We start from the raw sequence: 112,724 nt of genomic DNA, 5'->3' as shown, positions 1-112,724 counted from the left end.
ACGTCGACGAAGAACGTCACCGCGCGGGCGAGAACGCCCTTGCCGTACTCCACCAGGTAGATGGCGGCCAGCAGGCCGATCGGCACCGAGATCACCGTGGCCAGGCCTGTGATGATCAGCGTGCCCATGATGGCGTGGTAGATGCCACCGCCCGGGTCACCACCGAAGATGTTGCGCATCGACAGCGAGAGGAAGTCGAGGCTGACGCGGGCGGCCCCGCTGGACACGACCGTCCAGATGAGCGAGGCCAGCGGGGCCATCGCCAGGACGAAGGCCCCCCAGATCAGCACGGTCATGGTCCGGTCGGTGCGCCGGCGGCCCCGGTCGGGGGCGGACAGCAGGGCGCGCGTGCGCGCGGTGGCGTCCGTGGGGTCCGTGGGGTCCACGGTCGCGGTCGTGCTCATCAGTTGGCCCCCGAGAATTCCTTGCGGCGCGCCACGATCGCGCGGGCGCCCATGTTGACTGCCAGCGTGATGACGAACAGCACGAGGCCGGTGGCGATCAGCGTGTTCACCGCGAGGCCGCTCGCCTCGGGGAAGTCCAGCGCGATGTACGCGGCGATGGTCTGCTGCTGGGCGCTGTCGAGGATCCGGAACGAGTAGAGGAACCCGGGCGACAGGATCATCAGCACGGCCATCGTCTCGCCGAGCGCACGGCCCAGGCCCAGCATCGCGGCGGAGATGACGCCCGAGCGGCCGAACGGCAGCACCGCGATACGCACCACCTCCCAGCGAGTGGCGCCGAGCGCGAGCGCGGCCTCTTCGTGCAGCTTCGGCGTCTGGAGGAATACCTCGCGGGCCACGGCGGTAATGATCGGCAGGATCATCACCGCGAGCACCACCGTGACGGTCGCCAGCACGCGTGACGTCGGCGACACGGGGCCGGCGAAGAGCGGGAACCAGCCGAACACCTCGCCCAGCCACTCCCACAGCGGCAGGGCGGCCGGCCCCAGCACGAAGATGCCCCAGAGGCCGTAGATGACCGACGGGACCGCGGCCAGCAGGTCCACCAGGTAGCCGAGCACCTGGGACAGCCGCGGCGGCGCGTAGTGCGAGATGAACAGCGCGATCCCCATCGCGACGGGCGTGGCGATGGCGAGCGCGAGGGCGGCGGCGAGCAGCGTGCCGAACACGAGCGGGCCGACGTAGGCCAGCAGCGACGTGTCGTCCGGGTAGCGCGGCACCGCGGCCGCCAGCTCGTCGGAGCCTGCGGTCAGCGCCGGCCACGCCTGCTGCAGCAGGAACACCGCGACGGCGGCCAGCACGGCGAGGATCAGGACGCCGGCCCCGACGGCGATCCAGCGGAAGGCCCGGTTGAAGCCCCGGTCGGTGGTGCGACGACGGCGACGTCGACCCGGCGCCCGCTCCGCGGGCGGGCTGACGGTGGTGGTCACGCGTACTCCTCGTGCTGCAGCTGCTGGTTGAGCCTGTGGAACCGCTGGTTGAGCCCGTCGACACCGCTGGTTGAGCCTGTCGACACCGCTGGTTGAGCCTGTCGACACCGAGGCCCTGGTTTCGAAGGCTCAACCAGCGAGGACGGTCAGCCCGCCGCGATCGCCTCGATCGACGGCAGCACCGCGTCGCGGATGTCCGACGACAGCGGCGCCGAGCCTGCGGCGTCGGCGGCGGCCTGCTGGCCCTCCTCGCTGACGAGGTAGCCCATGAAGCCCTTGACCAGCTCGGCCGTGGCCTCGTCGGCGTAGGTGCCGCACGCCAGGGAGTACGACACCAGGACGATCGGGTAGGTGCCGGGGATGTCGCGCTCGAGGTCGATCGAGTAGATGCCCTCGGCGGTGCCCTCGGTGCGCGGCGACTCGGCCACGACCTCCGCGGCGGCCTCGGCGCTGTACGGCACGAACTCGTCGCCCACGCCGACCGCAACCGTGCCGAGGTCGGAGACCTGCGACGCGTCGGCGTACGTGATGGTGCCCTCGCCCGACTGCGCGGCGGAGACGACGCCGGAGGTGCCCTGCGCGGACTCCTGGCCGTCGATCGGCCAGACGCCCTCGGGCTCGTGGTCCCACGAGTCGGGCGCCGCGGCCGCGAGGTAGTCCTGGAAGTTCTCCGTCGTGCCCGACTCGTCGGAGCGGTGCACCACGGTGATCTTCGTGTCCGGCAGCTCGACGTCCGCGTTGTCGGCGGCGATCGCGTCGTCGTCCCACGTCGTGATCTCGCCCGCGAAGATCTGGGCGATGACGTCCGGCGTGAGGTTGAGCGAGTCCACGCCGGGCAGGTTGAAGGCGACGGCGATCGGGCTCACGTAGCCCGGGAACTCGATGACGCCGCCCGCGCCGCACTGGGCCTCGGCGGCGGTCAGCTCGTCGTCCTCGAGCGCGGCGTCGGAGCCGGCGAACGCGTAGGTGCCGTCGCCGAAGCCGGTGCGGCCGCCGCCGGAACCGACGGGGTCGTAGTTGACGGTCGCGTCAGGGTTGGCCTGCTGGAACCCGGCACGCCATGCCTCCATGGCGGACTCCTGCGACGACGCCCCGCCGCCGCTGAGCTCGCCCGAGAGCGAGACCGCCCCGGAGTCGGTCGCACCGTCGGACGACTCCGCACCGGGCGCCTCCGGGTCCGAGCCGCACGCGGCGAGGGCCAGTGCCAGCGCGCCGACCGCGAGGGCACTTCCAGCACGGGAGTATCGGCTGAGCTTCACGTGTCGTTCCATCCTGTTCACGCGGAGGTGGCGCCGGCGGTGTGCCGGCGTTCGTCTGGAACGCTAGGCAGGCAAGGTGGCCCGGGGCCCAGGAGCAGATGAACGACGGGTGAACAGTGCAGGGCGGCTCGTCGCCCAGCGCCGAGGTAGTTTTTCGAACTACCTCGGCGCGTCAGGCGCCCCCGTCGGCGAACTTGTAGCCCAGCCCGCGCACGGTGAGAAGCAGCTGCGGCGAGCCCGGGTCGGGCTCGATCTTGGAGCGGATGCGCTTCACGTGAACGTCGAGCGTCTTCGTGTCGCCCACGTAGTCGGCGCCCCAGACCCGGTCGATGAGCTGCCCGCGGGTGAGGACGCGGCCCGCGTTGCGCAGCAGCAGCTCGAGCAGGTCGAACTCCTTCAGCGGCAGCGACACCTGGTCGCCGCCCACCCTCACCGTGTGCCGCTCCACGTCCATGCGGACGGGGCCGACCTCGAGCACGGGCTCGCCGTCGTCGTCATGGCCGCCCGCGCTCGCTTCCGGCGCGCCGGGCCCGCGCCGGCGCATGACCGCCCGCATGCGCGCCAGCAGCTCCCGGAACGAGTAGGGCTTGGTGACGTAGTCGTCTGCACCCAGCTCGAGGCCCACGACCTTGTCGATCTCGGAGTCCTTCGCGGTGAGCATGATGACGGGCACGTCGCCGCGCTGGCGCAGCTCGCGGCACACCTCCGTGCCGGACAGGCCGGGGAGCATGAGGTCGAGCAGCACCAGGTCCGCCCCGCCGTCGTCGTAGGCGGCGAGCGCGTCGACCCCGTTCGAGGCCTCCACGACCTCGAAGCCCTCACGGGTGAGCTGATATGTCAGGGGGTCCCGGTAGGACTCCTCGTCCTCGACCACCAGGATGCGCGTCACGCGCCTACCTCCTCGTCCGTCGTGCCATGGGTGCTGGGCTGGGGTTCGTGCTGGGTGTCGTCCTGGCCCCCGCGCTCGTGCGGGAGCTCGTCCGGCAGGTCGGCTGCGGGGATCCTCAGGGTGAACGTGGAGCCTTTGCCGGGCTCCGACCACATCTGCACGTCGCCGCCGTGGTCCGCCGCGACGTGCTTGACGATGCTCAGGCCGAGTCCGGTGCCGCCGGTGTCGCGCGAGCGCGCCGGGTCCACGCGGTAGAAGCGCTCGAAGACACGGTCCTGCTCGTCTGCCGCGATGCCGACGCCCTGGTCCACGACGTCGATCTCCACGAGGCCGTCCCGCTCGCGCACGCCCACCCCGACCCGGGTGTTCTCCGGCGAGTAGGCGACGGCGTTGTCGAGCAGGTTGCGCACGGCCGTCACCAGCAGGTTGTGGTCCCCGTAGACGAGGACGTTTACCGTGCCGCCCACCGTGATCGCGATGTTCTTGCCCTGGGCCGTCGTGCGAGCCCGGTCCACGGCCTCCTCGACGACGGCCCGGACCCGGATGGCGTCGACCTCCTGCAGCGCGCCCGCGACCTGCAGGCGCGACAGCTCGATGATCTCCTGCACCAGGGCCGACAGCCGGGTCGCCTCGGCCTGCATCCGCTCGGAGAACCGCCGCACGGCCACCGGGTCGTCCGCGGCGTCCTGCACCGTCTCGGCCAGCAGGGCGAGCGCGCCCACCGGCGTCTTCAGCTCGTGCGACACGTTGACCACGAAGTCGCGGCGGATGGCCTCCACGCGCCGCGCCTCCGTGCGGTCCTCCGCGAGCACCAGCAGCTTGTCCGGGCCCACCGGCGCCACCCGCACCTGCAGCAACACCGTGCCGGAGCCGATCGGGCCGCGTGGCAGCTCGAGTTCCTTCTCGCGGATCACCCCGTCGCGGCGCACCTCCCCCACCAGGTCGATGATCGCCGGGTGCGCAAGGGCGTCGTTGCGCACCACCCCCAGCGCGTAGGCCGGCGGGGACGCCCGCACCACGTCGTCCTCGCCGTCCAGGACGACGGCGGCGGAACGCAGCACCGCGAGCACCCGGACGAGGCCCTCGTCGAGCTCGGCGGAAGGCGCCTCGGGCGAGCGCCGCTGGGCGCGCTCGGAGAAGCGGAAGGCGAGAGTTGCGATCACGCCCACCACCACGCCGAAGATGCCCGCGACCACCGCGGTCACGCCCTGGATGATTCCGTCCACAGCTGCAGCCTAGGTCGCCGGGCACCTCGCAATCGTCGCGGAGCGGAACTGCTCAGCGAGCCGTCGTCCATTGTTCACCTTCGGCCCGTCCGGCGTTCACCTGACGGCCCACGGCGCGTCCACGGCGCGTGTCAGGCTGACCGCGGACCCCCCCACACCAGAAGAGGACTGCTATGCGAGAGATCTTCGAGGCCGAGCTGCGCCAGGTAGGCGACGACCTGATCGAGATGAGCCGGCTCGTCGAGTCGGCGATCCGGCGGGCGGGCGACGCCCTGCTCGAGGCCGACCACCAGCTGGCGCAGGAGGTCATCGCCTCCGACCACGCCATCGACCGGCTCGAGAGCGAGCTCGACGAGCGCTGCGTCTACCTGCTTGCGCAGCAGGCGCCCGTGGCCACCGACCTGCGCGTCGTCATCTCGGCGCTGCGCATCAGCGCGACCCTCGAGCGGATGGGCGACCTCGCCCGGCACGTCGCCGAGATCGCGCGCGGCCGCTACCCCGCCCAGGCCGTGCCCGCCCCGGCGCGCGAGACGTTCGTCAAGATGCACGGCGCCGCGGTGCACGTCGCCCAGCGCACGACGGCGCTGCTCGCCACGCGCGACGTCGCCCTCGCCGCCGAGGTGGAGCAGGACGACGACCTCCTGGACGCCCTGCACCAGGACACCTTCGCCGCGACGCTGGACCCCGAGTGGCCCGGCTCGGCGCAGGAGACGATTGACGTCACCCTGCTCGGCCGGTACTACGAGCGGTTCGGCGACCACGGCGTCTCCGTCGCGCGCCGCATCACCTTCCTCGTCACGGGCGACTTCGAGTCGGAGCACGCGCACACCGACGCCTGAAGGCCGGCGCCTGGACGACGCGGCGTGGGCGCCGGGATCTCTTGTCGCGAGGCCGGTCGGGCCTGGCGGGAGGTCGCGAGGAACGAGCGACCGGATGGCGCGCCTCGCGACAAGGGATCCCGGCCTACTCCGCCCCAGCCATCCGGCGGGTGAGTGCGACGCGAGCGCGGGGGTCCGTCAGGACGTCGACCGCGTCCACCCACTGCTCAGCGGCCGCGGGGAGGCCGCGCACGGCGTCGCCCGCGGCGCTCTGGAGCAGCTCCGGGACGCCACGGAGGCCGCGGAACGGGCGGTCGTAGAAGGGCTCGGTCACGCGCCCATCGAGCGCGGGGAGCCCGAGGGCGCGCTGCCGCTCGTGCAGGGCGTCGCAGGCGTCGCCGAGGGCGGCGTCGCGGTCCCGCCAGGACGCCGCCGCGAGCGCCCGCTCGAGGTGCGGGCCCGCGGTCGCCGCGGCCCCCGTGCCGGCGAACGCCGTCCCGAGCCACTTCGGGTAGGGCGGCCACCGACGCTCCAGCAGCAGCCCGAGCCGCAGGAGCGAGCCCGCCAGCCGGGCCGCGAGGACCCGCGACCCGACGTCGTCGCCCCGCGCGCCGGTGCGCCCGACGAACGGCAGCTCCCGCCCGACGCGCGCCCACTCGGCGGAGAGCACGTGCAACCACAGGCCGTCGGGGTACCAGCGGAGGAGATCCCGGATCGCGGTGAGCTCGCCGACGCCGTCGTGGAACACCGGGCCCGCCGTCACCTCCAGCACGGACTGCCCGGTCAGTGCGAGCCAGCCGGCGCCGTCGAGCTCGGTCGTCGGGTCAAGCCCGAGCCGCGAGCGGGCGAAGTCCCGCGGCGTCGCCACCTCGATCCGCTGCCGCACCACGGGGTCCCAGGTGGTCGCGAACCGGACCGGCAGGCCTGCGTGCTCGGCCGGGAGTGTGGCCTCGAGGTGCGCATCGACGGCGGCAACGTCCCCCGCGTCGACGAGCAGCGTGAGCCGCAGCCCCCAGTCGTGATCGCGCGACGTCTCGTCGTCGAGCCCCAGCACGTCCGAGCCGCTGCCCAGCCGCGCCGCCGCGTGCGGCAGCCCGGGCCGCCAGGCGTCGAGCAGGGGTCGGACGACGTCGTCGTAGTAGGCCCGCGCGAGGCCGATGCCGGTGGTCACGCGGCCATGGTGCCAGCAGCCGCCCGCGGCAGCCGTCGGGCACACACCCCGCGCGTCACGATCCGCGCGCCTCTCTCGTCGATCGTGGTGAGGAGAGGGGAACGACATGAGAGTCCTCGTCGCAGGAGCCACCGGAGCCATCGGCAGCCGACTGGTGCCCATGCTGATCGCGGCCGGGCACGACGTGGTCGGGACCGCGCGCAGCGAGTCCAGGCTCGCCGCCGTGCGTGCCGTCGGGGCAGAGGGTGCCGTCATGGACGGCCTCGACCCCGGCTCGGTCCGGGACGTCGTGACGGCCGCCGCGCCGGACGTCGTCGTCCACCAGCTCACCGCACTGTCGTCGATCACGGGCGACTTCCGCCGGTTCGACCAGGACTTCGCCGTCACGAACCGGCTGCGCACCGAGGGCACCGACGCGCTGCTCGCTGCGGCGCACGCGGCGGGGACGCGGCGGTTCGTCGCGCAGAGCTACACCGGGTGGCCGAACGAGCGGCGCGGTAGATGGGTGAAGACCGAGGACGACCCGCTCATCGACGACCCCGGCAAGGAGGCCCGCGAGTCGCTCCGCGCCATCAAGCATCTTGAACGGACCGTCACCGGTGCGACCGGCATCGACGGCATCGTCCTGCGCTACGGCGCCTTCTACGGGCCCGGTCAGGCCCTGTCCCGGACGGGCTCGGTGGCCGGTCTGGTCCGCCGTGGGCGGTTCCCCGTGGTGGGTGGCGGCACCGGCACGTGGTCCTTCATGCACATCGACGACGCCGCCACGGCGACCGCGGCCGCCGTCGACCGCGGAGCGCCCGGTGTCTACAACGTCGTCGACGACGAGCCCGCGCCCGTCGCCGAGTGGCTGCCGTACCTGGCCGAGCAGCTCGGCGGCCGGCGGCCGATGCGCCTGCCGGCCTGGCTCGCCCGGCCGATGCTCGGCCAGCTGGGGACGGCGATGATGACGACGGCGCGGGGGTCGTCCAACGCGAAGGCGAGGCGGGAGCTCGGCTGGGCGCCGCGGTTCCCCAGCTGGCGCGAGGGGTTCCGGACGGGCCTCGGCTGAGGGGTGCCGCGGAGACGACGACGGCGCCGCACCCTCGCGGGCGCGGCGCCGTCGTCTGGCGCACAGCGAGGGCCGGACTACTTGCCCTGGTTCGCGACCGCCGCGATGGCGTCCTTCGCGGCCTCGGGGTCGAGGTACGTGCCGCCCGGGTTGGTGGGCTTCAGCGTCTCCTCGTCGAGCTCGTATACCAGCGGGATGCCGGTGGGGATGTTGAGGCCCGCGATGGTCTGGTCGTCGACGCCGTCGAGGTGCTTGACGATGGCCCGCAGGGAGTTGCCGTGGGCGGCGACGAGGACGGTCTTGCCGGCCTGGAGGTCGGGCACGATCTCGCCGTCCCAGTAGGGCAGCGCCCGCTCGAGCACCTGCTTGAGTGCCTCCGAACGCGGGATGGGTTCGCCGGCGTAGCGCACGTCGGCGTCCTGGGAGAACTCGGAGCCGAGCGCGATGTCCGGCGGCGGCACGTCGTAGGAGCGGCGCCAGAGCATGAACTGCTCCTCGCCGTACTGCTCGCGCACCTGCTTCTTGTCCTTGCCCTGCAGGTCGCCGTAGTGGCGCTCGTTGAGGCGCCAGCTCCGCTTGACCGGGATCCAGTGCCGGTCGGCGGCGTCGAGCGCCAGGTTCGCCGTGTTGATGGCGCGGCGCAGCAGCGAGGTGTGCACGACGTCGGGGTCGACGCCGGCATCCTTCAGCAGGTCGCCGCCGCGCTTCGCCTCCGCGGTGCCCTTCTCCGACAGCGGCACGTCCACCCAGCCGGTGAAGAGGTTCTTCGCGTTCCACTCGCTCTCGCCGTGGCGGAGCAGCACGAGGGTGTAGGTCATGGGGACCATCCTGCCTCCTCCCCCGCGCCGGCTGCACCGCGGGCCGGATCCCGGACCCGTGACTTCCAGATCAGGCGTGCGGGTCAGGCGTCCGGGTCAGGCGTCCGCGCGCTCCAGCACGAAGACCGGGATCTGCCGGTCCGTCTTCGTCTGGTAGTCCGCGAAGTCGGGGTACGCCGCGACGCACCGGTCCCACCACAGCGCCTTCTCGTCGCCCGTGACCTCGCGCGCGACGTACTCGTGCTTCTCCGGGCCGTCCTGCAGCTCCACCCGCGGGTTCGCGACGATGTTGTGGTACCAGACCGGGTGCTTCGGGGCGCCGCCCAGGGAGGCGACGACCGCGTACGCGCCGTCGTGCTCGACCCGCATCAGCGCGGCCTTGCGGAGCTTGCCCGTCTTCGCGCCGACGGTGGTGAGGACGACGACCGGCATGCCGCGCATCGTCGTGCCCTCCGTCCCGCCGGAGGACTCGTAGAGCGCCACCTGGTCGGCGGTGCGGGCGGACGGGCTGGGTACGTACTCTCCGGTGATCGGCATGACCCTTGCAATCGCCCGACCGCTCGATCCATTCCCGGCGAGGTCCACCAGGACGCGGCCGGGGCGTTCGCCGGGGAACCGCCGCAGCCCGAGCGCCAGGATCTTCTCGACGCGCTGGTCGCGGGTGACCTGGATGTGGTCGTGGTTGGTCGGCATGGTCGGCATGGTCACGAGTGTGCCGCCGGAGGTTCGTCAGGTGACACACCAGGCGTTCAGATCCTCCGCGCGCGGTGCACCTTCGCGGCCTGGGCGTAGACGTCGAGCATGGCGGCCGCGGCGTGGTCCCAGCTGAAGCGCTCGCTCGCCCGCCGGGCCCCGGCGGCGAGGCGCGCGCGACGCTCGTCGTCGGCCAGCAGGTCCCCGAGCTCCCGCGCCCAGGTCCACGGGCTGTGGTCGGGCACGAGGATGCCGGAGGAGCCGTCCAGCACCACCGTCTGCAGCCCGCCCACGGCGGCGGCGATCACGGGGACGCCGGCCGCCTGCGCCTCGGCGGCGACGAGGCCGAACGACTCGCTGTGCGAGGGCACCGCGACGACGTCCGCGGCACGCAGGTAGTCGACCAGCTCCTCGCGCGGGACCGGCGGGCGCACGACGAGGTGGTCCGTCACGCCGACCTGGTGGGCCAGGGCCTCCAGCTCGCGGACCGCCGTCGGGCGCCCGCTCGAGCCGCCGAGCACGACGAGGACGGGTACGCGCGACCCGCCGCCGTCGCACCACGCCTCGGCGGTGACGGCGTCGTCCGCGCTGGCGTGGTCGGCCAGCACGCCAAGCGCGCGCACCAGCACGTCGGGCCCCTTGAGCGGCTGGACCCGCCCTGCGAACAGCACGATCCGGCGGTCGGTGGGCAGGCCGAGTCGCGCGCGCAGCGCGTGGCGGGCCTTCTCCAAGGCCTCGCCGGCGCCCTCACCGGCGTCCTCACCCGGGGCGGGCTCGAGCGGCCGGAACACGTCCAAATCCACCCCGGGCGCGACGACGTGCACGCGGTCCGGATCGGCCCGGTACTCGAGCTCGAGGTCGCGGGCCTCCTCGCGGGTCGAGGCGACGAGCCCGTCGGCGGCCTCGACCACCTGCTCCTCCCCCACGACCCGGCCGATCGGCTCCGGCGCGTCCCCGGGCGCCAGGGCCGCGTTCTTCACGCGCGCCATCGTGTGCATGGTGTGCACCAGCGGCACGTCCCAGCGCTCGGCGGCGAGCCAGCCCACCTGCCCCGACAGCCAGTAGTGGGAGTGCACGACGTCGTACCAGTGCGGCGGGCGGTGCGCCTCGGCGCGCAGCACCCCGGCCGTGAAGGCGCAGAGCTGGCCCGGCAGGTCGTTCTTGTCCAGCCCTTCGAACGGGCCGGCGGCCACGTGCACCACCCGGATGCCTGGCTCCACGTCGACGGACCTCGGCTGGGCCGACGACGTCGCCCGCGTGAAGATCTCGACCTCCGCGCCGCGCCGGGCCAGCGCGCGGGAGAGCTCGAGCACGTAGACGTTCATGCCGCCCGCGTCGCCGGTGCCGGGCTGGTCCAGGGGGGACGTGTGCACCGACAGCATCGCGACCCGCGGGCCCGGCCGGGTCTGCCCGGCCTCGGCACTCATCAGGACTCCAGCACGCAGGCGGGTGGGGTGGGCAAGGGGTATCGGGCGACAACCTCGCCGACCCCGGTCGCGGGGTCGAGCCGCGCGGTCGCGAGCTCGCTCGTGCCCTGGAGCGCCACGACGACCGTCTCGGCGCCCGTCCCGTCGGACGCCGCGAGGACGGCGTGGTGGCGCGGCCAGGCGCCCTCGCCGAGCGGGATGTCTGCGAGGTGCTCGAGCGTCGGCGCGCCGGCCGCGCCCGCCGCGGGCAGGCGCACCCGGTGCACCGCCAGGACGTCGGCGCCGCGCACCCCGACGTGCAGGCGGGTGCCGTCGGCGCTCAGCGTCACGTGGGCGGCGAAGTCCCGACCGGCCTCCGCGTCCCCGGCCACCGGCACGGCCGCCGCCGGGGACCACCCGTCGCCGTCGCGCACGAGCACGTGCGCCCGGGCGTCGAGCTCGCCGACCACGACGAGCGACCCGTCGGGCAGGGTCACGAGGTGCCTAGGGCCCGTGCCTGGCGGCAGGACGGCGGCGACGTCGCCGGCACCGTCAGCGCCCGTCCCGTCCGCGGGGTAGCGCCGCAGCACGTCGGCGCCGAGGTCGCACACCAGCACGTCGGGCCCGGCGTCGGCCACGAAGTGCGCGTGCGGACCGGCCTGTCGTTCGACGACGGGGCCGCTGCCCACGCCGGGCCGCACGGTGACGCCGTCCGCGGCGAGGTCGCCCGTCGCCGGGTCGATCGGCACCGACGCGGCGCCGCCGTCGCCGTAGTTCGCCACCCAGACGACGTCGGGTCGGGCGAGCACGTGGCAGGGCTCCGCGCCGCCGGAGGACGTCGAGCCGGACACCGCGAGCGTCGTCGCGCCCGTGTCGCCGGCGCCCTCGACCCGGAAGGCCGTGAGCGTGCCCTCGGCAGTCTCGCCCACCGCGTAGAGGGTGCGGCCGGACGGATGCGCCGCAAGGAACGACGGGGACGCCGTCGCCACGACCGCAGCGGCCGAGACGACGGTCCCATCCCGGTCCAGGGCGACGCGCCAGATGCTCTCCCCGCTGCCCGGGGCCGTGCCCGCCTGCGGGTAGGTGCCGACCCAGAGCTGCGCCCGAGCGCTCGGTTCCGTCATGACATCAGCCTATGACCGAGCCGGACAGGGGTTGAGCCTGTCGAAACCATTGGCAGGGTTTCGACAGGCTCAACCAACGACATCAGTGCGCGGCCTCGTACGCCTCCAGGACGGAGCCGGGGATGCGGCCGCGGTCGCTCACCTTGTGCCCGTTCTCGCGGGCCCACTCGCGGATCTTGGCGAGCTGCGCGCGGTCGGTGCCGCCGCGACGTGCGGCGCTGCGGGCGCCCCCGCCGAGACGCGACGACGTCTTGCGACCGTGGCCGATCCAGGTGGCGAACGCGTCACGCAGCTCGGACGCGTGCGCGGAGGTGAGGTCGATCTCGTACGAGACGCCGTCGAGCGCGAACGTCACGGTCTCGTCCGCGGCGCTCCCGTCGATATCGTCGATCAGGACGATCTGCTGCTTCTGAACCACGTGACAACCTTTCAGGTCACAGAACTACGGTCATCGCCGACAATGCCGCTAACAGGCCGGATTGTCAATATGAATCGTCATGCGCGACGAATCCGTCACGAATTCAGCGTGATTCCGCCTCGGCAGCCGCCTGCTCGGCGTCCATCTTCTCGAGCGCGAGTCGCTCGTTCCGGTCGGCATGCATGATCTTGCGCATCGCGAGCCAGAACAACAGGCCCACACCGACGGAAGGGACCAGCCCGGCCAAGATCGCGAGAAAGGTGTCCATGTCGCTGCTCCGTTCAGACCGGCTTGACGAGCGGGAAGAGGATGGTCTCGCGGATACCGAGCCCGGTGAGCGCCATGAGGAGCCGGTCGAGGCCCATTCCCATCCCACCCGACGGCGGCATGGCGTGCTCCATCGCGACGAGGAAGTCCTCGTCGAGGGCCATCGCCTCGTCGTCGCCGGCCGCGGCGAGCTCCGCCTGCGCCTCGAACCGCTGCCGCTGCACCACCGGGTCGACGAGCTCGGAGTACCCCGTGGCAAGCTCGAAGCCCCGCACGTACAGGTCCCACTTCTCCACCTGACCGGGCACGGAACGGTGCGCGCGGACCAGTGGCGACGTCTCCACCGGGAAGTCCCGAACGAACGTCGGCGCGTGGAGGGCGTCGCCCACGTGGTGCTCCCACAGCTCCTCGACCAGCTTGCCGTGGTTGGCCTTCTTCGGGTCCACCGAGATCTCGGCCTTCTCCGCGAGGTCCGTCAGGTGCTGCACGGTGGTCTCGGGCGTGATCTCCTCGCCCAGCGCCTTTGAGAGCGAGCCGTACATCGTGATCTGCGCCCACTCGCCGCCGAGGTCGTACTCCTCGCCGCCGGGGAGGATGACCACGGTGGTGCCGAGAACGTCGCGCGCCGCGGTCTGCACGAGATCCTGGGTGAGAGCGCCGATCGTGTTGTAGTCGCCGTACGCCTCATAGGCCTCGAGCATCGCGAACTCCGGCGAGTGCGTGGAGTCGGCGCCCTCGTTGCGGAAATTCCGATTGAGCTCGAAGACCTTCTCGACGCCGCCCACGACGGCCCGCTTGAGGAAGAGCTCCGGCGCGATCCGCAGGAAGAGGTCGATGTCATAGGCATTCATGTGCGTCCGGTAAGGCCGCGCGGACGCCCCCGACGCGATGGTCTGCAGCATCGGCGTCTCGATCTCGAGAAATCCGCGGCGGTGGAAGTTGTCGCGCAGGGAGCGCGTCACGCCGGCGCGGGTGCGCACCATCTCGCGGGCGGCGGGGCGCGCGATGAGGTCGACGTACCGCTGACGGACCCGGGCCTCCTCCGACAGCGCCTTGTGCAGCACCGGCAGCGGCCGCAGGGCCTTGGCCGCCATCTGCCACGAGTCGGCGAACACGCTCAGCTCGCCTCGCCGCGACGCGCCCACGCGGCCGTGCACGAACAGGTGGTCGCCCAGGTCGACGTCGGACTTGAACGCGGCCAGCGACTCCTCGCCCACCTCCTTGAGGCTGAGCATCGCCTGCAGGCGGCGCCCCTCGCCGTCCTGCAGCGTGACGAAGCACAACTTGCCCGTGTTGCGCAGGAAGACGACACGGCCGGCCACGCCGACGACGTCGTCCGTCTCCTGGCCCGCCTCGAGGTGATCGTAGGCCTCGCGGATCGCGGCGATCGAGTGCGTCACCGGCAGGCCCACGGGGTACGCCTCGCCGCCCCGCTCGAGCAGCCGGTCGCGCTTCTCCCGGCGCACGCGCATCTGCTCCGGGAGGTCGTCAGGGTCGCTGGAGGGCGCGGCGGAAGCGGGGTTCTGCGGGGAGGTCACCCAGAGATTCTACGAGCGTTCTCCACAGGCGACGTGCCTCGCCCCCTCCGCGGGTAGCGTTGCGACGCGTGAGCGTCACCGACCCGCAGCCTGACCTGCCCTCCAGCGACTTCCCGGCCCCTCCCACGCACGACCTGCCGTCCGCCGTCGAGCCCGGCCTGGACGCCGCATGGGTCGCCCGCACGGTCGAGGTGGCGCTCGACGAGGACCTCGGCGCGGCGCCGGGCCGCGACGTGACCACCCAGGCCACCGTGGCGCCGTCGGCCACGGGCTCGGCGGAGCTCGTCGCCCGGGCCAAGGGCTCCGTCGCGGGGCTCGTCGTGGTCGACGAGGCGCTGCGGCAGGTCGCCAGCCGGCTGGGCCTGCCCGCGCCGGTCGTGACGTTCCACACCCAGGACGGCGACGCCGTCTCCCCCGGGCAGGTGCTCGCCTCCCTCGTCGGGTCGGTCCAGGTGCTGCTGGTCGCGGAGCGGACGCTGCTCAACCTCGTCTCCCGGGCGTCCGGCGTCGCGACGGCCGCCGCCGCGTGGTCGCGCGAGCTCGCCGGCACCGGCGCCCAGGTGCTCGACACCCGCAAGACGACGCCGGGCCTGCGCGCCCTGGAGAAGTACGCCGTGCGCGCCGGTGGCGGCACCAACAAGCGCATGGGCCTGTTCGACGTCGCGATGGTCAAGGACAACCATGTGGTCGCCGCCGGCTCCGTGCGCGGCGCGATCGACGCCGTCCGCCGTGCGTTCCCCGACGTGCTGGTGCAGGTCGAGGCCGACACGACGGCGCAGGCCATGGAGGCCCTCGACGCCGGCGCGGACTTCCTGCTGCTCGACAACATGCCCACGCCGGTGCTCGCGGAGACGGTCGCCGCGGTCCGCGGGCGGCAGGGGCGCGACGGCGTGCCGCGGCACGTCGAGCTCGAGGCCACCGGCAACCTGACCCTGGAGCGTGCCCGCGAGGTCGCCGGCACCGGCGTCGACTACCTGTCCGTGGGGGCGCTCACGCACTCCGCCCCGATCCTCGACCTCGCGCTGGACCTCCGCCCCGCGAGGTAGTGCGAAATTCCGGACTACCTCGCGGGGATCGGGACTACCTCGCGGAGGGTGCCGCCGTCGTCGAGGGCGAGCTCGACGCGGCGCTGCCAGGCTGGGTCGGGCGCGGGGAAGTCCGCGCGGAAGTGCCCGCCGCGGGACTCCTCGCGCGTTCGGGCGGCGTGCACCAGCGCGCTGGCGACGTGGTGCACGTTGGTGGTCTCCCACTCGGCGGCCTGGGGGTCGGCGACGACGTCCGGGTCGCGATGGGCGTCCGACCGCACGGTGTCGAGGACGTCCGCGGCGCGCCCCAGGGACTCGGCCGTCCGCACCGGGCCGGCGCCGTCCGACGTCGCGCGCTGGACGCGGGAGCGAGCCGCGGCCGCCACGAGCGCCGCCTCGCCGGGGCGTGCCTCCGGCTCGGGGGCGCGGCGCAGCTCGCCGTCCTCGACCCGCCGCGCGACGTCGCGGGCGGCGCGGTGGGCGAAGACCAGGCCCTCCAGCAGCGAGTTGGAGGCCAGCCGGTTGGCGCCGTGCACGCCCGTGCACGCGACCTCCCCGACGGCGTAGAGCCCGGGCACCGACGTCCGCCCGCGGGCATCCGCCACGATGCCCCCCGAGTGGTAGTGCTGCGCGGGCGCCACGGGCACCGGCTCCTCGGTCCAGTCCATGCCGTGCTCGGCCAGCCGGGCAGTGATGCTGGGGAACCGGCGGCGTAGGAAGCCCGCGCCCAGGTGCCGCGCGTCGAGCAGCACGTGGTCGGCCGACGTGGCCGCCATGCGCCGCACGATGGCGTGCGCGACGACGTCCCGCGGGGCCAGCTCGGCGAGCTCGTGCTCGCGCGGCATGAAGCGGTACCCGTCGACATCGAGCAGCAGCGCGCCCTCGCCGCGCACGGCCTCGCTGATCAGCGGCTGCTGTCCCTTGGCGCCCAGCCCCAGCCACAGCACCGTGGGGTGGAACTGCACGAACTCCAGGTCGCCGACGACGGCGCCCGCGCGCAGGGCGGCGGCGATGCCGTCGCCCGTCGCGCCGGGCGGGTTGGTCGACGAGCGGAACACCTGCCCGATGCCGCCCGTGGCCAGCACGACCGCCGGTGCCAGCGCCGCGCCCACGCCGTCCCGCGTGCCCGCGCCGCGCACGTGCAGCGTGACCCCGGCGACGGGCCTTGACTCACGGTTCCTGAGCCTGTCGAAGGGCGACCGGCGATCAGGCGGGCCGGTGAGCACGTCGAGCACCAGCGCGTTCTCGAGCAACTCGATGCCAGGGTCGTCGCGCACGGCCTCGATCTGCGCGATCAGCGCGCGGGAGATCTCCGCCCCCGTGGCGTCGCCGCCCGCGTGCACGATCCGGTCGGCGCGGTGCCCGCCCTCGCGGGTGAGCGCGAGGCCGCCGTCCGGGCCGACGTCGAACGCCGTGCCGCGGGCCACCAGCTCGCGCACCCGGTCGGGGCCCTCGGTGACCAGCACGCGCACGGCCTCGGGGTCGCTCAGGCCGCCGCCGGCGGCGAGCGTGTCGGTGAGGTGTGCGTCCGGGGTGTCGTCGGGGTGCAGGGCCGCGGCGACGCCGCCCTGCGCCCACACCGTGGAGCCCGACGAGAGCGCCCCCTTGGTGACGAGCAGCACCCGCGGCACCCGCGTGCGCAGCTCGAGCGCGGCCGTGAGGCCGGCGACGCCGCTGCCGACGACGATCGCGTCGGCGGTGGTGGTCCAGCCGGGGGCGGGGGCGGCGAGCGCGCGGGCGAGCCGCGGCCCGTTCACCGAACCGTCACCAGGGCAGTCACCAAGAACGTCGCGATCACCGGACGGCCGCGAACGGCAGCCCGCTGGACTCCAGCCCGTAGCCACCCGGCACCTGGCCCGGGTCGTCGTCGAGCTGGACGATCCGGTTCTCCGGGTCGACGAAGACGACGGCGGGCTCGTAGGTGCGCGCGTCGGCGTCCGCGAGCATGCCGTAGGCGATGACGATGACGGTGTCCCCCGGGTGCACCAGGTGCGCGGCGGCCCCGTTGATGCTGACCTGGCGGCCGCCCCGCTCGCCCGGGATCACGTAGGTGGTGAGGCGGGCCCCGTTGGTCACGTCCACCACGTCGACCTGCTGGCCGGGGTAGAGGTCGGCCGCGTCGAGCAGGTCGGCATCGATGGTGATCGACCCGACATAGTTCAGGTCCGCCTGCGTCACGGTGGCGCGGTGGATCTTGCCGATCATCATCGGCCGCTGCAGGGAGGCAGGACGCCGGCCCGGGTGGCGCCCGGTCGTGTGCTCGGTCGTGTGCTCGGTCACGTGCTCAGTCGCGTGCTCTGTCACGGGGATTCTCCTGGCCGAGGTCCATGGCCTGGTTGTCGATCAGTCGGGTGGTGCCCACACGCGCCGCCACGAGGAGGAGCGCCGGGCCCCGGAAGTGCGCGGGGACCGGGGACACGGTAGTCGGGTCGACGAGTGCGAGGTAATCCACGTCAACCCCGACGACCCCCTTCAGGATTCCCGAGGCGGCGTCCAGCACCGCGACGGCGCCCTCCGCCACCGCGTCCGCGCCCGCCCGCAGCGACCGGGACAGCGAGAGCGAGAGCGCGCGCTCGTCGTCGGACAGGTACGCGTTGCGCGACGACATCGCGAGGCCGTCCGCCTCCCGCACCGTCGGGACGCCGCGCACCTCGACGTCCACGTCCAGGTCGCGGACCATGCGCCGCACGACGAGCAGCTGCTGCGCGTCCTTCTCCCCGAAGAGGGCGACGTCGGGCCGCGTGAGATGCATCAGCTTGAGCACCACGGTGAGCACGCCGTCCAGGTGCCCGGGGCGGGACTCGCCCTCGAGCACCTCGCCGATGCGGCCTGCCGACACCCGCACGATCGGGTCGCCGTCCGGGTACACGACGTCGGGGGTGGGCGCGAAGACGAGGTCGGCGCCCGCGGTGGCCAGCTTCGCGACGTCGCTGTCGAGGTCCCGCGGGTAGTGGTCCAGGTCCTCCCCCGCGCCGAACTGCAACGGGTTGACGAAGATCGTCACCACCACCTGACCGGTGGCCCCGGCCGCCTCGCGAGCCTGACGTACCAGCTGCAGGTGCCCGTCGTGCAGGGCACCCATCGTCATGACGACCGCCCGGCGGTCGGTCGGCTCCGGCCCGGACAGCGTCCAGGCGGTCAGCGCGTCGTGCAGCTCACCCCGCGTGCGCACGACGGCGGGCTGCTCCGTCGGCTCCGTCGGCGAGGTCTCGGCGGTCATCGTGGCTCCTGGGGTGGATCGACGCGGTGCGGGTCGTCAGGGCGCGGGTCGTCGCGGTGCGGGTCGTCGGGGTGCGGGTCGTCGGGGTGCGGGTCGTCGGGGTGCGGGTCGTCGGGGTGGGGCGGCGCCGGTGGCGCCAGCGCGTCGAGCAGGGCCCGGGCGGCCGCGTCGTCGATGCGGTGGGCGGCGAGGGCCCGGCTGGTGGCCCCGCGCGCCAGCTCGGTGTACGAGGCCGGGACGTCGGTGGCGCCGGTCGACGCCGCGAGCCCGCGCAGCGCGTCGAGGTGCGCGCGCACGGTGCCGACGTCGCCACGCGACACGGGCCCGGTGAGCGCGGTGATCGCGCCCGGCCCGACGCCGTCGCGCACGTCGGCGGCGCGCGTGGCGCCGTCGAGCGCGGCCGACAGCAGCGGGGCCAGCGCCCGGCCCGGCCGCTCGACCCCGGCGGCCTCGAGCGCCTGCGCGGCCTGCGCCACCAGCACCACCAGGTGGTTCGCGCCGTGCGCGAGGGCCGCGTGATACAGCCCGCGGGCCTCCTCCGCCACGACGACCGGCTCGCCCCCGACCTCGACGACGAGCGCCTGCCCGATGGGCTGGACGGCGGCCGGGGCGGTGACGGCGAAGGTGCTGCCCTCGAGCCGGTGCAGGTCGAGCGACGTGCCGGTGAACGTCATCGCCGGGTGCAGGGCCACCGGAATCGCGCCCGCCCGGCGCGCCGGGTCGAGCACCCCCGCGCCGTACCGGCCGGACGTGTGCACCACGAGCTGGCCGGGCTGCCACGCGCCGAGGGCCGCGAGCCCGGACACGACGTCCGCGAGCGCGTCGTCGGGCACCGCGAGCAGCACCATCTCGGCGCGCTCCACGACCTGTTGCACCTCCAGGTGCGGCACCCCCGGCAGCAGGGTCGCGATGCGCTCCCGGGACTCCTCGCTGACGCCGCTGGCGCCGACCACGATGTGCCCGGCGGCGCGCAGCGCGCTGCCGAGGACGGCCCCCACCCGGCCGGCGCCCACGATGCCGACGCCGAGGCGACCGGGCCGCGCGCCGGGCGGCACCAGGCCGTCGTCCGCGGGCTCGCTCATGGCCGCCCCTCCATCCAGCGCTCCGGCCCGGCGTGCGCGCGCGCCACCCGCGCCCGGTCGGACTGCTCCCCGAGCAGCCGCGCCGCATCGCCCTCGTCCAGGTGGTAGACGACCGGGCTGATCGGGCCGGGCGTCGAATGCAGCGCGAACGACGCGAGCCGCCGGCGGCGCTGCCACGGCCCCTGCACGAGCCCGAGGGACTGCGTCCGCTCGTGCGGCACGACCTCCAGCCGGCGCACGAACCTGCCGCCCCGGGCCAGCAGCGCCCGCCCGGTGACCGCGTACCCGTTGCGGCGCCAGCTCCACGGGTCGAGCAGCCGCGCGCGGCGCGGGCTCGTGACGAACCACCGGTCCGTGCGGGCGTCGCCGGCCAGGGCCTCGTCGAGGAGGGCGAGGGTCTGCTCCGGCTCCGCGAACTCGAGGTCCGGCAGCACCAGCCACAGCGCGGTGAGCGCCTGCTCGCGCGGCCCGACCGGCAGCAGCACGTGCTGCTGCTCCCCCTTGTTGCCGTCGCCGCCGCCGTACCCGGCCACGTTGACCTTGACCCGCCACCAGTCGGGCCCGCGCCACCACGGGCCCTGGGTGAGCGACACGGCCTGCACCCGCCCGGGCGGGATGGTCTGCGCGCGCGTCTCGAGCAGCCCGTGGCGCAGGCGGATCCCGTCCGGCGAGAGCGCGGCGCGGAAACCGAACTCGCCCGCGAAGCGCTGGAAGAGGTAGCCGCCGACGCCGAGCACGGCGGGCAGGGCGGAGAAGAGGATGCTCACCTCACGGGTCAGGAGCACCGCGACGCCCACGCCCAGCAGCGCCAGCACCGCGATCCACACCCCCGGCGTGCGCAGCAGCGAGAGCAGCAGCCGCGACGGCGGCACGTCGTAGACCTGGCGCTCCGGCGCCTCCGGGGCCACATCGTCTTCGCCGTCGGTCGAGACCTGGGACGTGGTTTCGCCAGCAACCACCGAAGCAGCAGGCTCAACCACCGGAGCAGTGCCGGAGCCGCGGGCCTTGACCCCCGCCGCGCGGGCGAGCAGGTCGGCGCGCAGGCGCTGGGCGTCCGCCTCCTTGAGGAAGCCGATCGCGACCCCCGAGTCCGAGCCGCCCGCCACCTCGAGCCGGAGCTCCGCCAGACCGAAGAGCCGGGCGAGCAGTGGCTGGCGCACGTCGATGGCCTGCAACCGGTCGAGCCGCGCGTGCCGCTGCTGGCGGAACAAGATGCCCTTGCGCAGGTGCACGGCGTCGTCGTCCACCGCGTACGCCGTCATGCGCCATGCGAGCGCGGCGTACCCGAAGATGATCCCCACGAGCAGGACCACCCCGAGCAGCACGATCCACCACAGCCCGCGGATCGCGCCGGCGGCCTGGACGGCTCTCGCCACGTCGTCGAGCACCTGCTGGCCGGCGATGACGAGGACGGCGACGATCGCCGCCCAGCCCCGCACGAACGGCGTGACGGGGTGGACACGGCGCCACTGCAGGTCGCGGTGCACCTCCCCGCTGCTGACGTCCCCGCTGATGACGTCCCCGCCGCTGACAACTCCGGCGGCGTCCCCGGGTACGGGCTCCGGCATCTGGGCGCTCACAGGCCCGCCAGCCGCGCCTCGCCCCGCGCGGTGAGCCGGTCGCGCAGCCGCTCGGCCTCGTCGGGCACCAGGCCCGGGATGTCCGCGTCGGTGCCGGGCGACGCGGTGTGCAGCTGCACCTTCGCGATGCCCAGCTTCCGGTCGAGCGGGCCAGCCTCCACGTCCACGTACTGCATGCGGCCGTAGGGGACGACGACGAGCGAGCGGAACATGATGCCCTTGCGGATCAGCAGGTCGTCGTCCCGCTCCGCGTACCCGATGGCGCGCACCTGGCGGGGCACCAGGAGCACCGCCCACAGCAGCAGGGCCGCCGGGACCCCGGCGAGCAGCCAGAACCACGGCGAGAACAGGATGGCGAGCACCGCGCCGGCGACGATCGGCACCGCCAGGGTCACGGACGTCGAGACGAGCCGGGCGGGGACGAGCCGGGGCGAGACGCCCTGCCAGGCGACGTCCGGCGGGTCGAACGGTCCGGTCTGCGGCGCGGCCGACGGGTCGGGGCCCGCGGGGAGGCTGGTCATGGGCCCATCCTTCCATCCCCCCGGGGGAGCGACATCGACCGTCCGTCGCAGCGGCCGGCGCCGCGGGTCGGTCGGAAGGATGACCCGCCCACCGGTCAGGACGGCAACGGGTCGGCCTGCTCCTTGCCCTCGCCCTCGGCGTCGTCCGGCGGCGGCAGCTGGCAGAACTTCTCGACGACGAGGCCCACCACGCACAGCACGACGGCGCACAGGGCCGCGATCCCGGCGGCGACCGCCTGGTCGCGTCGGGCCTCGATGTGCAGCTGCCCGAGCACCACGAGCACGCTCGCGACGTACCGGCCGGCGAGCAGCGCCCCCGTCAGCGCCCCAGCCTTGGCCAGGACGAACGTGCGGGCGGCCCGCAGCGGGTCCAGGCCCGGCCGGTCGCCCTTCTGGTAGGCACGCACCGCCCAGCCGGCCCAGAAGATGCCGACGGCGAGGGCGAGCATCGCGACGTCCTCCACCCACGCGACCGTGGGCAGGTACACGCCGCGCGACTCGAACAGCCGCAGCAGCCCGGCGCCGCCGACCGCCACCACGGTCGCGACGAGGCCGAGCATGCCGACCGAGGTACGACGCATATCAGCGGTCGACCCCCTCGTCCCACGCCTGAGGACGAGTCTCGTCCCGGTACACGGCGGGATACTGCGCGGTGGGGCCGTCGACGGGTCGCGGCGCGAACGGGTCCGGCGCCGTGGTCGGCCCGGCGACGGGGGCCGGCGGCACGGGCTCGTGGAGCACGGGTTCCGGCGAGAGCGGCTCGGGCACGAACTCCGGCACGTACTGCCCGGGGGCGTACGGCTCCGGTGCCTGCGGCTCCGCCTGGTACGACTTGGACGGGTACTGCGACTCCGGCTCGAACGACGACGGCTCGAACGACGACGGCTCGAACGACGACGGCTCGAACGACGACGGCTCGAACGACGACGGCGCCAACGGCGGAGGCGCGAACGGACCCTGGTCAGGCGGCACCGCGGCCGCGCGAGGCTCGGGGGCGGGCGGCTCGGCCGCCCGGGGCTCGACCGCCCGGCGCTCGACCGCCCGGGGCTCAACCGCCCGGGGCTCGACGGCGGGCGACTCGGCCACGGGAGGCTCGTAGGCGCCCGGCTCGACGCCGGGCGCGGCCGGCTCGGCCGCCGACGACTGCGGCACGGGGGCGGACGGCACCGGGTCGGCCGCCTCCGCGGAGACCTGCCCCGTGGTCTGCGTGGGCCCGGTCAGCCAGTCGAGCGCGAGCCAGCGGATGCCGGCGCGGTCCGGCGCGGTCACGGCGAGCTGCGCGACGGGCCCACCGCCCCCGCCGCCGAGCACGGCGTCGGGCGTCACCTCGGCCCAGGGCACGAGCACGAACGCCCGTTCCTTCGCCCTCGGGTGCGGCAGCTCGAGGTCGGGCGCGTGGGCGACCAGCGTGCCGTACTGCACGATGTCGACGTCGAGCGTGCGCGGCCCCCACCGATCCTCGCGGACGCGACCGTGCTGGGCCTCGACCTGCTGGACCCCGCGCAGCAGGTCCCGCGGCGACAGCGTGGTGCGCACCACGAGCACGGCGTTGAGGTAGTCCGGCTGCTCCGGCCCGCCCACGGCCGCAGTGCGGGCCAGCGGCGAGACCTCCATGACCTGGACGCCCGGGACGCGGTCGACGTCCGTCACCGCCTGGCGGAGCGTGACCTGCGCGTCGCCGAGGTTGGCCCCCAGCGCCAGCACGGCGTCGACGGGCTCGGCCGGGCTCGCGTCGAGGGGGTCGGCCGGGGGCGCCGCCGGGCGCTCGGGCTCCGGCTCGAGCGGGGTGGCCGCGGGGACCGGGGCCGACGGCACGGCCGCGGGCACGAGGTCCGGCACGGCGTCGATCATCGACCCGGGGACAGCGACGGCGACCGGCGCCACGGGAGGCGTCTCGACGGGCGGCGCCGGTGCCTGCGGAAGGGCGGGCGTGGCCTCGGCCGGCGGTTCCTGAGCCTGCGCCGTCCTGAGCTCGTCGAAGGGTCGTAGGGCGGCCGGCGGCGCAGCGGGCACGACCGGGGGGCGCGACCGGTCGCGACGCACCACGACCGCCACGTCGTCGAACGGGACCGGGATGGGCGCCTGCGGCTTGTGCACGCGCACGTCGACGGCGTGCACGGCAGGCCGGGACAGCACAACGGCGGCGATCCGCTCCGCGACGGTCTCGATCAGGTCGGCCGGCGACCCGGCGAGCACGTCGTGCACATCCTGCGCGACCTCGGCGTAGCTCACCGTCGCGGCGAGGTCGTCCGACGTGGCTGCCGTCCGCGTGTCCAGGTGCAGCACGACGTCCGCGCTGAAGACCTGGCCCTCCACGCGCTCGTGCGGGAGCACGCCGTGGTGGCCGGTCGCCGTGACGCCTGCGAGGCGGATCTGGTCGAGCGGTTGTCCGTCCGGTCCCGGGACGGCTGCGGCGAACGTCACGAGGGGTCCTCCTCCTCAGCAATAATTCCTGACCCGCCCACGGCGCCGATGCTGCGCGCCGATGCGGTCGTCCCGGCATCCTTCACATCCGACGCCGTCCAGGCGTCCGCGACGCGGACGGCGTCGGCGTTCGCCCGCACGGCGTGCACGCGGACCGCCCAGGCGCCGGCCGCCGCGGCGAGCGCGGAGATCGCCGCGGTCGCGGCGTCGCGCTCCAGGGGCGGGGCAGGTTCGTCGGCCGGCAGGCCGCGCGTCCCCTCGAGCAGGTGCCCCAGGAATCGCTTGCGCGACGCCCCCACGAGGACCGGGCGACCGAGGGTGTGCAGGGCCTCCAGGTGGGCCAGGATCGGCCAGTTCAGCACCCCTGCCTTCGAGAAGCCCAGGCCTGGGTCGAGCACCACCTGGTCCGGGCGCACCCCCGCCGCGACGAGGGAGTCCATGCGCCCCGCGAGCTCGTCGCGCACCTCGGCCACGACGTCGTCGTACACCTCGAGGCCGTCCATGACGTCCGCGTGGCCGCGCCAGTGCATCGCCACGTACGCGACCCCCGCGTCGGCGACGACGTGGCCCATGCGCGGGTCGGCGTAGCTGCCCGAGACGTCGTTCACCATCCGCGCGCCCGCGGCGACGGCGCGCTCGGCGACCGACGCCCGGGTGGTGTCGACCGACACCACGGCGCCGTGCGCCGCCAACCGCTCGATCACGGGGATCACCCGGCGCAGCTCCTCGGCCTCGCTCACGCGGGCGGATCCCGGCCGGGTCGACTCGCCTCCGACGTCCAGGATCTCCGCGCCGTCGGCGAGCAGGTCGAGGCCGTGCTGCACGCCGGCATCCGCGTCGAACCACTGCCCCCCGTCGGAGAACGAGTCGGGCGTGACGTTGACGACGCCCATCACGAGGCAGCGGCCGACGCCGGACAGCTCCGGCAGCCCGGCGACCGCCGCGTCGCGCGGGTGCACGCTCAGCGCCCCGAGATGAGGCCGATGGCCTCGGCTCGGGTGGCCGGGTTCTGCATGATGCCCCGCACGGCCGACGTGACCGTCCGGGAACCGGGCTTGCGCACCCCGCGCATCGACATGCACAGGTGCTCGCACTCCACCACGACCAGCACGCCGCGCGGCTCGAGGATCCGCACCATCGCGTCAGCGATCTGGGTCGTGAGGCGCTCCTGCACCTGCGGGCGCCGGGCGTACATCTCGACGAGGCGCGCGATCTTCGACAACCCCGTGATCCGGCCGTCCGTGCTGGGGATGTACCCCACGTGCGCGACGCCGTGGAACGGCACCAGGTGGTGCTCGCACGTCGAGTACACCTCGATGTCGCGCACCAGCACCATCTCCTCGTGGCCGAGGTCGAAGGTGGTGGTCAGCACGTCCTCCGGCTCCTGACGGAGCCCGGCGAAGATCTCCTGGTAGGCGCGCGCCACGCGCGCCGGCGTCTCGCGCAGCCCCTCGCGGTCCGGCTCCTCGCCGACCGCGAGGAGGAACTCGCGGACGGCCGCCTCCGCGCGGGCGGAGTCGTACGCCGGCACGTCCGCGGCCGCGCGCATGCCCAGGTCCGTCACCGGGTCGGTCACCGGCGGTCTCCCGCCGCCGGGGGCTCCGAGTCGGTGCCGAGGCCGGGCCCCGCCTCCTGCAGGTCCTCTTCGCCGGCGAGCGCGGCCTCGTCCTGCGGCACCACGGGCTGGCCGTTGCCGTTCGCCGCTGCCTTCTCGGCGTCGGTCAGCACGGGCCCGCGGGTGTGCACGGTGCGCTGCTCGCTGGAGAGCCACACGTCGCGCGGCTCGCGCTTGGTGATCGGGGCGAAGATCTCGGCGAGCTCGGACTGGTTCAGCGTCTCCTTTTCCAGCAGGCGCAGCACGAGGTCGTCGAGCACGTCGCGGTACTGGGTGAGCACTTCCCACGCCTCGTCGTGCGCCGACTCGATGAGTTTGCGCACCTCGTGGTCCACCATGCCGGCGACGGCCTCGGAGTACTCGCGCGTGTGCCCCATGTCGCGCCCCATGAACGGCTCGCCCGAGCCGGTGCCGAGCTTGATGGCGCCGACCTTCTCGCTCATGCCGTACTCGGTGACCATCTTGCGGGCGATCGCGCTCGCCTTCTCGATGTCGTTGCTGGCCCCCGTGGTGGGGTCGTGGAAGACGATCTCCTCCGCCACGCGGCCGCCCATCGCGTAGGCGAGCTGGTCCAGCAGCTCGTTGCGGGTGGTGGAGTACTTGTCCTCCATCGGCATCACCATGGTGTAGCCGAGGGCCCGCCCGCGCGGCAGGATCGTCACCTTCGTGACGGGGTCCGTGTAGCGCATCGCGGACGCCACCAGGGCGTGCCCGCCCTCGTGGTACGCGGTGATCTTCTGCTCCTTGAGCTGCATCACGCGGGTGCGCTTCTGCGGGCCCGCGATGACGCGGTCGATCGCCTCGTCCAGAGCGCGGTCGTCGATCAGCTGGGCGCCGCTGCGCGCGGTGAGCAGCGCGGCCTCGTTGAGCACGTTGGCCAGGTCGGCGCCCGTGAAGCCGGGGGTGCGGCGCGCGACGACGGCCAGGTCGATGCTCTCGACCATCGGCTTGCCCTGCGAGTGCACCTGGAGGATGTGCTCGCGGCCCTTGAGGTCCGGCGCCTCCACGGCGACCTGCCGGTCGAAGCGACCCGGGCGCAGCAGCGCGGGGTCCAGGATGTCGGGCCGGTTGGTGGCCGCGATGAGGATGACGTTCGTCTTGACGTCGAAGCCGTCCATCTCGACGAGCATCTGGTTGAGCGTCTGCTCGCGCTCGTCGTGCCCGCCGCCCATGCCGGCGCCGCGGTGGCGGCCGACGGCGTCGATCTCGTCCACGAAGATGATCGCCGGCGAGTTGTTCTTGGCCTGCTCGAACAGGTCGCGCACGCGGGACGCGCCGACGCCGACGAACATCTCGACGAAGTCCGAGCCGGAGATCGAGTAGAACGGCACCCCCGCCTCGCCGGCGACGGCGCGGGCGAGCAGGGTCTTGCCGGTGCCGGGCGGGCCGTACAGCAGCACGCCCTTGGGGATCTTCGCGCCCACGGCCTGGAACTTGGCCGGCTCGGCGAGGAACTCCTTGATCTCCTGCAGCTCCTCGACCGCCTCGTCGACGCCCGCGACGTCCGCGAACGTCACCTGCGGCATGTCCTTGGAGACGAGCTTGGCCTTCGACTTGCCGAAGCCCATGACGCCGCGGCTCCCGCCGCCCTGCATGCGCGACAGGATGAACCAGAAGACCACGCCGATGAGGAGGAACGGAATGATGAAGGAGAGTATCGAGCTCCAGAAGCTCGGCTGCGGCACCTCGGAGTTGAAGCCGTCCGGCGGGTCAGCGGCCTCGACGGCGGTCGCCACGGCGTCGCCCTGCGGCTGGACGTAGAAGAACTCGACCTTCGTCCCGTGGTCCTGCTCGTCGTCCTTGCCCGAGTCGGTGACGTACTTCTCGCTCAGCTCGAGCTCGACGCGCTGCTCACCGTCCACCATCAGGGCGTGGTCGACCGTGTCGCCGGCGAGCAGCTCGAGGCCCTGCGAGGTCTCGATCCGGGACACGCGATCCGTGTTGAACGCGCTGAAGGCCAGCGACACGAGGAGGAGGCCGACCACGATCCAGATGATCGGGCCGCTCAGGATCTTCTTGATGTTCATCGGCGACGGGGACGGCTCCCCGCTTCCCTTCCGTCGGGCAATGTGTGGATCACGACGCTACACGCTGGGTGTGGACGAACTGTGGGTGTTCGCCCAGGGCGCGATGGCCGCGTTCAGCTGTAGACGTGCGGTGCGAGGGTGCCCACGAACGGCAGGTTCCGGTACTTCTCCGCGTAGTCGAGGCCGTAGCCCACGACGAACTCGTTCGGGATGTCGAAACCGACGTACCGGACGTCGACGTCGACCTTCGCCGCGTCGGGCTTGCGGAGCATGGCCGCGATCTCGACGGATGCCGGCCCGCGGGACCGAAGGTTGGTGACCAGCCACGAGAGCGTGAGCCCGGAGTCGATGACGTCCTCGACGACGAGCACGTTGCGCCCGGTGAGGTCGGCGTCGAGGTCCTTGAGGATGCGCACGACCCCGGATGACTTGGTGCCCGACCCGTACGAGGACACCGCCATCCAGTCCATGTGCACCGGGTGGTGCAGGCGGCGGGCGAGGTCCGCCATGACCATGACCGCGCCCTTGAGGACGCCGACCAGCAGCAGGTCCTTGCCTGCGTAGTCGGCGTCGATCCGCGCGGCGATCTCGTCGAGCTTGCTGCCGATCTGCTCCTCGGTGAGCAGGATGTTGGCGAGGTCGCCTGAGACGTCCGACTGGTCCACGGTTCACTCCTCGAAGAGCGGGATGGGGGCTGGGGTGCGGGGCTGGGGGTGCGCCGGCCCTGTCCGGGACGAACCGGGCTCGTCCGGTCCCGGCCCGGCAGGGCGCAGGTAGAGCCTGCCACACGCGCGGAGCGCGCGAGCGTCGCCCGGCAGGTGGACGTCGCCCTGCCCATGCCACGAGACAACGAGGGCCTCCAGGGCGTCCACGTGCCGCGCCGTCGTCGCCCCGGGCGGGCAGCCGACGGCGAGCGCCGCGGCGCGCAGGGCCCGGCGTCGCAGGGCCGGGGGCGCCTCCGCGAGCGGCCCGACGTCGAGCACGATCCCGCCGGTTGAGCCTGCGCCGTCCTGAGCCTGTCGAAGGGTCGAAACCCCGCCGCTGGTTGAGCCTGTCGAAACCCCGCCGCTGGTTGAGCCTGCGCCGTCCTGAGCCTGTCGAAGGGTCGAAACCCCGCCGCTGGTTGAGCCTGTCGAAACCTGGTCCGTGGTCTCGACAGGCTCGCCCGACGAGGTGGTCTCGACAGGCTCGACCGACGAGGGCGTCTCGACAGGCTCGACCGACGAGGGCATCTCGACAGGCTCGACCGACGACGCCTCGAGCAGGTCGGCGGCGAGCGCGTCGAGCAGGTCGGCGTCGTCGCGCAGCTGGCCGGCCGTGCGCGCGAGCGCCTCCACGACGCCCGGCCCGAGCGCGTCCTCGAGCACCGGCACGACGGCGCCGCGCACGCGCGTCCGGGCGGGCGCCGGCCCGCCGTCGGCCGGGAGCAGGTTGGTGGGGTCGGTCCAGTAGTCGAGACCGAGGGCGAGACAGACGGCCTCCGTCTGCGCCCGGCGCAGGCCGAGGAACGGCCGGCGCAGGAGCCCGCGCCGCCGCGGCATCCCCGCGAGCGACCGCGCCCCGCTCCCCCGGGCCAGGCCGAGCAGCACCGACTCCGCCTGGTCGTCCAGGGTGTGGCCGAGCAGGACGGCGGCGGCGGCGGTCTCGCGGGCCACGTCGTCGAGCACGGCGTACCGGGCCTCGCGGGCCGCGGCCTCGGGCCCGCCGGAGCCGGGCGTCCCGGCAACCCGCACCCGGCGCACCAGCACGGGGTCCAGGCCGAGCGCCCGGCACCGCGCGGCGGCGGCGGCGGCCACCTCGGCCGAGCCCGGCTGCATCCCGTGGTCGACGACGACCGCGCCCACCCGCACCTCGTACCCGGGCGAGCGCACCGACCGACCCACGCGCCGCGCCTCGTCCGCGGTCGCCGCGGCCAGCGCGAGGCTGTCCGCACCCCCGGAGCAGGCGACGAGCACCAGCCCTCCCGGCGTCAGGCCGCCCGCATCGGCCAGGTCCGCGAGGTCCGCAAGCTCGGCGCGCACGGCCCCACGGGCCGCCGCGAGCGCCGGGTCGACGCGTGCCATCTCTTCTCGCCCCCGCAACCGGCCTCAGCCGTGGACGCGGCGCACCCAGGCGCGCGGGTCGGCGATCTCGCGGGCGGACGGCAGGTGCGCGGCGTCGGTCCACACGGCGTTGAGCCCCTCGCGCCCCACCCGTTCTTCGACGTCGCGCACGAACGCGGCGCCGTCGCGGTACTGGGCGAGCTTGGCGTCCATGCCGAGCACCCGGCGCAGCACGACGTCCAGGGCGGGCGCGCCCTCGCCGTCTCGACGCTTCTCGAACCGGGCACGGATGGTGCGGACCGTGCGCACGACGCGCGGCCCGACGGCGTCCATCATCACGTCGGCGTGGCCCTCCAGCAGCGCCATCACGGCGGTGATCTCCTCGAGCTCGCGCCGCTGCTCGGGGCCGAGGACGCCGTCGAGCGGGGTGACGAGCTCCCCCCGCACCGCCCGCAGCGCCGTGCGGCCGACCACCGCGAGCTTCTGTCGCAGCGGGGCGCGCGCCATCCGTACGGAGGACTCCGTGACCCCGTGCAGCAGGTCGCCGACCCGCCCCACCAGGTGGCCCGCGAGCCAGGGCGCGGTGGCGAACTGCATCGCGTGCGTCTGCTCGTGGAGGCACACCCAGAGGCGGAAGTCGCGCGGGCGCAGGCCGAGCGCCCGCTCCACCTGCAGCACGTTGGGGGCGACGAGCAGCAGCCTGCCGCGCCCCTCCGCGAGGCCCACCCCGTACGGGTCGAACTGGCCGAGCACCCGGCCCGAGAGCAGCGCCAGCAGGCCGCCGACCTCGGCGGCGCCGGCCAACCGGGCGGCCTGCGACATCGACGGCACGTCGGCGGCCAGCGCCGTCATGACCGGGTCCGTCATCGCACGCATCGACTGCGCGTTCGCGCGCGTCCACCCGACCCGGTCCACGACGTGCACGTCGCCCAGGCCGCCGTCGGCGGCCTGCGGGCCGGCCGGCTGCATGCCGGTGACCTCCAGCACGTGCCCGACGGAGGCGCCGGCGGCCGTGCGCAGCCCGGCCACGAGCTCGTCCAGCTCGTCGCGGGGGGCCGTCGCGCCGGGGCGGGCGAGGCGGCCCGCGATCTGCGCCGCCGCCGTCCAGTCCAGGAGGGGCTCGGCGGCGCGGGCGGGGGTGGTCACGGGACCACGGTAACCACCCTCGGGTCGAGGGCCGCACCCGCCGGCGCAGGCACAGGCACAGGTCAGCGGAGGCACAGGTCGGCGGAGGCATAGGGTTCCGCGATGGACATCGCTCTCGTCGTACGGGGCCCGGTCGACGACGCCGCGCTCTCGGACCTGCACACGCGCGCGTTCGCGAACCCGGGCCAGGCGATCGAGGGCTGGTCGGAGCGACTCGCACGCCACAGCCTCACCTGGGTCACCGCGATCGACCCGGCCGGTGTGCTTGTCGGGTTCGTCAACGTGATCGGCGACGGCGGACAGCACGCGGTGCTGCTCGACACGGTCGTCGAACCCGCACGGCAGGGGCACGGCATCGGGCGAGCCCTGGTGGCCGCCGCCGCCCGCGCCGCCCGTGATCACGGCTGTGCCTGGCTGCACGTCGACTTCGAGGCCGACCGGGCACGGTTCTACCTGGACGCGTGCGGGTTCCGCACGACCGCCGCCGGCCTGCTGCAGCTCACCTAGCAGCAGTCGACGAGCGTCAGCGGCAGCCGCAGTCGGCGAGTTGGCCAGCGAAGTTGTCGAAGATGACCCGCGCGCCGTACGCGCCGCCGTCGGGCACCTTGTCCGCCATGGTGACGAACACGAGGAGGCGGTCGTCCGCCGTCACGACGGTGCCCGCCAGGCTGGTGACGTTCGGCAGGCTGCCGGTCTTGCCGTTCACGTACCCGCGGCCCGGGTTGCCCTGCGCGAAGCGGTCGTGGAGCGTGCCGTTGAGCCCCGCCACGGCGAGCCCGTCGGCGACGTCGCGCAGCGCCGGGCGGTCGGGGTCGACGGCGAGCCCCAGCACGCCCCCCAGCTGCCGCGCCGAGAGCCGCGAGCCACGGCCGAGCCCGGAGAGGTCGACGAGCTTGGCGCCCTCCATGTCGACCCCGAGGTCGTCGTTGCCGGCGAGCACGGCCCGGATCGCGTCCTCGCCGGTGCCCGGCAGGCCAGCGTCGATCGCCACGATCCGCCCCATGACCTCGGTGATCGTGTTGTCGGACCGGCGGAGCATGTCGCCGACGACGTCGCGCAGCGGCGCCGACTCCACCCGGCCGACCTCCCGGGCGGACGACGGCGCGGAGGCGCGGGAGACGTCCCCCCGCACGGACACGCCGCGCTCGGCGAGCGCCTTCGCGAACGTCGCGGCGGCCGCCGCCGCCGGGTCCTCCTCCCGGGGCGCGTACTCCTCGTCGGTGGTCCGCGCGACGTCGACCGCGAGCGCCGCCACGGGCGCGGTGTAGCCGTCCTTGACGTCGGCCTTCGGGATGGACGCGGGCACCGCCGGTCCGGTGAAGAGCGTGTCGTCCAGGCTGAGGGTCACGGTGTCCTGGCCGGTCACGAGCACCTGGCCCGCCACCTGGTCGGCGAGGTCGCCCAGGCCCGCGCGGCCGTTCACGGCGTCCGGGTCGCCGGCGCCGGCGGCGAGCAGCATGTCGCCGCCGCCGACCAGCACCAGGTGGGAGTCGCCGTCGAGCACGACCGTCGTGGGAAGCGTCGTGTCCCCGCCAGGCCCCTCGAGGGTGGCGACGGCGGTGAGCAGCTTCTGGATCGACGCCGGCACCATCGCCTTGTCGGGCGCCGTCGAACCGAGCACCTCGCCCGTGGCCGCGTCGGTCACGAACGCGCTCACCCGCTTGCCCAGACGCTTGTCGCCCGCCAGCTCCTTCACGAGCTTGCCGACGGCCGCCGTCTCCGGCTCGGGGGCGTCGGACGGGAGGTCCGGCAGGGAGCGCTCGAGCTCGGGACCGGTCGTGGCGCCCGGAGCGGAGGGGAAGGGGGCTGGCGCCGCGGGGGGCGCCGCGGTGGTGAGCATGCCGGGGACGACGTCGTAGGCGTCCGCGACGAGGTATCCGCTGAAGAGCACGACCACTGTCGTGACGGTGGCGCCGACGCTCGCCCGCCACCCCATGCGGCCCCTCCTCGTGTCGGTGAGCATCGTCACAGATCGGGTCCCGTGCCGTGCTCAGTGCGTATCATCCCACGTCCCGGGGCGGCTCGGCGCCAGCCCACGAGCCGGTTTGCGGGCCCCTCGTGGCACACTTTGACAGGGCGTCTGCACCGGGCATGCCCGCCACCGAGCATGGAGGAACAGTGGAGTTCGACGTCACGATCGAGATCCCGAAGGGCCAGCGCAACAAGTACGAGGTCGACCACGCGTCCGGTCGCATCCGCCTCGACCGCATGCTCTTCACCTCCACCCGCTACCCGGACGACTACGGGTTCATCGAGGGCACCCTCGGCGAGGACGGCGACCCGCTGGACGCGCTCGTGCTACTCGAGGAGCCGACCTTCCCCGGCTGCCTGATCCGCTGCCGCGCCCTGGGCATGTTCCGCATGCGCGACGAGGCCGGCGGCGACGACAAGGTGCTGTGCGTCCCCACCGGCGACCAGCGCGCGGCGTGGCGCCAGGACATCGACGACGTCTCCGACTTCCACCGCCTGGAGATCCAGCACTTCTTCGAGGTCTACAAGGACCTCGAGCCCGGCAAGTCCGTCGAGGGCGCCCACTGGGTCGGTCGCGAGGACGCCCAGGCCGAGGTCGTGCGCTCCTTCCAGCGCGCCAAGGACACCGGCTACTACGACGGCCACTGATTCACCTCAGGGCCGCCGTCTGCCGACCTGATCTGTTTCAGGCGCTCGCGTACGGCGCCATGACCTCCTCCAGGCGCGCGGCCTCAGCGGCGTCGGCGAACGACGCGACGTCGACGGGGCGGCCGCGGTCGATCGCGGTGAGCGCGTCGGCGGGTGGCACCTCGATCAGGGCGAGGATCGGCTCGATCGCGCGGCTCACCGGCTGCGCGGCGAGCCCCATCACCCGGGACAGGGCGCGCGCCGGCCACGGGAGACCGGTGGCGGCGGTCCGGGTGTACCCCGGGTGCGCCAGCACGTACCGGGCCCGACGGGGCGGGGTCGCGCCCGCGTGAGCGACGGCGAGCAGCTCGGCCGCCCGCCCGCTCTGCTTGGTTGCCTCGGCGACGCGGTAGCCGCGCTCGAGCATGAGGTCGTCCCAGTGCATCCGGCCGTGCACGACCCCGACGCCGTTGAGGCTCACGATCACCGGCCGCTCCGCCCGGTCGAGCTGCGGTGCGAGCCCCTCGCCGAGGATCCGGCGCGCGAGGTAGTACAGGGACAGCGAGACCTCGACGCCCTCGGGGGTGGCGCGCCGACGCAGCTGCGGCGCGTATGCGGTGACGACCAGCGCGTCGACGGCGTCATGCCGCTCCTGCACGCGCTCCACGACGTCCCAGGTCCCCGCGGCGGTCGTGAGGTCTCCCGCCACGAAGCCTGCCCGGTCGTCGGCGCCCGCGGCTCTGGCCCGCGCGAGGAACGCCGCCCCGCGCCGCGGGTCACGACCGACGACGGTCACCGCGTCCCCGGCGTCCAGCCGGGCGAGCGCGATGCCGAGCCCGAGCCCGGCCGTGCCGCCCGCGACGACCGTCGTCCTGCGTGTCCCAGCGGCGTTCGCGCCGTCCGTGCCGGTCGCGCCGTTCGCGCCGTTCGCGCCGTTCGTGCCGGTCGTGCCGGTCGTGTCCCCGCCGCCCTTCGTCGTGCCCATGTGCGCTCCCTCGTCGTGGCCCGGACCGCGGCGGCCCCGGCAGTGCCGTCGACGCTAGGGAGCGCGCCCTCGACAAGTCAACGAGTGATGACTTAGCGTCGTGGGCATGGTCGTACGACGGGACAAGGAAGCCACGCGGGCCCGGCTGCTGCTGGCCGCAAGCCGGCGGTTCGCCGAGCACGGGTACGCGGGCACCAGCGTGCGGGCCGTCGCGGCCGACGCCGGCGTCGACGCCGCGCTCGTCTTCCGGTACTTCGGCTCGAAGGACGGGCTCTTCGTGGCCGCCACCGCGGACGAGGACCCCCAGAGCGCGCTCGGCCTCCCCCCGCAGGAGTTCGTGGACCGGCTCCTGTCCCTCGTCGCCTTCCCGCCCGACGGCGCCCGACCCCTGGCGGCGCTGCTGCGCTCGGGCGGCCGCGCCGCCGGCGAGGCCCGCCTGCAGGCCGCGGTCTGCGGGCCCTACCTCGACGAGCTCGCCGGGGAGCTCGACGGCGAGGACGCAGAGCTGCGCGCCGAGCTCCTCGTCGCCTGGGTGCTGGGCGTCGCGGTCATGCGTGGCATCGTGCCGGGCACGCTGCTCGGCCGCGTCGAGCAGGACGCGCTCGCCCCGCGCTCCGCCGCCGTGGTGCGTGCCCTCGCCGACCCGGAGGCCGGCGGGGCCGATCGCTCCCGCGGACGTCTACGGTGAGCCCATGCTTGCTGCCGTGATCCACGACGCCCGCGACGTCCGCGTCGAGGAGCGCCCGGACCCCCGGATCCTCACCCCTCACGACGCCGTGGTCCGCGTCGTCGCCGCCTGCGTGTGCGGCTCCGACCTCTGGCCGTACCGCGGCGTCACCCCTGTCCGGAAGCCCCGCCCCATCGGGCACGAGCTGGTGGGCGTCGTCGAGGAGCTGGGCGCGGAGGTGACCTCCGCGGAGGTGGGTGACTTCGTGATCCTGCCGTTCACGATGAGCTGTGGCGTCTGCCAGGCATGCCGCGCCGGCTACCCCGCCGCCTGCGACCTGGTGACCGGCTTCGGCTCGACGGACCGCGAGGGTCACCCGGTCGACGGCGCGCAGGGCGAGCGCGTGCGGATCCCCCTCGCGCAGCACTCGCTGTTCCCCGTGGGCCGCACCGAGGCCGAGCTCGAGGCCGCGGGCCTCGTCCCGCACCTGCTGTCCCTCGCCGACGTGATGTCCACCGGCTACCACGCGGCGTTCTCCGCCCACGTCTCCGACGGCGACACCGTCGTCGTGGTGGGCGACGGCGCGGTCGGGCTGTCGGGCGTGATCGCGGCCCGGCTGCTCGGCGCGGAGCGCGTGGTCGCGATGAGCCGGCACGACGACCGCGCCGCGCTCGCCCGGGAGTTCGGCGCGACGGACGTGGTCGCCGAGCGTGGCGAGGAGGGGCTCGCCGCCGTGCGCGACCTGCTGGGCGGGAACCTCGCCGACGCGGCCCTGGAGTGCGTGGGTACCAAGCAGTCGATGGACACCGCGCTCGACGTCGTGCGCGGCGGTGGTCGCATCGGCTTCGTCGGAGTGCCGAACGGCGGGCCGGAGCTGAGCGTGCGGCGGCTCTTCGACCGCAACCTCACCATCGGCGGCGGCATGGCGTCCGCGCGCCGCTACATGGAGACGCTGCTGCCCGAGGTCATGTCCGGCGCGATCCGGCCCGGGAAGGTCTTCGACCTCGAGCTGCCGCTCGCCGACGTCGCCGAGGCGTACGCCGCGATGGACGAGCGCCGCGCCACCAAGGTGCTGCTCCGGCCGTGACGCCCGATGATCGACATCGCCGGCTCATGACCGACGGCGGGCGCGCGCACCAGCAGACGATGGTCCGGCCGGCCCCACGATCGCACCCACAACGGCTCAGGGGCGGCCGGCGTACGGCATGACCTCGGCCCAGCGGATCGGCGTCTCCCGGACGGTGAGGCCGGGGCGCGGGGCCTCGACCATCTTGCCGCCGCCCGCGTAGACCGCGACGTGCCGGATGGTCGACGGGTCGGAGGTGTCGTTCGCGTAGAAGATGAGGTCGCCCGGCCGCATGGTGTCGTACGAGACCTTGCCGACGGTGAGGTACTGGGACCGCGAGGTGCGCGTGATCCACACGCCGGCCGCGTTCCACGCCCCCGAGGTCAGGCCCGAACAGTCGTAACCCGGGTTGCCGTCGCCGCCCCACTGGTACGCGGTGCCGATCTTCGAGCGCGCCCACGACAGCGCCTCGCGCCCCTGCGCCGCGCTGCCCTGCCCGACGCCGCTGACCGGCGGCGTCTCGGTCTCGGGCTCCGGCTCGCGGGTCCGGGTCGGCTCCGGTTCCGGGGTCTCGTCGGCCCGGTCGCCGTCACCCTGCCTGCCGCCCCCGGACGACGACCCCTCGTCCGACCCGCCGGCGTCCCGCTCCGGCTGGGCGGCGGGCTCGTCCGCGGACTCGTCGGCGGGCCCTGACGGCGCGTCGTCCTGCGGCGCGGGCTCGTCGGCGAGGGTCGACGTCGCCGCGTCCTGCGCCGCCTGACGGGCCGCCGCCTCGCGCGCGGCCGCGGCGCGCGCCTGCCGGTCCTCCTCGCGTTGCCGCTCGAGCTCGACGGTCGTGCTGCGCAGGTCGGCGAGGCGCGTGAACAGCCGGTCGCGCTCCTGCTCGACCGTCGCCGTCCGGGCGGCCAGGTCGTCGGCGGTGCGCTGCGCGGTGGCGAACGCGGCCTCGGCGGCCTCGCTGGCCTCCTGCTGCTCGGCGCGGGCGGCCGCCCAGCGCGCGTCGGCGTTGCGCGCCGTGGCGCGGAGGTCCGCCTGGGTGGCCAGGGCGCCGGAGACCTTCCGGTCGACGGCGCGCTGCGCCGACTCGGTGGACACGACGTCCCCGACGTCGCGCGCCCCGGCGACCACGTCGAGCGGCCCCAGCGCGGACTCGCTCGCCCGGGCGGTCGTGCGGTACGCCTCGGCCAGGGAGGTCCGGGCCCGCGTCTCGGCAGCCTGGGCCTGGTCGGCGCGCTCGCGCGCGTCCTCGGTGGCCTGCTTCGCCGTCGCGAGCAGCTCGCGCGCCTCGGAGTAGTCCTCGGCGGCCGTCTGGACTGCCGCCTCGGCTCGCGCGAGCTCGCCCCGGATCGCGTCGAGCCGTGCCTCGGCCCCGTCGACGTCGAGGCGGGCGGCGTCCTCGGCCGCGTGCGCCGTGGCCACGTCGTCGTCGGACGGCGGGTCGGCCCACGCCGCGCCTCCGGCGGGCGACCCCCCGAGCAGCACGACGGCGACCAGCGCCGTCACCGTTCCGGTGCGGCGGGAGCGTGCGGTGCGAGCCATGCTCTGCTCCTCCCCTGGGCAGGCGTGCTGCGGGCAACCTCGCCCAGGCTCACCCACGCCGACCGGCAGCGCCACCCGAAAGCACGGCCCACGACCCTCCCGGCAAGCCGACACGCCGTCCACATCCTGGTCCCACATGGCAAGACGCGGGTATCGCCCTGCCGGCCCCCGGGCTACCGTCGTGGGTATGACCTGCCGAATGTGCCGCTGACCTCCGCGCACGTTCGCCTGCCTGCGGCCGCTCGTCGACCCAGCCATCCGCTCCGCGTGCGCAGCCGACCGCCGCGGCCCGCCCCAGACGCGCAGGCCCCTGGGAGCACCGCGGCCCGATCACCGCCGAACGAGCCGACGAACGAGCCGACATCGAGCCCCGGGAGCACGTCATGACCACGTCGAGCTGGACCTTCGAGACCCGCCAGATCCACGCCGGCCAGTCCCCCGACGCCACCACCGGCGCCCGGGCCCTGCCGATCTACCAGACCACGTCCTTCGAGTTCCCCAGCGCCGACGTCGCCGCCGACCGGTTCGCGCTGGCCGACCTCGGCCCGATCTACACGCGCATCGGCAACCCGACGCAGGAGGCCGTCGAGGCCCGTATCGCGGACCTCGAGGGTGGCGTCGGCGCGCTGCTCGTCGCCTCCGGCCAGGCCGCCGAGACCCTGGCGATCCTCAACGTCGCGCAGGCCGGCGACCACCTCGTGGCCAGCCCGAGCCTGTACGGCGGCACGTACAACCTGCTGCACCACACGCTGCCGCGGCTCGGGATCGAGACCACCTTCGTCGACGACCCGCACGACCTCGACGCCTGGCGCGCCGCCGCGCGGCCGAACACCAAGGCGTTCTTCGGCGAGACCATCCCCAACCCGCGCGCCGACGTGCTGGACATCGCGGGCGTCGCGTCCGTCGCGCACGAGGTCGGCGTCCCCCTGATCGTCGACAACACCGTCGCGACGCCGTACCTGGTGCGGCCCATCGAGCACGGCGCCGACGTCGTGGTGCACTCCGCCACCAAGTACCTGGGCGGGCACGGCGCCGCGATCGGCGGCGTCATCGTCGACGGCGGCACGTTCGACTATGCCGCGCAGCCCGAGCGCTTCCCCGGTTTCAACGAGCCCGACGCCAGCTACCACGGCCTCGTCTACGCCCGCGACCTCGGCGTCGGCTCCGCGCTCGGCGCCAACCTCGCGTTCGTGCTCAAGGCGCGGGTGCAGCTGCTACGCGACCTCGGCCCCGCCATCGCGCCGTTCAACGCCTTCCTGCTCGCGCAGGGCCTCGAGACCCTGTCGCTGCGCGTGGAGCGGCACGTGGCCAACGCCCAGCGCGTCGCGGCGTGGCTGGAGGAGCGCGACGACGTGCGCCTGGTGCACTACGCGGGCCTCCCGTCGTCCCCGTGGTACGAGAACGCGCGGAAGTACGCGCCGAAGGGCGCGGGCGGCGTCGTCGCCTTCGAGCTCGACCTGGCCGACCCGGTGCAGGCCGCCGCCGCCGGACGCGCCTTCGTCTCTGCACTACAGCTGCACTCGCACGTCGCGAACATCGGCGACGTGCGGTCGCTGGTCATCCACCCCGCCTCGACCACCCACTCCCAGCTCACCCCCGCCGAGCAGGCGCTGTCGGGCGTGACGCCCGCGCTGGTGCGGCTCTCCGTCGGGTTGGAGGGGGTGGACGACATCCTCGCCGACCTCGAGCTCGGGTTCGCCGCGGCGGCCGACGCGCTGTCCCCCGCGACGACGGGCAACGACGAGGCGGCCGCGTGACGACGTCCGGGCGCCAGCCCCAGCCCGTGCGGCGCGCCGGCGTGCACGTCGCCCCCACCGTGCGGTCCGTGGGCGGACGACGCGCGGGCACCGCCCCGACGGTGCGCCCGACGCCGGTCACGCGGGCGCGGGCAGAGGCGCCCGTGCCCGCCTCCGGCGCCTGGCGCGCGGGCGACCCCGAGGCGGCCCGCCGGTTCGCCGACGTCGGCGCGGTCGAGCTCGAGGCGGGCGGCGTGCTGCCGGACGTGCGCGTCGCCTACGAGACGTGGGGCGAGCTCGCCCCCGACGGCTCCAACGCCGTCCTCGTGCTGCACGCGCTGACCGGTGACGCGCACGTGGCCGGGCCCGACGGCCCCGGCCAGCCGACGGCCGGGTGGTGGTCGGACATGATCGGCCCGGGCGCGCCCGTCGACACCGACCGGTACTTCGTCGTGGCCCCCAACGTGCTGGGGGGCTGTCAGGGCACCACCGGCCCGGCGTCCGACGCCCCCGACGGCCGGCCGTGGGGCGGCCGCTTCCCCCACATCACGACGCGCGACCAGGTCGCCGCGGAGATCGAGCTCGCCCACCAGCTCGGCGTCGAGCGCTGGTCGCTGGTGGTCGGCGCGTCCATGGGCGGCCTGCGCGTGCTGGAGTGGGCGCTGCTCGGGCCCGACGCGGGGATCGGGGTGGACGGGATCGCCGCCATCGCCACGACGGCGCAGACCTCGGGCGACCAGATCGCCTGGGCGCACCCGCAGCTCGGGGCGATCCGCGCCGACCCGCGCTGGCGCGGCGGCGACTACTACGACGCCGCAGCGGGCGACGGGCCGGACGCCGGGCTCGCGATCGCCCGGCAGATCGCGCACACCACGTACCGCACGTCGGCCGAGCTCGACGTGCGGTTCGGGCGCCTGCCGCAGGGCGGCGAGGACCCGCTGGCCGACGGCCGGTACGCCGTGCAGTCCTACCTCGACCACCACGGCGACAAGCTCGCCCGCCGGTTCGACGCCAACTCCTACCTGGTGCTCACCGAGTCGATGCTGAGCCACGACCTGGGCCGCGACCGCGGCGGCGTGGAGTCGGCGCTGTCGCAGATCACGGCCAGGGCGCTGGTGGTGGCGGTGGACTCGGACCGGCTCTTCCCGCCGGAGCAGGCCGGCCGTATCGCCGCCTGGGTACCCGGAGCGGAGCCGCTGCGCATCGTCACCTCCGACTTCGGGCACGACGGCTTCCTCATCGAGTTTGACCAGCTCGGTCCCATCGTCGCCGACTTCCTCGCGGGGGCGAGCGTCGACGACTGAGCGTTCCCGCCGGTTGAGCCTGTCGAAACCCTCTTGCTGGTCGAGCCTGTCGAAACCCTCTTGCTGGTCGAGCCTGTCGAACCCGAGGGCCTTGGCCTCGACAGGCTCGTCCAGCGAGGGGGCGAGCGTCGACGGGTCTGCCTACGGTGGGAGCGGCCGCCGACCCGCGCGGCCGCCCACTCCGCAGCGTTGCTGGAGGCGACCCCGATGGTCCGGCTCAACCCTTATCTCAGCTTCAAGAACCAGGCCGGCGAGGCCCTCGAGTTCTACCGCTCGGTGCTCGGCGGCGAGCTCGACGTCAGCACGTTCGGGTCCATGCCGGCAGACTCCGGAATGCCCATCGACGATGCCGACAAGGACCTGGTCATGCACGGCCAGCTCGACGCACCGTCGGGCCTCACCCTGATGGCGGCCGACACCGGCTCGATGATGCCGTACGTCGCGCCCACCAGCGGCGTCACCGTGGCGCTCACCGGCGGGCCCGAGGACTACGACTACGTGGCGGGCGCGTACGCGAAGCTCGCCGAGGGCGGCTCCGACGCGATGCCGTTCGACAAGGCGCCCTGGGGCGACTTCTACGGCCAGGTCACCGACCGCTACGGCGTCACCTGGATGTTCGACGTCGGCGCTCCCTGACAGTCCCGTTTCGACCACGGGATTCGTACCGCCATCAACCTGACGGTACGGATCCCAGGGTCGAAGGCGCCGCGGTCATCGCGCGTTAGGTTGGTCCGCATGCTCACCGCCACTGTCGCCCGGTTCTCGCCCGACTCCCCGCTCGACGGGCTGGAGGTGGGCGACCGGCCGGAACCGGAGGCGCGGGAGCACTGGACCACCGTCGAGGTGCGCGCCGCCTCCCTCAACCACCACGACCTGTGGTCGTTGCGTGGCGTCGGCCTGCGGGCCGAGCAGCTGCCGATGATCCTCGGCACGGACGCCGCGGGGACCGCCGCCGACGGCACGCCGGTGCTCCTGCACGGGGTGATCGGCGCCGACGGGCACGGCGTCGGGCCGAACGAGCGCCGCACGCTGCTGTCGGAGAAGTACCCGGGCACGCTCGCGGAGCGCGTCGCCGTGCCCACCCACAACCTGGTGCCGCTCCCCGACGACCTGTCGTTCGAGGAGGCCGCCTGCCTGCCCACGGCCTGGCTCACCGCCTACCGGATGCTGTTCGGCGCCGGCGGGCTCGCCCCGGGCGACCGGGTGCTCGTGCAGGGCGCGGGCGGCGGCGTCGCCACCGCCGCCATCCTGCTGGGCGCGGCCGCCGGCCTGGAGGTCACGGTGACCTCGCGCTCGGCCGAGCGCCGGGAGCACGCCGTGGCCCTGGGTGCGGCGCACGCGGTCGAGACGGGCGCCCGCGTGCCCGGCCGCGTGGATGCGGTGATCGAGTCGGTGGGCCAGGCCACCTGGGCGCACTCGGTGCGCTCGGTGCGGCCCGGCGGCACGATCGTCGTGTGCGGGGCGACGTCCGGGGACGCGCCGCCCGCGGAGCTGACGCGCGTCTTCTTCAACGAGATCCGGGTGCAGGGCGTGACGATGGGGTCGCGCGACGACCTGGTTGCCCTGGTGCGGTTCTGCGCCCGCACCGGCGTGCGGCCCGTCATCGACTCCGAGGTGCGCCTCGCCGACGTCGCGACGGGCCTGGCGCGGCTGGACGCCGGCGAGCAGACCGGCAAGATCGTCGTCCTGCCCTGAGCCCGACGAACCTCGCCGGTTGAGCCTGTCGAAACCCCCGACGAACCTCGCCGGTTGAGCCTGTCGAAACCCCCGACGGCCTTGGTTTCGACAAGCTCAACCAGCGGGGCCGTCAGGCTCAACCAGCGGGGCCTTCAGACTCAACCGGCGAAGCGGGACGCGAGGGTGACCATCGCGGCGCGCAGCTCGGGCGGCCCGACGACGTCGAAGGGCACGTCGAACATCGCCAGGTGCGCGGCGATCCCGACCCACGACCACGACGCGAGGACCACGCGGCACCGAGGCTCGCCGCCGGCATCCTCGAGCGCCTCGACGACGCCCCACCGCCCGACCCACGGCGCGACCCGCTCCGCCGGCGTGTGCAGCACCGCCTCACCGCGCGCCGCGGCCGCCCCGCCCGCGCCGAAGCCGTCCAGCACGTAGCGCGCGACGTCGCCGCCGGGCACCGTGCGCGCGACGAAGCGCGGGCCGCTGCCGGTGCGCAGGGTGAGGCGGTCGATGCGGAACCGGCGCCAGTCGTCGCGGTCGAGGTCGAATGCCACCAGGTACCAACGGCCCTCCACCGTGACGAGATGGTGCGGCTCCACGCGGCGCGGCGGCCGGAACGCATCCGGCCCGGTGCCGATCACCGGCGAGGAGCCCCGCTCATAGTCGAACCGGACGACCTCGCGGGCGCGGATCGCGGTGCCGAGCGCGAGCAGGGTGTCGTGGTCGACCTCGGGCCGCGACGGCGCCTCCGGGTCGCGCGCGGCCGTGATCTCCAGGGCGTCGATGCGCGCGCGCAGGCGCGCGGGCATCACCTGCCGCACGGTGGCCAGCGCCCGCAGCGCGGCGTCCTGCGTCCCGGCCGTCGTGGACGTCTGCAGCGCGACGGCGACGGCTACCGCCTGCTCGTCGTCGAGCAGCAGCGGCGGCAGCTCCGCGCCCGCGACGAGCCGGTAGCCGCCGTCCGGGCCACGCGTGGCCCGCACGGGATACCCGAGCTCGCGCAGCCGGTCGACGTCGCGGCGCACCGTCCGCGGGCTGACCTTGAGCCGGTCGGCGAGCAGGTGCCCCGGCCAGTCCCGACGCGCCTGCAGCAGCGAAAGCAGGGAGAGCAGCCGCCCCGAGGTCTCGATCATGTCCCCAGGCTGGCACGGGTAGAGGACAGAAGCTGACCGCAACCCTTGGCATCGTGGTCCTCGAACCGTTCTCCAAACCGACCAGCCCCTCGAACTTCCAGGAGGTAGATCCATGATCCGCACCCGCGGGCTCACGAAGGACTTCCCCGTGAGCCGTCACGAGACCGTGCACGCCGTGCGCGGCATCGACCTCGACGTCGAGCCCGGCGAGCTCGTCGCCGTGCTCGGCCCCAACGGCGCCGGCAAGACCACGACGATGCGCATGCTCACGACGCTGCTCACCCCGACGTCCGGCACGGCCCAGGTGGCCGGTCACGACGTCGCGACCGAGCCGCACCGCGTGCGGGCCTCGATCGGCTACGTCGGCCAGGGCAACGGCGCCGCATCCGTGCAGCAGGCGCGCGACGAGCTCGTCGTGCAGGGCCGCGTGCACGGGATGGACCGGCGCGCCGCCGGACGCCGTGCCGACGAGCTGCTCGAGGCGCTCGACCTCGCCCCGCTCGCGCGGCGCAAGGTGGACAGCCTGTCCGGCGGCCAGCGCCGCCGGCTCGACGTCGGGCTCGGGCTGGTGCAGGCCCCGCCGCTGCTGTTCCTCGACGAGCCGTCCACCGGCCTGGACCCGCACAACCGGGCCAACCTGTGGGAGCACGTGCTGCGGATGCGCGCCCGCGCCGCGGAGGGCTCCGGCCCGCCGATGACGATCGTGCTCACGACCCACTACCTCGACGAGGCCGACACCATGGCCGAGCGCGTCGTCGTGGTCGACCACGGTCAGGTCATCGCCGACGACACGGCCGACGCGCTCAAGGCCGATCTCGCCGGCGACCACGTGATGCTGGAGGCCGCGACCGAGCACCTGCCCGCCCTCGCGCGGATCGCGGAGCACGACCCGGCGACGCGCGCGGTCGCAGTGACGCAGGACGGCGCCGCGGTGGGCACGGTGTCCGTGCGCTCCGCCGACGGCACCCGCGCCGTGCCGGGGCTGCTGCGGGCCGCCGACACCGCCGGCGCCGAGGTCCTCGGCGTCCACGTGGCCCGCCCGACCCTCGACGACGTCTTCCTCGCCCTCACCGGCCGCAGCCTGCGCGAGACCGCGTTCGCCCCCGGTACGGACGACGTCACCACCGACGCCCTCCCGACCGACGACCGCACCACCGACGACCGCGCCACCGACGACCGCACCACCGACGACCGCAAGGAGGTGGCCTGATGAGCCACGCGACCACCCTGACCGCCCCGCCCGCGACGACGTCCGCCACGACGCCGTCCCCCGCCGGCCGGTTCTGGCGCGACACCGGCCTGGTGCTCACGCGCGAGCTGCGCCCGCTCGTGCGTGACCCGTTCTCGATGATCTTCGGGCTGGTCCAGCCGCTGTTCTTCCTCGCGCTGTTCGGGCCGCTGCTGGTGGGCTCGCTCGGCGGCACGGAGGCGCTGGGCGGCGACGTCTGGCTGTGGTTCGTCCCGTCCATCCTCGTGATGACCACCCTGTTCGGGTGCACCGTGACCGGCTCCAACCTGCAGATGGAGCTCGCGTCGGGCTCGCACGAGCGGCTGCTGGTGACGCCCATGTCGCGCCCCGCGATGCTCGTGGGTCGTGCGCTCAAGGAGGTCGTACCGGTCGTCGTGCAGGCGCTGCTGGTAGTCGTCGTGATGCTGCCCTTCGGGCTGCGCCCCGACCCGCTGGGCGTGGTGCTCACCCTCGGGCAGCTCGCCGTGCTCGGCGTGGGGATCGGCGGGTTCTCCTACGCGCTCGCCCTGGCCGTGCGGAAGCAGGAGTGGATGTTCTGGATCGTGCAGCAGACGGTGATCTTCCCGCTCATGCTGCTGTCGGGGATGCTGCTGCCGCTGGACGGCGGACCGGCATGGATGCGGACGGTCTCGTACGCGGACCCGCTGCGGTACGTCGTCGACTCCGCGCGCGACCTCTTCGCGGGCGACCTCGCGTCGTCGTCCGTCGCGTGGGGCTGGCTCGCCGCGGCGCTCACCGCCGCGGCCGGGCTGGCGGTCGGAGTGCGGGCGATGGACCGCTCCGGCGGCTGATCGCCCGCGCCGAGGCCGGTCAGGCGAAGCGGTGCCGGAAGGCGTCCATGAGCGTCGGGCCGTCGTGACCGAGGCGCCACACGCTCCAGCCGTCGGCCGTGGGCGACCCGGAGGCCGCCGACGCCGCGTGGTCCGGGTGCCGGTACCGCCCGCCGTCGGTCAGCTCGATGGTGCCGTCCGGGTGCAGCACCGCCTCGAAGTGCTGGCGGCGGCGCGGCCGGGACCACACGATCACCGTCGGGTGGCCGAGGGTGCTCGCGAGCGCGACCAGGTCGGGGTCCACCTCGTAGTCCACGGTGACCGTCGGCGCCCAGGGCTCCGGCGGCACGGGCGACGTCAGCGGGTCGTAGCCGCCCTGCAGGTTCGGCGGCGGCGGGACGCTCGACCATCGGCCGTCGTCCAGCGGGACGGGCGGCGGCGTGCTCAGCCGGGGCGGCTCGAGCGGCGGCACCTGCAGGCGCGGCAGGTCGTCCTCGACGCCCGACCACCGGGGCTCGGGGACCGGCAGGTCGAAGGCCGGGGTCGCGGCCTCGCCGAACGCCTCGCCCAGGCCCGGCCGGTGGCCCGCAGGGGCGTACGACTCGGCGTCCTCGAACGACTGCCCGGCGAACCGGTCGGCCCGCGAGCGCCGCCGCACCGTGGGCGCCGCCGCACCGGGCCGATGCTCCGACAGCGGGCGCGGCCTGGTCTCCCGTGTGTCCTCGAGGTCGGGGTCGAGGCCGGAGTACCGGCTGGGCGCCGCGGGGGGCGCAGGAGGCACGGTGGGCTCGGGGGCCGGCACGGGCGGCGGGGGGACGGGGCCCACACCGCGGACCGGCTCGGGAAAGCCTCCCGTCGCGAGGCCCGCGTCGGCGGACGGCGCGGACTCCGGCGACCGCGGGCGGGCCGCACGGCGTCGCGACCGGGTCTGCGTCCCGGCCGGCATCTTGCCCGTGAGCGCCAGCCCGACGGCGACACCCTCCGCGAAGATCTCCGGCTCGAGGCCGGCCGCCTGCTCCGCCGCGCGCCGCGCGGCCGCGTCCGTCGTCGCCCCCGCGACGGCGGGCGCCTGGCCGCCCTCGGGCGCGGACAGCCGCGGGGCCGTGGGCGACGACGCCGGGTGGATCACGAGGGGCGAGACGTCCACGAACCGGCGCCCGTCGGCGCTGTGCACCACGCCCATCTTCAGCACCTCGACGGGCATGGTGGGCTGGCGCAGGAAGTCCACGGCGTTGAGGATCTCCTCGCTCGCCTCCTGGCAGATGATGATGAGCCGCGCGCTGCTGCGCCCGGGCTGGGAGCGGGTGATGGGCACGCTGTCGTAGAACGCCGCGACGTCGCGGTGGAACGCCGACGGGCCGCCGTGGTATCGCTCGGAGAGCGCGCCGCGCGTCAGGCGCCCGGCCGCGCCGGCGTGGTCCAGGGCGCGGGTGAGCGCGGCCCGGTCGAGGTCGGCCACGAGCTCCACGACCACGGGCGAGCCGGTGGCGTCGAGGGCCAGGAGGTGCGGCTCGTCGGGGCCGGCGCCCGGGGCGACGGGGAAGATCTGCTCGCCGAGCAGGCCGTCGATGTGGCTGTCCACCACCCGGTGGGCGGTGGTACCGACGCCCGGTTGAGGTGCCGCCGGCGACTGGCCGGGCTGGACGAGGAGGGGCCGCTGCGCGTCGACCTCGAACAGGGGCATGCACACCACTCCTGGCTCGGATCGCGGCCCGGGTGGCCGGATCCCGGGCCCAGCCTAAGGCCCCTCCCGACGTGGCCTGCAACACAGGCGGCTCCCGGCCTCGTCGCGGTGCGCCGCCGCACCGGCGAGATGTTCCGGGGCTACGCGTGGCCCGCGCCGCCGCCGTCCGCGAGCCGCTCCTCCACCCGCGCGATCTTGGCGTCCAGCTGCCCGGTGTAGCCGGGGCGGATGTCGGCCTTGAGCACGAGCGAGACGCGGTGCCCGCCCGCGCCCACGGCCTCCGTGGCGCGCTGGATCACCGGCATCACCTCGTCCCAGTCCCCCTCGATCTCGGTGAACATCGCGGTGGTGCGCGTCGGGAGCCCCGACTCGCGGACGATGCGGACGGCGGCGGCGACGGAGTCCGCCACGGACTCGCCCGCGCCGAGCGGGGCGACGGAGAAAGCAAAGACAGCCATGGCCCCATCCTGCACACATCCCATGTCGTCGGTTGAGCCTGTCGAGGACCAGGTTTCGACAGGCTCAACCAGCGGAAGACCGGGTTTCGACAGGCTCAACCAGCCGAGGACCAGGTTTCGACAGGCTCAACCTGCGGAAGAGGCGTCGCGGGACCTTAGGCTCGTCGGGTGAGCACACGCGTCACTCTTCTCGCCGGCGGGGTCGGCGGCGCCCGCCTCGCCCACGGCTTCGCCCTCGCCCTGCCCGACGGCGGGTTGCCCGACGGCGGGCTGTCCGTCGTGGTGAACGTCGGCGACGACACCGAACGCCACGGGCTGCAGGTCTCCCCCGACCTCGACACCGTCATGTACACCCTCGCGGGCCTGAACGACGAGGAGCGCGGCTGGGGGCTGCAGGGCGAGTCGTACGCGACGCTCGAGCAGCTCGCGCGCCTCGGCGAGGACACGTGGTTCGCGCTGGGCGACAAGGACCTGGCCACGCACGTCGTGCGCACGGCGGCACTGCGGGACGGCGAGCCGCTCAGCGCGGTGACCGCGCGGCTGACCGCGGCCCTGGGCGTGTCCGCCCGGGTGCTGCCCGTCACCGACGACCGGCTGCGCACCCTCGTCGACACCCCGAAGGGCCGGGTCGCGTTCCAGGAGTACTTCGTGCGCCGCCGGCACGCGGACGCCGTGCTCGGGCTCGCCTTCGACGGTGCCGCCGCCTCCCGCCCCGCACCGGGGGTGCTCGACGCGATCGCCGGCGCCGGGATGCTCGTCGTCGCGCCGTCCAACCCGTTCCTGTCCGTCGAGCCCGTGCTGGCCGTGCCCGGGGTGCGCGACGCCGTGCGTGCGTCGACGGCGCGGCGCGTGGCCGTGAGCCCCATCGTCGGCGGACAGGCGATCAAGGGTCCGGCCGCGCAGATCCTGGAGACGCTCGGGCACGAGGTCTCCGCGCTCGGCGTCGCCCGCCTGTACACGGGCCTCGTGGACGTGATGGTCGTGGACGACGCCGACGCCGCCCTGGCCGCGCCGATCGCCGAGCTCGGGTTCGAGGTGCTCGTCACCGACACCGTCATGGGCGGCCCGGCGGGGCGCGAGCGGCTCGCGCGCGAGCTGCTGTCCGCCGTCGGACCGGCCGCGTGACGGTCGTCGCCGTCGTCCCGCTGCGGGACGGTTTCTCGGGGAAGTCGCGGCTGGCGACCGCCCTGGACCCGGCGGCCCGGCGCCGGCTGGTCGCGGCCCTCGCCCGGCACGTGGTCGGCGTCCTGCTGTCCTCGGACGGCGTCGACCACGTGCTCGTCGTCACCGGCGACGTGCCGTTCACGACCGAGACGCTCGCGCCCGTGGCACGGCGCGGCAGTTGGGGGACGGTGCGGCAGTTCGAACTGCCGCACCGTCCCCCAACTGCCGCATCGTCCGGCGCGCGGCTCGAGGTGGTCGCCCAGCCGCCCGAGCGGCCGGGGCTCAACGCGGCGCTGGACGTCGGGCGCGAGCGGGCCCTCGCGCTCGGGGCGGTGCGGCTGCTCGTGGCCCACGCCGACCTGCCGCTGCTCACGACCGACGACGTCGCGGCGCTGCTCGCCGACGACGCCGCGGTCGTCGTGGCCACCGACCGGCACCTCGCGGGCACGAACCTGCTCGCGCTGCCCGCTCGCCTGCCCGGGGACGCCGCCTTCCGGTTCCGCTTCGGCGAGGGGTCGCGGACGGCGCACGTCGCCGAGGCCGAGCGCGTCGGCCTGCGCCCCGTCGTCGCGCGGCGCCCGGGTACCGCCGTCGACCTCGACACCCTGGACGACTGGGGCGAGCTGCCCGACGCCGTCCGTGACCGCCTTCGCGTCGACGTCGAGCACCCCCTGCCCTGAGCTCCGCGGGCCGCTCAGTTCCGCACCGAGGCCCGGTCCACAGCGCATGAGCACAGAGCCGAGCATCGAGCTGATCGAGCAATCGGGCCTGCCGAGCAGGAACTTCGAGGGCTACCTGCACGGCTCGGCCGTGTCGGTGATCTTCTCGCGCACCGACCGCGACGGCGCCGGCCCCCGTCTGCACCTGCACCCGTACACGGAGACGTTCGTGATCCGCTCCGGGCGTGCCCTGTTCCGGGTAGGCGACGACGAGGTGGTCGCCGTCGGTGGCCAGATCCTCGTGGCGCCACCCCAGACCCCGCACAAGTTCACCGTCATCGGGCCGGAGGTCTATGAGGCCGTGCACGTCCACGCCAGCGACCGCTTCTCGACGGAGTGGTTGGAGTAGCAGCCGGAATAGTGGCCGGAGCAGCCCGTCACACCGCGTCGAGGCGCACGCGCAGCTCGTCGTCGAGGTCGAGCTCGGCCGCGCCGAGCAGCTCGTCGAGCTGCGCGACGGTGCTCGCGCCGACGATCGGCACCACGGGCACGTCGCCGCCCAGGAGCCAGGCGAGCACCACCTGGTTCGGGGTGGCGCCGATCTCCTCGGCGACCTCGCGCAGCACGCGCAGCCGCTCGTGCGTGGTCGGGTGGTCGAAGCCGTCCCACAGGGGCTTGTCGTCGCGCACCAGCGCGCCCTGCATGAGCGGCGAGTAGGCGACGACGGCGAGCGGGCTGCCCGCGTCGGACGACGCGCGGGCGTAGTCGAGCAGCTCGTAGGACGCCCAGTTGTGCCGGCCGACGTCGGGCCGCGGGTACGGGTAGGTGAGCTGCTGCTGCACCAGGCCGTACGGCGCGACGCCCTGGCGGCGGGCCTCCTCGCGGGCCTCGACCACGCGGTGCAGCGCGACGTTGGAGATGCCGGCGATGCCGACCAGCCCCTCGGCCTGCAGCTTGCCGAACGCCCCGACGGTCTCGTCCAGCGGGGTGTCGTAGTCGTCCACGTGGCCGTAGTAGGCGTCGAGGTGGTCGACGCCCAGGTGGCGCATGCTCTCGCGCGCCTCCCAGGCGATGGTCTCGGCCGCGAGCCCCTGGTAGTTCGTGGGCGGGGTGTTCGACAACGGCTGGTTCGGGTCCTTCTTGGCCGCGCCCACCTTGGTGGCGATGCGCAGCTCGTCGCGGTTCCCCCGGTCCGCGAGCCAGCGGCCGAGGACGTCCTCGCTGTCCCGGCCGGTGCCCCCGATCCACGAGCTGTAGTTGTTGGCCGTGTCGAGGAACGTGCCGCCGGCCTCGACGAACCGGTCGAGAATCGCGCGGGACGTCGTCTCGTCGGTCCGGGTGCCGAACCACATGGTGCCGAGGCACAGGGTGCTGACCTCGAAGGAGGTGGTTCCGTCGCCGATGGTGCGGTCACGCATGGGTGCTCCTGTCCGTAGGTGCCGGCGGAGGTCCCGCCGGCTGACATCCACGACGCTACGAGCCGATCGGTCCGGGTGTACCGTCCAATCCCATGGCATCGGCCCAGACCAATCTGCGCCTGGCGTGGGACACCGTGCTCGACCTCGGGGACGACGACGCCCCGTTGGTGGCGCGCCTCGAGCGGGCCGTGCGCGACGCCGTGCGCGGCGGCCGCGTCCCCGGCGGCGCCGCGCTGCCGCCGAGCCGCGCCCTCGCGGAGTCGCTGGGCGTGTCGCGGTGGGTGGTGACCGAGGTCTACGGGCAGCTCGTCGCCGAGGGATTCTGTGAGGCGCGCGTGGGCTCCGGCACCCGGATTGCCGCCGGAGCCGCGGCGCACGCCGTCCCGAAGCGCCCCGTGTCGCCGGCGCCGGGGGCGGCGGACCCGCCCGGGCGCGCGCACCTCGACCTCGCCCCCGGCGTACCCGACCTACGGCACGTGCCCCGCGCCGCCTGGCTGCGGGCGCTGCGCGACGCGCTCGCCGACGCCCCCGACGCCGACCTCGGCGCCCCCGACCCCGCCGGCCACCCGGCGGCCCGCGCCGCCGTCGTCGACTACCTGGCGCGGGCCCGCTCCACCTGCGCGAGCAGCGACGACGTCGTGGTGACGCACGGCGCCGCCGACGGCATGACCCGCCTCGCCCGCGCGCTGCGGTCCGCCGGGCACCGCACCCTGCTGGTCGAAAACCCGAGCTGGGGGCGGCTGCGCGACGTGGCCCGCGACGGCGGCCTGGTCCCCGTGCCCGTTCCCGTCGACGAGCGCGGGGTCGTCGTCGACGCCCTCGTCGCGGCGGCCGGGCGCACCGGCGCCCGCGCAGCCCTCGTCACGCCGGCCCACCAGTTCCCGACCGGCGCGGCGCTGGCCCCCGAGCGGCGCGACGCGCTCGTGTCGTGGGCGCGGGAGGCCGACGGCCTGGTGATCGAGGACGACTACGACGCCGAGTTCCGCTACGACCGGCGGCCGGTCGCCGCGCTCCAGGGTCACGACCCGGGTGGCGTCGCCCTGCTCGGGTCGCTCAGCAAGACGGTCTCGCCGGCGTTCGGCCTCGGCTGGCTGCTGCTGCCGCCGCAGTGGCGCGACCGGCTCGGCGCGCACGCGGGCGGGCACGGCCCGTCGACCATCGACCAGCTCGCGCTCGGCCGCTTCCTCACCGACGGCGCCTACGAACGCCATCTGCGCGCGGCGCGCGGACGCTTCCGGGCGCGGCGGGCGGCGCTGCTCGAAGCGCTCGGCGCCGCCCTGCCCGGGCTGCCGGTGACCGGGCTCGCCGCCGGGCTGCAGGTGGTCCTCGGCCTGCCCGACGGCGTCCCCGCCGCCGCGGTGGTGCGGGCCGCCGCCGACCGCGGCGTCACGGTGGCCGACCTGCGCAGGTACCGCGTCAGCGCGGCGCCGGGCCCCGCCCTGCCGACCGAGGCGCTCGTCGTCGGGTACGGCAACCTCGCCGACGCGAGGGTCGGTTCGGCTGTCGCCCAGCTCGCCGCGGCCGTCCGCGCTGCCGCGAGCTGAGCCGCGACCGACCCTGGCCGCGACACTCGGAGCAAATGCGCGCACGCTCCTCGATGACCTCAAGACGCTCGGCCTGCTGTTCGAATCGCTGTGTGTCCGCGACCTTCGCATCCATGCACAGAAGCTCGGGGGAACGGTCTACCACTACCGCGACGAAGTCGAGCTCGGGGGCACGGCAAACATCGACAGCGCAGCGGCTCATTTGTCCGCCCTTGCTACCAAGGTCTCCGAGAAGCGGGCCGGACAGCTCACGTCGCTCAACGTCCTGACGGCCGGGACCACCAGCTATTCGCGGCCCCGACGGTGTCACTGTGATTGCACTCGGCCACCTCGGCAGCGCCTGAGGACACCCGGCCCGCTCAGCGCGTCGTCCCGCTCGGGCAGACGCCTCACCAACGCCCGCGGTGCACGACCTCGTCCAGCGGCTTGCGGCGGCGTCGCGTCGGCGATCCCTTCGCACCGCCGTCCGCCGGGTGACCCACCGCGACGACGCCGGTCTGGACCCACTCGTCCGGGATGCCGAACACCTCGCGGAACGCCGGCACCTCATCCGCGCCGATGCCGAAGAAGCACGCGCCGAGACCCTCGTCGACGGCCGTCTGCAGCATGATCAGCGACGCCATCCCGGCGTCGACGTGCCAGTACGGCACAGGCCAGCGCGCCTCGTCGCGGTCCGTCCAGCCCTTGTCGGCCTCGGCGTACCGGCCGAGGTAGGCGGCCTTCGAGCACAGCGCGACGACGAGCACCGGCGCGGTGCGCATACCCGTGAGCCACGCGGACATGTCGCGCTCGGACGCTGCGGGGGTGGCCGCCGTCCAGAAGCGCTCCCGGTCCGCCGGCTCCGTCAGCACGAGGAACGACCAGCCCTGCGAGAACCCCGCGCTGGGCGCACGCACGGCGTTGCGCACCAGCCGGTCCACCGCGGCGGGCGCCACCGGCTCGTCCGTGAACCGCCGCACCATCCGCCGGCGTCGCACCACGTCCTGGAAGTCCACGCCCCCCATCCTCTACCGCCGGTCGAGCCCGTCGAGACCAGCGAGGTGGTTTCGACAAGCTCAGCCGTCGTTCCGGTCAGAGGACGAGCTCGGGCTGCAGCTTGGTGATCGTCCAGACCCGTTGGCGGCGGGCGGCGAGCGTCGTGAGCGCCAGCGCGACGACGAACACGCCGACCAGCACGCTGATGTCCCGCACGACGGTGGTGAGGTCGCCGCCGTACAGCAGCTGGCGCAGCCCCTCGACGGCGTACGTCATGGGCAGGAACTGGTGCATCGCCTTGAGCGGCTGCGGGATGGTCTGCCACGGGAACGTGCCGCCGGCGGTGACCAGCTGCACCAGCATGAGCACCAGCCCCAGGAACTGCCCCGCCGCGCCGAGCCAGACGTTCAGCGCCTGCATGATCGCGATGAACGTGGCCGAGACGAGCACCATGAACAGGACCGTCGACAGCCCGTACACCGGCTGGATGTCGAGCGCGAACTTGGTCACCGCGAACATCGCGGCCACCTGCACGACGCCGATGGCCGCCGGGGTCGCCCAGCCGCCCAGCGCGGTGGCGAGCGCCGACCGGCCCGCGGCGAGCGCCCGCGTGGACAGCGGCCGCACCAGCAGGAACAGCACGTACGCCCCGATCCACGTGGCCAGGGACAGGAAGAACGGGGCCAGGCCGGCCCCGTAGGTGCTGGCCTGGGACAGGGCCTCGTTGCGCACCTCGACCGGGTTGCCGATGGTGTCCGCCGTGTCCTCGCGCGTCTTGGCGTCGACGTCGGGGATCTTGCCGAGCCCCTCGGCCAGCCCGTCGTACAGCTCCTTGGTGCCGCTCTTGAGCTCCCCGGCGCCGTCCGCGAGCTTGGTCGTGCCGGTCGCGAGCTTGGCGGCACCGCCAGAGACCTCCTCGGCGCCGTCGGCCAGGCGGTGCACCCCGTCGACGAGGGTGGGGGTCGCGTTCTCGAGCTCCCCCGTGCCGCCCGCCAGCCGGTCCGCGCCGGACGCGGCCGACGCGATGCCCGACGTCAGCTCCGGAGTCGCATCGGCGAGCGTGGACGCGCCGGTCGCCACCTGCCGGGACCCGTCGGCGAGCTCGTCCAGCTTCTCCGACGCGCCCTCCACTGTCTTCACGGCGCCCTGCACGTCCGTGCGCTGGGCGTCGAGCGCCGTGGCGACGTCGTCACGCATGGTGTCCAGCCGGTCGAGGACGTCGGCTCGTAGCTGTCCGCACTGCGCCTCGAGATCCGTGCCCTCGGCCTGCGCGCAGAGGTCGGCGAGCTGCTGGCCGAGGTCCGCCCGCCCCTGGTCGAAGGCCTCGGCCGCATCGGACCGCGCCCCGTCGAGGGTGGGCAGCACCTGCTGGGCGGCGGCGGCTGCGTCCTGGCCGTACTGCGCCACCTCCGCGTTGCCGTCCGCCACCTGATCGGCGCCGTCGGCGAGCTTCTCCGTCTGCGCGGGCAGGTCCGCGGTCTTCGAGCGCAGCTCCCCCAGCCCGGACGCGAGCTCCTTCGCGCCGTCGTCGAGCTGCCCCACGGCGCTGGTGAGCGTGCCGACCTTGTCGTTGAGCGTCGTGGTGCCGTCGGCGACCTCCGCGGCGCCGTCGGCGAGGGTGTGCGCGCCCTTCTCCCCCTCCGCGAGGCCCGAGTCGAGCTCAGTGGCGCCGCCCAGGAGGCGCCTCGCGCCGTCCACCGCGTCGGAAAGGTTGGTGTGGATGGACGCGAAGCCGCGCAGGAACGTGTCGGCTGCCGTGGTTCCGACCTCGGACGCGATCGCGTCGCGCACCCTCCCGACGATCTGGTCGGCGATGGTGCCCGCCAGGTAGTTGTTCGCGGCGTTGGTGATGAGCGTGAGGCTCGCCTTCTTCGGTTTGAACTCGCCCGAGGAGGCGAGGTCGGCCGAGAAGTGGGGCCCGATGACGAGGGCGGCGTCGTAGCGGCCGGACCGCACCCCGGCCTCGGCATCCGCCTGCGACGTCTCCACCCAGCCGAAGCCGCCGTCCTTCAGGAGCTGGTCGGCGACGTCGCGGCCGAAGTCCCGCTCCGTCTTCTTCCCCGTCTCGGCGTCGGTGACCGTGGTGCCCTCGTCCTGCACGACGACCGCCGCCGGCACGTTCTCGAGCGCCCCGTACGGATTGTGGTTGGCGAACAGGTACAGCCCCGAATACAGCGTGGGGATCAGTGCCATCGCGAGGATGGCGAGCCGGGGCAAGCGCCCTGCGGCGAGTCGCTTGAGCTCCGAGAGGGCGAGCCGGATGGCGGTCACCTGTCCTCCTCCTTGGTCGTCTCGAGCGACGTCTCGTCGGTCGTGCCGTCCGCGTCGGTGTGGTGGTGCCCGATCGTGGGCTCGGGCTCGACGACGGATGGGAGCGGCTGTGTGTCGTCCGGCGCGCCGTCCTGCGGCGGCTCGGCGACGGGGTGCTCAGCGACGGGGGGCTCGGCGACGGGGGGCTCGGCGACGGGGTGCTCAGCGACGGGCGGCGCGACGCGCAGCACCACCTGCGGGGGCTCGTGAATGCTCTGCCCGCGGGCGGGCGGCAGGTGGGCGCCGAGCTCGCGCGCCGACGACCGCGTGCACTGCACCAGCACGCCGAGCCCCGCCGCCGCCAGCGTGCGCGCCGTCGCCCACCAGCCCGACGGCTCGCCGCCGTGCCGGTCCGGCAGCGTGAGCACGACGAACCGCACGTCGGGGTTCTCCGTGGCGAGCGCCGCCAGCACGGCGGTACGCACGACGCCGGGCAGCTGGTCCACCCGCAGCCCGCGGTCGCCCGTGAGGTTGTGCTCGTCGAGCCAGCGCGTGACGTCGCCCGGGAGCGAGCCGCACCCCGCGAGCGCGAGGCCCTCGGCGACGACGTCGGACAGCGTCAGCGCGTCGTCCGGCTCATTGATGCCCGACACGTCCACGACGGCGGTGCAGGCGCGCAGCACCCCGGGTGCGACCTCCGCGCCGTCGAGGCGGACCGTACCCGCGGAGGGGACGAAGCGCCCGGTCGCGACGAGGGCGAGCGCCGTGTGCCCGTGGCCCGGCTCGCCGGCCACCAGCAGGCACGCCCCCGACGACCAGGCGAGGTCGGTGGCCTCCAGCATCGGTTCCCGACGCCCGTCGACCCGTACCCCGCTGAGCGTGATCTGCACTGCTGCTCCCCGTCCCCGCCGCACGCGGCGCCTGTCGACGTGCGATCAACAACTCGACGACTGGTATTGAGTGTGGGTGCCCCGTGCCGGCGCCTCGAAGGCGCTGGTCTTCCACTACTTCGGCTCGACCGTTCAGCTGCGGCGGGCGGTCGCGCTGCAGGCGGTCGCCGAGCTGGAAGAAACCTTGCTGGCACCCGACGATCGTCCCCTCGCCGACCGCCCCGCGCACGCCGTGGGACTTTTCGTCGGCTCCGTCACGACGCACCGGCGAGTCTGGGAGGACATCTGGCGCGGCCCGCTCGCCAGCGACGACGTCACGGAGGACGCGCTGGACCGAGTGCGTTCGGCCCTCGTCGCACGCATGACGACGACCGCCGGCGATCGGCTTCACGCCCAGCGGCCCGCTGCAGCTGCTCGCGCGGGGATGGGTAGCCCGCCGGTCCGGCGTCCTCGCCCTCACCGACCGAACAGGGCGGGGGCGGTCAGAGACGCGCGGCGATGACCTCCACGAGCGCCTTGCCCTCGACGCCCTCGAGCTGCAGGGCCTGCGTGCGGCACGAGAAGCCGTCGGCGATGTACTCCGTGCCCTCGGCGCGCTCGCGCAGCGCGGGCAGCAGCGCGTTCTCCGCCACCGCCACGGACACGTCGTAGTGCCCCTTCTGCATGCCGAAGTTGCCGGCCAGGCCGCAGCAGCCGGCCAGCACCTTGATCTCGGCGCCGGCGGCGCGCAGCAGGGCCTCGTCCGCCGAGAAGCCCATCACGGAGTGCTGGTGGCAGTGCGGCTGCACGACGGCGGTCACGTCCGAGAGGTCGGGCACCTGCCAGCGCGCGCCCGGGGCGGTGTCCGGCGAGGTGAGCAGCTCCGCCAGTGTGCGGGTCGCGTCGGCGACGGCCTGGGCGCGGGGGTCGTCGGGGAACAGGTCCAGCAGGTCGGAACGCAGCACCGCGGTGCACGACGGTTCGAGCCCGAGGATCGGGATGCCGTTCACCGCGTACGGGCCGAGCACGGACAGCAGCTGCGACAGGCGGCGCCGGGCGCCGTCGAGCTGGCCCGTCGAGATCCACGTCAGGCCGCAGCACGCCTGCTGCTCCGGAACGACGACGTCGTAGCCCGCGTCGGTGAGGACCGTGACGGCCGCCTGCGGCACGGAGGGCGAGAGGGCGTCGTTGAAGGAGTCGGCCCAGAGCACCACCTTGGGCCGCCGGTCCGCGACCGGGTACCCGGGCCGCTCCCCCGCGCGCAGGCCGGGCACGCCGTGCGACGCCCAGCCCCGCTTCCACCAGGTGCGGAACGGGATCTCCGCGAACTGTGGCACCTGCCGCCGCGTGTCCATGCCGCCCGCCCACAGCACGGCCTTGGCGATCCACGGCACGCCCAGCACGCTGTTGACGAACCGCGGCATCCCGCCGGCGAGCCGGGCCCAACGGGGCAGCCAGCCCAGGGCGTAGTGGTCCACCGGCCGGAGCCGGCCCTTGTATGTACGGTGCAGCACCTCGGACTTGTACTGGGCCATGTCTACGCCGGCCGGGCAGTCCGACGAGCAGGCCTTGCAGCTCAGGCACAGGTCCAGCGACTCGTGCACCTCGGGCGCCGTGAGGCCGCCCACGAGGGTGCCGTTCACGGCCTCCTGCAGCACGCGGGCGCGCCCGCGCGTCACGTCCTTCTCGTCCTTGGTCGCCTGGTAGCTGGGGCACATGAACCCGCCCGAGGCGTGGTCGTCCGCGCGGCACTTGCCCACCCCGACGCAGCGGTGCACGGCGGTGGTGAGGTCGTGGTGGTCGTGGGAGAAGGAGAACCCGGTGTGCCCGGTCTTCTTCGAGATCCCGCGCAGGGGACCCAGGCCCGCGAACCCGCGCTCCCCCGGCGCGGTGCTCGTCGGGACGGCCCGCGCCGCCGGGCGGCGGAGGTCGGCGTCGATCGCGACGGGCCGCACCACGACGCCCGGGTTCAGCAGGTCGTCCGGGTCGAAGAGCGCCTTGAACTGCTCCAGGAGCCGGATCGCCTCCGGCGAGTACATCAGGGGCAGCAGCTCCGAGCGCGCCCGGCCGTCGCCGTGCTCGCCGGACAACGACCCCCCGTGGGAGGCCACGAGCCGGGCCGCGTCGGTCATGAAGGTGCGCAGCACGGAGCCGGAGGTCTCCAGCGGGATGTCGATGCGCAGGTGCACGCAACCGTCCCCGAAGTGGCCGTACGGCAGGCCGTCCACGCCGTAGCGCTTCATGAGGTCCTCGAGGTCGCGCAGGTACGCGCCGAGCCGCTCGGGCGGGACGGCGGAGTCCTCCCAGCCCGGCCAGGCCTGCTCGCCCGCGGGCGTGCGCCCGGCGAGCCCCGCGCCGTCGGCGCGGATCTGCCACATCTTGGTGGCGTCCGGGCCGGCGGGGAGCACCAGCGACGACAGCGCCGACGAGGACGTGACGACCGCCGCGGCGCGCGCGGCCGCTTCGTCCTGGCTCGCGCCGCCCACCTCGATCATCAGCCAGCCCGCGCCGTCAGGGAGCGCCGGCACCGCGGCGTCGCCCTTGGCCCGCCGCACCACGTCCACGAGGCGGGCGTCGAGCCCCTCGACCGCCAGCGGGTGGTGCCCCAGCAGGTGCGGCACGTCGTCGGCCGCGGACGGCATGTCCGGGTACCCGAGCACCACCAGCGTGGGCGCCGTCGGCACCGGCACCATGCGCAGCGTCGCGCCGAGCACGGTGACCACCGTGCCCTCGGTGCCCACCAGCGCCTTGGCCAGGTCGGAGTCGTGCTCCGGCAGCAGGTGCTCCAGGGAGTAGCCCGACACCTGCCGCCCGAACCGGCCGAACTGCGTGCGGATGAGCGCGAGGTTCTCGCGCACCAGCTCCGCCAGCCCGGGGACGGCGGCGAACGTCGGGTCGCCCCGACCGGCGGTGAAGCGCCGGCCGCGCCCGTCGACGACGTCCAGCTCCACCACGTTGTCGGCCGTGCGGCCATAGGCCACGGCGTGCGGGCCGCACGCGTTGTTGCCGATCATCCCGCCGAGGGTCGCGCGGTTCTGCGTGGACGGGTCGGGGCCGAACCGCAGGCCGTGCGCGGCGCCCGCGCGCTGCAGCGACGACATCACCGTGCCGGGCTCGACGACGGCCGTGCGCGCCTGCGGGTCGACCGAGACGACCTGGTCCAGGTGCCGGGAGAAGTCGAGCACCACCCCGGTGCCCACGGCGTTGCCCGCCACCGACGTGCCCGCGCCGCGGGCCGTCACCGGGATCGAGAGCTCGCGGAGCACCTCCAGGCCGCGCACGACGTCGCGCGTGCTGCGCGGGAACGCGACGACATCGGGCACCACGCGGTAGTTCGAGGCGTCCGTCGAGTACTCCGCCCGGCGCCGCGACGACGTGTCGACCTCGCCGGCGACCACCGTCCGCAGCGCGGACGCGACGGCGCCGCGGGCCTCGTCGGCCGCCCGTTGCGCCGCCTGCTCCGCCTCGTCTCGGGTGGGCGCGGTGTCGGCGCCCCGGTCCGGTGTCGGGGAGTTCCGGGTCTGGGCTGGCACCCACCGATTCTGCCATCGGTGCACTCGGACCGCCGACGCGTCCACGCCGTACCGCCTCGTCGGTCGAGCGTGTCGAGACCACGAACCGGGTTTCGACAGGCTCAACCAGCAATCCCGCCGGTCGAGCGTGTCGAGACCACGAACCGGGTTTCGACAGGCTCAACCAGCGATCTCGACGACAGGCTCAACCAGCGATCTCGTCGGTCGAGCCTGTCGAGACCACCAACCGGGTTTCGACAGGCTCAACCAGCGATCCTGTCGACAGGCTCAACCAGCGTGTCGGTTCGCGGCCCGCTCCGCCGCGACGCGCGCCGCCTCCGCCTCGGCCTTGTGGGCGTCCCGGGCCGCCTTCTCCAGCTCGCGGACCCGCTTCTGCGCCTCGCGGACGCGCTTGTCCGCCTCCTTGCGCCTGGCCGCGGCCTTCTTGACCTTCGCGTCGGAGGCATAGGTGCCCACGAGGACGACGGCGGCCTCGACGTCCGGGTCGTCCCTCGTGGGTGCGGCGGGCGCCGACGCGCGCCCGCCGACGTACGCCTCGAGGCCGTCGAGCACGCGCTCCAGGCCCCACGCGACGTCGTCGAGCTCGTCGAGCCCGCCGCTCGCGGGCACGTACGTGCCGCGCTCCACCAGCGGCCGCAGGTACGGGAACCGGATCTCGTCGACCAGGAGGCGCAGGGCGTCGCGGTACGCGGAACCCAGCATGTCGTCGTCGCCCCCGGCGTCGGCGACGGCCCGGTCCAGGTCGCGGCCGATGAGCGCCGCGTTCCGGGCGTACCCGCTGGTGAGGAGGATGGTCGCGATCTTCTCGTCGTCCGTCAGCCCGGTGGAGCGCAGGGCGCGCAGCCCGGCGTCGACGACGCGCAGGTTGGCGGGCGTCATCGGGGCGCCGGTCACGGGGATGTCGAGCACCCAGGAGTGCCCGCGGTAGACCGCGAGGGTGAACAGCGCCCACTCGCGCAGCTCGGCCCGCCAGTCGGCCGGCTCGTGCGCGGGCGGGTACTCGACGTCGATGGCGAACTCCTGCATCAGCAGCAGCAGGTCGTCCTTGCTGGTGACGTACCGGTACAGGGACATCGTGGTGAAGCCGAGGCTCTTGGCCACCCGGGCCATCGAGAGGCCGGCCAGCCCTTCGGCGTCCGCGATCTCGACGGCCGCCTCGACGATGCGCTCGATGCTGAGCTCCCGGCGTGGCACGCGCTCCGGCCGCTCGGCCACGCCCCACGCGAGCGCGAGGCGCGGCGGCAGCTCGGGCAGCTCCTGCTCGGGCAGGTCGGTCTCCGGCTGGTCGGTCTCCGGCGTGTCCGTCATGCCCTCATCATCCCCGAACATCCCCGAACATCCCCGGCGCTCGAGCTTGTCGCAACAACGCATCGGTCGGTCGAGCCTGTCGAGACCTCGGCGGGGTCTCGACAGGATCGACCGACGACCAGCTCTCTCAGCGCGCGGTCCGACGGCGGTACAGGACGCCCCCGACGACGACGCTCGCCGCGAGGAAGCCGACGAGCCACACGACCGCCGTGACGATCGTGCCGCCGTCCGGCGCCCCCATCAGCAGGCCGCGCACGGACTCGATGATCGGGGTGAACGGCTGGTGCTCGGCAAACCCGTGCAGCCAGTCCGGCATGGTCTCCACCGGGACGAACCCCGAGCTGAGGTACGGCACGAAGAGGAAGAGGAAGTTCACGGATTGCGACGCCTCCACGCTCAGCACCAGGCCGAGGGCCGTGCTGAGCCAGGTGAAGGTCAGCACGGCGAGCACCGCGAAGCCGACGAACCCGAGCCAGTCGCCCAGCCCGGCGTCGGGCCGGAAGCCGAGCGCCACCGCCACCAGGACGACGACGGCGGCGGACGCGAGGTTGCGCACGACGCTCGCGATGACGTGCCCCCACAGGACGGACGGCGCGAAGATCGGCAACGTCTTGAACCGGTCGATGGTGCCCGAGGTCATGTCCTGCGCCACGGCGACGGCGGCCGTCGCGGAGCCGAAGCCCAGGCACATGATGAGCACCCCGGGCACGACGTAGTTGATGTAGTCGCCGCTGGTGTCGATCGCGCCACCGAAGATGACGACGAACACGAGCATGATCATCACGGGCAGGGCGAACGCGGTGATGATCCCGTCGACGGAGCGCAGGGAGCGGCGGGCCTCGCGGCGGGCCATGGTGGCGACGTCGCGCAGCGGCGCACCACGCGTGGGCTGCGGGCGGGCTGGCGCGGTGCCGGCGGGCGCCGGCAGGGTGGTGGTCATCGCAGGGCCTCCTCGGGGGACGGGGTGACGGCGGCCGGGCGGGCGGTGGCGCCGCCGGTGGTGGTGAGTGCGAGGAAGACGTCGTCGAGCGTCGGCTTGACCACGCTCACGCCCGCGACGGCGAGGCCGTGGGCCTCCGCCTGCTCGAGCACCTGCCGGATCGCTCGAACGGGCTCGGCGCTGGGGAACGTGAGGGCGAGGCTCTTCTCGTCCGTCTCCGCGGCGTCGAGGCCGGCTACCCCCATGCCGCGCGCGGCCGTCAGGCTCGCCGCGTCGTCGAAGGAGACGCGCACGTGGTCGCCGGAGACGAGCGACTTCAGCTCGGCCGCCGTGCCGCGCGCGGCGATGCGCCCCTCGGACAGGACGGCGATCGTGTCGGCGAGGCGGTCCGCCTCCTCGAGGTACTGGGTGGTGAGCAGGATCGTGGTGCCGTCGGCGGCGAGGCCCCGCACCACCTCCCAGAGCTGGGAGCGGGACGCCGGGTCGAGGCCCGTGGTGGGCTCGTCCAGCACCAGCACGTCCGGGTCGGCGACGAGGCTGATGGCCAGGTCGAGGCGACGTCGCATACCGCCCGAGTAGATGCCCACGCGCCGGCGGGCGGCGGCCGTCAGGTCGAAGCGCTCCAGCAGCTCCTGCGCCCGCCGCCGCACGGCGGCCCGCGGCAGGTGGGCGAGGTCCGCCATCATGACGAGGTTCTCCTCCCCCGTCTGGAACTCGTCCACCGACGCGTACTGGCCGGTCAGGGCAATGCTGCGGCGCACCCGCGCCGCCTCACGCACCACGTCCGCCCCGGCGATCGTCGCCGTGCCGCCGTCCGGGTGCACGAGCGTGGTGAGGATGTTGACGGCGGTCGTCTTGCCGGCGCCGTTCGGGCCTAGCAGCGCGTAGATCTCGCCGCGCCGCACGGTGAGGTCCACGCCGCGCAGCACGGCGGTGCGCCCGTAGGACTTGCGCAGCCCCCGCACCGCGATCATCGGGTCGTTCATGGCCGTTCCCCTCGTGGTTGGTCGTCGCCCGAGTGGGCCGTGTGTGTATGGCGTACACGAGCGTACGTCATACACGCGGTGTTGACCATAGACTTCGTGTGTTCGATACACGCGCACTCCTGCACGCGCGCCCCGCGACGCTCCCGGCTACGGTCGGAGCGTGCGCGTCGTCGTCGTAGGTGCCAGCGGGAACGTCGGAACGGCCGTGCTGCGTGCGCTCGTCCAGGAACCCGCCGTGACCTCGGTCGTCGGCGTCGCCCGACGGGTGCCGCGCGCCGACGGCAGCAGCACCGTGGCCTACCCGCACGACGCCGCCGAATGGGTCCGCGTCGACCTCACCGACACCGTCGACGCCGTCGTCCGCGGTCTCGACGAGGCGTTCCTCGGTGCCGACGCCGTCGTGCACCTCGCGTGGGCATCGCCGGCCACCCGCAGCCTCGAGGCGCAGCGCCGCCTGAACCTCCGGGGCACGCGCACCGTGATCGACGCCGTCCTGCGCCAGCACGTGCCGCACCTGGTGATCGGCTCGACGTCCGGCGTCTACTCCCCCGGACCCGCCGACGGCTCGGCCGTGGACGAGTCGTGGCCGGCGCGCGGCGTGCCGACCTCGAACTACTCGGTGCAGAAGGTGGCGGTCGAGCGGATGCTCGACGACGTCTCCGCGGCGCGACCCCGGCTGGTCGTGACGCGGATGCGGCCCGCCCTGATGTTCCAGCGCGAGGCCGGCGCCGAGCTCTCCCGGTACTTCCTCGGCCGGCTGGGCACCTTCGCCCTGCGCACGGCCGCGCGACGGGCGCCGGAGGGCGCGCTTCTGCCGGTGGTCCCGTTCCCGGCGGGCCTGCGGCTGCAGGTGCTGCACGCCGACGACGCGGCCGACGCGTACCGGGCCGTGGTCGTGGGGCGGCACCCAGGGGCGTTCAACCTCGCCCCGACGGGCTGGCTCGACGGCGAGGCGATCGCCCGCCTGCTCAGCGGCGGCCGCACGGTCAGCGTGTCGCCCGACCTGGTGCGCACCGGCCTGTCGGTCGCCTCCGCGGCGCGGCTCGTGCCGATCGACGTGGGCTGGTTCGACATGGCGCGCGCCGACGTCGTCATGGACGCCTCCCGGGCGCGCGACCTGCTGCACTGGCGACCGACCCTCGACCAGGGCGACGTGCTGCGCGAGGCCGTCGAGGGCGTCCTCGCCGGCACCGGCGCCGACACGCCCCCGCTCACCGCGAGATAGAGAACCCCCGACCGCTGGTTCTCTATCTCGCGGTCGGGGGTTCTCTATCTCGCCGAGCTCAGCCCTGGAACGTGACGTCCAGCGTGATCTCGCCGACGCCCGCGAGCGCCTTCGAGACCGGGCAGCCGGCCTTCGCGGCCTCGGCGGCGGCGCGGAAGCCGTCGGCGTCGAGGCCCTCGGCCGAGCCGACCACGGTCAGCTTGATCCGCGAGATCTCGAAGCCGCCACCGTGCGCGGGGCTCAGGGTGACGTCGGCGGTCACGTCGGTCTTGCCGGGCGTCCCGCCGGCGTTCGCGACCTCGAGCGAGAACGCCATCGCGAAGCACGACGAGTGCGCGGCCGCGAGGAGCTCCTCCGGGCTGGTGACGCCCTCGGCGTTGTCGGCGGCCCGCCGGGGGAAGGAGACGTCGAACGCGGCGGCGCCGGAGCTGGCCAGCTCGATCCGGCCTGAACCCTGCTGGATGTCGCCGTTCCAGGCGGTGCGTGCGGTACGAGTAGGCATGGGGTGCTCCTTCGTGCTCCGGGACAGGTCACGACGACCGTAACCCGCTCATCGAGGCGCGGCGAAGTCCATGGCGTCGTCGGCGACGGCGATCACCGACCAGGCGTTGCCGTCGACGTCGGACAGCTCGTACGCCGGGACGAGCACGACCGACCCGGCGTCCTGGTGCTGCTGCGCGAGCTCGGCCTCCTCGGCGTAGACGACCGGCCAGGCGGACCCGGAGAACCACGGGTCGCCGAGGCGCTCCACCGCGTCGGCCGCGCTGATCACGGGGTACGTCCCGAGGTCGGTGGTGGGGGCGAGAAAGCCGACGGGGGTGGCGACGTCCTCGCGCCGCCACGGGTCGGCGGCCGGGTCGTTGAAGCCGAACGACGCGCTCCCGTCGACCGACAGCCAGACGCTCGGCGACGTGGCGTCTCCGGCGAGCAGCGATCCCGCGCTGCCCCCGGCGGCCTGGTCGGCGCACCAGGTACCGCACCGACATCACCCGCAGATTCATCCCTCCGCCGGGCCCGGGCGGACCTACGGTGCGGGCATGACTGTCGACACCGACCCGGCTCCCACCAGCGCGGACGCCGCCACGCCCCCGCGCCGGCGTCGTGGTCGGGTGGGGCGGTGGGTGGTGCTGGGCGTGTGCCTGGCGGTGCTCGCCGCGCTCGTGTGCGCACTGCTGCTGGTGCGGGACGCACTCGTGGCGCGGACGGCGCTCACCGCGGCCGCCGCGCAGGTCCCGGCCGTCGCGGAGGAGCTGCGCGCCGGCGTCCGCGACGGGTCGGACGACGGGGAGCCGGCGACCCTGGCGTCCTCGCCCGCCCTCGCCGAGCTGCGCCGCCAGACCAGCGCGGCGCGCGCGGCGACCGACGGCCCGCTGTGGTGGCTCGCCACCCGCGTGCCCGTGGTCGGCCCGTCCGCGGGCGCGACGGCCGACGTCGCCGTCGTCCTCGACGACGTGACCGACGACGTGCTGCCCCCCCTCGCCGAGCTGGCCGACGCCGTCGCGGCCACCACGCGCACGCCGGACGGCGGCCTCGACCTGGCGCCGTTACGCGCCGCCGCGCCGGGGGCCGCCGTCGCGCACCGTTCGATCGACGCCGCGCAGGCTCGACTCGACGCGGTCGACCCCGACGCGCTGCTGCCGGAGCTCGCCGCCCCCGTGACGACGCTGCGCGACCGGGTCGACGAGCTCGCCGCCACCGTGGCGACGGCGGACGGGGCGGCCGCGCTCGGCCCGCCGATGCTCGGCGCCGACGGCCCGCGCACCTACCTGCTGCTGAGCATGAGCACGGCCGAGCTGCGCCAGGGCGGGGGCATCCCGGGCGCCCTGCTTCTGCTCCGCGTCGACGAGGGCCGCGTGGAGGTGGTGCGCCAGGTCCCGGCGTCCGCCGTCGGCCCGTTCCGCGAGCCCGTGCTGCCGCTGTCGCCCGACGACGACGACGCATACACCGGGCGGCTCGGGACGTTCGTCCAGGACGTCACCGCCACCCCGGACTTCCCGACGACGGCGCGCCTGGCCGCCGAGATGTGGGCCCGCGCCCAGGGCGAGCGGGTGGACGGCGTGCTCGCGACCGACCCCGTCGCCCTGTCGTACCTGCTCGCCGAGACGGGCCCGGTGCAGGTGCCGGTGTCCGCGCCGGTCGCGGAGGACCTCGGCCGCGACACCGTCGAGGTGAGCGCCGAGAACGCGGTCGACGTGCTGCTGCGCCGTGCCTACGACGTGCTCGACCCCGAGACCGCCGACCTGTTCTTCGCCGACGTCGCAGGCGCCGTCCTCGACCGGGTGACGACCGACGACGTCCCGCCCGCCGCCCTGCTCGCCGGCCTGCAGCGCGGCGCCGACGAGCACCGGGTACGTGTCTGGTCGGCGAGCGAGCGGGAGCAGGAGCGTCTGGCGGGCACCGTCCTCGCCGGCACGTACGCCCAGGCGCCGCGGGCGGCCGACGCGGTGGGCGTGTTCCTCACGGACCACGTGTCAGGGAAGATGTCGTCCTACCTGGACTCCTCGCTGAGCCTCGTGGGCTCGGAGTGCACCGACGCGGGGCGGGTGGACACCCTCGAGCTGACCCTCGCCTCGACGGCGCCCGGGGACGCGGCCACCTCGCTGCCCTGGTACGTCGCGGGGCTGCCCGGCGGGGCGAGCCCACCCGGCACGCTGCGGCTCGGGGTGACCGTGTCAGGGCCGCGCGGCGGCGAGGAGCCTCGGCTCGAACGGGACGGCGAGCCGTTCGGCGGCGAGTCCCGCACGACGCACGACCGGCCGACGCTGTCGGCGACGGTGGCGCTCGCGCCGGGCGAGAGCACCACGCTGCGCCTCGTCGTCCCGTCGGGCGCGTCGGGCGACGACGGCGGCACCCCGGCCGGACGGCTCGAGGTCTGGTCCACCCCGACCACGACCATGGGCGGCCTGCACGACCTCGAGGTGCCCGTCTGCGGCTGAGCAGCGAGCGGGTGAATGCGGCTCCGGCCAGCGGTTTCACCCGGGTGAGCCGGGGTCCGACGGGCCGCGGCGCGGCTAGCGTGAACGCTCGAGGAAGCCCACGCCAGCCCGACCGAGGAGCCGACATGGCCCATGCACGACGCGCCCGCACCGGTACCCCGGTCGCGCCCGGCTCGACGGGCGGGCGTGCCGCCCGCGCTGCGGCGGGCGTGATCCTCGGCCTCCTGCTGGGCGCCGGCGCCGGCCTCGTCGGGGCCACCTCCGCCGCGGCGGACGTCGCCCCGACCCCGACGCCGAGCGGCTCCGAGTACCCGCCGCCGGAGGAGCCCACGCTCACGGCGGAGACGCTGCAGCCCGTGTGCGACGGCGGCGTGCCCTACCTGGTCTACGCGGTGAAGGCCACCGGCACCGACAACGACACCGTGACGATCACCTGGCTCAACCCCTCCGGCGACGACGTCGTGCAGGCCGGCCTGCCGTTGTCCGGACGGGTGCTGTGGCCGGGTGCCGTGACGGACGCGTCGGGCGCCCCGCTCGACTGGCCGGGCTGGCGCCTGGAGGACGGCGTCTGGGTGGAGGGCGACGAGTTCGACTGGGTGCGCCCGTCCGTGGACGTGAAGTTCGAGGTCAACCCCCAGCTCACGGTCACGGCCGCCTACCCGCCCTCGTCCCCGAGCTGCGCGACCGACCCGCCCGGCACCTTGCTGGCCCCCGGCACCACCCCGAACCCCGGCACGACGGTTCCCGCCGCCGTGCCGGCCGACGGCGCGCCGCCGGCAGCCTCCTCGCCCGAGTCGGGCTTCCTGCCCCAGACCGGGGCCGGGGTGGTGGCGCTTGTCGCGGCCTCTGCCGGGCTGCTGGCCGCGGGCGGAGTCGCCCTCGCTGTCGCGCGGCGCCGACGCACCGAGCACTGACCCGTTGTGGGTGGGAGCGGTCAGGACGCGGGGCGCAGGGCGACCACCGTCAGCTCGGCGCGCGAGCGCACGCCCACCTTGCGAAAGACGCGCCCCAGGTGCACCTCCACCGTACGCACAGAGACGCAGAGGCGGTCGGCCACCCGCTTGTTCGCCAGCCCGTCGGCCACGAGCCGGGCGACGTCGAGCTCCCGCGCGGTGAGGAGGTCGGCCCAGCGGACCCACACCTCCGCCTCCTCGCGTCCGGCCGCTCCCGCGCCCGGTCGCCGGCTGGTCCGGACGGCGCTGACCACCAGCGACGGCCTCGCCGCCGGCCGGGCGTAGGCGAGGTTGCGGCACACCGCCAGCGCCGCGGGCGCGGGGGCGGGCCCGACCGCGCGGAGCCCGGCCGTGAGCGTGTCCGACCGCGCGGCGCACCGCGCCACCACCGCGGCCAGCCCGCCGGCGACGTGCGCCACCGGCAGCCGACCGGCCGCGTCGTCGAGCACCCGGGCCGCCTGGGCGGCGTCGCCGCCGCGCAACAGCACCAGGGCCTGCACCACGCGCAGGTGCGCCTCCGCGAGCGGGGACAGCCCGTCCGAGCCGGTCACCCACGTCTCCTGCTCGCACGTAGGCACCGCCGTGACGAGTGCGCGAGCGAGCACCTCGTCCGCGTCGCGGGGGCGCAGGTCGAGCCGGGCGAGCGCCTCGACGACGGCGGCGAGCACCGCCCGGTCCGCGCCGGACACGACGGCCCTGGCGACAGGCACGATCAGCCGCGCGAGGCGGATGCCGGGCGGGTCTTCGTCGGTCCCGTCGGGCCCGCCCGGGCCTGTCGACGGGTCGGCCAGGGCGTGCACCGCCTCGCGCGCCTGCTCGGCGTCGTCCTGCACCGCGGCGACGCCGGTGCTCGCCACCCGGTCGAGCCACCCGGCGGCGTCGTGCAGGTGCCCGGCGAGCAGCGCCGCCCGCCCGGCCACGAGGAACGCCCGCGCCCGTACCTCGCCGGCCCCGTGGCTCGCCGCCTCCCGCGCGACGGCGTGCGCCCCGACCGCGCAGCCCTGCGCCAGCCGGTGCTCCGCCAGGTGCACGAGCCCTTCCGCGAGCGCCGGGTCGCCGGCGAGGGTCGCGAGCGCCTCGTGCCAGCGCGCCGCCTCCGGCTCGCCCGCCCGGTCGAGCTCGGCGGCCAGGGCCGCGTGCACGGCCGTGCGCTCGGCAAGGTCGGCATCCTCGTGCACGATGGCGCGCACCCGCGGGTCGGCCACCCGGAACCGGCCGTCGGCGAGGCGCAGGTGCTCCGACAGCGGCGGGGCGAGCAGCCGGTCGACGGGGGCGCCCGTCGCGCCGAGCAGCAGTTCGACCCGGTCCAGCACCAGCACGCCGGCGGCCAGGAGGACGCGCCGGTCCACGCCGTCGAGCACGTTGTGCCCGTCGAGCAGCCCGGTGTCGGACCCGTCGTCGAACCCGTCGTCGAACCCGGTGTCGAACCCGTCGTCGGGCGCGCCCCTCGGGCCGACGCCGGTCGCGGCGCGCACCGCCGGCGTCGCCGGCAGCGGGTCAGGCAGCGCCGCGGCGCCCGCGAGCTGCTCGGGCGTCAGCAGGCCGAGCGTCTGGGCGAGCGCCTCGCGGTCGGCGCCCACGAGTCCGGACACGCGGCGCACGACGTGCGGCGCGACCGGGCGGGCGGGGTCGGCGGGCGGCGGCGGCCAGGGCGCGATCGAGTCCCGGGTCGAGGTCATCGTCGGCCTCCCGTGTCGTGCCGGGCGTCGGTGCCCGGCGGCGTCGACCTATCGCACCGCCCGATCCCCCCCCGCGAAGCCGCAGGTCAGAGATTTGTCAGGTCTCCACCAATATAGTCACGGGCCCGTCGTTCACCAGCTCGACGGCCATGTCGGCGCCGAACCGCCCCGTCGCGACCTCGAGCCCTCGGGCCCGTAGGTCCGCCACCACCGCGTCGACCAGGGGCTCGGCCACGGGGCCGGGGGCGGCCGCGTGCCACGTGGGACGGCGCCCCTTGCGTGCGTCGCCGTAGAGCGTGAACTGGCTGACGACCAGCACCGGAGCGCCCGCGTCGGTCGCCGAACGCTCGTCGTGCAGGATGCGCAGCTCGGCGATCTTGCGGGCCACGGTCGCCACCTCGTCGGGGCCGTCGTCGTGGGTCACGCCGACCAGCGCGAGCAGCCCGGGCCGGTCGATCGACCCCACCACCTCGCCGTCCACCGACACGCTGGCCCGCGTGACGCGCTGCAGCACGGCCCTCATCCCGCACCGCCCGCGCCGACCGCGCCGACCGCGGCCGCGAACGCCGGGCGCACGGCGCCCACCGGCACGCCGCCGCCCAGCACCGGAGTCTCGCCGACCGCCACGAGGGCGGCGACGTCGACGCCCGGCACGGCGGCGGCACCCGCCGCGAGGACGGCCGCCGCGAGGATCGCCGGGCGCGGCCGGTCGCCGCCGTCCAGGATCTTGAACGCCACCGCCGAGCCGTCGGGCAGCCCGGCCGCACACACGCCGTCGGCCCCGATCTTGGCGATCGCCCCGGGCACGGCGGCCATGACGAGGGTGTCCTCCCGCCCGTGGCCCGCCACCAGCTCGGGGAACGCGGCCATCGCCCGGCCCACCCGCGCGGCGGTGCGCATCAGCGCCTCGTCGTCAGCGGCCGAGCCGGGAGTGCCGGAAGCGCCCGCCGCGACCCGCGCGAACGACCGTGCGAGCCCCAGCACCGACGTGGTGAACAGGGGCGCGCCGCAGCCGTCGACGGTGCGGTGCTGTGGCTCGTCGCCCGTCAGCTCGCCGACCGCGGCGCGCACGGCCTGCTGCAGCGGATGCGCCGGGTCCAGGTACGACGAGGTGTCCCAACCGGCCGCGACGCACGTGGCGAGCATGCCCGCGTGCTTGCCCGAGCAGTTCTGCGCGATCCGCTCGGGGCCGTGGCCGGCCAGCTGCCAGGCGAGCGCCTCGGCCCGGCCGAAGGGCAGGTCGGCGGTGTTCCGCAGCGCGGACTCGTCGAGCCCGGCACCCGCGAGGATCTCGCGCACCCCGGCGAGGTGCTCGGGCGCGCCGCTGTGGCTGGCGGCGGCGAGCGCGAGCAGCCGGTCCGGCAGGTCGAGGCCGGAGCGCAGCATCGCGACGGCCTGCAGGGGCTTCACCGAGGACCGCGGCCAGATCGTCGTCGCCGGGTCGCCCACGGCGAGCCGCACGCCGCCGTCCGGGCCGAGTACCACGAGGTGCCCCAGGTGCACCGACTCCACGAGGCCGCCGCGCACCACCTCCGCCAGGGGCGCGGCGCCCCGCGCGACGTCGGCCGTCACCGTCACCACCCGCCCGTCGGGCCCTGCGGGCGACGCCCCCCGCCCGTGCCGTACGACTGGATCTTCGGGCGAACGTCCACCCAGTAGATGATCGCGGGCGCCACGGCGATGACGTTGAAGAACGAGCCCGCCGTCATGAGCATGGGCGGCAGCCCGAACAGGCCGATCAGCGCGGCGATGCCGAGGATGATCAGCCAGATGTTCTTGGTCAGCTTCCCCTCGGACACGTAGGCGCGGGCAGGGCGGCGCGCGGCGTCGATGAACGCGACGAGCTGCACGACGAACACCACGATCGCGAGCACGACGAGCATGAAGTATTGGAAGGACCCGATGGCGGCGGAGATCACTCGCCCGAGCCTACGGGAGGACGGTGAGCCGGCGGGAGCGCGCGGCCCCGGCCACGTGCTCGTCCCACGCAGCGACCACCGTGTCCTCGTGCGCGACGGCGAGCGCGCTCGCCACGTGCAGGGCGTCGGCGCCCCGCAGCGGCACGGGACACGACGCGAGGAGGTCCGCCGCCCGCTCGGAGACCTCGCGGGTCACCTCGATCGTGTGCAGCGCGGGGCTCAGCTCGTCCCACAGCGCGGCGCCTCGACGCCGCGCGAGCGGGTCGAGCAGCCCGGCCCGCTCGCCCGCCGCGAGCGCCGCCCGCACCTCGGCGTCGGCGATGCGCGAGCTGACGACGACGTCGGCGCGGTTCCACAGGGCGCACGCCAGCTCGGAGCCCTGCTCGCGGACGCACAACTTCACCAGCGCGCTCGCGTCGAAGTAGACGAGGGCCATGCTGCTCCGTTCTCGTTCACGGCGGTCGAGCTTGCGTCAGCGTCGGATGCGGCGCACCAGGTCGGACATGCGCGACGGCGACCTCGCGGGGGTGCGGGCGACGCCGGGACGAGCGGCGGGCGACCCCTCGTCGTCGGGCACGACGTGCACCTGACGCTCGGTCTCGGCGGGCGTGAGCAGCCCGTCGCGCACCAGGCCGGCGACGAGATCCGCCGTCTGCACCGCCGACAGGCGGGCGACGGGCACCCCCCGCTCGGTGATGACGACCTCCTCGCCCTCCCGAGCCCTCTCGATCCACGACTTCAGCTCGGCCCGCAGGGCACTGACGGAGACCTCCATGACCGACGACCGTACCGTCCCGGCGCCCCACCGGACAGAGCAAGTTGGACGACACCGCGAGAAGGGACGAGCGCGGGCCGGGGACGTCTGTGTCGCGAGGCTGGTCGGGCCTGGCGGGAGCCGCGAGGAACGAGCGGCGGATGGCGCGCCTCGCGACACAGACGTCCCCGGCTCGCGCGGCAGCGACCCGGCCCGGCCCGGCCCGGCCCGACGGTGAGAGTCAGATCGCCCGGCGGTAGGCGCGGAAGGCCAGCGTCGCGAGCCACCACATCGCGCCCACGGCAACGACGAGCAGCCCCAGGTGCAACCACACGGTGCCGGGGTCGGCGAAGCCCTGCAGCGCGTCGCGGGCCACGACGACCGCCCAGTCGAACGGGTTGAACCGCGCGACGTCGGCGATCCAGCCCGGCGCAAGGGCCGGGTCCATCACCGCGGACGACAGGAACATCAGCGGGATGGTGAGCAGCTGCGAGACGCCGATGAGCGCCTCCTGCTGGCGGGTGAGCAGCGCGACCGCCCCGGAGAGCGCCGCGAACAGGCAGCTCAGCAGGGCCACGGCCACGAGCATCACCAGCACGCCGGCCCAGCCGCCGGGGAACCGCGCCCCGCCGAGCCACGCGACGCCCACGACCACCAGCGCCTGCACGCACGCGAGCAGCGAGTACCAGGCCATCGTCGCCGCGAGCAGCGCGCCCCGGCTGGTCGGGGATGCGAGGAAGCGGTCCATGACGCCGCGGTCCATGTCCTGCACGAAGGTCGTGCCGGCCCACGCCGCGCCGCCCATGGCCGTCATCATCACGACGCCGGGGGTGAGGTACTCGAGGTAGCTGACGTCCGCGCCCCCGGCGAACCCGGGGATCTCGATGACGGACCGGAACAGCTGGCCGAACAGCAGCAGCCAGACCATCGGCTGCAGCAGGTTCATCACGATGAACACGGGGATGCGCATGCCCTGCCGGGCCTGGCGGCCGGTGAGGAGGGCGGCCTGCGTCACGGCGCTCATGCCGCCACCTCCTCGGCGGGGGCGCCCGCAGTGCCGGCCCGGTGGGCCTCCTCCAGGCTGCGGCCGGTGCGGGCCAGGTAGACGTCGTCGAGCGTGGGCCGGGACAGCCCGGCCGCCCGCACGCCCAGGCCCGCGGCGTCGAGCGCGGCGAGCAGCGCCGGCAGCGCGGTGGCGCCGGCCTCGGCGCGCGCCCGCAGGCCGCGTCCGTCGGCCGCGACGTCGACGACGCCAGGCACGCCCGCGGCGACCCGGGCCGCCGCGACGGTCGCGGCGGCGTCGTCCAGCTCGACCATGACCCCGTCGCCGCGCAGCTCGTCCTTCAGCGCGTCGGGGGTGCCGGCGGTGACGACTCGGCCCGCGTCCACGATGACGACCTGGTCGGCGAGCCGGTCGGCCTCGTCCAGGTAGTGCGTGGTGAGCAGGATCGTCATGCCGTCACCCGTCGCCATCCGCTCGATCTCGGCCCACATCGCGGCGCGCGCCTCGGGGTCGAGGCCCGTGGTGGGCTCGTCGAGGAACAGCACCTGCGGGCGATGCACGAGGCCGACGGCGACGTCGAGCTTGCGCGCCATCCCGCCCGACCACGTCTTCACGAGCCGGCCGGCGGCGTGCGCGACGCCGAAGCGCTCGAGCAGCTCGTCGGCCCGGGTCCGGGCGTCGCGGGCGCCGAGGCCCTGCAGCCGACCGGCGAGCACGAGGTTCTCGCGACCCGTGCCCATGGGGTCGGTCACGGGGCGCTGCGCCACGTAGCCGATGGCGCGCCGCACCGCGGACGGATCCCGGACGACGTCGTGCCCGGCCACGCGGGCCGTACCCGAGTCGGGCCGCGACAGCGTGGCGAGGATCTTCACGGTGGTGGACTTGCCGGCGCCGTTGGGGCCGAGCAGGCCCAGCACGCTGCCGGGCACGGCGGTGAGGTCGAGGCCGTCGAGCGCGCGCACGTCGTGCGCGCCCCGGCCGGGGCGGTAGGTCTTGGTCAGGCCGGCGACGTCGATCGCCGGCGCTTGCGGGTGTGCGGACATGTTTCCTCCAGTGAGGTCGGAGGGTCCGGCGCACGCCCTAGGGTGGGAGCGCGTCTCGTGGTGCGGTGTGCACCGGACCCGAGCCACCGGTCCCGGGCGATGGCAGTCGCCCGGGACCGTTCTTGCGTCAGTGCTGCTTCTCCTGCGGCTCGTCCCGCGAGACGAAGAGCATCCGCGCGAGGACGAGCATCATCACCGCGAGGGCGACGACGAAGGTCAGCCAGGACCAGGCCCAGCCGACGGTGAGGCCAAGGACGACGAACACGACGAACGCCGTCAGCCAGATCACGGCCGTGTAGACGCCGAACCGCGCGGCGGCGGCCGGGTCCTGGTCGAAGCGGCCGAACTGGTTGTCGGTCGCCTGCGCCCGCGCGACGTCCCGCACCCAGGCCTTCTTCCGGTTGGTCTGGGTGACGCCGAGCAGGACGAGCAGGGTCACGCCCACGACGAGCACGGCGCCCGCCACGACGTACACCCACGGGGCGAACGTCCCGAGGAGCACGAACGCGACCAGGAACAGCCCGAAGGCCGCGAGGCCGGTGGCCAGGTAGTAGCCCCCGGCGCGGCGGGACGGCATCGGGTGGTTCGTCGTCGTCTCCTGCGAGACGGAGAACCCGACGACGAACCCGGCCGCGCTGGCCGCCGTCAGCAGCAGCGCGGCGACCGCGACGGCGGGCAGGGTGAAGACGCCCGCCGCGGACACCCCCGCGACGGCGAGCGTGCCGACTCCCGCCAGCGCCGCGACCACGACGCCGACGACGAAGCCCGGCTTGGGGCGCACGCGCTGCTGCTGGGCGGCCGCAAGCGCCTCCTGCAGGGGGGTGCGCGGCACGCCGCCGGTCTGGGCGTCGGCGTCCGCCTGCGCGTCGGCGACGAGCTCGCGCACGTCGCCCAGCTCGTCGAAGGCGCGGCGGGCGGCGGGGTCGGGCGGGGTGCCGCCGGCCTGCAGCTCGGCGGCCCGGGCCTCAAGGTTCGCCCGGATCTCCTCCTTGAGGTCCTGGACCTCAAGGGTCGGCTCGATGCCGGCGAACGCCTCGTCGAGGAGTCGGTGGACGGTGGTCATCGGTCGGTGTCCTTGTCTGTGCTGAGGAGGGCGTCGATGACGTCGCGGGTGGCGATCCACGCCGCGACGTTGCGCTGGTAGACGGCGCGGCCGGCGTCCGTGATCCGGTAGTACTTGCGGCGCCCGCCCTGGGACTCGTCGCCCCAGTAGGCCTCGACCAGCCCGTCCTTGGTCAGACGGCGGTACGTCGCGTAGAGCGTGGCCTCCTTGATCTCGTGCGCCCCGCCCGTGGCGTGGCGGATCGCCTTGTAGATCTCGAATCCGTAGCGGTCCCCGCGACGCAGCGTCGCGAGCACGATCGTGTCGGTGTGACCACGCAGCAGGTCGGCGGAGAACGCGTCGTCCGCCGTCGAAGCCTCATCTCGCTGCATCACGACAGGTACTGTATCTCGTCAACTACTCGATGACAACAGGTGCTGGACGTGCCCCACCTCCGCCGAGGTAGTCCGAGATCCCGCGAGGTAGTCCGGAGTCCCGCGAGGTAGCTCGAGATCGCGCGAGGTAGTCCGGGTACAACCTCGGCCTTCACCGTGCCGTCGTCGGGAGTCCGTGCGAGCCTGCGAAGCAGGACGGGGTGGTTCGACCCTTCGACAAGCTCAGGACGACGCAGGCTCAAGCACCGGGGCGGTGAGATCCGCCCGACGCCGGGAGGGCACAGCATGACCGCACAGAGCGCGCCGCCCGCCGATCCCCCGGCGCTGCCGCAGGGCCGGGTCTGGGCCATCTTCGGCGGCCTCATGCTCGCGATGCTCCTCGCTGCCCTCGACCAGACGATCGTCGCGACGGCACTCCCGACGATCACGTCGGACCTCGGCGGGGCGGAGCACCTGTCGTGGGTGGTGACGGCCTACATGCTCGCGAGCACCGCCACCACGGTGCTGTGGGGAAAGCTCGGCGACCTGTTCGGGCGCAAGGGGCTGTTCATCACCTGCATCGTGATCTTCCTGGTCGGCTCGATCCTGGCCGGCACGTCGCAGACGATGGTGCAGCTCATCGCATGGCGCGCACTGCAGGGCATCGGTGGCGGCGGCCTCATGGTGCTCTCGCAGGCGATCATCGGCGACGTCGTGCCGCCTCGGCAGCGCGGCCGGTACCAGGGGCTCTTCGGCGCGGTGTTCGGCGTCTCGTCCGTCGCCGGCCCGCTGCTCGGCGGGTTCTTCGTCGACAGCCTCAGCTGGCGCTGGGTCTTCTACATCAACATCCCGATCGGCGTGATCGCGCTTCTGGTCGTCGCAGCGGTGCTGCCGCACATCGACACCGGCCGCAAGCCGCGCGTCGACTACGCCGGCATCATCCTGCTGGGCACCGTCTCGACGTCGATCGTGCTGGTGACGAGCCTGGGCGGCACCACCTGGGGGTGGAGCTCTGCGCCCGTCTACGCCATGGTGGCGCTCGCCGTGGCCTCGCTCATCGGGTTCGTCGTCGTCGAGCGACGGGCGCCGGAACCCGTGCTGCCACTGCGCCTGTTCCACAGCAAGGTCTTCTCGGTCACGGCCGTCGTCGGATTCGTCGTCGGGTTCGCGATGTTCGGCGCGATCACCTACCTGCCGCTGTACCTGCAGACCGTCAAGGGCTCCACGCCCACCGAGTCCGGCCTCGAGATGACGCCGATGATGCTCGGCATGCTGATCACGTCCATCGGTTCCGGTCAGCTCATCTCCCGTACGGGCAGGTACAAGATCTTTCCGATCCTCGGCACCGCGACCACGTCGGTCGGTCTCTACCTGCTCTCTCTCATGGGTCGGGACACGACGTCGCTCCAGGCCGGGCTGAGCATGTTCGTGCTCGGCGCGGGGCTGGGCATGGTGACCCAGGTGCTCGTCATCGCGGTGCAGAATGCCGTCAGCTACCGCGACCTCGGCACCGCGACGTCGGGCGCCACGTACTTCCGCACCATCGGCTCGTCGGTGGGGGTCGCCGTCTTCGGCACGATCTTCTCGGGCCGCCTGACGGCCGAGCTCCGCACGTCCGTGCCGTCGTCTGCGCAGGGTGCGTGCGCCCCGGACGCGCTCGCCGCGTCCACGGACACGCTCAGGCAGTGCACGCCCGAGGTACAGAACTGGTTCCTCGACGCCTACGCCGGGGCCCTGCACGTGGTGTTCCTGTGGGCCGTGCCGGTGGCGGCGCTCGGCTTCCTGCTGACGTGGCTGCTCCCCGAGGTCGAGCTGCGCACCTCCACCCGCGGCGGCGGCCCCGCGAGCGCCGGGCAGGCCGCGGGCGCGTCGTTCGCCCTCGGCTCGGGGCGCACGTCCCTCGACGAGCTGCGACTGATCCTGTGGCGTCGCGTGGGCAAGCTGGACCCGCTGCGCGTCTACGAGCTGGTCGATTCCGACTCGGGCCTCACGCCCGCGGAGGCCTGGATGGTCACGCGCGTCTCCCTCAAACGGAAGCGCTCGGTGAAGCTCATGGCGGAACACACCGCGCGTTCAGAGGACACCGTGCGCCAGGTCGCTGAAGGGCTCAGGGCACGCGGGCTCGTCGAGATCGACGGCGACACCGTCGTGGCCACACCAGCCGGCGACGCCGCCGCCGAGGCGATCCGCGACGCCGAACGGCGACGGCTGCAGCGCTACGTGGCCGAATGGCCCGGCGGCGACGAGCCCGAGGTCGACGAGCTCGTGGAGCAGCTCACCCACCAGCTCCTGGCCGACAAGACGGACCTCGTCGAGACGCGCTGAGCGCCCGAACTACCTCGCGCGATCCCGGACTACCCGCGGAGATCCGCACTACCTCGCGAGGTTTCGGACTACCTCGCGAGGTTTCGGACTACCTCGCGAGGTTTCGGACTACCTCGCGAGGTTTCGGACTACCTCGCGAGGTTTCGGACTACCTCGCGAGGTTTCGGACTACCTCGCGGAGATCCGCACTACCCCGCCGGGGGTCTGGGCTCCTCGGCGTCAGAGCTCGGGGAGGGTGGCGCGGGCGGCCTCGGGCGTCATGCCGGCGGCCTCGAGGGTGTCGACCAGCGGCGACCGCAGCAGCAGCGCGAGGGACTGCACCTGCCAGTACCCCTCCCCGAGGACGCGGGGGTCGGCGTCGGCGGCGACGGCCGACAGCGCCTCGCGCGCCCGGGCCGGGTCGATGCCGGCCCCCAGCGCGCTCGCGAGCAGCCGCGCCCCGCCCGCGTACCGATCCACGAGGTCCGCGACCGGATGGCGGACCTCCGCGCCGGCGTCGACGCCCCCGTCGTCGGAGCCATGGTCGACCCTGTCCGTGCCGCCGTCCGGTGCGGGCCCCGTCGACTGGAGCGCCGCCGGGGCGCGGCGGGCCAGCACGCGCACGCTGCGCATCGCCCGGTCGATCAGCACGGCCTGGGAGGCGAGACGGGTGATCTCGCCCCGGTGCACGCGGTTGACGCTCACGCGCGCAATCTCCCGCGACTTGCGCGCGAGCTCGCGCCAGTCCGCGAGCACGGTCTCGGCCGCCCGACCGCGCACGAGCGCGCCGGCGATGTCGTCCTCGTCGGCGTCGCGCAGCCCGCGGGCGACGGCCTCCAGCACGATGGCGAGCTCGTCCGTCGCCTCCTCGGCGAGGGCCCGCAGGCGCCGACGCGGGTCGCCCGGGGTCAGCAGGGCGACGAGCAGCGCGATCGCGCCCCCGACCAGCGCGTCCGTCCACCGACCGATCGCTCCCCCCGTGGCGACCGCGGCCGGGAGCCCGACGACGACGATCGCCTGCACGCCGGCCTGCGTGGCCAGCAGCGCGCCGCGGTCGATGAACCGGGCGAGCAGAGCGGAGATCGCCATGACCACCGTCAGCTGCCACCAGCCCGACCCGATGAGGTGCACCAGCAGGTCGCCCAGGCCGACGCCGAGCGCGACGCCGACCGCCACCTCCGCCACGCGGCGCAGGTCGCGGTCGAAACTGAACCCGAGGCAGACCCACGCGGCGACGGCAGCGAAGAACGGCTGCTGATGGCCCAGTACGTAGGACGCGAACCCGTAGGCGACGCCGGCGGCCAGCGACGCCTGGACGATCGGCCAGAAGGAGGTCCGGGCACGTCGCCAGCCCTGGCGCACCCGGATGCGGCGCCGCATGGTGCGCAGCGCCGCCCGGGCGAGCTCGCCCGCGGGACGCGCCGCCGGCTCGTCGCTCACGGGCGTCCGCTCACAGCAGGCTCTGCGGCGCGTCCGGTCCGCGTGGGGTGAGGCCACGGGCGAGCGGCCCGTGCGCCTCGGGACGGTCGGCCGAGACCCCGTCGCCGGGGACGACCAGCTCCTGCGCCGCAGCGACCCGGAGCTCCTGCCCGCCGACGTCGCCGGCCACGGTCAGCTCGGCGTCGTCGGGGACGGACCGCTTGACGACGGCGAGCGCGACCGGCCCCAGCTCGTGGTGCCGGGCGACCGTGGTCACGGTCCCGACGGCACGCCCGTCGGTGCCGTCCAGGAACACCTGTGCGCCGGCCTCGGGGACCACGTGCTGGGAGCCGTCGAGATGCAGCAGCACCAGGCGCCGCGGCGGGCGGCCGAGGTTGTGCACCCGCGCGATGGTCTCCTGTCCGCGGTAGCAGCCCTTGTGCAGGTGAACGGCGGTGCGCAGCCAGTCGAGCTCGTGCGGCACGCTGCGGTGGTCGACCTCGTGGGCCAGCCGAGGACGCCAGGCCTCGACGCGCAGGGCTTCGGTGGCCCAGGTGCCGGCGAGCTTCCAACCCGCAGCCTCGCGCTCGGCGACGGCGGTCTCGAGCTCCGCGCGCGGCACGAGGACGAGCCGCCACGGGCGGTCCGCGCCGGGGTGCTCCGACTCGGGCGGGCCGTAGCGGGTGCCGCCGTCGGCGACGCGCGGCCAGGTGTCCCACCAGGTCACGGGCTCGCCCTCGGCCGCCTCGGCGGCGACGGGCTCGCCGATCGCCGCGTACTCGCCCGAGACGTCGGCGATCTCCACCCGCATCATGAACTTCATCCGGTCGAGCCAGGCCGCGAGCGGGGCGGCGTGGTCACCCTCGGTGATCAGCCAGGTGGCCTCGCCGTCGTCGACGACGCCCGCGGCGTGCTCCACGTGCCCCTGGGGCGAGAGCACCAGCAGCTCCGTGGAGGTGCGCGGCGGCAGCGCCTGCACGTCCTGCGACGTGATCGAGTGCAGCCAGGACAGGCGGTCGGGCCCGGCCACCCGCACGACGCCGAGGTGGGACTGGTCCACGACCGCCCCGCCGCGGGCGAGCGCGCGCTGCTCGGCCACAGGGTCGCCGTAGTGCCAGGCCACGCCGGCGTCGGGGCCGGACGCGGGCACCGCGCCGTGGCGGTTGAGCAGGGGGCTGTTGTCCATCAGGACTCCTCGGTGACGCGGTCCAGCTGGGCGGAGGCGTACGAGCCGAGGGGGTGGCCGAACGCGGCCAGCTCCTCGACCCACATGAGCCGGCCCTCGACCAGGCCGTAGAGCCGCTTGGCAGCGGTGACCTCGGCGGCGGTGGAGGTGCGGGCGACGAAGTCGGTGGCGAGGTCGATGCGGCCGTTGCCGGCGACCCCCAGGAAGAGCGACAGCCGGCCCGACGCGTCGGTGACGAGCACCTCAAGCGCGTGCCGGTCGTCCTCGAGCCCCTCGGGGCGCTCGCTGGAGACGCGCCAGTAGCCGGTCTCCGTCGACCAGACGGTGTCGGGCTCGTCGTCGCCCGGCTCGTCGTCGCCCGGCTCGCCCTCGCCGTCGGCGGCCGCGGCCGCGGCCGACCGCACGCGCAGGGTGGACTCGAAGCGCAGGTACGGGCCGCCGTCGTGGTCGAAGACGAGCTCGTGGACGAACGGCGTCTCGTCGATGCCGGGGTACTCGACGACGCCCTCGCCCTGCCACCGGCCCACGAGCCACGCGAGCGGATAGACCTCGGGCGCGAGGCCCTCGGGGAAGGCGAAGGGCATCAGCGCTGGCCCTGGAACAGCTTGTAGACGACGTACCCGGAGAACCAGATGATCGCGATCGTCACGACGACCAGCAGACCGGTAAACACTGCCTCGAGAGCATGGATCGACATGCGGCGATCCTACCCAGCCCCTCCCCTTATCACCCACCGCCAAGGTGGCGTGAGTAGGGTCGCCGGTCATGACGTCCACCACCTCGAGCGCGTCCACACGCTCTCTCGTGATCAAGACCACGTCCGGGCGGGACCGGCCGGAGGCCGCGAACCAGGCCCTGACGGTGGCGGCCACGGCCGCCGCGGCGGGCGCGGAGGTGAGCCTGTGGCTCACCGGCGAGGCCGCGTGGTTCGCCGTCCCCGGCCGCGCCGCCGAGCTGGCCCTGGACCACGCCGCCCCGGCGGCGGACCTGCTCGACGCCGTCCTCGCCGCAGGTTCCGTCACCCTGTGCACCCAGTGCGCCGCGCGTCGCGACCTCACGGCCGACGACGTCCTGCCCGGCGTGCGCATCGCCGGGGCCGCCGTCTTCACCGAGGAGGTGCTGCGCCCCGGCGCACAGGCCCTCGTCTACTGAGCCCACCGACGGGCCCCGCTCTGCCCCTTGTGACCCCCGCCACCAACGCCAGGAAACACTCCGGTCAGGCACCCCTGGTGCCGTAGCTTGAACGTTGAAGCATCCCGTGACGCCCTGCCGCACGAGCCGCAGGGACGCACATGCCCGAGGCCCCCCTGCCGCTGCGCGGGCGCGGGCCGACCGCCGTCGCGATTCCGGAGAACTACCCATGACTGCGCCCACCCGGACCTGGAACGACCTCGTCATCCCTGCGGCGGGGACGTACCTGCTCGACGAGGCGCACAAGCGCCTGGGCTTCCTTGCGATGCACATGATGGTCAGCCCTGTGCGGGGCGAGTTCCCCGTCGGCACCGCCACGATCCACGTCGCGGAGGACCCGCTGCAGTCGTCGGTCTCAGCGACGCTCGAGACCGCGACGATCACCACGCACAGCCCGGACCGGGACACGCACCTGCGCAGCCCCGACTTCCTCGACGTCGAGAACTACCCGACCATCGAATTCCGCAGCACCGGGATCGCGTGGCGCACCGAGGAGGACCCGATGTTCTCGTGGGCCCGGCTCAAGGGGCGCGCGCCCGGTCGCGGCGCCCTCCCCCGCACGGTCGACCGCACGTCGGCGAAGTTCGTGCTGCACGGGAACCTCACGATCCGCGGGGTCACGCACCCCATCGCTCTCGACGCCGAGTTCGGCGGCGCACGTCGTGACCCGTTCGGCAACGACATCTTCGGCTTCAACGCGAGCGCCGACTTCGAGCGCGAGAAGTACGGCCTGACCTGGAACGTCGCCCTCGAGGCCGGCGGCGTCCTCGTGTCCAAGACCGTGCGGATCGAACTCGCCGGCGAGGCCGTCCGGCAGACTCCGCCCGAGCCGCAGGCCTGACGCCGGCCCGCCCTCGTGGTGAGCGGTCAGGCGACGACGAGCCGCCCGACGACGAACACGAGGATGCCGGCGACGGCGACGGGGGTCGTCACGGCCGCGAGCACGGCGCGACGGCTGGTCAGCGCGGGCTGACGCTCGAACAGCAGGCGCAGCACCGCGACCACGAGCCCGGTCACGACCCCCGCGACGAGACCGCTCACCGGGTCGATGGACGGGACGAGGAAGCCCGCTCCCCCGGCGGCCACGCCGCCGAGCACCACGCCCACGAGCGACCCCGCCCACCCGCGCGCCACCGGCAGCGCGGACACGGCTGCCGCGACCGCCAGGCCCGCGGCGGCGACCACGACGAGCGAGGCGCCCGCCTCCGAGCGGCCCACGGCCACCCATCCACAGGAGCAGACGGCGACGACGGCGCCGCTGACGGTGCCGCTCACCGACTCCACGAGCCGGGGCCGCCCCCCGCGGCGCAGCATCTCCGCGACGAACGCCAGCACGAGGGCCATCGCGAGCACGATCGGCACGTTGCGCAGCACCGGTTCGCCGCTGGTGGCCCAGGCCACCGCGACGGCCCCGAGCCCCGCAGCTCCGACCACCACGGTCGTCCCCCCGGGGGCGGGCAGCCGCAGCAGCGGCGCCCAGCCGATCGCGAGCAGCAGCACCAGGGCCGCCGCAACGGCGGTCAGGGGCAGGATCCCGAGGGACCCGAGCGAGGCCGCGGCCGCGACGACGGCAGAGAGGACGGCCGTCCAGACGGCACGGGTGGTCACGGTCACGACGACGAGTGTCCCAGACCGCGCGGCACGCCTCGTGCCCGGATCTCCACGACCGGGCGTCCCGTGACCCGGATCTCCCACGACACAGTCCGGTCGCCGGCCCTTAACGCGCCCGCAACATGGTTCGAGGCACACTTCGGGGACCTGGTCGGTCGACCGGGTCGGATGTGGTGTGACCAACACCCCAGCCGCGGTACGTTGGCGGACGCACCTCGTCGGACGCTGTCGAACGAACCGTCCGACGACCCGGGAGGAGGTGCCGGTGGCCCAGCTGCTGATCCTCACCCCCGCGGCGGGCGGGTCCGTCGAGGTGCTGCCCGCGCTGGGCCTGCTGAACCACAAGGTCCGTGTGCTGCCCATGGAACCGTCCGCGCTGGTGGACGCCCCCGACTCTGACATCGTCCTGCTCGACGCGCGGCGCGACCTCGTCGCGGCGCGCACCACGTGCCGCCTGCTGCACGCCACGGGCCTCACGGTGCCCCTCGTGCTCGTCCTCACCGAGGGCGGCCTGACCGTCGTCACGCACGAGTGGGGTGTCGACGACCTGCTGCTGGAGACGGCGTCTCCCGCCGAGGTCGAGGCGCGGCTGCGGCTCGTGATCGAGCGCTCGGCCCACGGGCCCGTGGACGACGGCCCGCAGGAGATCGCCGCGGGCGAGCTCGCCATCGACGCCGGCGGTTACACCGCGCGGCTGCGCGGTCGCCCGATCGACCTCACGTACAAGGAGTTCGAGCTCATCAAGTACCTCGTGCAGCACCCAGGCCGCGTGTTCACCCGCGCCCAGCTGCTGCAGGAGGTCTGGGGGTACGACTACTACGGCGGCACCCGCACGGTGGACGTGCACGTGCGGCGCCTGCGCGCCAAGCTCGGCCCCGAGCACGAGCAGCTCATCGGCACCGTCCGCAACGTGGGCTACCGGTTCGACCCGCCCAAGGAGCCTCGTCCCGCCGAGAACCCGGACGGGGTCGGCACCTCGGCGGACAACGCCGGCGACGGCGCCGCCGGGCGCGCCCCGGCCCGCTGACCGCCGCGCGCCCTCCCCGGCCCCGGCGCCGCACAGCGGGTAGGTTCGTCCGGTGACCGCGATGTCGGACTCCAGCGACTTCTCCAGCGCCCTCGTGGACGGGCCCTGGCGGCACGAGCTCGTGCCCGCCAACGGGGCGCGCTTCCACGTGGCGCTCGCCGGCCCCGACCGGTCGAACGGCGACCGCCGCCCTCTTGTCGTCCTGCTGCACGGCTACCCGCAGTTCTGGTGGGCGTGGCGCCACCAGGTCGAGAGCCTCGCCGCCGCCGGCTTCCGGGTCGCGGCGATGGACCTGCGCGGCGTCGGCGCCTCCGACAAGCCGCCGTCGGGCTACGACGTCCTCACCAGCACCAGTGACGTCGCGGGCGTGGTGCGCTCGCTGGGCCACGCCCGGGCCGTCGTGATCGGGCACGGCACGGGGGGCGTGATCGCCTGGTCGATGGCGCGGCTGCAGCCGGCCGTCACCGCCGGGGTGGCCGCCGTGTCGTCGCCCCACCCGGGGCGACTCCACGTGTCGGGCCGCCAGCTCCTGACCCCGGTGGCGCGCCGACAGCTCGCGCTCTACCAGCTGCCCACCCTGCCCGAGCGCCGGCTCACGGACGGCGACATGGTGGCGCGCGTGCTGCGCGACGGCGCCGCCCGCCCCCTCGGCGCCGACGCGCTCGAGCTCTACCGGACGGTGATGCGGATCCCGTTCGCCGCGCACACCGTGATGGAGTCGCTGCGCTGGATGGTGCGCTCCACCCCGCGCCCGGACGGGCGGCGGTACCTGGCCGCCGTCCGGCAGCCGGTCGACGTCCCGGTGCTCCAGGTGCACGGCCGGCTCGACGGGTTCCTCGATCCGCAGCACGCGGGCGTCGACGGCGCGGCGCTCGCGCGCGACTTCCGGTTCGAGCTGCTGGAAGGCGCCGGGCACTACCTGCCCGAGGAGGCCCCCGACGAGCTCGGCGCGCTGCTGGCCGACTGGCTGCAGCACGCCGTCTCCCCCACCGCCGGTTGAGCTCGTCGAAACCGCGCCGGGTTTCGACAGGCTCAACCAGCAGCGGATCAGCCGCGCGGGCCGGGCTTGACCAGCTTCGCGGCCGCGACCGGGTCCACCTCGCCCACGCCGAACGACGGGCACCACCGAGCCACCGGGCACGCCCCGCACGCCGGCCGGCGCGCGTGGCAGCGCCGGCGCCCGTGCCACACGAGGTGGTGGCTGAGCATCGTCCAGTCCTTCTTCGGGAACAACGCACCCACCTCGTGCTCGACCTTGACCGGGTCCTCTGACGTGGTCCAGCCGAAGCGCCGCGCCAGGCGGCCGAAGTGCGTGTCCACGGTGATGCCCGGCACCCCGAAGGCGTTGCCGAGCACCACGTTCGCCGTCTTACGACCCACCCCGGGCAGCGTCACCAGGTCGTCCAGCCGCGCCGGGACCTCGCCGTCGAACCTCTCGACCAGCGCCTGCCCCAGCCCGATGACCGACCGCGTCTTGGCCCGGAAGAAGCCGAGGGGCTTGAACAGCTCCTCCATCTCCGCCGGGTCGGCGCCCGCGTAGGCCGCGGCGTCCGGGTACCGGGCGAAGATGGCGGGCGTGGTCGCGTTGACGCGCACGTCCGTGGTCTGGGCCGAGAGCACCGTCGCCACCAGCAGCTCCAGGGGCGTGGTGAAGTCCAGCTCCGCTCGGGCGTCCGGATACGTGGCCGCCAGCTCGCGGTCGATCCTGCGAGCCCGGCGCACGAGCGCCACCCGGGACTCACCGGTCGGGGTCTCGTCACTGGCGGGCGTGGTCGTGGGCTTCGTCGGCACGTCTTGGAGCCTAGCCACCCCGTCCGACGGCCGTCGGTCGAGCGGCGACGGGCCCAGGACCGCGCGGTCAGGACCCCACCGAGGCGACGCGATTTGGTGTGGTGAGGCAGACTGAGAACCGGAACACATCCTCTTGACAACCCCCGGACGACCCGCCCCACCCCGGGAAAGGCCGCCCCTGAACCACGTGAGGAATCCTGTGGACGACACCGTCGTGCTCTCCGCCCCTCTCTTCGCGGACATGGAATCCGAGGAGACGAAGGCGCTCTTCGAGTCCATGGTCCCGGTCGAGCTCACCCGTGGGGACGTTCTCTTCCGCGAGGGCGAGCCCGGCGACCGGCTCTACGTCATCGCGCAGGGAAAGATCAAGCTCGGCCGCCGGTCGAGCGACGGCCGGGAGAACCTGCTGTCGATCCTCGGTCCCGGTGAGATGTTCGGCGAGCTGTCGCTGTTCGACCCGGGCCCCCGCACGGCGACGGCGTCGTCCGTGTCCGACGCGCTCGTCTACGAGCTGCGGCACCACGCGCTCGTGCACTGGATCGCCGCGCACCCCAGCGTCGCCACGACGCTGCTGGGAGCGCTGGCCCGCCGCCTGCGCCGCACCAACGAGACCCTGGCCGACCTCGTCTTCTCCGACGTGCCCGGCCGCGTCGCCAAGGCGCTGCTCGACCTCTCGTCCCGCTTCGGCGAGCCGAACGACGACGGCATCCGCGTGGCGCACGACCTCACGCAGGAGGAGCTCGCCCAGCTCGTCGGCGCCTCCCGCGAGACCGTCAACAAGGCGCTGGCCGACTTCGCCACCCGCGGCTGGGTCCGCCGCGAGGGCCGCGCCGTCGTGCTGCTCGACATCGACCGCCTGGAGCGTCGGGCTCGCTGAGCCGCTGGTCGGGCGCTGGTTGAGCCTGTCACTGATCGCTGGTTGAGCCTGTCACTAATCGCTGGTTGAGCCTGTCGAAACCACCGGTCCGTCACCTCGGTTTCGGCCGCAGGCGGAAGGGGCGTTCTTCGCCCGGTCGTGTTCACGCGCCCCAAGGGGCGATCCACTTCGGGAAATCTACGACCGGGCGAAGAACGCCCCTTCCGCCTGCTCGGACTGTCGGCTCGCAGTCGCGATGCCCGACGACGACGCGGCGCCCGCCTCGCCTTCGGCCCGCCACGCGACCTGCGGGCTAGGCGCCAGGACTGACGTCCCTCCGCGGCCGCTACCTCGCCGTCATCGGCGACGCCCAGGGACAGAGGTCGACCGGCGGCCGCGACGTCCGTCCCTGGAAGTCGCCTACCGCGACGTCTTCCGCGACGCCTGGGGACACAAGAGGACCTGACGCGGCGCGGAAGATGATGTAGGAGCGGGTGGGGACGAGGTTCTTCGCCCGGTCGTAGATCTCCCGAAGTGGAGCGCCCCTTGGGGCGCGTGAACGCGACCGGGCGAAGAACCTCGTCCCCACCCGCGGCCGTAACCCGAGAGTTACGGCCGCAACCAGAGAATCAGGCGAGCTCCACGATCAGCTCCACCTCGACAGGAGCATCCAGCGGCAGCACCGCGACGCCGACGGCCGAACGCGCGTGCACGCCCGCGTCGCCGAAGATCTCGCCGAGCACGGTGGACGCGCCGTTGAGGACGCCCGGCTGGCCGGTGAACGACGGGTCGGAGGCGACGAAACCCACGACCTTCACGACGCGGGCGACGGCGTCCAGCGAGCCCACCAGCGACCGCACCGCGGCCAGGGCGTTGAGCGCGCTGGTGCGTGCCAGGTCCGCGGCGACGTCCGGCGAGACGAGCCCGTCGCCGGCGCCGACCTTGCCGGTGACGGGCAGCGCGCCGTCGACGAAGGGCAGCTGGCCCGCCGTGTAGACGTAGTGCCCGGACCGGACGGCCGGGACGTAGCTCGCGACGGGCGCGGCGACGTCGGGCAGCGAGATGCCGAGCTCGGCGAGGCGGGCCTCGGGTCCTGAGGTGCTCATCACTGCTCGCCGGAGGGTCGCTTGAGGTAGGCGACCAGGTTGGTGCTGTCGGGGCCGGGGACGACCTGGACGAGCTCCCAGCCGTCTGCCCCCCATTGGTCCAGGATCGCCTTGGTGTTGTGGATCAGCAGGGGGATGGTCGCGTACTCCCACGTGGTAGCCATGCGGCGATCGTAACCACCACCGGTCCACAGAACCTGCACAGCGGGACGCGGCCGCCCGGCCGTGCTGAGACAGCCCCAACCCTTACCCTGGTGGGCATGGCCAAATCCGACCCTCGTCGCATCACCCGCACGATGCCCGCGACGCAGCTCGTGGCGCTGCTGCTCGCGTTCGTCCTCGCGGCAGGTGTAGGCGGTGTGCTCGCCGCCGGACTCGTCATCCCGGTGGTCGCCGGGGCCGATGCCGCGGCGGACAGCACCATCGCCATCTACGACGAGGTCCCCGCGGAGCTCGAGCCGCGGCCGATGTCGCAGCAGTCGCGGATCTACGCGGCCGACGGCAAGCTGCTCGCCACGTTCTACGCGCAGAACCGCATCGTGGTGCCGCTGGCCGAGATCGCAGAGCCGATGCAGAAAGCCGTCATCTCGATCGAGGACGAGCGCTTCTACGAGCACGGCGGCATCGACGTGCAGGGCATGACTCGCGCGCTCGCGAACAACTTCGCCGGGCACGCGACGCAGGGCGCGTCGACGCTGACGCAGCAGTATGTGAAGAACATGCTCATCGACCAGGCCCTGCAGGACGACGACCCGTTCGGCGTCATCCAGGCCAGCGAGGACTCGATCGCCCGCAAGCTCACCGAGGCCAAGATGGCCATCGCGATCGAGAAGTCGATGAGCAAGGACGAGGTCCTCCAGGGCTACCTCAACGCCGCCCAGTTCGGTTCGCGCAGCGTCTACGGCGTCGAGGCCGCGGCCCGCTACTACTTCTCCAAGAGCGCCTCCGAGCTGAGCGTCGTCGAGGCGGCCACCATCGCCGGCATCACCAAGTCCCCGGGCCGCTTCGACCCGACGGTCAACCCGGACGAGGCCAAGGAGCGCCGCGACCTGGTGCTGCAGAACATGTGGAAGCTGGGCTATATCTCCACGGAAGAGCGCGACGAGGCGAAGGCCAAGACGATCAAGGAGACGCTCGACGTCAACCCGGTCGAGATCGGCTGCAGCGCCGCGAAGGACTCCGCGTTCTTCTGCGACTACGTCACCAAGGAGATCGTCACCAACCCGGTGTTCGGCGAGACCAAGGCAGAGCGCCAGGCGCTGCTCTACCGCGGCGGCCTGGAGATCCACACCACGCTGGACCCCAAGAAGCAGAAGGCCGCCGCCGCGGCGGTCAAGGACGCCGTCCCGGCCGACGACTCCAGCAAGCTGCAGTCCGCCGTCGTCTCCGTGGAGCCCGGCACGGGCGAGATCAGGGCCATGGCGCAGAACATCCCCTACACCCCGTCGGCGGGCAGCGAGGGGCGCACCACGCGCGTGAACTACTCGGCCGACCCGACGCACGGCGCGTCCGGCGGCTTCCAGGTGGGCTCGAACTTCAAGCCGTTCGTGCTGGCCCAGTGGCTCAAGGAGGGCCACACCCTGAGCGAGCGCGTGAACGCGACGAAGACGGCGCGCTGGCCGCAGGACTTCCAGACGCCGTGCGTCGGGAATCTCCAGGCGGCAGAGCCGTGGGCTCCGGCGAACTCGGAGGGCGTCGAGGTCGGCTACATCTCTGCCCTCGAGGCGACCTACGAGTCTGTCAACACCGCCTACGCGGCGATGGGGTTCCAGCTCAACCTGTGCGACCTGCGCAGCACCGCCTGGGACATCGGCTTCCGGCCCACCCGTTCGGTCCACAACGGGGGCAGCGGCGGGGTGGTGACCGCTCCGGAGGAGGATGACATCGACATCCTGGCACCGATGATCATCGGCACGCAGGAGTCCACGCCGCTGTACCAGGCCGCCGCCTACGCCACGCTCGCCAGCGGCGGCACCTACTGCTCGCCGATCGCCATCACGGGCATCACCGGCCCCGGGGACAAGGACTACGACGTCCCGGACGCGAACTGCGACAAGGACGCCCTGCCGGCGAACATCGCCAACACCGTCGTGTACGCGATGGAGAAGGTCTTCTCCGGTTCGGGCACCGCCCGCGAGCTCGGCGGCCTGTCCGACGGGCGCCCGGTGGCCGGCAAGACCGGTACTTCCCAGCTGTCCGCGCAGACGTGGTTCACCGGCTTCACGCCCAACCTGTCCACATCGGTGTGGGTGGGCAACGCGGACAAGGTGAACGACAACCATACGGATGGCAACGTCGTGAACGGCAAGTACTACCGCGTGCTGTACGGCTCCACGATCGCGGCGCCCGCCTGGAAGACCTACATGGACAAGGCGGTCGCCGGACTGCCCGCCGAGGACTTCGGCGCCCCCGACTCGAAGCTGATCGGCGCCGCCCCGAAGACGACCACGCCCGACGACGGCGGGGACGACAAGGGGGACGACCAGGGCGACGACAAAGGCGAAGAGGACCGCGACGACGACAAGGGCGACAACGGCAAGGGCAACGACAAGGGCAACGGCAAGGACGGCCGGACGGACGCCGACGCCGCGTGGGACGCCATCACCGAGGGCGACTGGGACTCGCTCGGCGACGCGTGGAGCGACAACTGACCGGGGTGCGGGGCTGGCAGGTGGCCGGCGGGGTCGTCGCGGCCGGACTCGCGGGGCTCGCGTACGCCCACCTGGAGACCAAGCTCTTCACCGTGCGCCGGGTGACCGTGCCCGTACTGCCGGCGGGCGAGCCTGACCTGCGGGTGCTGCACCTGTCGGACCTGCATCTCACGCCGTCCCAGCACCGGAAGATCGCGTGGGTGCGGTCCCTCGCGGAGCTCGAGCCGCACCTCGTGGTGAACACGGGCGACAACCTCGCCCACCGCGACTCGCTCGGACCGCTGCTGCACGCGCTCTCCCCGCTGCTCATCTCCGCGTCCGGGGCGTTCGTCATGGGCTCGAACGACTACTACTCCCCCGTGCCGAAGAACCCGGTGCGCTATCTGCTGCCCGACGCCCGCGTCGCGCCGTCGCGCCCCCCGGAGCTGCCGGCCGGCGAGCTGGCCGACGCAATGCTCGCCGCCGGATGGAAGGACCTCACCAACCGGCGCGACGTCGTCGAGGCCGACGGCCGGCTGCTGTCGCTGGTGGGCGTCGACGACCCGCACCTGGACCGCGACGAGTTCCCCGGCCCGCCCGTTGAGCCTGTCGAAACCCGGGTTTCGACAGGCTCAACCAGCGAGGCTTCGACAGGCTCAACCCGCGACGCCGTGCTGCACCTGGGCGTCTCCCACGCCCCGTACCGCCGCGTGCTCGACCGGATGCACGCCGACGGCGCGGACGTCGTCCTGGCCGGGCACACGCACGGCGGCCAGCTGCGGGTGCCGGGGTTCGGCGCGCTCGTCACCAACTGCGATATCGACCGCCGACGGGCCAGCGGCCTGCACGGCTGGCCGGGCCCGCGGCCCGACGAGACGGGCGGGAACGGCTCCACGTGGCTGCACGTCTCGGCCGGCGCGGGCACCTCGCCGTACGCGCCCGTGCGGTTCGCATGCCGCCCCGAGGCGACGTTGCTCACCTTCACCGCCCGGTAGCCGGATCTCGTTTTCGTCCAGGCCGGATCGTCGGCTATTCTGAGCAGGCTTCCGCACGAGGACGAGGTTCTTGATGCGTGGGGCAAGTCCTTCGGGGTGTGGCGCAGCTTGGTAGCGCGCTTCGTTCGGGACGAAGAGGTCGCAGGTTCAAATCCTGTCACCCCGACCAGCCGAGAGGCCCTCTGACCAGCAGCAATGCTGGGCGGAGGGCCTCTTGTCGTTCTCGGTCGCTCCCGCCCGGCACCGCGCTGTTCGAGGAGCAGAGCGTCCGGGCCGGTGGCGACGACCTGCCCGCGACGTTCGGCACGGGACGCCCCCACCTGCAGCGGATCCTCTCCGACGCGGTCCGGGCGGCCGGGACTCGCGTGCGCCTCGTCGTCCGCGCGCACGTGCTGGGCCAGGACGAGGACGGCGACCGGGTGCGGCTCGAGCACGTGCGCGGGCTCGCCGCGTCGTACGGCGGACATACGAGCGTCGCGCCCCGCGCGCCCGGCCTCATGACCCGCACCATGGCGACCGTGCACGAGCAGCCCTGAGGATCGCCAGCGCAGGCGAACTGTGGCACCGTCAGGGACGGCAGCCATCGTCCCCGCTGGTCAGGAGTCACCATGCCCACGTCGTCGCCCACCGAGCCCATCGTCGTCGTCGGAGGAGGGCTGGCCGCGGCCCGGGCCGTCGAGGCGGTGCGGGACAAGGACAAGACCGTCGACGTCGTCGTCGTCACCTCCGAGGGACACCGCCCGTACGAGCGCCCGCCACTGTCCAAGGACTACCTGCGGGGGCAGGCCGAGGCGGACGTGATCTACCCGCTCAAGGCGGGCTGGTACGACGACCACGGCATCGACCTGCGCACGCTCACCACCGTGGTCGACGTCGCACCGGGCGACCACGAGGTCACGTTCGCCGACGGGTCGACGCTCGGGTACTCGCGGCTGCTGCTCGCGACCGGCTCCACCCCGCGCGCCCTCAAGGTGCCGGGGCGCAGCCTCATCGGGGTGCACAAGCTGCGCACGGTCGACGACGCCGACCTGCTCACGGCGGTCCTGCTCCCCGCGTCGCTCGAGGGCGAGGGCAAGCTGGTCGTCGTCGGGGACGGCTGGATCGGCACCGAGGTGGCGGCGTCCGCGCGGATGCTCGGGCTCGACGTGTGCCTCGTGGGCCAGACGGCGCATCCGCTGGAGCGGACGCTCGGGCCGGAGCTCGGGGCGCTGTACGGGCGCCTGCACGACGACCGGGGCGTGGTGCGGCACCGGGGTGACGTCGTGCGGTTCAGCGGCGAGTCGGGCCGGGTCACCGGCGTGGACCTCGCCGACGGTACGCACCTGGAGGCCGACCTCGTGGTGGTCGGCGTGGGCGTCACGCCGAACGTGGGCATCGCCTCGGCGGCGGGGCTGGAGCTGCGCTCGCGCGACCTCGGCGGCGGGATCGTCGTGGACGGCGCGCTGCGCACGTCCGCGCCCGACGTCCTCGCCGCCGGGGACATCGCGTCCGTCCCGTCCGTGCACTACCGCCGCCCGCTGCGCGTGGAGCACTGGGCGGTGGCGCAGGACACCGGCGCGCACGCCGGCCGCACCCTGCTCGGCGACGACGCCACGTTCGACGTGCTCCCCTACTTCTTCAGCGACCAGTACGAGGTCGGCATGGAGTACAAGGGCTTCGTCGACCCGCGCGCCGACCACGAGATCCTCATCAGCGGTTCGACCGAGGACCGCGAGCTCGTCGCGTTCTGGCTGCGCGACGGCGAGGTGCAGGCCGGCATGGCCGTGAACGTCTGGGAGCGCATGGACGACGTCGAGGAGCTCGTCCGCTCCCGTCGCCAGGTGCCGCGCGCCGAGCTCGAGGCGTTCGTCGGTTGAGCTTGTCGAAACCTCGCGGGTTCTAGCGCCGCCGGGTCGAGGGCGCGGAACTCCTCCCACTCGGTGAGGTGGAGCACCAGGTCGGTGTCGTGGGAGTAGCACGCGACCCGTCATGTGGACGTTCTCATCCGCCCCGGGAAAGGCCCTCCCCGGGGCGCGCACGGCGCGCGCACCCGTGACCGCCCGGCGTCTGGCACCATCACGCCGTGACCCGCACTCGCGCCCTCGTCCTCACAGTGCTCGCGGTGCTCGTCGTCGGCGGGCTCGTCTGGCGGCCGTGGGACGGCCTGCGCCAGCCGGTGCGCGGCATCGTCGAGCAGATGGAGGCCGTCCCCGGCGTCCTGGAGGTGCAGGCCGAGGGCGACCTGCCGCTGGGGTGGCGGTCCGCGGACGAGTCCACGTACGTACAGCTCGTAGTGCAGCTCGACCCGGCGCTGGCCCCCGCCGACGCGCAGCGGGCCGCCGACGCGGCCGCGGTCGCCGCCCGCCTGCCCGAGCCGGACGAGGGCGCGCCGCTCGTGCTCGACGTCACGGTCACCGCCGGCGGTGACGGTGGCGGTGACGACGCCCCCGTCCGCCTGCACGTCGCCGCCGGGGGCGACGGCGCGACGGCGGACGGCTCGTCCCCCGGCGCCGGCCCGGTCGCGACGGCGTTCGAGCTCCGCGCGGCGGGCGCGACATCGGTCGACGACACGGCCGTCGTCGTCCCGGACGGGCGCACGCTGGTCGCAGCGGCCGCGCTGCTCGAGGAGCGCGACGACGCCTCTGCTGGTGCCGGGCAGAGCCTGCGCACCGCGGACGGCGCGATCGCCTACGAGTTCGGCCTGGTGCCGCGGGAGGCGACCGCCCGGCTCCTGGCGGACACCGTCGAGATGCCCGGCGTGACCGGCGTCGTCTTCACCTGGAACCAGGCGTCGCCGAGCGCGCTCGACGTCACCCTCGCGCAGGACGCGGCCGGCCCCGGCGACGTGGGCGCCGGGCTCGAGTCCGCCGACGAGGCGTCGGTCGTGACGCCGACGGGGTTCACCGTCACCGGCGGCGGGGAGCCCCTCACCGGGTGGGTCGCGGGGCTGGAGCCGCCGAGGACCGTGCCGCACACCGTGCCGCTGCCCGACGGCGCCGAGCCCTGGCCCGCCGACCACGACGCCCCCGCCTGCACGGGCGACGACCTGCGCCTGACGCTCGGCACCCCCGACGCCGCGGCCGGCAGCCGGTACCTCGCCGTGCGCGCGGAGAACGTGTCCGGCGACCCGTGCGCCCTCGAGGGCGTGCCGCTGCTCGTGTTCCGCAACGCCGACGGCAAGCCGCAGGAGGACGTGCGCGTGGTCGCCGCGGCGCCCGGCGTCGTGCCCGGCCGGGTCGTCGTGCCCGCCGGCGAGCGGGCACTGGCCACCGTGCAGTGGCGCGCCATGTCGACCGCGAACGACCCCGACGTCACGACCGCCGTCGACGTCACCGCCGTGCCCGGCGCCGCGCCCGTCCCGCTGCAGCCGGCGTACCCGGACGATTCGCCGGGAGCCGGCGGTCCCGCCGGGCTGGACGTCGAGCTCGACGTGCTCGACGGTGCCGAGGTCCGCGTCGGGCCTTGGGCGCAGGCCGCCGACGGCTGGTCGTGAACGGACAGCCGGAACTCCTCCGTCCCTACGCGACGCCCATCTGCTGTCGATAGGCGACGCCCAGGGACACAGGACGAGGTCCCCGGACGCACTCCCGTCCCTTCGCGTCGTCGATGGACGAGGGGAGAGTGACGCGCAGGGACGACTGTCGTGAAAGCCTGTGGACGGCGCGAGCGCGGATGCCGTCCGCCCTGCTGGGATCGAGCCGTGCCCCGTCGCCCACCAGCCGTCCCCACCCCCCTGCTCGCACTCGCCGCAGCGCAGGAGGGACTGGTGTCCGCGCGCCAGTGCACCGCGCACGGCCTGACCCGCCAGCAGGTGGCCGGGTTCTTGCGGCGCAAGGAATGGAACGTCGCGGCCCGCAGCGTCTACGACACCGGCCAGAGGCCGGCCGACGACATCCATCCACTCGACCACCGGCGACGGCGGTCCGCGATCCTCGCCCCGCTCGCGCATCCGGGCGCGGTCGTGACCGGAGTCTGTGCCCTGGTGCTGCGGGGCGTTCAGGGCGCACCTGTCGACGTCGCCCCCGAGGCCACCATGCCCACCGGGGCACCGCGGGACGCACGACCGCCTGTCCGGCTGCGACGCACCGTCCCGAACGGCTGGGACGACCTCGACGGGTTCCGGTGTGCGACGGTCGCGGACGCGCTCGTCCAGGCGGTGCCCGGACTCGGGCGTCGCCATGCCGTCGCGCTCATGGACTCGGCCCTGCAGCGGGACCTGATCACACCTGACGAGCTGGCTGCCGCGCACGCATCGGCCGCGCACCGGCCCGGCATCGCGCGGACTCATCCGTGGTGGGACGAGGCCGACGGACGCGCCCAATCGCCGGCCGAGACGTGGGCCCGGCTGTCCTGCTTCGACTCGGGATGCCCTCCAGACGTGCTCCAGCTGCCGGTGGCGGCCGGCCGTTCCGACCCGTTCGCCCACGTCGACCTCGCCTGGCTGCTGCCCGACGGCGGGGTCTGGTCGAGATCGACGGGCAGGAGGATCACTCCACCCCATCGGCCGTCGTCCACGACCGAGCCCGCCAGAACCGCATCGACTCCCGCCGCACGATCGTGCGGCGCTACACAGGGCGCGATGCCTGGCGAGGCACCGTCGGCGCCGAGGTACGCGACGAGCTCCATACCGCCGGGTGGATTCGTCGCCTGGTGCGGCCGGACGCCGTCCTTCGCCTCGACATCTGACGCGCTGACCTGCGTCCCTGACCGTCACTCATCGGTCGTGAGTAGACGACGGAGAGGGACGCAAGATGACGGCACCGGCCGTCTGCCGTCCCTCCGCGTCGTCTTCCGACGAGGGGATGACGACGTCCAGGGACGGGAGTCGGGAGCTCGTCAGCTGTCCCGACGCTCCCGCACGGCGGCGGCGAGCGTGCCCAGCAGCTCGGCGGTGGTGTCCCAGTCCAGGCACCCGTCGGTGACGGACTGCCCGTACACGAGCCCATCGAGCGGGCCGGGCTTCTGCGCGCCGGCCACGAGGAAGCTTTCCATCATGAGGCCGGTGATGCCCTGCTCACCGTCGGCCAGGCGCGCGGCGATCTCGCGCACCACCTCGCCCTGGCGCACGTGGTCCTTGCCGGAGTTGCCGTGCGAGGCGTCCACCACGACGCCCGCCTCGACGGCGCCACCGAGGCCGGACTGGCGCGCGACGGCCAGCGCGTCCGCCACGTCGGCCGCGGAGTAGTTCGGGCCACCGCGCCCGCCGCGCAGGATGACGTGGCAGTCCGGGTTGCCGGTGGTCTCGACGGCGGCCGCGCGCCCCTCGGCGTCCGCCCCGAAGAAGGTGTGCTCGCTCGCGGCGGTGATGCAGCCGTCGACGGCGATCTGGATGTCGCCGTCCGTCGCGTTCTTGAAGCCCACGGGCATCGACAAGCCCGACGCGAGCTGGCGGTGCACCTGCGACTCCGCGTTGCGCGCGCCGATCGCGCCCCAGGTCACGGCGTCGGCGATGTACTGCGGGCTGGTGGGCTCGAGGAACTCGCACGCGGCGGGCACGCCGGCGTCGAGCACGCCCAGCAGCACCTCGCGCGCGAGCCGCAGCCCGTGGTGCACGTCGTGGGTGCCGTCCAGGTGCGGGTCGTTGATGAGGCCCTTCCAGCCCACCGTGGTGCGCGGCTTCTCGAAGTACACGCGCATCACGACGACCAGGTCGTCGGACAGCTCCCGGGCCACCGGGGCCAGTCGGCGGGCGTACTCCAGGGCGGCTGCCGGGTCGTGCACGGAGCAGGGGCCGACGATGACGAGCAGGCGGTCGTCCTCGCCGCGCAGCACGTCGCGCACCTCGCGGCGCGACGTCGTGACGAGGTCGCTGCGGGGGGTGCCCAGCGGCAGCTCCACCCGCAGCGCGCCCGGCGCGGGCAGCGGGTCGAGCGCGCGGACCCGCAGGTCGGAGGTCTCTGCCATCAGGTCAGTATGCGACCGGCCGGGTTCGGACGGCGCGGTGCGGGGGGTGGCGGCGGTGGTCATCGCGGGGCTCCTGGTCAGTCGGGCGATCGGTGGCTGTCGGTCGGGGGGCGGTGGCTCGGCGTCGTCGTCGAACCGTGGCCCATGCCCGACCGGAGCGGCCCGTCTGACGACGAAGGGCCCCGGACGCGTGCAGCGTCCCAGGCCCTGTGCTGGCTCCGGAGTGGGTGTCGGTCAGGCGTCAGCCCGCCGAGCTCCTACCGGAGCCGGCGTAAAGCGCCAATACCAACGGGGGTTCACGTCGACGACGGTACGACGCCGGCACTCCGCCCGTCCACCCGCGTCCAGCATCCGGGCCGGCATCCTGGTCCAGCCCGCCGTAGGGTCGACGCATGCCGATCCCCCCGTTCGTCGCCGCGCTGCGCGCCCACGTCGGTCACGACCTGCTGTGGCTGCCCGGCGTCTCGGGCGTCGTGCTCGACGACGAGGGCCGGCTGCTGCTCGGCCGCCGCGCCGACAACGGGCTGTGGGCCGTCGTGTCCGGCATCCTCGACCCGGGCGAGGACCCGGCCGTCGGGCTGGCCCGGGAGGTACTCGAGGAGACCGGGGTGGACGCGCTGGTCGACGCGCTCGTCGCGGTGACCGTCACCCCGCCGGTCGACTACCCCGACGGGGACCGGTCGCAGTACCTCGACCTGTGCTTCCTGTGCCGAGCCGCCAGCCCCGAGGCCGCCGCGCGGGCGCACGTGGCGGACGACGAGTCGACCGACGTCGCCTGGTTCGCCCCCGACGACCTGCCGCCCGACCTCGCGCCGTCGTCGGCCGAACGCGTCGGCCACGCGCTGGGATGGCTCGCGGGCCCGTCCGACGCGCCGTTCTTCGTGCGCTGAGCCGTCGAGACGCCGAGGACAGCCGAGAGGACCGCCATGCCGACCCCCGCCACGCCGTCCACCCCCGAGGAGCTCTTCGCCCACTCCCCCGAGGGGATGGCGATCTGCGAGGCGCTCACGCGCCTCGTCGCCGAGACCACCGGGGACGACGTCACCACCCGCACCACCAAGACGCAGGTCGCATTCCGCCGACGCCGCGGCTTCGCCTTCGTGTGGCCACCCTGGGTGGGCGCGCGCGACCACGTCGACGCGCCCGCCATCGTGTCGTTCGGGCTCGACCGGGAGCTCGACTCGCCGCGCGTCAAGCAGGTCGTGCACCCCACGTCGCGGATGTGGATGCACCACGTGGAGGTGCACGACCCGGCCGATCTGGACGACGAGATCGCCGGCTGGCTGCGCGAGGCCTACGACGCCGCCGGCTGAGCCGCTACGGGCAGTCACGGGCCCGGCCGCGTTTCGTCGCGCGGGTGAAACATGATTCTGGTTATGTGAGCGTCGCCACAGTTGCCCGGCTCGCCCGGGCACGACGGTGCTCGGCCCCGACGGCCGGGTCACTCCGACATCAATGGAGGAAAACCGTGAGAGCACGCATCACCAGTGCGTTCGGCGCTGCGGGAGCCTTGCTCACCGCCGCCGTCCTCGCGCCCGGCATCGCCGCCGCGGCGCCGGCGGACGACGCACCACCGAACGATCCCGCGTCCGCGCACGTCAAGGAAGACGACCGCGCGGACCCGCTGAGCGACAAGCGCCGAGCCCTCAAGCAGGAGGCGGTCGACCGCGTCGCCATGGGCGACGCCAAGGTCACCACCCGCGGCAAGGGCGACAACACCTCGAAGTCGGTCAAGGTCGGCAAGAACCAGTGGGTCGAGTACGAGACGGAGGAGACGGCGCAGCTGCTGACGTTCCTCGTCGACTTCGGCGACCAGACCGACCCCCGCTTCCCCGACGCGCCGGCCACCGGACCCGCGCACAACGAGATCCCCGAGCCCACCCGCAGCGACAACTCCACGTACTGGGAGCGCGACTTCTCCCAGGAGCACTACGAGGAGATGTTCTTCACCGGGCTCGAGGACCAGGACGGCGAGTCCTTCGCCGACGTCTACGACGAGATGTCCTCCGGCCGGTTCGACCTGCAGGGCGACGTCTCCGACTGGGTGACGGTGCCCTACAACTCGGCGTCCTACGGGCAGACCGAGTCCAACGTGGACATGACGCGGTTCGTGCAGGACTCCGCGGACGCCTGGTACGCCGACCAGGTGGCCCAGGGCAAGACGGACGCGGAGATCACCGAGTACCTCCAGTCGTTCGACGTCTGGGACCGCTACGACCTGGACGCCGACGGGATCTTCGACGAGTCCGACGGCTACATCGACCACTTCCAGGCGATCCACGCCGGGGAGGGCGAGGAGGCCGGCGCGCCCGAGTCGGCGATCTGGTCGCACCGGTGGGCGGTCAACCCGCTGGGCCAGGACGGGCCCACGGACTACGACAAGGTCGGCGGCATCAAGATCGGCGACTCCGACATCTGGATCCGCGACTACACCACGGAGCCGGAGAACGGCGGCCTCGGCGTCTTCGCGCACGAGTTCGGCCACGACCTCGGCCTCCCCGACTACTACGACACGGAGGGCGGCGAGAACGGCACCGGCTTCTGGAACCTCATGAGCTCCGGCTCGTGGATGGGTCACGGCGACGGCACCATCGGCACCACGCCGAACCACATGGGCGCCACCGAGAAGATGTTCCTGGGCTGGCTCGACTACGAGACGGTCGACCAGGGCGAACGGGCCACGGTCAAGCTCGGCCCGTCGTACCACGCCACGACGAATCCCCAGGCCGTGGTGGTGAACCTGCCGGACGGCGTCAAGGACGTCGATCTCGGCGTCGAGCCGTACGACGGGCAGTTCGCCTACTCCGGCACGGGCAGCAACGCGAGCTACACGCTCGCGTCGCCGTCATTCACCGTGCCCGACGCGGCGTCGCTGACCGCCAAGGTGCAGTACGAGATCGAGCCGGGCTACGACCATGCCTTCGCCGAGATCTCGACCGACGGCGGCACGGAGTGGACGTCGCTCGCGACGAACCTCTCCGACGCCGACGCGAACGGCGGCTTCTCCGGCGACTCGGGCGAGGCGTGGGTCGACCTGACCGCCGACCTGGCCGAGTACGCCGGGCAGGACGCCCAGATCCGGTTCCGGTACGCCAGCGACGGCGGCCTCAACCTCAAGGGCCTCATGGTCGACGACGTCGCCGTGGGCGACGCGCTGACCGAGGACTTCAGCGACGGCTTCGACGGCTGGACGAACGACGAGTTCAGCGTCATCGCGGACGACGGCACCTACGAGGTCGAGTTCTCGCACTACTACGTGGCGGAGAACCGGCAGTACGCCGGCTACGACACGACCCTGAAGGAGGGTCCGTACAACTTCGGCTGGACCCTCACCAAGCCGAACACCGTGGAGCACTACCCGTACCAGGACGGCCTGCTGGTCTGGTACTCGAACTCGTTCTACGGCGACAACAACACCTCGCAGCACCCGGGCGGCGGCCAGGCCCTGCCGGTCGACGCGAACGCGCAGGCCCTGCGGTGGTCGGACGGCACGCTCGCCCGCAACCGCATCCAGTCGTTCGACGCGACGTTCGGCGTCGGGAAGTCCGACGCGTTCACCCTGCACCGGGAGACCGAGGCCGGGCTGACGACGCTGCGCACCTGGAAGGAGAAAGCGGAGAAGGTCTTCAACGACTCCGACCCGTACGAGTACTACGACGAGTCCAACCCCGGTGGGTCGGTCATCGTCGCGGGATCGGGCACGAAGATCAAGGTCACCAAGGTGAACGCCAAGAACGGTGTGATGACGTTGAACGTCACCACGCCCCGCATCCACAAGTGACCCACCCGTGAGTTGTCAGGGCCAGGCGCGCGTATTCATGCTCCTGGTCCTGACAACTCACCGGCTCGCACACCTGTCAGGGCCACGTGCACGGCAACGTGCGCGTGGCCCTGACAACTCGGGGTCAACGGGCGTAGCGGGACACGAAGTTCCGCAGGATCCGCATCGGTTCGGTGACGCGGTGCTCGCGCGAGCGGGCCACGATCCGCTCGCCCTCCTCGGGCGGGAAGTACCCGTACGACCGGTACACCTCAACCCGCTGCTCGATGCCGGCGAGGTCGAGCTCGGGGTGGAACTGGGTGGCGTACAGGTGGTGCCGCACCCGGAACATCTGCACCGGCGCGTCGGCGGACCTGGCGAGCAGAGTGGCGGACGGCGGCAGCTCGCGGACCGCCTCCTTGTGCCCCAGGTAGGCGGTGAACCGGCGGGGCAGGCCCGCGAGCAGCGGGTCGGCGAGCCCCTCGTCGGTCAGCTCGATCTCGGCGGGGCCCACCGGTTCGGCGTACGTGCGGTCGACGACGCCGCCCTGGTGGGTGCCGAGGGTCCCGACGCCGTAGCAGGCGCCGAGGAACGGGAAGTCGCGGTCGACCAGCTCGTCGAGCAGGGCGGCCATCTCGCGCTCGACCCGCACCTGGACGGCCGACTTCTCGTCGTCGGGGTCGGAGGAGTTGAACGGGCCTCCGCCCACGATCACGCCGGAGAACGCGTCGAGGTCGACGCGCGGCATCGGATCGCGCTCGAGGCGGTGCCGTCGCAGCGCCTCGGCGGGGAGCCCCGAGTACCGGAGCACGGCGTCGTGCTCCCCGTCGGCGGCGACGTCCTCGGCCCGCGTGCCGAGAAACAGGAACGGCCTCACGACTGCAGGCTAGACGGCTCCTGCTCGGCACGCCGCTCGCTCGCGGCCACGGGCCGGCGCGCCCAGAACGACGCGAGAACCGAGCCCGACACGTTGTGCCACACGGAGAACAGCGCCGCGGGCAGGGCGGCGGCCGGCGTGAAGTAGGTCGTGGCGAGGCTGGCCGCGAGGCCCGAGTTCTGCATCCCGACCTCGACGCTCACCGCGCGGCGCGCCCCCTCGTCCAGGCGCGCGAGGCTCGCGGCCCCGTAGCCGAGCATCAGCCCGAGGCCGTTGTGCAGGATGACGGCCAGCGCGACGAGCAGCCCCGTGCTGAGCACGGCGTCGGCGTTGGCGGCGACGATGCCCGCGACCACGACGACGATGCCCGCCACGGACACCAGCGGCAGGTACGGCAGCATGTACCGCTCGACGAGCCCACCCGCGAAGGTCCGCACCAGCAGGCCCGCCAGCACCGGGAACAGCACGATCTGCATGATCGACGTGACCAACGCCCCGTAGGTGACGTCGAGCTGGGACCCCGCGAGCCACAGCACCAGCGCCGGCGTGAGCAACGGGGCGAGCAGCGTCGACACGGACGTGAGCGTCACGGACAGCGCCGTGTCCCCCTTGGCGAGATACACGATGACGTTCGACGCCGTCCCGCCGGGCGCGGAGCCCACGAGGATCATGCCGATCATCGCCTCGCCCTCGAGCCCGAAGAGGTGCCCGATCCCCCACGCCAGCATCGGCATGATCGTGAACTGCGCGACGACGCCGAGCGCCACCGCCCACGGGCGCCGCACCACGAGCCCGAAGTCGGACCCACGCAGTGTGAGCCCCATCCCGAACATGATGATCCCGAGGAACAGCGGCGTCTGTGCCGCGATCGGCGCGAGCGCCGTCGGGGCGAGCAGCCCCGCGACCCCGCCCAGCACCACGAGCACCGCGAACCACCGGCCGGCCAGCTCCGCTACTTTGCGCATGGAGCGGCACACTACCTGCAACAGCGTCGGGCGTGACGACGAGTCCTTGTCGCGAGGCTGGATGGGCCTGGCGGGAGGTCGCGAGGAACGAGCGACCGGATGGACGCCTTGCGACAAGGGCTCGTCGTCACGCCCGACCACCGATCGGGCACGGGGCAGCGCTCAGGTCACGTCCAGCGGAACAGCCGGACCGCGAGGGGCAGGAGCACCACCGTCCACACCACCATGACGATGCACTGCAGCAGCGGGAACCCGGACTCGAACCAGCCCGTGGTCAACGCCTGGGCGGCGGCGCCCAGGGGCGTGAACTGCCCGATCTGGCGCAGGAGGTCGGGCATGATCGGACCCGGTGTCCACAGCCCGGCGAGGAGCAGCATCGGGAAGTAGAGGGACATCGCGATGGCGTTCGCCGCGGACGCGCGGGGGGCGACGGCCGCGACGAGCATGCCGAGCGAGAACATCGCGCCGAGCCCGAGCACGAAGGCCAGCAGCACGACGCCGACGTTCACGGGGACGGGGACGCCGAACGCGAGCTGGGCGACCACGAGGGCCAGCAACACCCCGACCACGGTGGTGGCGATGTTGATGAGCAGGTGGCTCAGCACGATCCCCTGCGGCCGCATGGGCGTGGTCGACAGCCGCCGCAGCACGCCCTTCTCGCGGTAGGTCGCGATCGTCACGGGCATGACGGTCAGGGCCGCGGTGCCCACCGCCATCGCGAGCACCGTGGGCAGGAAGGTCGCGACCGGCGTCAGCCCGTACCAGATGGAGTCCGGCGGGGCGTCGGTGATGGGGTCCCGCATGCCCGGGATGGCGAACCCGACGCCGACGAGGATGATGCTCGGGAAGAGGATCCCGAAGAACGGGGCGGCGAAGTCGCGCAGCCAGACCCGGGTCTCGGTGGTCAGCAGGCGCCCGAACCCGCGCCAGCCGCGCCCTGCGGCGCGGGCCGGGACGGCGGCTGTGGTGGTGGCGGTCATGACCGGTCTCCTTCGGTGACGAGGTCGGACTCGGGCTGGTAGGTGCGCCCGGTGACGGCGAGGAACACGTCCTCGAGCGAGCGGGTGACGGTGCGGACGTCGTCGGGGACGAGGTCCGCCTCGGCGAGGGCCGGCACGACGGCGAACAGGACGCGGTGCGAACCGGTGACGGCCACCTCGGCGGCCGCGCCGGGGAGCACCTCGGTGCGGGTGACGTCGGGGTGCCGGTTGGCGAGGCCGGCCAGCATCTGGCGGCCGTGCTCCGCGTCGTCGGGGGCGAAGCGGACCACCACGGTGCGGCCGTCCTCCAGCCCGTCGATCAGGGAGGTCGGCGTGCCCTCGGCGACGACGCGCCCTGCGTCGATGACGACGAGCCGGTCGCAGAGGCGTTCCGCCTCCTCCATGAAGTGCGTAACGAGCAGGATCGTGACGCCGGTGTCGCGGACGCGCTCCACGAGGTCCCAGGTGGCGCGCCGGGCCTGCGGGTCGAGGCCCGTGGTGAGCTCGTCGAGGACGGCGATCTTCGGGTTCCCGACGAGTGCGAGCGCGATGGACAGCCGCTGCTTCTGGCCGCCCGAGAGGCGGGCGAACTGTTTGTCGGCGTGCGCGGTCAGGTCGAGCAGCGCCAGGAGCTCGGCCGGGTCGGCGGGGTTCGCGTAGAACCCGGCGAACAAGTTCAGGGCCTCGCCCACGGTGATCTTGTCGTGCAGCGCTGCCTCCTGGAGCTGCACTCCCAGGATGTCGCGGACGGCGGACGGGTCGCGCTGGGTGTCGACGCCCTGCACGCGCACGGTGCCGCCGTCGGCGGTGCGCAGGCCGGCGAGCGTCTCGACGGTCGTGGTCTTGCCGGCCCCGTTGGGGCCGAGGATCCCGAAGATCTCGCCGGGCTGGACGGCGAACGAGACGCCGTCGACGGCCACCTTCGGTCCGTACGTCTTGCGGAGGTTCGTTACCTCCACGATGGGGTCGGCCATGAAAGGCCTCCTTCCGGTCGGTGTTGCGGGGTCGTCTGGTGGGTAGGGAGTGGCGAGCGTGAGGTCGGGGACACGGGATCGGTCATGGTCGATCGCTGCCCGTCATGGTCGGAGCGGGACGGTCCGGAGCAGGCGGTGCGCGACGACGGCGGCGAGCGCCGCGGCCGCGATCCCGCCGGCGACGGTGAGGACGGCGGCGGGTGCGACGTCTTCGTACCCGCCGCGCAGGGGGATGCCGAACAGGCCGGTGCGGGTGGCGACGTCGGCGAGCGCGCACGGGACCATCTGCAGCGGGATCAGGAGCGTGGCACGCACGGCCCCGAACCGCCGGTACCCGGCAATGACGGCGACGCCCGCGAGCATGTACGTCATCACGACGAGCGCCTCGCCCACGACCGTGACGACGACCCCGGCGACGGTGTCCAGCGGCAGCGGCGTAGCGCCGCCCTGCCAGTACCGGTCGAGCGCTCCGTAGATGCGCTCCTCGCCGAGTGTGAGCAGCACCGTCGCCGCCCCGAATATCGGTCCGGCCACCGCGGCCGCCTGGGCGACGCCCGCGACGACCGACCGGCGGGTCCCGCCGGCGGCGATGTGCAGGCGCAGCACGCTGCCGGAGACGACCGCGCCGACCGCGAACGCGACCCAGCGCGGCGGCGATCCCGCCATGTCGTACGTGAGGCCCGCCGCTTCCCCGCCCCAGCGGTCCACAGCCGCGGGCACGCCCGCGACGAGCACCGCCCAGATCGCCCAGAACCAGGCGCCTACGACGAGCAGTGCCACCCGCAGGCACCTGCGGCGAAGGGCGGCGGTCGCGACCCGGTGATGGTGTGCGCGGGGAGACGCGGTCGTCGGGGCCGGGGCAGCGTGTGTCGTGGTCATGACGCTCACCGCGCCGGCCGGAGTCGCAGGAAGCGCAGCTGCCACCACAGCCAGGCCGCTACGAGAGCCAGCAGCCCGAGGGCCACGGGGAGGCCGACGACGGTGGAGAGGCCGCCGTCGCCCGGGAGCAGACCGCTGAAGGCGTCGTCGAACGCGCCGCTGCCGGTCGCGACGTCCACCAGGACGAGCAGCGCCAGGCCGGGCAGCATGAGAAGCCCGCCCCGCCAGAGCCCGGACGTCTGGAAGCTCGCGACGACGGCCATCCCGACCAGCATGTACACGGCGACGTAGATCGCCGTGGCCGCGCCGGTCACGACGACCCACGAGCCGCCGGACTCCAGGCTGCTGCCGAGCTGGTCCCACTCCCAGCCGAGGGCCTCGAAGAGGGCGCGCTCGGCGAGCAGCAGCAGCACGTGAAGCACGCCGTATGCGACGCCGGCGACCAGGACCGCGCCGAGCGCGCCGACATACATCGCCCGGCGGGTGCCGCCGGCGGCGACGTGCGTGGTGAGGATCGCGACGAGGGAGCCGGTCCCGAGGGACAGGGCGAACCAGGGCACGGCGTACTCGGCGCCGGTCATGACGCCCCCGCCCATCACGCCGCCCGCCTGGTCCACGATCAGGGGCACGGCGACCATGGCGACGAGGAAGAGGCCCCAGAACGCGGCCCCGATCGCGAGCGTCACCGTGCCGACGGACCGCGCGACCCTGCGGACCGCCCGGGCGTGCGCCTGCGCGGCGAACGCGTCACGGTCCTCGCGGGTGGTGACGGCGCTCATCGTCCCGTCTCCGTCCGGCTCTCCTGCCGGGACGCCGCGGCCGAGGAGCGGCCGTCGGCGTGCCGCGGCTGGGTGAGGCGCACGAACAGGTCCTGCAGGGGCAGCGACCCGAGCGCGACGCCGGCGGCACGCGCCGCGGCGGCCTCGCCGTCGTCGGGCGCGCCCTCGAGGGTGACCTGCACGGTGGCGCCGAGCTGCTGGCGGTGCAGCACGCGCCGCCCGCCGGTGAGCTCCTCGACGGCGGCGACCGGCCCGGTGAAGCTGAAGCCGCGCGCCTGCATCTCCTCGGCCGTCTCGGCGAGGAGCACCGAGCCGCGGTCCAGGACGACGACGTCCTCGAAGAGCCGTTCGACCTCCTCGACCAGGTGGCTGGACAGCAGGATGGTGCGCGGGTGCTCGGCGTAGTCGGCGAGGATCTCGTCGTAGAACGCGTACCGGGTGGGGGCGTCCATGCCGAGGTAGACCTCGTCGAGGATCGTCATCGGGGCCCGCGCCGCCAGGCCGATGGTGGCGCCGACGGCCGACCGCTTGCCGCGTGACAGGGCCGCGGGCTTCTTGCGCACGTCGACCTCGAACAGGTCGAGCAGCCGGCCCGCGAGGTCGGCGTCCCAGTAGGGGCGCAGGTCCGCGTAGTACCTCAACGACGCCGCGACCTTTTCCTCGTCCTGGAGGTCGCCGCTCTCGCGCACGAGCTGGACGTTGGCCGTGATCCACGGGTTCTCCCACGGGTCCTCGAGCGCGCCGTCGAGGCCGACCCGCACGCTGCCGCTGGTCGGTCGCGTGAACGCCGCGAGCAACGACAGGAGGGTCGACTTCCCGGCGCCGTTGCGGCCCAGGACCCCGGTGATCACGCCGGGACGGATCGTCAGGTCCGCGCCGCGCAGGGCGGTCCCGGCGTCGTCCGTGATGGGGGTCCCGGCAACGGACATGCGGTGCTGCTTGCCGAACCGGACGACGACGTCGTCCAGACGCGCGCCGAAGGGTGCGGGGGTCATGATGCCTCCGTGGTGGTGGGGTTTCCGTGGCCGTTCGTCCCGAGCACGTAGGCCACGAGCTCGTCGGTCGGGATGCCGAGGATGTCGGCCTGCGCGAGGGCGGGGGCGAGCACGTCGTCGAAGTAGGCCTTGCGGTGCTGGTCGAGCAGGCGCTCCCGCGCGCCGGGGGCGACGAACATGCCCAGGCCGCGGCGCTTGTAGAGCACGCCCTCGTCGACGAGGCCGGTGAAGGCCTTCGCCGCCGTGGCGGGGTTGATGCGGAACGTCGTCGCGAACTGGGTGGTGGACATGACCTGCTCCTCCTCCGCGAGCTCTCCGGCGAGCACCTGCGCGCGGATCATCTGGGCGATCTGCACGTAGATGGGCTCCGGTCCGTCGAACACGCGGGGCCTCCTTCAGCCGATCGGGGTTAGGTGGTTCATTACTCGACTAATGAACCATAGGACCACGGTCGCGCGCAACCCCTCCCGCCGAGGTAGTCCGGATCTCGCCGAGGTAGTGGCTCGGACGCGCGAGGTAGTGGCTCGGATGCGCGAGGTAGTTTCCGGTCCCCGAGAGGTCGCGCGGAGGCACGGCCGGCGTCGTTCACTGGAGGCATGGCGTGGACCAGCGACGTGTGGTCGAGCCTCGCGTTCGTCGTGGCGGGGGCCTGGATCCTGGTGACCGCCGGCCGAGGTCGGGGCGACGACGGCGCCAGGTCCCGCGCCGCGCTCGGCGTGCTGGCCGTGCTGGTCGGCGTCGGATCGGTGGTGCAGCACGGCCCTGCGCCGTCGTGGAACCCGGTGCTGCACGACCCCCCGCTCCTCGGCGCCTACGCGCTCGTGGCCGCCGACAGCGCGGCCGACCTCACCGGACGGCGGATGCGCACCTGGTGGTGGCTCGCGCCGACGCTCGCCGACGTCGTGCTGGCGGCGGCGTGGCCGGAGGCGTCGATGGTCGCCCAGGGAGCGGCGGCGGCCGTGGCGGTCGTCCTCGTGCTCGCCCGGGCCGTCCGCCGTCCCGTGCTACGGGCGCGCCTGCTCGCCGCGCTGGGAGTGCTCGCCGTCGGGAGCGCGGTCGGGGAGGTCTCGCGCCCCGGACGCCCGTGGGCCGCTTGGGCCGGCGTGGACGCCGGGGCGCTCGGCGTCCTCACCGGTCACGCGGTGTGGCACGTGCTCGCTGCCGTCGCGATCGCCGTCGTCGCGCAAACGCTGGGCTCCCGTCCAGGGCCAGAACAGCACGAGGCCCGACGGCGATCCATCCGCCGTCGGGCCTCGTCACGGTCACGACCCGAGTAGCTCCCCCGGCAGATCTCGGACTATCTCGCCGAGATCTGAACTACCTCGGCGAGACTCGAACTACCTCGGCGAGATTGGAACCACCTCGCGGTCACGCGGGTGCCGCCTCTGCGGCGGCGTCCGCGGCGTCGACGTCGTCGAGCGCTTCCAGCTCGGCCAGGTCGGCCGCGACGATCTCCGCGATCTGCACGGCGTTGAGCGCCGCGCCCTTGCGCAGGTTGTCGTTGGCGACGAAGAGCACGAGGCCGCGCCCGCCGGGCACGGACTGGTCGGTGCGGATCCGCCCGACGAACGACGGGTCGGCGCCGGCGGCGGCGAGCGGCGTCGGGACGTCGGCCAGCTCGACGCCGGGAGCCGCGGCGAGCAGCGCCCGCGCCCGCTCGGGCGTGATCGCGGCGCCGAACTCGGCGTGGATCGCCAGCGAGTGCCCGGTGAACACCGGCACGCGCACGCAGGTGCCGGCCACGGCGAGGTCGGGCAGGCCGAGGATCTTGCGCGACTCGTTGCGGAGCTTCTGCTCCTCGTCGGTCTCGCCCGAGCCGTCGTCCACGAGGTTCCCGGCCAGCGGCAGCACGTCGAACGCGATGGGCGCGACGTACTTGTCCGGCTCGGGGAGCTCCACGGCCGACCCGTCGTGCACGAGCCCCTCGAGGTTCCCGGCGACGGCGGCCCGCGCCTGGTCAGCGAGCTCCTTGACCCCGCCGAGCCCGGAACCGGAGACGGCCTGGTAGGTCGCGACCCGCAGCCGCTCCAGCCCGGCCTCGTCGGCCAGCGGCTTGAGCACCGGCATCGCTGCCATCGTGGTGCAGTTCGGGTTGGCGACGATGCCCTTGACAGCGTCGGCGATCGCGTCCGGGTTCACCTCGGACACGACGAGCGGCACCTCGGGGTCGAGCCGCCACGCGGACGAGTTGTCGATGACGACAGCGCCCGCCTCTGCGAACCGGGGTGCGTGCTCGCGCGCCGTGCCGCCGCCGGCCGAGAAGAGCGCGACGTCGACGTCAGCGAGGTCGTCGGTGGCCGTGGCCGCGACGTCCTCCACGACGACGTCCACGCCCTCGAACGGCAGCGTGGAGCCCGCCGACCGCGCGGAGGCGAAGAAGCGGAGCCCCTTGACGGGGAAGGCGCGCTCCGCGAGCAGGCGGCGCATCACGGCGCCGACCTGGCCGGTGGCGCCCACCACGGCGACGTTCACGCCGGTGTCGTTGATCTGGACCACCAGCGCGTCACCGCCCCGAGCCGGCGTAGACGACGGCCTCGCCGTCGGCGGAGTCCAGCCCGAACGCGGTGTGGATGGCCCGCACCGCGTCGTCGAGGGCGTCCTCGCGCGTGACCACCGAGATGCGGATCTCCGAGGTGGAGATCATCTCGATGTTGATGCCGGCGTCGCGCAGCGCGCCGAACAGCCGCGCGGAGACGCCGGGGTGCGACTTCATGCCCGCGCCGACCAGCGACAGCTTGCCGATCTGGTCGTCGTACTGCAGCGACGCGAACCCGAGCTCCGCCTGGAGGGCGTTGAGCGCGGCCAGCGTCCTGGGGCTGTCGGCGTGCGGCAGCGTGAACGAGATGTCCGTGAGCCCGGTGTGCGCGGCCGAGACGTTCTGCACGATCATGTCGATGTTCGCGCCGGTGCCGGCCACGACCTCGAAGATGCGGGCGGCGGTGCCGGGCTTGTCCGGCACGCCGACGACGGTGATCTTGGCCTCGCTGCGGTCGTGCGCGACGCCGGAGATGATCGGGGCTTCCATCTCGGTGTTCTCCTCACTGTCCCCCTGCACGCCCGAGGGGGCGTTCGGGTCGATCGCGTCGCCGTGCGTGCCGGTGACGAGGGTGCCGGTGGTGTTGCTGAACGAGCTGCGCACGTGCACGGGCACGTCGTAGCGGCGCGCGTACTCCACGGCGCGCAGGGCCAGGACCTTCGCGCCCGATGCGGCGAGCTCGAGCATCTCCTCGTAGGTGACGCGGTCGATCTTGCGCGCGGTCGGGACGATGCGCGGGTCGGCGGTGAACACGCCGTCGACGTCCGTGTAGATCTCGCAGACGTCGGCGGCGAGGCCGGCGGCCAGCGCGACCGCCGTCGTGTCGGAGCCGCCGCGGCCGAGCGTCGTCACGTCGTCGTCGGAGCTCACGCCCTGGAATCCCGCGACGATCGCGACCTGCCCGCGCCCCACCGTCTCGCGGATGCGGTGCGGCACCACGTCCAGGAGGCGGGCGTGGCCGTGCACCGCGTCGGTCATGAGGCCGGCCTGCTGGCCGGTGAAGGACTTCGCCTTGACCCCGAGGTTCGTGATCGCCATCGCGAGGAGGGACATCGAGATGCGCTCACCGGAGGTGAGGAGGATATCGAGCTCGCGCTGCGGGGGCAGAGGGGTGATCTGTCCGGCGAGGTCGAGGAGCTCGTCCGTGGTGTCGCCCATGGCGCTCACCACGACGACGACGTCGTTCCCCGCCCGCTTGGCCGCCGCGATCCGCTTGGCCACCCGCTTGATGCTGTGGGCGTCCGAGACCGATGATCCGCCGTACTTCTGTACGACAAGTGCCATTGTCACAACCTTCTGTCAACCGGCCTCCGTCTCTCTCAACGGCCCGCCGGGTGCTTGTGCTTCCTCGTCGATGGTAAACGGCGTCCGCGGCTCGGACGAGGGCCGTCTCAGGTCGTGGCGGCCGGGCCCGCCGCGAGGAACGCGTCGAGCGCCGCGAGGTGGTCGGCGACCCGGCCGGCGGCGACGAGCCCGCTGCCCGCGGCGAGCTCGCCCGCAGCCGGCGCCAGCGCCGCCCGCGCCCGCTCGGCGACCCGTCGGTCGCCGAGCCGGACGGCGGCCCGCCCCGCCAGCACCCACAGCGCCTCGATCAGCAGCCCCGGCGGCGCCTCCGGGACGCGGGCGAGCGCCCGCCGGGCCGCGTCCGCGCGGCCGGCGGCGAGCAACGTCCAGGGGCTGACCCACGCCGCGTAGGGTCCCGGGGGGGGGGAAGAACGGACTTCGCCCACCCCCACGCCGGCTGGCCCCCCCCATAAGGCACAGCAAGACGACGAACCCCA

At 74.0% G+C, this 112,724-nt stretch carries 107 protein-coding genes and 1 tRNA gene (1 of these 108 cut by a window edge); 36 read left to right on the top strand and 72 right to left on the bottom strand.

Annotation, left to right across the window (positions count from 1 at the left end; all coding sequences use genetic code 11):
* The 5 genes from pstA to AC1C2W_RS00830 all read right to left on the bottom strand — a co-directional run.
* Window positions 1-404, bottom strand: the 5' portion of a protein-coding gene (pstA, locus tag AC1C2W_RS00850) for a phosphate ABC transporter permease PstA (RefSeq protein ID WP_495412096.1). The gene continues 565 nt to the left of window position 1, outside the view; 404 of the gene's 969 nt are visible here — the first part of the coding sequence; the start codon lies at window positions 402-404; its stop codon lies off the left edge, out of view.
* A complete protein-coding gene (pstC, locus tag AC1C2W_RS00845) occupies window positions 404-1,393 on the bottom strand; it encodes a phosphate ABC transporter permease subunit PstC (protein WP_495388251.1) in 990 nt (329 codons plus the stop codon). The genes pstA and pstC overlap by 1 nt, the downstream gene beginning before the upstream one ends.
* A gap of 146 nt (window positions 1,394-1,539) precedes the next feature.
* Entirely contained in the window at window positions 1,540-2,652 is a 1,113-nt protein-coding gene (gene pstS / locus AC1C2W_RS00840) for a phosphate ABC transporter substrate-binding protein PstS (protein WP_495412095.1), read from the bottom strand.
* A gap of 172 nt (window positions 2,653-2,824) precedes the next feature.
* Window positions 2,825-3,541 (bottom strand): response regulator transcription factor, encoded by a 717-nt coding sequence (locus AC1C2W_RS00835; protein WP_495412094.1) that lies wholly within the window; start codon window positions 3,539-3,541, stop codon window positions 2,825-2,827.
* Window positions 3,538-4,767, bottom strand: coding sequence for a sensor histidine kinase (locus AC1C2W_RS00830; protein ID WP_495412093.1), 1,230 nt, complete (start codon window positions 4,765-4,767; stop codon window positions 3,538-3,540). Before AC1C2W_RS00830 ends, AC1C2W_RS00835 begins: the two co-directional genes overlap by 4 nt.
* Before the next feature lie 173 nt (window positions 4,768-4,940).
* On the opposite strand from AC1C2W_RS00830, the gene phoU reads away from it, so the two are divergent.
* Window positions 4,941-5,606: a phosphate signaling complex protein PhoU gene (phoU, locus tag AC1C2W_RS00825; protein ID WP_495388256.1), complete on the top strand. Its 666-nt coding sequence runs from the start codon at window positions 4,941-4,943 to the stop codon at window positions 5,604-5,606.
* Window positions 5,607-5,730: 124 nt separating this feature from the next.
* Here the strand turns inward: phoU and AC1C2W_RS00820 are convergent, their stop codons facing one another.
* Window positions 5,731-6,756 (bottom strand): DUF4037 domain-containing protein, encoded by a 1,026-nt coding sequence (locus AC1C2W_RS00820; protein ID WP_495412092.1) that lies wholly within the window; start codon window positions 6,754-6,756, stop codon window positions 5,731-5,733.
* 106 nt (window positions 6,757-6,862) lie between these two features.
* On the opposite strand from AC1C2W_RS00820, the gene AC1C2W_RS00815 reads away from it, so the two are divergent.
* Window positions 6,863-7,807 (top strand): NAD-dependent epimerase/dehydratase family protein, encoded by a 945-nt coding sequence (locus AC1C2W_RS00815; protein WP_495388258.1) that lies wholly within the window; start codon window positions 6,863-6,865, stop codon window positions 7,805-7,807.
* A gap of 77 nt (window positions 7,808-7,884) precedes the next feature.
* On the opposite strand, the gene AC1C2W_RS00810 is transcribed toward AC1C2W_RS00815, so the two are convergent.
* The 7 genes from AC1C2W_RS00810 to lysS form a co-directional block, all read right to left on the bottom strand.
* On the bottom strand, window positions 7,885-8,625 hold the full coding sequence (locus AC1C2W_RS00810) for a phosphoglyceromutase (RefSeq protein WP_495388259.1): 741 nt from the start codon (window positions 8,623-8,625) through the stop codon (window positions 7,885-7,887).
* A 96-nt stretch (window positions 8,626-8,721) separates the two neighbouring features.
* Window positions 8,722-9,327, bottom strand: a complete 606-nt coding sequence (locus tag AC1C2W_RS00805; RefSeq protein ID WP_495388260.1) for a nitroreductase family deazaflavin-dependent oxidoreductase — start codon at window positions 9,325-9,327, stop codon at window positions 8,722-8,724.
* A gap of 47 nt (window positions 9,328-9,374) precedes the next feature.
* Window positions 9,375-10,745, bottom strand: a complete 1,371-nt coding sequence (gene mshA / locus AC1C2W_RS00800; protein ID WP_495412091.1) for a D-inositol-3-phosphate glycosyltransferase — start codon at window positions 10,743-10,745, stop codon at window positions 9,375-9,377.
* On the bottom strand, window positions 10,745-11,848 hold the full coding sequence (locus AC1C2W_RS00795) for a lactonase family protein (RefSeq protein ID WP_495412090.1): 1,104 nt from the start codon (window positions 11,846-11,848) through the stop codon (window positions 10,745-10,747). Before AC1C2W_RS00795 ends, mshA begins: the two co-directional genes overlap by 1 nt.
* A gap of 82 nt (window positions 11,849-11,930) precedes the next feature.
* Entirely contained in the window at window positions 11,931-12,266 is a 336-nt protein-coding gene (locus AC1C2W_RS00790) for a histone-like nucleoid-structuring protein Lsr2 (protein ID WP_495388263.1), read from the bottom strand.
* A 103-nt stretch (window positions 12,267-12,369) separates the two neighbouring features.
* Window positions 12,370-12,534, bottom strand: a complete 165-nt coding sequence (locus AC1C2W_RS00785; protein ID WP_495388264.1) for a hypothetical protein — start codon at window positions 12,532-12,534, stop codon at window positions 12,370-12,372.
* A gap of 13 nt (window positions 12,535-12,547) precedes the next feature.
* Window positions 12,548-14,071 carry a lysine--tRNA ligase gene (lysS, locus tag AC1C2W_RS00780; protein ID WP_495388265.1) on the bottom strand — a complete coding sequence of 508 codons (1,524 nt, stop codon included), beginning with the start codon at window positions 14,069-14,071 and terminating at the stop codon, window positions 12,548-12,550.
* Window positions 14,072-14,205: 134 nt separating this feature from the next.
* Here lysS and nadC point away from each other — a divergent pair, with 134 nt between their 5' ends.
* Entirely contained in the window at window positions 14,206-15,117 is a 912-nt protein-coding gene (gene nadC / locus AC1C2W_RS00775; RefSeq protein WP_495412337.1) for a carboxylating nicotinate-nucleotide diphosphorylase, read from the top strand.
* Window positions 15,118-15,131: 14 nt separating this feature from the next.
* Here nadC and AC1C2W_RS00770 read toward each other — a convergent pair whose 3' ends face one another.
* The 14 genes from AC1C2W_RS00770 to AC1C2W_RS00705 form a co-directional block, all read right to left on the bottom strand.
* Window positions 15,132-16,853, bottom strand: a complete 1,722-nt coding sequence (locus AC1C2W_RS00770; protein WP_495388266.1) for an L-aspartate oxidase — start codon at window positions 16,851-16,853, stop codon at window positions 15,132-15,134.
* Between the two features lie 37 nt (window positions 16,854-16,890).
* Window positions 16,891-17,304, bottom strand: coding sequence for an aspartate 1-decarboxylase (gene panD / locus AC1C2W_RS00765; RefSeq protein ID WP_495412336.1), 414 nt, complete (start codon window positions 17,302-17,304; stop codon window positions 16,891-16,893).
* A gap of 76 nt (window positions 17,305-17,380) precedes the next feature.
* Window positions 17,381-18,316, bottom strand: coding sequence for a pantoate--beta-alanine ligase (gene panC, locus AC1C2W_RS00760; RefSeq protein ID WP_495388267.1), 936 nt, complete (start codon window positions 18,314-18,316; stop codon window positions 17,381-17,383).
* A complete protein-coding gene (locus AC1C2W_RS00755; RefSeq protein WP_495412089.1) occupies window positions 18,313-19,398 on the bottom strand; it encodes a Rossmann-like and DUF2520 domain-containing protein in 1,086 nt (361 codons plus the stop codon). Before AC1C2W_RS00755 ends, panC begins: the two co-directional genes overlap by 4 nt.
* Window positions 19,395-20,966 carry a PH domain-containing protein gene (locus AC1C2W_RS00750; protein WP_495412088.1) on the bottom strand — a complete coding sequence of 524 codons (1,572 nt, stop codon included), beginning with the start codon at window positions 20,964-20,966 and terminating at the stop codon, window positions 19,395-19,397. Before AC1C2W_RS00750 ends, AC1C2W_RS00755 begins: the two co-directional genes overlap by 4 nt.
* An 8-nt stretch (window positions 20,967-20,974) precedes the next feature.
* Window positions 20,975-21,499, bottom strand: a complete 525-nt coding sequence (locus tag AC1C2W_RS00745) for a PH domain-containing protein (protein ID WP_495388270.1) — start codon at window positions 21,497-21,499, stop codon at window positions 20,975-20,977.
* Window positions 21,500-21,594: 95 nt separating this feature from the next.
* Window positions 21,595-22,080, bottom strand: a complete 486-nt coding sequence (locus tag AC1C2W_RS00740; RefSeq protein WP_495388271.1) for a DUF3180 domain-containing protein — start codon at window positions 22,078-22,080, stop codon at window positions 21,595-21,597.
* A 1-nt stretch (window position 22,081) separates the two neighbouring features.
* A complete protein-coding gene (folK, locus tag AC1C2W_RS00735; protein WP_495412087.1) occupies window positions 22,082-23,923 on the bottom strand; it encodes a 2-amino-4-hydroxy-6-hydroxymethyldihydropteridine diphosphokinase in 1,842 nt (613 codons plus the stop codon).
* Window positions 23,920-24,882 carry a dihydropteroate synthase gene (gene folP / locus AC1C2W_RS00730; RefSeq protein ID WP_495388273.1) on the bottom strand — a complete coding sequence of 321 codons (963 nt, stop codon included), beginning with the start codon at window positions 24,880-24,882 and terminating at the stop codon, window positions 23,920-23,922. The genes folK and folP overlap by 4 nt, the downstream gene beginning before the upstream one ends.
* A gap of 2 nt (window positions 24,883-24,884) precedes the next feature.
* Complete coding sequence (gene folE, locus AC1C2W_RS00725) at window positions 24,885-25,472, bottom strand: GTP cyclohydrolase I FolE (protein ID WP_495388448.1); 588 nt, start codon at window positions 25,470-25,472, stop codon at window positions 24,885-24,887.
* Between the two features lie 23 nt (window positions 25,473-25,495).
* The gene (gene ftsH / locus AC1C2W_RS00720) at window positions 25,496-27,565 is read right to left on the bottom strand and encodes an ATP-dependent zinc metalloprotease FtsH (RefSeq protein ID WP_495388274.1); all 2,070 of its coding nucleotides are present in this window, start codon (window positions 27,563-27,565) and stop codon (window positions 25,496-25,498) included.
* Between the two features lie 113 nt (window positions 27,566-27,678).
* Window positions 27,679-28,230 (bottom strand): hypoxanthine phosphoribosyltransferase, encoded by a 552-nt coding sequence (gene hpt / locus AC1C2W_RS00715; protein WP_495388275.1) that lies wholly within the window; start codon window positions 28,228-28,230, stop codon window positions 27,679-27,681.
* Between the two features lie 3 nt (window positions 28,231-28,233).
* A complete protein-coding gene (gene tilS, locus AC1C2W_RS00710; RefSeq protein ID WP_495412086.1) occupies window positions 28,234-29,628 on the bottom strand; it encodes a tRNA lysidine(34) synthetase TilS in 1,395 nt (464 codons plus the stop codon).
* Between the two features lie 24 nt (window positions 29,629-29,652).
* A complete protein-coding gene (locus tag AC1C2W_RS00705) occupies window positions 29,653-30,753 on the bottom strand; it encodes a zinc-dependent metalloprotease (protein WP_495388277.1) in 1,101 nt (366 codons plus the stop codon).
* A gap of 102 nt (window positions 30,754-30,855) precedes the next feature.
* Here AC1C2W_RS00705 and AC1C2W_RS00700 point away from each other — a divergent pair, with 102 nt between their 5' ends.
* Window positions 30,856-31,260, top strand: coding sequence for a GNAT family N-acetyltransferase (locus AC1C2W_RS00700; protein ID WP_495412085.1), 405 nt, complete (start codon window positions 30,856-30,858; stop codon window positions 31,258-31,260).
* A gap of 16 nt (window positions 31,261-31,276) precedes the next feature.
* On the opposite strand, the gene dacB is transcribed toward AC1C2W_RS00700, so the two are convergent.
* Window positions 31,277-32,689, bottom strand: coding sequence for a D-alanyl-D-alanine carboxypeptidase/D-alanyl-D-alanine endopeptidase (gene dacB / locus AC1C2W_RS00695; protein WP_495388279.1), 1,413 nt, complete (start codon window positions 32,687-32,689; stop codon window positions 31,277-31,279).
* Between the two features lie 182 nt (window positions 32,690-32,871).
* Between dacB and AC1C2W_RS00690 the strand changes: the two genes are divergently transcribed.
* Complete coding sequence (locus tag AC1C2W_RS00690; RefSeq protein ID WP_495388280.1) at window positions 32,872-33,372, top strand: inorganic diphosphatase; 501 nt, start codon at window positions 32,872-32,874, stop codon at window positions 33,370-33,372.
* A gap of 37 nt (window positions 33,373-33,409) precedes the next feature.
* On the opposite strand, the gene AC1C2W_RS00685 is transcribed toward AC1C2W_RS00690, so the two are convergent.
* Complete coding sequence (locus AC1C2W_RS00685; protein ID WP_495412084.1) at window positions 33,410-34,336, bottom strand: SDR family NAD(P)-dependent oxidoreductase; 927 nt, start codon at window positions 34,334-34,336, stop codon at window positions 33,410-33,412.
* Window positions 34,337-34,442: 106 nt separating this feature from the next.
* Here AC1C2W_RS00685 and AC1C2W_RS00680 point away from each other — a divergent pair, with 106 nt between their 5' ends.
* Both AC1C2W_RS00680 and AC1C2W_RS00675 read left to right on the top strand, forming a co-directional pair.
* On the top strand, window positions 34,443-35,024 hold the full coding sequence (locus AC1C2W_RS00680) for a TetR/AcrR family transcriptional regulator (RefSeq protein WP_495388281.1): 582 nt from the start codon (window positions 34,443-34,445) through the stop codon (window positions 35,022-35,024).
* 4 nt (window positions 35,025-35,028) lie between these two features.
* Complete coding sequence (locus AC1C2W_RS00675; RefSeq protein WP_495388282.1) at window positions 35,029-36,090, top strand: zinc-binding dehydrogenase; 1,062 nt, start codon at window positions 35,029-35,031, stop codon at window positions 36,088-36,090.
* A 96-nt stretch (window positions 36,091-36,186) separates the two neighbouring features.
* Here AC1C2W_RS00675 and AC1C2W_RS00670 read toward each other — a convergent pair whose 3' ends face one another.
* Window positions 36,187-37,608, bottom strand: a complete 1,422-nt coding sequence (locus AC1C2W_RS00670) for a C40 family peptidase (protein WP_495412083.1) — start codon at window positions 37,606-37,608, stop codon at window positions 36,187-36,189.
* Window positions 37,609-37,991: 383 nt separating this feature from the next.
* Here AC1C2W_RS00670 and AC1C2W_RS00665 point away from each other — a divergent pair, with 383 nt between their 5' ends.
* From AC1C2W_RS00665 to AC1C2W_RS00650, 4 genes are all read left to right on the top strand, one after another.
* Window positions 37,992-39,365: a bifunctional o-acetylhomoserine/o-acetylserine sulfhydrylase gene (locus AC1C2W_RS00665; RefSeq protein ID WP_495388284.1), complete on the top strand. Its 1,374-nt coding sequence runs from the start codon at window positions 37,992-37,994 to the stop codon at window positions 39,363-39,365.
* A gap of 101 nt (window positions 39,366-39,466) precedes the next feature.
* Window positions 39,467-40,648, top strand: a complete 1,182-nt coding sequence (gene metX, locus AC1C2W_RS00660) for a homoserine O-acetyltransferase MetX (RefSeq protein ID WP_495388450.1) — start codon at window positions 39,467-39,469, stop codon at window positions 40,646-40,648.
* Between the two features lie 207 nt (window positions 40,649-40,855).
* Entirely contained in the window at window positions 40,856-41,284 is a 429-nt protein-coding gene (locus AC1C2W_RS00655) for a VOC family protein (protein ID WP_495388285.1), read from the top strand.
* Window positions 41,285-41,383: 99 nt separating this feature from the next.
* The gene (locus AC1C2W_RS00650; protein ID WP_495388286.1) at window positions 41,384-42,343 is read left to right on the top strand and encodes a zinc-binding dehydrogenase; all 960 of its coding nucleotides are present in this window, start codon (window positions 41,384-41,386) and stop codon (window positions 42,341-42,343) included.
* A 140-nt stretch (window positions 42,344-42,483) separates the two neighbouring features.
* On the opposite strand, the gene AC1C2W_RS00645 is transcribed toward AC1C2W_RS00650, so the two are convergent.
* Complete coding sequence (locus AC1C2W_RS00645; RefSeq protein WP_495412082.1) at window positions 42,484-43,464, bottom strand: helix-turn-helix transcriptional regulator; 981 nt, start codon at window positions 43,462-43,464, stop codon at window positions 42,484-42,486.
* A 112-nt stretch (window positions 43,465-43,576) separates the two neighbouring features.
* On the opposite strand from AC1C2W_RS00645, the gene AC1C2W_RS00640 reads away from it, so the two are divergent.
* Together AC1C2W_RS00640 and AC1C2W_RS00635 are read left to right on the top strand one after the other, a co-directional pair.
* Window positions 43,577-44,674 carry an ATP-binding cassette domain-containing protein gene (locus AC1C2W_RS00640; protein ID WP_495412081.1) on the top strand — a complete coding sequence of 366 codons (1,098 nt, stop codon included), beginning with the start codon at window positions 43,577-43,579 and terminating at the stop codon, window positions 44,672-44,674.
* Window positions 44,674-45,504: an ABC transporter permease gene (locus AC1C2W_RS00635; RefSeq protein ID WP_495388289.1), complete on the top strand. Its 831-nt coding sequence runs from the start codon at window positions 44,674-44,676 to the stop codon at window positions 45,502-45,504. The genes AC1C2W_RS00640 and AC1C2W_RS00635 overlap by 1 nt, the downstream gene beginning before the upstream one ends.
* Before the next feature lie 19 nt (window positions 45,505-45,523).
* Here AC1C2W_RS00635 and AC1C2W_RS00630 read toward each other — a convergent pair whose 3' ends face one another.
* Window positions 45,524-47,167, bottom strand: a complete 1,644-nt coding sequence (locus AC1C2W_RS00630) for a restriction system modified-DNA reader domain-containing protein (protein WP_495412080.1) — start codon at window positions 47,165-47,167, stop codon at window positions 45,524-45,526.
* A gap of 140 nt (window positions 47,168-47,307) precedes the next feature.
* The gene (locus tag AC1C2W_RS00625) at window positions 47,308-47,625 is read right to left on the bottom strand and encodes an MTH1187 family thiamine-binding protein (RefSeq protein WP_495412079.1); all 318 of its coding nucleotides are present in this window, start codon (window positions 47,623-47,625) and stop codon (window positions 47,308-47,310) included.
* A 168-nt stretch (window positions 47,626-47,793) separates the two neighbouring features.
* Between AC1C2W_RS00625 and cofD the strand changes: the two genes are divergently transcribed.
* Genes cofD through AC1C2W_RS00610 form a run of 3 tightly spaced genes read left to right on the top strand, consistent with a single transcriptional unit; the run spans window position 47,794 to window position 49,857 of the window.
* Entirely contained in the window at window positions 47,794-48,750 is a 957-nt protein-coding gene (gene cofD / locus AC1C2W_RS00620) for a 2-phospho-L-lactate transferase (RefSeq protein WP_495412078.1), read from the top strand.
* Window positions 48,747-49,469, top strand: coding sequence for a 2-phospho-L-lactate guanylyltransferase (gene cofC / locus AC1C2W_RS00615; protein ID WP_495412077.1), 723 nt, complete (start codon window positions 48,747-48,749; stop codon window positions 49,467-49,469). The genes cofD and cofC overlap by 4 nt, the downstream gene beginning before the upstream one ends.
* A gap of 46 nt (window positions 49,470-49,515) precedes the next feature.
* Window positions 49,516-49,857 carry a cupin domain-containing protein gene (locus tag AC1C2W_RS00610; protein ID WP_495388294.1) on the top strand — a complete coding sequence of 114 codons (342 nt, stop codon included), beginning with the start codon at window positions 49,516-49,518 and terminating at the stop codon, window positions 49,855-49,857.
* A 28-nt stretch (window positions 49,858-49,885) separates the two neighbouring features.
* Here AC1C2W_RS00610 and AC1C2W_RS00605 read toward each other — a convergent pair whose 3' ends face one another.
* Window positions 49,886-50,866, bottom strand: coding sequence for an aldo/keto reductase (locus AC1C2W_RS00605; RefSeq protein WP_495412076.1), 981 nt, complete (start codon window positions 50,864-50,866; stop codon window positions 49,886-49,888).
* 92 nt (window positions 50,867-50,958) lie between these two features.
* Here AC1C2W_RS00605 and pdxR point away from each other — a divergent pair, with 92 nt between their 5' ends.
* On the top strand, window positions 50,959-52,410 hold the full coding sequence (gene pdxR, locus AC1C2W_RS00600; protein ID WP_495412075.1) for a MocR-like pyridoxine biosynthesis transcription factor PdxR: 1,452 nt from the start codon (window positions 50,959-50,961) through the stop codon (window positions 52,408-52,410).
* Window positions 52,411-52,799: 389 nt separating this feature from the next.
* Here the strand turns inward: pdxR and AC1C2W_RS00595 are convergent, their stop codons facing one another.
* The 7 genes from AC1C2W_RS00595 to AC1C2W_RS00565 all read right to left on the bottom strand — a co-directional run bounded on the left by AC1C2W_RS00595 (window position 52,800) and on the right by AC1C2W_RS00565 (window position 63,271).
* Window positions 52,800-53,405, bottom strand: coding sequence for a nitroreductase family protein (locus AC1C2W_RS00595; RefSeq protein ID WP_495412074.1), 606 nt, complete (start codon window positions 53,403-53,405; stop codon window positions 52,800-52,802).
* A 76-nt stretch (window positions 53,406-53,481) separates the two neighbouring features.
* Window positions 53,482-55,656 carry a YhgE/Pip domain-containing protein gene (locus AC1C2W_RS00590; RefSeq protein ID WP_495412073.1) on the bottom strand — a complete coding sequence of 725 codons (2,175 nt, stop codon included), beginning with the start codon at window positions 55,654-55,656 and terminating at the stop codon, window positions 53,482-53,484.
* On the bottom strand, window positions 55,653-56,525 hold the full coding sequence (locus AC1C2W_RS00585; RefSeq protein ID WP_495412072.1) for a P-loop NTPase family protein: 873 nt from the start codon (window positions 56,523-56,525) through the stop codon (window positions 55,653-55,655). Before AC1C2W_RS00585 ends, AC1C2W_RS00590 begins: the two co-directional genes overlap by 4 nt.
* Before the next feature lie 482 nt (window positions 56,526-57,007).
* Window positions 57,008-60,037 carry an FAD-binding and (Fe-S)-binding domain-containing protein gene (locus tag AC1C2W_RS00580; RefSeq protein WP_495412071.1) on the bottom strand — a complete coding sequence of 1,010 codons (3,030 nt, stop codon included), beginning with the start codon at window positions 60,035-60,037 and terminating at the stop codon, window positions 57,008-57,010.
* Window positions 60,038-60,304: 267 nt separating this feature from the next.
* Complete coding sequence (locus tag AC1C2W_RS00575) at window positions 60,305-61,345, bottom strand: TetR/AcrR family transcriptional regulator (protein ID WP_495412070.1); 1,041 nt, start codon at window positions 61,343-61,345, stop codon at window positions 60,305-60,307.
* A 127-nt stretch (window positions 61,346-61,472) separates the two neighbouring features.
* Window positions 61,473-62,285, bottom strand: a complete 813-nt coding sequence (locus AC1C2W_RS00570; protein ID WP_495388302.1) for an ABC transporter permease — start codon at window positions 62,283-62,285, stop codon at window positions 61,473-61,475.
* Window positions 62,282-63,271 carry an ATP-binding cassette domain-containing protein gene (locus tag AC1C2W_RS00565; RefSeq protein WP_495388303.1) on the bottom strand — a complete coding sequence of 330 codons (990 nt, stop codon included), beginning with the start codon at window positions 63,269-63,271 and terminating at the stop codon, window positions 62,282-62,284. The genes AC1C2W_RS00570 and AC1C2W_RS00565 overlap by 4 nt, the downstream gene beginning before the upstream one ends.
* 160 nt (window positions 63,272-63,431) lie before the next feature.
* Between AC1C2W_RS00565 and AC1C2W_RS00560 the strand changes: the two genes are divergently transcribed.
* Window positions 63,432-64,496 carry an NAD-dependent epimerase/dehydratase family protein gene (locus tag AC1C2W_RS00560; protein ID WP_495388304.1) on the top strand — a complete coding sequence of 355 codons (1,065 nt, stop codon included), beginning with the start codon at window positions 63,432-63,434 and terminating at the stop codon, window positions 64,494-64,496.
* A 58-nt stretch (window positions 64,497-64,554) separates the two neighbouring features.
* Here the strand turns inward: AC1C2W_RS00560 and AC1C2W_RS00555 are convergent, their stop codons facing one another.
* Entirely contained in the window at window positions 64,555-64,998 is a 444-nt protein-coding gene (locus AC1C2W_RS00555; RefSeq protein WP_495388305.1) for an OsmC family peroxiredoxin, read from the bottom strand.
* Window positions 64,999-65,046: 48 nt separating this feature from the next.
* On the bottom strand, window positions 65,047-65,268 hold the full coding sequence (locus AC1C2W_RS00550) for a hypothetical protein (RefSeq protein WP_495388306.1): 222 nt from the start codon (window positions 65,266-65,268) through the stop codon (window positions 65,047-65,049).
* Between the two features lie 265 nt (window positions 65,269-65,533).
* Between AC1C2W_RS00550 and AC1C2W_RS00545 the strand changes: the two genes are divergently transcribed.
* Window positions 65,534-67,432 (top strand): DUF4012 domain-containing protein, encoded by a 1,899-nt coding sequence (locus AC1C2W_RS00545; RefSeq protein ID WP_495388307.1) that lies wholly within the window; start codon window positions 65,534-65,536, stop codon window positions 67,430-67,432.
* A gap of 125 nt (window positions 67,433-67,557) precedes the next feature.
* Window positions 67,558-68,346 (top strand): LPXTG cell wall anchor domain-containing protein, encoded by a 789-nt coding sequence (locus tag AC1C2W_RS00540; protein ID WP_495412069.1) that lies wholly within the window; start codon window positions 67,558-67,560, stop codon window positions 68,344-68,346.
* Between the two features lie 20 nt (window positions 68,347-68,366).
* Here AC1C2W_RS00540 and AC1C2W_RS00535 read toward each other — a convergent pair whose 3' ends face one another.
* The 10 genes from AC1C2W_RS00535 to AC1C2W_RS00490 all read right to left on the bottom strand — a co-directional run bounded on the left by AC1C2W_RS00535 (window position 68,367) and on the right by AC1C2W_RS00490 (window position 76,217).
* On the bottom strand, window positions 68,367-70,064 hold the full coding sequence (locus AC1C2W_RS00535; protein ID WP_495412068.1) for a LuxR C-terminal-related transcriptional regulator: 1,698 nt from the start codon (window positions 70,062-70,064) through the stop codon (window positions 68,367-68,369).
* Between the two features lie 97 nt (window positions 70,065-70,161).
* Window positions 70,162-70,587 carry a D-aminoacyl-tRNA deacylase gene (dtd, locus tag AC1C2W_RS00530; protein WP_495388310.1) on the bottom strand — a complete coding sequence of 142 codons (426 nt, stop codon included), beginning with the start codon at window positions 70,585-70,587 and terminating at the stop codon, window positions 70,162-70,164.
* Window positions 70,584-71,645, bottom strand: coding sequence for an asparaginase (locus AC1C2W_RS00525; protein ID WP_495412067.1), 1,062 nt, complete (start codon window positions 71,643-71,645; stop codon window positions 70,584-70,586). The genes dtd and AC1C2W_RS00525 overlap by 4 nt, the downstream gene beginning before the upstream one ends.
* Window positions 71,639-71,983, bottom strand: a complete 345-nt coding sequence (locus tag AC1C2W_RS00520; protein WP_495388312.1) for a DUF2516 family protein — start codon at window positions 71,981-71,983, stop codon at window positions 71,639-71,641. Before AC1C2W_RS00520 ends, AC1C2W_RS00525 begins: the two co-directional genes overlap by 7 nt.
* A 10-nt stretch (window positions 71,984-71,993) precedes the next feature.
* Complete coding sequence (locus tag AC1C2W_RS00515) at window positions 71,994-72,419, bottom strand: type II toxin-antitoxin system VapC family toxin (RefSeq protein ID WP_495388313.1); 426 nt, start codon at window positions 72,417-72,419, stop codon at window positions 71,994-71,996.
* 36 nt (window positions 72,420-72,455) lie between these two features.
* A complete protein-coding gene (locus AC1C2W_RS00510) occupies window positions 72,456-72,758 on the bottom strand; it encodes a type II toxin-antitoxin system Phd/YefM family antitoxin (protein ID WP_495412066.1) in 303 nt (100 codons plus the stop codon).
* Window positions 72,759-72,978: 220 nt separating this feature from the next.
* Window positions 72,979-73,761: an ABC transporter permease gene (locus tag AC1C2W_RS00505; protein ID WP_495388315.1), complete on the bottom strand. Its 783-nt coding sequence runs from the start codon at window positions 73,759-73,761 to the stop codon at window positions 72,979-72,981.
* Complete coding sequence (locus AC1C2W_RS00500; RefSeq protein WP_495388316.1) at window positions 73,758-74,783, bottom strand: ABC transporter ATP-binding protein; 1,026 nt, start codon at window positions 74,781-74,783, stop codon at window positions 73,758-73,760. Before AC1C2W_RS00500 ends, AC1C2W_RS00505 begins: the two co-directional genes overlap by 4 nt.
* A gap of 127 nt (window positions 74,784-74,910) precedes the next feature.
* The gene (locus AC1C2W_RS00495) at window positions 74,911-75,846 is read right to left on the bottom strand and encodes a permease prefix domain 1-containing protein (protein ID WP_495388317.1); all 936 of its coding nucleotides are present in this window, start codon (window positions 75,844-75,846) and stop codon (window positions 74,911-74,913) included.
* Entirely contained in the window at window positions 75,843-76,217 is a 375-nt protein-coding gene (locus AC1C2W_RS00490; protein ID WP_495388451.1) for a PadR family transcriptional regulator, read from the bottom strand. Before AC1C2W_RS00490 ends, AC1C2W_RS00495 begins: the two co-directional genes overlap by 4 nt.
* Window positions 76,218-76,505: 288 nt before the next feature.
* Between AC1C2W_RS00490 and AC1C2W_RS00485 the strand changes: the two genes are divergently transcribed.
* Entirely contained in the window at window positions 76,506-78,524 is a 2,019-nt protein-coding gene (locus AC1C2W_RS00485; RefSeq protein ID WP_495388318.1) for an MDR family MFS transporter, read from the top strand.
* A gap of 219 nt (window positions 78,525-78,743) precedes the next feature.
* On the opposite strand, the gene AC1C2W_RS00480 is transcribed toward AC1C2W_RS00485, so the two are convergent.
* From AC1C2W_RS00480 to AC1C2W_RS00470, 3 genes are read right to left on the bottom strand one after another with little or no spacing between them, the layout of a single operon-like run.
* Window positions 78,744-79,943 (bottom strand): FUSC family protein, encoded by a 1,200-nt coding sequence (locus tag AC1C2W_RS00480; protein WP_495388319.1) that lies wholly within the window; start codon window positions 79,941-79,943, stop codon window positions 78,744-78,746.
* Between the two features lie 10 nt (window positions 79,944-79,953).
* The gene (gene ygfZ / locus AC1C2W_RS00475; RefSeq protein WP_495388320.1) at window positions 79,954-81,108 is read right to left on the bottom strand and encodes a CAF17-like 4Fe-4S cluster assembly/insertion protein YgfZ; all 1,155 of its coding nucleotides are present in this window, start codon (window positions 81,106-81,108) and stop codon (window positions 79,954-79,956) included.
* Window positions 81,108-81,692, bottom strand: coding sequence for a heme-binding beta-barrel domain-containing protein (locus AC1C2W_RS00470; protein WP_495388321.1), 585 nt, complete (start codon window positions 81,690-81,692; stop codon window positions 81,108-81,110). Before AC1C2W_RS00470 ends, ygfZ begins: the two co-directional genes overlap by 1 nt.
* Window positions 81,693-81,873: 181 nt before the next feature.
* Between AC1C2W_RS00470 and AC1C2W_RS00465 the strand changes: the two genes are divergently transcribed.
* Both AC1C2W_RS00465 and AC1C2W_RS00460 read left to right on the top strand, forming a co-directional pair.
* Window positions 81,874-82,260, top strand: coding sequence for a DsrE family protein (locus tag AC1C2W_RS00465; RefSeq protein ID WP_495388322.1), 387 nt, complete (start codon window positions 81,874-81,876; stop codon window positions 82,258-82,260).
* Window positions 82,261-82,468: 208 nt separating this feature from the next.
* A complete protein-coding gene (locus AC1C2W_RS00460; protein ID WP_495388323.1) occupies window positions 82,469-83,140 on the top strand; it encodes a YceI family protein in 672 nt (223 codons plus the stop codon).
* Between the two features lie 26 nt (window positions 83,141-83,166).
* On the opposite strand, the gene AC1C2W_RS00455 is transcribed toward AC1C2W_RS00460, so the two are convergent.
* Entirely contained in the window at window positions 83,167-83,913 is a 747-nt protein-coding gene (locus tag AC1C2W_RS00455; RefSeq protein ID WP_495388324.1) for a hypothetical protein, read from the bottom strand.
* Window positions 83,914-84,175: 262 nt separating this feature from the next.
* Between AC1C2W_RS00455 and AC1C2W_RS00450 the strand changes: the two genes are divergently transcribed.
* The gene (locus AC1C2W_RS00450) at window positions 84,176-84,937 is read left to right on the top strand and encodes a winged helix-turn-helix transcriptional regulator (RefSeq protein ID WP_495388325.1); all 762 of its coding nucleotides are present in this window, start codon (window positions 84,176-84,178) and stop codon (window positions 84,935-84,937) included.
* Window positions 84,938-84,998: 61 nt separating this feature from the next.
* Window positions 84,999-85,937, top strand: coding sequence for an alpha/beta fold hydrolase (locus tag AC1C2W_RS00445; protein WP_495388452.1), 939 nt, complete (start codon window positions 84,999-85,001; stop codon window positions 85,935-85,937).
* Between the two features lie 47 nt (window positions 85,938-85,984).
* Here the strand turns inward: AC1C2W_RS00445 and nth are convergent, their stop codons facing one another.
* On the bottom strand, window positions 85,985-86,728 hold the full coding sequence (gene nth, locus AC1C2W_RS00440; protein ID WP_495388326.1) for an endonuclease III: 744 nt from the start codon (window positions 86,726-86,728) through the stop codon (window positions 85,985-85,987).
* Window positions 86,729-86,927: 199 nt separating this feature from the next.
* Between nth and AC1C2W_RS00435 the strand changes: the two genes are divergently transcribed.
* The gene (locus AC1C2W_RS00435; RefSeq protein WP_495388327.1) at window positions 86,928-87,605 is read left to right on the top strand and encodes a Crp/Fnr family transcriptional regulator; all 678 of its coding nucleotides are present in this window, start codon (window positions 86,928-86,930) and stop codon (window positions 87,603-87,605) included.
* A 608-nt stretch (window positions 87,606-88,213) separates the two neighbouring features.
* Here AC1C2W_RS00435 and AC1C2W_RS00430 read toward each other — a convergent pair.
* On the bottom strand, window positions 88,214-88,690 hold the full coding sequence (locus AC1C2W_RS00430) for a RidA family protein (protein ID WP_495388328.1): 477 nt from the start codon (window positions 88,688-88,690) through the stop codon (window positions 88,214-88,216).
* Complete coding sequence (gene sp36 / locus AC1C2W_RS00425) at window positions 88,690-88,854, bottom strand: Sp36 family protein (protein WP_495388329.1); 165 nt, start codon at window positions 88,852-88,854, stop codon at window positions 88,690-88,692. The genes AC1C2W_RS00430 and sp36 overlap by 1 nt, the downstream gene beginning before the upstream one ends.
* 96 nt (window positions 88,855-88,950) lie before the next feature.
* On the opposite strand from sp36, the gene AC1C2W_RS00420 reads away from it, so the two are divergent.
* From AC1C2W_RS00420 to AC1C2W_RS00395, 6 genes are all read left to right on the top strand, one after another.
* Window positions 88,951-91,341 (top strand): transglycosylase domain-containing protein, encoded by a 2,391-nt coding sequence (locus AC1C2W_RS00420; protein ID WP_495412065.1) that lies wholly within the window; start codon window positions 88,951-88,953, stop codon window positions 91,339-91,341.
* Window positions 91,326-92,315 carry a metallophosphoesterase gene (locus tag AC1C2W_RS00415; protein ID WP_495412064.1) on the top strand — a complete coding sequence of 330 codons (990 nt, stop codon included), beginning with the start codon at window positions 91,326-91,328 and terminating at the stop codon, window positions 92,313-92,315. Before AC1C2W_RS00420 ends, AC1C2W_RS00415 begins: the two co-directional genes overlap by 16 nt.
* Window positions 92,316-92,407: 92 nt before the next feature.
* Window positions 92,408-92,484, top strand: a tRNA-Pro gene (locus AC1C2W_RS00410).
* A 196-nt stretch (window positions 92,485-92,680) separates the two neighbouring features.
* Complete coding sequence (locus AC1C2W_RS00405; RefSeq protein ID WP_495412063.1) at window positions 92,681-92,851, top strand: hypothetical protein; 171 nt, start codon at window positions 92,681-92,683, stop codon at window positions 92,849-92,851.
* 72 nt (window positions 92,852-92,923) lie between these two features.
* Window positions 92,924-94,171: an NAD(P)/FAD-dependent oxidoreductase gene (locus AC1C2W_RS00400; RefSeq protein WP_495412062.1), complete on the top strand. Its 1,248-nt coding sequence runs from the start codon at window positions 92,924-92,926 to the stop codon at window positions 94,169-94,171.
* Between the two features lie 206 nt (window positions 94,172-94,377).
* Window positions 94,378-95,787 (top strand): DUF4232 domain-containing protein, encoded by a 1,410-nt coding sequence (locus tag AC1C2W_RS00395; protein ID WP_495412061.1) that lies wholly within the window; start codon window positions 94,378-94,380, stop codon window positions 95,785-95,787.
* Between the two features lie 1,343 nt (window positions 95,788-97,130).
* Here the strand turns inward: AC1C2W_RS00395 and AC1C2W_RS00390 are convergent.
* Window positions 97,131-98,198, bottom strand: coding sequence for a 3-deoxy-7-phosphoheptulonate synthase (locus AC1C2W_RS00390; RefSeq protein WP_495412060.1), 1,068 nt, complete (start codon window positions 98,196-98,198; stop codon window positions 97,131-97,133).
* Between the two features lie 392 nt (window positions 98,199-98,590).
* Between AC1C2W_RS00390 and AC1C2W_RS00385 the strand changes: the two genes are divergently transcribed.
* From AC1C2W_RS00385 to AC1C2W_RS00375, 3 genes are all read left to right on the top strand, one after another.
* Window positions 98,591-99,088, top strand: a complete 498-nt coding sequence (locus AC1C2W_RS00385; RefSeq protein WP_495388337.1) for an NUDIX hydrolase — start codon at window positions 98,591-98,593, stop codon at window positions 99,086-99,088.
* A gap of 36 nt (window positions 99,089-99,124) precedes the next feature.
* Window positions 99,125-99,511 (top strand): DUF5655 domain-containing protein, encoded by a 387-nt coding sequence (locus AC1C2W_RS00380; protein ID WP_495388338.1) that lies wholly within the window; start codon window positions 99,125-99,127, stop codon window positions 99,509-99,511.
* A 155-nt stretch (window positions 99,512-99,666) separates the two neighbouring features.
* Window positions 99,667-101,979, top strand: coding sequence for an immune inhibitor A domain-containing protein (locus AC1C2W_RS00375; protein WP_495412059.1), 2,313 nt, complete (start codon window positions 99,667-99,669; stop codon window positions 101,977-101,979).
* Window positions 101,980-102,103: 124 nt separating this feature from the next.
* Here AC1C2W_RS00375 and AC1C2W_RS00370 read toward each other — a convergent pair whose 3' ends face one another.
* The 8 genes from AC1C2W_RS00370 to AC1C2W_RS00335 all read right to left on the bottom strand — a co-directional run bounded on the left by AC1C2W_RS00370 (window position 102,104) and on the right by AC1C2W_RS00335 (window position 108,790).
* The gene (locus AC1C2W_RS00370) at window positions 102,104-102,835 is read right to left on the bottom strand and encodes a glutamine amidotransferase (protein WP_495412058.1); all 732 of its coding nucleotides are present in this window, start codon (window positions 102,833-102,835) and stop codon (window positions 102,104-102,106) included.
* Window positions 102,832-103,800 carry a bile acid:sodium symporter family protein gene (locus AC1C2W_RS00365; protein ID WP_495388341.1) on the bottom strand — a complete coding sequence of 323 codons (969 nt, stop codon included), beginning with the start codon at window positions 103,798-103,800 and terminating at the stop codon, window positions 102,832-102,834. The genes AC1C2W_RS00370 and AC1C2W_RS00365 overlap by 4 nt, the downstream gene beginning before the upstream one ends.
* 167 nt (window positions 103,801-103,967) lie before the next feature.
* On the bottom strand, window positions 103,968-104,780 hold the full coding sequence (locus AC1C2W_RS00360) for an ABC transporter permease (RefSeq protein WP_495388342.1): 813 nt from the start codon (window positions 104,778-104,780) through the stop codon (window positions 103,968-103,970).
* A complete protein-coding gene (locus tag AC1C2W_RS00355; RefSeq protein WP_495412057.1) occupies window positions 104,777-105,754 on the bottom strand; it encodes an ABC transporter ATP-binding protein in 978 nt (325 codons plus the stop codon). Before AC1C2W_RS00355 ends, AC1C2W_RS00360 begins: the two co-directional genes overlap by 4 nt.
* Before the next feature lie 102 nt (window positions 105,755-105,856).
* Window positions 105,857-106,534 (bottom strand): hypothetical protein, encoded by a 678-nt coding sequence (locus AC1C2W_RS00350; RefSeq protein WP_495388344.1) that lies wholly within the window; start codon window positions 106,532-106,534, stop codon window positions 105,857-105,859.
* Window positions 106,535-106,638: 104 nt separating this feature from the next.
* Window positions 106,639-107,412, bottom strand: coding sequence for a hypothetical protein (locus AC1C2W_RS00345; RefSeq protein ID WP_495388345.1), 774 nt, complete (start codon window positions 107,410-107,412; stop codon window positions 106,639-106,641).
* A complete protein-coding gene (locus AC1C2W_RS00340; RefSeq protein WP_495388346.1) occupies window positions 107,409-108,407 on the bottom strand; it encodes an ATP-binding cassette domain-containing protein in 999 nt (332 codons plus the stop codon). Before AC1C2W_RS00340 ends, AC1C2W_RS00345 begins: the two co-directional genes overlap by 4 nt.
* Window positions 108,404-108,790: a GntR family transcriptional regulator gene (locus AC1C2W_RS00335; RefSeq protein WP_495388347.1), complete on the bottom strand. Its 387-nt coding sequence runs from the start codon at window positions 108,788-108,790 to the stop codon at window positions 108,404-108,406. Before AC1C2W_RS00335 ends, AC1C2W_RS00340 begins: the two co-directional genes overlap by 4 nt.
* A 213-nt stretch (window positions 108,791-109,003) precedes the next feature.
* Between AC1C2W_RS00335 and AC1C2W_RS00330 the strand changes: the two genes are divergently transcribed.
* Complete coding sequence (locus AC1C2W_RS00330) at window positions 109,004-109,684, top strand: hypothetical protein (RefSeq protein ID WP_495412056.1); 681 nt, start codon at window positions 109,004-109,006, stop codon at window positions 109,682-109,684.
* Window positions 109,685-109,775: 91 nt separating this feature from the next.
* Here AC1C2W_RS00330 and AC1C2W_RS00325 read toward each other — a convergent pair whose 3' ends face one another.
* From AC1C2W_RS00325 to AC1C2W_RS00315, 3 genes are all read right to left on the bottom strand, one after another.
* Window positions 109,776-110,903: an aspartate-semialdehyde dehydrogenase gene (locus tag AC1C2W_RS00325; RefSeq protein WP_495412055.1), complete on the bottom strand. Its 1,128-nt coding sequence runs from the start codon at window positions 110,901-110,903 to the stop codon at window positions 109,776-109,778.
* A gap of 7 nt (window positions 110,904-110,910) precedes the next feature.
* Window positions 110,911-112,227, bottom strand: coding sequence for an aspartate kinase (locus tag AC1C2W_RS00320; protein ID WP_495388350.1), 1,317 nt, complete (start codon window positions 112,225-112,227; stop codon window positions 110,911-110,913).
* Between the two features lie 107 nt (window positions 112,228-112,334).
* Complete coding sequence (locus tag AC1C2W_RS00315; RefSeq protein ID WP_495412054.1) at window positions 112,335-112,610, bottom strand: hypothetical protein; 276 nt, start codon at window positions 112,608-112,610, stop codon at window positions 112,335-112,337.
* Between the last annotated feature and the right edge of the window lie 114 nt (window positions 112,611-112,724).

The sequence above is a fragment of the Isoptericola sp. Y581 genome (genome assembly GCF_059445475.1).
Note: the sequence above shows the minus strand (reverse complement) of the source record. Positions and strands in the feature narration are given on the sequence as shown.

Coding starts and splice junctions, on each gene's coding strand:
- phoU (WP_495388256.1), top strand. CDS start 4,941: ATGCGAGAGATCTTCGAGGCCGAGCTGCGCCAGGTAGGCGACGACCTG.
- AC1C2W_RS00815 (WP_495388258.1), top strand. CDS start 6,863: ATGAGAGTCCTCGTCGCAGGAGCCACCGGAGCCATCGGCAGCCGACTG.
- AC1C2W_RS00810 (WP_495388259.1), bottom strand. CDS start 8,625: ATGACCTACACCCTCGTGCTGCTCCGCCACGGCGAGAGCGAGTGGAAC.
- AC1C2W_RS00805 (WP_495388260.1), bottom strand. CDS start 9,327: ATGCCGACCATGCCGACCAACCACGACCACATCCAGGTCACCCGCGAC.
- mshA (WP_495412091.1), bottom strand. CDS start 10,745: ATGAGTGCCGAGGCCGGGCAGACCCGGCCGGGCCCGCGGGTCGCGATG.
- AC1C2W_RS00795 (WP_495412090.1), bottom strand. CDS start 11,848: ATGACGGAACCGAGCGCTCGGGCGCAGCTCTGGGTCGGCACCTACCCG.
- AC1C2W_RS00785 (WP_495388264.1), bottom strand. CDS start 12,534: ATGGACACCTTTCTCGCGATCTTGGCCGGGCTGGTCCCTTCCGTCGGT.
- panD (WP_495412336.1), bottom strand. CDS start 17,304: ATGATGATCGGCAAGATCCACCGCGCCACCGTGACGCAGGCGGACCTG.
- panC (WP_495388267.1), bottom strand. CDS start 18,316: ATGACCGCCGAGACCTCGCCGACGGAGCCGACGGAGCAGCCCGCCGTC.
- AC1C2W_RS00755 (WP_495412089.1), bottom strand. CDS start 19,398: ATGAGCGAGCCCGCGGACGACGGCCTGGTGCCGCCCGGCGCGCGGCCC.
- AC1C2W_RS00750 (WP_495412088.1), bottom strand. CDS start 20,966: ATGCCGGAGCCCGTACCCGGGGACGCCGCCGGAGTTGTCAGCGGCGGG.
- AC1C2W_RS00745 (WP_495388270.1), bottom strand. CDS start 21,499: ATGACCAGCCTCCCCGCGGGCCCCGACCCGTCGGCCGCGCCGCAGACC.
- AC1C2W_RS00740 (WP_495388271.1), bottom strand. CDS start 22,080: ATGCGTCGTACCTCGGTCGGCATGCTCGGCCTCGTCGCGACCGTGGTG.
- folE (WP_495388448.1), bottom strand. CDS start 25,472: ATGCGCGCGGCCGCGGACGTGCCGGCGTACGACTCCGCCCGCGCGGAG.
- ftsH (WP_495388274.1), bottom strand. CDS start 27,565: ATGAACATCAAGAAGATCCTGAGCGGCCCGATCATCTGGATCGTGGTC.
- tilS (WP_495412086.1), bottom strand. CDS start 29,628: ATGGCACGCGTCGACCCGGCGCTCGCGGCGGCCCGTGGGGCCGTGCGC.
- AC1C2W_RS00700 (WP_495412085.1), top strand. CDS start 30,856: ATGGACATCGCTCTCGTCGTACGGGGCCCGGTCGACGACGCCGCGCTC.
- dacB (WP_495388279.1), bottom strand. CDS start 32,689: ATGGGGTGGCGGGCGAGCGTCGGCGCCACCGTCACGACAGTGGTCGTG.
- AC1C2W_RS00685 (WP_495412084.1), bottom strand. CDS start 34,336: ATGGGCACGACGAAGGGCGGCGGGGACACGACCGGCACGACCGGCACG.
- AC1C2W_RS00680 (WP_495388281.1), top strand. CDS start 34,443: ATGGTCGTACGACGGGACAAGGAAGCCACGCGGGCCCGGCTGCTGCTG.
- AC1C2W_RS00675 (WP_495388282.1), top strand. CDS start 35,029: ATGCTTGCTGCCGTGATCCACGACGCCCGCGACGTCCGCGTCGAGGAG.
- AC1C2W_RS00670 (WP_495412083.1), bottom strand. CDS start 37,608: ATGGCTCGCACCGCACGCTCCCGCCGCACCGGAACGGTGACGGCGCTG.
- AC1C2W_RS00665 (WP_495388284.1), top strand. CDS start 37,992: ATGACCACGTCGAGCTGGACCTTCGAGACCCGCCAGATCCACGCCGGC.
- AC1C2W_RS00655 (WP_495388285.1), top strand. CDS start 40,856: ATGGTCCGGCTCAACCCTTATCTCAGCTTCAAGAACCAGGCCGGCGAG.
- AC1C2W_RS00650 (WP_495388286.1), top strand. CDS start 41,384: ATGCTCACCGCCACTGTCGCCCGGTTCTCGCCCGACTCCCCGCTCGAC.
- AC1C2W_RS00645 (WP_495412082.1), bottom strand. CDS start 43,464: ATGATCGAGACCTCGGGGCGGCTGCTCTCCCTGCTTTCGCTGCTGCAG.
- AC1C2W_RS00640 (WP_495412081.1), top strand. CDS start 43,577: ATGATCCGCACCCGCGGGCTCACGAAGGACTTCCCCGTGAGCCGTCAC.
- AC1C2W_RS00635 (WP_495388289.1), top strand. CDS start 44,674: ATGAGCCACGCGACCACCCTGACCGCCCCGCCCGCGACGACGTCCGCC.
- AC1C2W_RS00630 (WP_495412080.1), bottom strand. CDS start 47,167: ATGCCCCTGTTCGAGGTCGACGCGCAGCGGCCCCTCCTCGTCCAGCCC.
- AC1C2W_RS00625 (WP_495412079.1), bottom strand. CDS start 47,625: ATGGCTGTCTTTGCTTTCTCCGTCGCCCCGCTCGGCGCGGGCGAGTCC.
- AC1C2W_RS00610 (WP_495388294.1), top strand. CDS start 49,516: ATGAGCACAGAGCCGAGCATCGAGCTGATCGAGCAATCGGGCCTGCCG.
- AC1C2W_RS00605 (WP_495412076.1), bottom strand. CDS start 50,866: ATGCGTGACCGCACCATCGGCGACGGAACCACCTCCTTCGAGGTCAGC.
- pdxR (WP_495412075.1), top strand. CDS start 50,959: ATGGCATCGGCCCAGACCAATCTGCGCCTGGCGTGGGACACCGTGCTC.
- AC1C2W_RS00575 (WP_495412070.1), bottom strand. CDS start 61,345: ATGACGGACACGCCGGAGACCGACCAGCCGGAGACCGACCTGCCCGAG.
- AC1C2W_RS00570 (WP_495388302.1), bottom strand. CDS start 62,285: ATGACCACCACCCTGCCGGCGCCCGCCGGCACCGCGCCAGCCCGCCCG.
- AC1C2W_RS00565 (WP_495388303.1), bottom strand. CDS start 63,271: ATGAACGACCCGATGATCGCGGTGCGGGGGCTGCGCAAGTCCTACGGG.
- AC1C2W_RS00555 (WP_495388305.1), bottom strand. CDS start 64,998: ATGCCTACTCGTACCGCACGCACCGCCTGGAACGGCGACATCCAGCAG.
- AC1C2W_RS00545 (WP_495388307.1), top strand. CDS start 65,534: ATGACTGTCGACACCGACCCGGCTCCCACCAGCGCGGACGCCGCCACG.
- AC1C2W_RS00540 (WP_495412069.1), top strand. CDS start 67,558: ATGGCCCATGCACGACGCGCCCGCACCGGTACCCCGGTCGCGCCCGGC.
- AC1C2W_RS00535 (WP_495412068.1), bottom strand. CDS start 70,064: ATGACCTCGACCCGGGACTCGATCGCGCCCTGGCCGCCGCCGCCCGCC.
- dtd (WP_495388310.1), bottom strand. CDS start 70,587: ATGAGGGCCGTGCTGCAGCGCGTCACGCGGGCCAGCGTGTCGGTGGAC.
- AC1C2W_RS00515 (WP_495388313.1), bottom strand. CDS start 72,419: ATGGCCCTCGTCTACTTCGACGCGAGCGCGCTGGTGAAGTTGTGCGTC.
- AC1C2W_RS00510 (WP_495412066.1), bottom strand. CDS start 72,758: ATGGAGGTCTCCGTCAGTGCCCTGCGGGCCGAGCTGAAGTCGTGGATC.
- AC1C2W_RS00505 (WP_495388315.1), bottom strand. CDS start 73,761: ATGAGCGCCGTGACGCAGGCCGCCCTCCTCACCGGCCGCCAGGCCCGG.
- AC1C2W_RS00500 (WP_495388316.1), bottom strand. CDS start 74,783: ATGTCCGCACACCCGCAAGCGCCGGCGATCGACGTCGCCGGCCTGACC.
- AC1C2W_RS00495 (WP_495388317.1), bottom strand. CDS start 75,846: ATGACCACCGTCCACCGACTCCTCGACGAGGCGTTCGCCGGCATCGAG.
- AC1C2W_RS00490 (WP_495388451.1), bottom strand. CDS start 76,217: ATGCAGCGAGATGAGGCTTCGACGGCGGACGACGCGTTCTCCGCCGAC.
- AC1C2W_RS00485 (WP_495388318.1), top strand. CDS start 76,506: ATGACCGCACAGAGCGCGCCGCCCGCCGATCCCCCGGCGCTGCCGCAG.
- ygfZ (WP_495388320.1), bottom strand. CDS start 81,108: ATGGACAACAGCCCCCTGCTCAACCGCCACGGCGCGGTGCCCGCGTCC.
- AC1C2W_RS00470 (WP_495388321.1), bottom strand. CDS start 81,692: ATGCCCTTCGCCTTCCCCGAGGGCCTCGCGCCCGAGGTCTATCCGCTC.
- AC1C2W_RS00465 (WP_495388322.1), top strand. CDS start 81,874: ATGACGTCCACCACCTCGAGCGCGTCCACACGCTCTCTCGTGATCAAG.
- AC1C2W_RS00460 (WP_495388323.1), top strand. CDS start 82,469: ATGACTGCGCCCACCCGGACCTGGAACGACCTCGTCATCCCTGCGGCG.
- AC1C2W_RS00445 (WP_495388452.1), top strand. CDS start 84,999: ATGTCGGACTCCAGCGACTTCTCCAGCGCCCTCGTGGACGGGCCCTGG.
- AC1C2W_RS00430 (WP_495388328.1), bottom strand. CDS start 88,690: ATGAGCACCTCAGGACCCGAGGCCCGCCTCGCCGAGCTCGGCATCTCG.
- sp36 (WP_495388329.1), bottom strand. CDS start 88,854: ATGGCTACCACGTGGGAGTACGCGACCATCCCCCTGCTGATCCACAAC.
- AC1C2W_RS00420 (WP_495412065.1), top strand. CDS start 88,951: ATGGCCAAATCCGACCCTCGTCGCATCACCCGCACGATGCCCGCGACG.
- AC1C2W_RS00400 (WP_495412062.1), top strand. CDS start 92,924: ATGCCCACGTCGTCGCCCACCGAGCCCATCGTCGTCGTCGGAGGAGGG.
- AC1C2W_RS00390 (WP_495412060.1), bottom strand. CDS start 98,198: ATGGCAGAGACCTCCGACCTGCGGGTCCGCGCGCTCGACCCGCTGCCC.
- AC1C2W_RS00385 (WP_495388337.1), top strand. CDS start 98,591: ATGCCGATCCCCCCGTTCGTCGCCGCGCTGCGCGCCCACGTCGGTCAC.
- AC1C2W_RS00380 (WP_495388338.1), top strand. CDS start 99,125: ATGCCGACCCCCGCCACGCCGTCCACCCCCGAGGAGCTCTTCGCCCAC.
- AC1C2W_RS00365 (WP_495388341.1), bottom strand. CDS start 103,800: ATGCGCAAAGTAGCGGAGCTGGCCGGCCGGTGGTTCGCGGTGCTCGTG.
- AC1C2W_RS00360 (WP_495388342.1), bottom strand. CDS start 104,780: ATGACCGCCACCACCACAGCCGCCGTCCCGGCCCGCGCCGCAGGGCGC.
- AC1C2W_RS00355 (WP_495412057.1), bottom strand. CDS start 105,754: ATGGCCGACCCCATCGTGGAGGTAACGAACCTCCGCAAGACGTACGGA.
- AC1C2W_RS00345 (WP_495388345.1), bottom strand. CDS start 107,412: ATGAGCGCCGTCACCACCCGCGAGGACCGTGACGCGTTCGCCGCGCAG.
- AC1C2W_RS00340 (WP_495388346.1), bottom strand. CDS start 108,407: ATGACCCCCGCACCCTTCGGCGCGCGTCTGGACGACGTCGTCGTCCGG.
- AC1C2W_RS00330 (WP_495412056.1), top strand. CDS start 109,004: ATGGCGTGGACCAGCGACGTGTGGTCGAGCCTCGCGTTCGTCGTGGCG.
- AC1C2W_RS00320 (WP_495388350.1), bottom strand. CDS start 112,227: ATGGCACTTGTCGTACAGAAGTACGGCGGATCATCGGTCTCGGACGCC.